This is a genomic window from Curvibacter sp. PAE-UM, assembly GCF_001432305.1.
GTDB lineage: Bacteria > Pseudomonadota > Gammaproteobacteria > Burkholderiales > Burkholderiaceae_C > Hylemonella.
The window spans coordinates 2,252,227-2,355,811 of sequence record NZ_KQ483358.1; the positions used below are offsets into that span (position 1 = coordinate 2,252,227).

Below are 103,585 nucleotides of genomic sequence, written 5' to 3' on the forward strand. Positions count from 1 at the left end.
TTCCGCATCGCCAAAGAAGCGGTGATGAAGGCTGGGCAATATGCCTACCGTGACCGTCGTACCAAGAAGCGTGTGTTCCGTCAGCTGTGGATTGCCCGTATCAACGCGGCAGCCCGTCAGTGCGGCATGACCTACAGCCAGTTCGCCAACGGCCTGAAGAAGGCCCAGATCGAAATCGACCGCAAGGTGCTGGCTGACATCGCTGTGCACGACATGACGGCTTTCGCCGGCATCGTGGAGAAGGTCAAGGCCAAGCTGGCTGCTTGATCTTCACGCCAGGAAGGCGGCTGCAAGGCCGCCTTTCATGCACAAGAAACAAGGGCTGGAGCTTGAACAAAGCTTTGGCCCTTTTTCATTGCGCAGGGCGATCCGGAGAGCGCAGCCCGTGCTGCGCTGCCCCGATCACTTTGTACCCAACGGACAAGAACACATGAACGAGTTGGACGCCATCGTCGCCAGCGCACAGGCAGCATTTGCCCAGGCCGCCACCCCGGCGGATCTTGAGAACGCCAAGGCGCGTTTCCTGGGCAAGACCGGTAGCATCACCGAGCTGATGAAGGGCATGGCCGCCCTCAGCGTGGAAGAGAAGAAAAGCCGCGGCGCCGCCATCAACGTGGCCAAACAGGCTGTGGAGGCCGCGCTCAACGCCCGCCGCCAGGCCCTGGCCGACGCCGAACTGCAGCAGCAATTGCAAGCCGAGGCGCTCGATGTGTCGCTGCCCGGCCGCGCGCGCGGCACCGGCGGCCTGCATCCCGTGAGCCTGACCATGGAGCGACTGGAGGCCATCTTCGGCTCCATGGGCTTCGAAGTGGCCCAGGGCCCCGAGATCGAGGCCGACTGGTTCAACTTCACCGCGCTCAACACGCCCGAAGACCATCCCGCGCGTTCCATGCACGACACCTTCTACGTCGAAGGCGGCAGTGCCAAGGCTCCCAACCTGCTGCGCACGCACACCAGCCCGGTGCAGGTGCGCCACGCGCTGCAGCACGTCAAGCAGCACAAGGCGCTGGTTGAGTCTGGCCGGCCCATGCCCGAGATCCGCGTCATCGCCCCGGGCCGCACCTACCGAGTGGACAGCGACGCCACCCACTCGCCCATGTTCCACCAGTGCGAAGGCCTGTGGATCGGCGAGAACGTCAGCTTCAAGGACCTCAAGTACCTCTTCACCGAGTTCTGCCGCACCTTCTTCGAACGCGACGACCTGGTGCTGCGCTTCCGCCCCAGCTTCTTCCCCTTCACCGAGCCCAGCGCCGAGATCGACATTCAGTTCCAGAGCGGCCCGCTGGCCGGCCGCTGGCTGGAAGTGGCCGGCTCCGGCCAGGTGCACCCGAACGTGGTGCGCAATATGGGTCTGGACCCGGAGAAGCACATCGGCTTCGCCTTCGGCATGGGGCTGGACCGCTTCACCATGCTGCGCTACGGCGTCAACGACCTGCGCCTGTTCTTCGACGGCGACATCCGCTTCCTGAGCCAATTCCGATGATGAGCCACACCCCGGTACCACTTGAAGCGATGGTCGGCCCACCGTTCGCGCTGAGCCTGTCGAAGCGCAGCGCCAACCAAGGCAGGGACTTCGACAAGCTCAGTCCGAACGGACAAGTAGCACGCTAACGAATCACGCTGAGAATCTTCTATGCAATTCCCCGAGTCCTGGCTGCGCGAATTCTGCAACCCGCCGCTCTCCACCCAGCAACTGGCCGACACGCTCACCATGGCCGGCCTGGAGGTGGAAGAACTGCGCCCCGTGGCGCCGCCCTTCACCCAGATCGTTGTCGGTGAAATCAAGGAAGCCGTGCAACACCCCAACGCCGACCGCCTGCGCGTGTGCCAGGTGGACGTGGGGCAGGGTGCTCTGCTGAACATCGTCTGCGGTGCGCCCAACGCGCGTGTGGGCATCAAGGTCCCCTGTGCTCTCGTCGGCGCTGAACTCCCCCCGGGTGAAGACGGCAAACCCTTCCTCATCAAGCTGGGCAAGCTGCGCGGCGTGGAAAGCCAGGGCATGCTGTGCTCGGCCCGCGAACTGAAATTGTCCGAAGACCACGGTGGCCTGCTGGAGCTGGCCGCTGATGCGCCCATCGGCCAGGACATCCGCCAGGTGCTGAACCTGGACGACACGCTGTTCACGCTGAAGCTCACGCCGAACCTCGCGCACTGCCTGTCCGTCTACGGCGTGGCGCGTGAAGTGGCCGCGCTGACCGGCGCGCCGCTGAAGGCCCCAAGCTTCCCGCCCGTGGCCGTGAAGAGCCAGGACAAGCAGCCCGTCAAGATCAGCGCGCCCGACCTGTGCGGCCGTTTCTCCGGCCGCATCGTGCGCAACGTCAACACCAAAGCTGTAACTCCGCAGTGGATGGTGGACCGCCTGGCCCGCTGCGGCCAGCGCAGCGTGACCGCGCTGGTGGACATCTCCAACTACGTGATGTTCGAGTTCGGCCGCCCGAGCCACATCTTCGATCTGGACAAGATCCACGGCACGCTGGACGTGCGCTGGGGCAAGCCGGGTGAACAGCTCAAGCTGCTCAACGGCAACACCGTCACCGTCGATGCCGAAGTGGGCGTGATCGCCGACGACCAGCAGGTCGAGTCCCTGGCCGGCATCATGGGCGGCGACGCCACCGCCGTGTCGGACGACACGAAGCATGTGTACGTCGAAGCCGCCTTCTGGTGGCCGCGCGCCATTGCCGGCCGCTCGCGCCGTTACAACTTCGCCACCGATGCCGGCCACCGCTTCGAGCGTGGTGTCGACCCGCAGCTCACCGTGGAGCACATCGAGCGCATCACCCAGCTCATCGTCGACATCTGCGGCACCCCCGCCACCGCCTGCGGCCCCATCGACGACCAGCAGGTCAAGATGCCCGTGGCCCAGCCCGTCACGCTGCGCGTGGCGCGCGCCGCCAAGATCATTGGCATGCCGCTCACGCAAGCGCAGTGCAGTGATGCGCTCAAGCGCCTGGGTCTGCCGCTCACCGAAGGGCAGGGGACCATCACGGTCACCCCGCCGCTGTACCGCTTCGACCTGCAGATCGAGGAAGACCTCATCGAAGAAGTCGCGCGCCTGGTGGGCTACGACCACCTGCCGCACACCCCGCCGCTGGCGCCCGTGGTGCCCAAGACGCGCCTGGAGTCGCAGCGCAGCGCCTTTGCCGTGCGCCGCCAACTGGCCGCCCTGGGCTACCAGGAAACCATCAACTACAGCTTTGTGGACGAACGCTGGGAGCACGAGCTGGCCGGCAACCCGAACCCCATCAAGCTCATGAACCCCATCGCCAGCCAGATGGGCGTGATGCGCTCCACGCTGCTGGGTTCGCTGCTGCAGGTGCTCAAGTTCAACCTGGACCGCAAGACCGAGCGTGTGCGCGTGTTCGAACTGGGCCGCGTTTTCCTGCGAGATGCTTCCGTGACCGACAGCGACACCAGCGTGGCCGGTTTTGCCCAGCCCATGCGCGTGGCGGGTCTCGCCGTGGGCGGGGTGGACGCCATGCAGTGGGCCACCAAAGACCGCGCCGTCGACTTCTATGACGCCAAGGGCGACGTGGAAGCCCTGCTGGCCCCGCGCAAACCCGCTTTCGAAGCCGCCGAACACCCGGCCATGCACCCCGGCCGCTGCGCCCGTGTGCTGCTGGACGGCAAGGCCATCGGCTACGTGGGCGAACTGCACCCGCGCTGGCGCCAGGGCTACGAGCTGGCCCAGACCCCCGTGATGTTCGAGCTGGAGCTCGACGCCGTGCTGGCGCGCGAGGTGCCGAGCCTGAAGGCCATGAGCAAGTTCCAGGCAGTGGAGCGTGACCTGGCCGTCATCGTGGCCGAGAGCGTGAGCCACGCCGCGCTGATGAGTGCCATAGTGTCTTCACCTACTGCGGGCCTGCTGCGAAATGCGATACTGTTCGACGTCTACCGCGCCAAGCCGGGGGCAGCCTCGGCCGGCCTGGCCGAGGGCGAGAAGAGCCTGGCGGTGCGCCTGACGCTCAACAGCGACGAAGCCACCCTGACCGAAGAACAGATCGAGTCCAGCGTACAAGCCGTGCTGGCCACGCTGCAGAAACAGGTGGGCGCGCGTCTGCGGGCCTGAGCGGGACCAAGCAAGAACAACACGAGACAAGACGGGGCAAGCATGGAAATCACGGTCGAAAGTCTGGAAACCCCCGCGCTGACCAAGGCGCAATTGGCCGAACTGCTGTTTGAGCAGATCGGGCTGAACAAGCGCGAGTCCAAGGACATGATCGACGCCTTCTTCGACCTGATCGCCGACAGCCTGGTTAACGGCAACGACGTCAAGATCTCGGGCTTCGGCAACTTCCAGATCCGCACCAAGGCCCCGCGCCCCGGCCGCAACCCGCGCACCGGCGAGGCCATCCCCATCGAAGCGCGCCGTGTGGTCACCTTCCACGCCAGCCACAAGCTCAAGGAACAGATCCAGGAGCAGGGCAACGGCCAGCCGGCCCGCGCCGCGGCCTGATCTCTCCCGCCGCGCCTGCGCGCGCGGCCCATACCACCCCCGGTTTTTAGCGGTTCGGAACCGCTGCGGTTGCCCTGTTGCAGTGCACAAACCGCAGCTTTCCTGCATCCCGAAACCCCGAAAAGCGCTGTTTTTCGAAAAAACAGCCGCCAGGCTTTGCATCTGTCCACCACTTAGAGTAACCTTGCAGCTTTCTCTCCTATCACATTGATTTCAATGGAGAAAGCGCTCCCACCCATCCCCGCCAAACGCTACTTCACCATCGGTGAGGTCGGCGACCTGTGTGGCGTCAAGCCTCACGTGCTACGGTATTGGGAGCAGGAGTTCACCCAGCTGCGTCCCATGAAGCGCCGCGGCAACCGGCGTTATTACCAGCACCACGAGGTACTGATGATCCGCCGCATCCGTGACCTGCTCTACGACCAGGGTTTCACCATCAGCGGCGCGCGCAACAAGATGCAGGAGCTGCTGCACGCCGAACGCGACAAGAAGCGCGCCGGCGAGGTCATGCTCGACGGCGTGGAAGTGCTGGAGATGAACGAACCGGCCGACCTGGACGACTTCAGCGAAAGCCAGCTGGTGGACGACGACGAACTGCACGCCGACAAGCTGCACCTGGTCAAACGCGAACTCACCGAAATCCGCGATCTGCTCGCAGGCAGCTTCTGAGTCTCAGGAGTGGCCCGTTTCTGCGGGTATAATTCGAAGCTCGATCGGTGTGTGGCGCAGCCTGGTAGCGCACTTGCATGGGGTGCAAGGGGTCGAAGGTTCGAATCCTTTCACACCGACCAATCGATAAATGACAAACGCCGCTAGTGGAAACACTGGCGGCGTTTTTCTTTGGGCTCAGGAGATGTGGCGCCCAAGCCTTGTATGCTTGCCGAGGTAAGCAAGGGAAGGTTGGCAAGTCATTTAATCTCTACGCCAAATGCCAGAACGCAACCAAATTGCCATCCATCGGTGGCACTACGCAGATGACATTGCTCACTTCTTGACCAAGTCAGTCGAGACCATCTTGGGTGAGTTGGCGTCAAACTATCCCTTTGCCATCGAGCCTACACAAAGGCATGCATGGCAGGTGCAGATTCGCCATTTGCAGCAGGAATTAGAGCCTTTCCGGGCGCAAGGAAAAATCTACTTCGAATACGACGTACCGCGGATGGGCAAACGTATTGATGTCCTGCTACTGCTAGAGCAGGTGATCTTTGTGATCGAGTACAAGGTAGGGGAAAAGACTTACCCGGCACACGCAGTAGCGCAAGTCTGGGATTACGCCTTGGACCTAAAGAACTTCCATGAGACAAGTCATCACCTCTCAATCGTCCCTGTATTGATTGCGACGGATGGCGAATCCGTACCGATGGTTCTTGAGGCTGACGTCTTGCGTGACGGCATCTATAAACCGGTGTGCACCAATTCAAGTGGGCTGGGTGTCGTTATTCGCGCCGCTTTGGATTTTTGCGATGGGCCGTCGATAGATCACAAACAATGGGAGTCGGGGCGCTATGCGCCTACGCCGACCATTGTCGAAGCGGCCATGGCTCTGTATGCCGGTCATAACGTCGCAAATATTTCGCGTAGCGATTCCGGAGCGCAAAACCTAAGCAAAACGTCCAAAGCGGTTGAGCGTGTGATTGGTTCGGCTCAGCAAAACAAGAGGAAAGTACTTTGCTTGGTCACGGGAGTGCCTGGTGCTGGCAAGACGCTGGTGGGTCTTAACGTCGCAACCTTGCATACCGATCCGACGAATGAGCTGTATTCGGTGTATCTGTCGGGCAATGGCCCATTGGTAGCCATCTTGCATGAGGCCTTAGCGCGTGATCGTGTCATTCGTGACGGTGAGCAAGGAGTTCGAACTAGCAAAGGTCAAGCTCGCCAAGCCGTTAAAGAATTCATCCAGAACGTTCACCATTTTCGCGATGATTGCCTAAGAGACCGTTCGAGGCCTCCAATTGAGCATGTGGCGATCTTCGACGAAGCCCAAAGAGCCTGGAACTTGGAGCAGACGGCTGCCTTTATGTCGCGCAAGAAAGGAGTCCCGAACTTCAATATGTCGGAGCCTGAGTTTTTGCTTTCCTGTCTAGACCGGCATCCGGACTGGGCAGTGGTGGTCTGTTTGGTCGGCGGCGGTCAAGAAATCAATACAGGTGAAGCTGGGATTGGTGAGTGGGTAGGTGCCATACAAAGATATTTTCCTCATTGGTACATCCATGTGTCACCGCGTCTGCACGATAGCGAATACGGTGCGGGCCAGGTCGTAGAGTCCCTGTCAAATCGTCCTCAAGTGACCTTTGACGATGATCTGCATCTGAACGTTTCTATGCGGTCATTTCGGGCAGAGCATGTATCAGCTTGGGTCAAGGCTGTACTCGACTTGGAGCATGAGGACGCACAACGGGCATGGAGTTCTATACGGGATAAATATCGTATTCGTCTGACACGAGATCTCAGCGTGGCTAAGCGTTGGCTTAAAGAGCACGCTCGTGGTACGGAGCGCTATGGCATGGTCGTTTCGTCGCAAGCCGAACGCCTCAAGCCGCATGCTATTGACGTTCGCTCACCCATGGATCCAGTTCATTGGTTCCTAGATGATCATTCGGATGTGCGCTCGTCTTACTACCTCGAGGATGTGGCCACCGAGTTCCATGTTCAGGGACTGGAGTTGGATTGGGCTTGCGTGGTGTGGGACGGTGATTTCCGTCATAACGAAGGTAGTTGGAAGCACCACTCATTTGTTGGGAGTCGGTGGCAGAACATCCATAAACCGGAACGGCAGATGTATCTGAAGAACGCTTATCGGGTTCTACTGACTCGAGCCAGGCAAGGTATGGTCATCGTGGTTCCGCAAGGAGATCTTGGTGATCCGACTCGTGCACCGGAGTTTTACGACGGGACATTTCAGTACCTTCAGAGCCTCGGGGTACCGGTTATCTGACAGCCAGGTTTTGATGTGGGCTCATGCGAGCGTAAATGCTTGTGCTACAGCCTCTAGCGAGTTCTTCACTCGTTGCACGATGGGGGAGTTGCCGGCGGCGGTGAGAACCAGACCATGTGTAGAGCGCGTCATGCCTACGTACAACAGGCGTACCTCTTCTTCCAACGGTTCGTCCTTCCAAGGCATGCTGTCTAGCCCAGCGATAAACACCAAGGGAAACTCCAGGCCTTTGGCGCTGTGCAACGTGATCAGCTTCACGCTGGGCTTCGACCAGTCAAAACGTGTGGCACCTTGCGTTTGCATGGCTTGTACGGTAATGCCCTTGCGCTGTAACGCCTGGCTGACCCCGTCCATGCGGATGCGGGTACGGAAGAGCACAGCGATGTCGTTGAGTGATTTACCCTCGGCAGCGGCCTTTGTTATGCGCTCGGCGATGAGCTCCGCTTCCTCCGCTGGATTGGCTGCTTCGATCAACACGGGCAGGGGGCCACGGCGTCCGGCGGTAGCTGGGTGCACAGTCTGGACGGCATCTTCTGTTTCCGGACGCTCGGCTACCAAGTTTTCAGCGCACTGCATGGCCAGGGCTAAGACCTCGGCGGTGTTTCGGTAGTTGAGTTTGAGCACGCTGGTGCGGCCTTGGGCCTGGATACCCACGCTCGCAAAGCTGAACTTACGCCGTTGTTTCTGGTAGATCGATTGCGCGTCGTCATAGAGTACGAGTAGCGAGTTGCTGGCAGGGTTGACCATGCGTGCGGCCATTTGCAGCCAGGTCTCGTCAAAGTCGTGGGCTTCGTCGATCAGCAGAGCCAGGTATTGGCCGCCGGGGACCAGGCCGGTTTGGACGGCGCGGTTGACGGTCTGGACCAGGGCTTGCCAGTAAGCATCGCCCTGCAAGTCTCTGGGCACGTCGAGCTGGTAGGCCCGGACCATGTCTAGACACCAGGCGTGGAAGGTACGACAGACAACGAGGTTTTCATCGACACCGCGCTCGCGCAGCAGCGTGGTGATGCGCTGAGCCAGCGTACGGTTGTAGCAAAGCACGAGGATGGGCTGGTCTGGCCGCGCGGCGGCGGCTAGTTGCTGGGCGCGGAAGACCAGGATCATGGTCTTGCCGGAGCCGGCCACGCCGTGGATGACGCGGTGCCCTTCGCCAAGCGTGCGGGCGATCTGCTCTTGTTGCAGGTCCATGACCTGCAGCAGATCAGGCAACTTGGCGCCTTGTGCGCCTTCCTTGCCGTTGAACAACGTACCTTGCTGCACCCGCACCTCGGGGAAGAGGTGCCAGCGCACGCGGTCGCGCTGGGGCAGGGTGAGGGCTTGGGGGGACCAACCAGCGTACATGGTCCAGAGCAGCTCCTCAAACACTTCAGGATCAATGTCTTCGGCCAGATCGTCGCGCAGCAGTGTCTTGGTGTCGGGAAAGACTTCAGCGAAGTCGATGCTCTCCACCTGCTTGCGCCGGATGTTGGAGAGTACACAGCCCCAGCCGTAGGGCACACGTGATTTGCCTCTGAACGGGTCTTGGTCTTGCAGCAGCGCTGGGTCCGTCTCCAGTACTTTGTTGAGCTCCATGGCGTAGCCACGCGCTTGAGACAAGGGGTGAGCCACCGTCTTGGGGCCGTCTTCCAACTGGAGTTCGACACTGTCGCGGTTGAAGCTCAGCAAGGTGCCCCAGGCCCAGTGTTTGACTTCCAGAATGAGCAGGCCGCGGCGCGGGCTGAGGATGACGAAGTCGGGCTGGCGGGCCTTGGGGCCGATGGGAACGTTGTGCCAGACCATATAGTCGTCGGACAGGCAGCGCTTGAGCTGGTGCAGTACCGCGCGCTCGCCGGTATCGCAGCGTCTGTCGATATTGGTGAGGCCTTGCGGAAAAATGGCCATGGTCTTCTGCAATCCCTGTGTGCGGCGCTATGGCCGGTGGGGCTCGGTGCTTGTCAGATCGGCGCCGGCCCGTGTTTGATTCATTCTATCGAGCGATCTAGCCATCTCAGGCTTTACGCCATATCTCGCTGCGGGTAAACCCGAATTCGTCACTGGGTTGACGTTTATCAAATTAGTATGCATACTTACTATTATTGAGTTTGGTGGCTCATGTTGAGCCGGCCGCACTCAAGCCGAACCGTCGGTGCTGTTTTTCAGTCTTTGGAGATAACGATGCAGTTCTACAAAAGTGGCTTCAGGGGTGGCAACCCCGACGTCAAGCAAGCCGCGCCGAACCGGCGCAACCGGGGCATCAACGAGCCGCTGCCGGAAAAGGTGGATGTGCTGATTGCCGGCACCGGCCCGGCGGGTCTGTGCCTGGCGGCGCAGTTGTCGCAGTTCCCGGAGATCGAGACGATGATCGTGGAGCGCATGCCCAGCAACATCATCAAGGGCAAGGCCGACGGCATCAACACGCGCTCCATGGAAATGTTCCAGGCCTTCGGCTTTGCCGACAAGGTCAAGCGCGAAACCTACTGGGTCAACCAGACCAATTTCTGGATGCCGGACCCCAAGAATCCTGCCCACATCAAGCGCGCGGGCCGGGTGCAAGACGTGGCCGACGACAGCTCGGAAATGCCGCACATCCTGATCAACCAGGCGCGGCTGCACGAGCTGTTCCTGGAGGTCATGAAGAATTCCCCGTCGCGCCTGGAGCCCGACTACAGCTGGGAAATCCTGGGCCTGACGGTGGACACCAGCACCGACGATCACCCGGTGACCGTGACCCTGAAAGACGCCAGCGGCCTGAACTGGGGGGGCACCCGCACCGTGCGGGCGAACTACGTGGTGGGTTGCGACGGGGCGCATTCGGCCGTGCGCAAGGCGATCGGCGGTGAACTCAAGGGCGATGCCGCACATCAGGCCTGGGGCGTGATGGACATCCTCGCCAACACCGATTTCCCGGACGTGCGGCAGAAGTGCCTGATCTCTTCCGCCAGTGAAGGCAATTTGCTGATCCTGCCGCGCGAGGGTGGTTATGTGTTCCGCATGTACGTGGAGCTCGACAAGCTCCGGCCCGACGAGAAGGCGGCGCAGCGCAAGCTCACGCAGCACGACATGATTGCCGCGGCGAACCGCATCATCAAGCCTTACACGATCGACGTGAAGGAGGTGGTCTGGTGGTCCATCTACGACATTGGGCACAGCATCACCGACCGGTTCGACGACGTGCCCGCGGGCGTGGACCGCAACCCGCGCGTGTTCACGGCGGGGGGCGCCTGCCCCACTCACAGCCCCAAGGCGGGGCAGGGCATGAATGTCTCGATGCAGGACACCTTCAACCTGGGCTGGAAGCTGGTGCACGTGCTCCAGGGCCGGGCCGATGCCCGCCTGTTGCGCAGCTATTCCAAAGAGCGGCTGACCGAGGCCAAACGCCTGGTGGAGACGGACCACAAATGGGCGCGGGTCATGTCGGCCCCCACCACCCAGGCCGAGCGGGAAGGGATTGAGGAGCCGCGCATCATTCGCCAGTTCAAGGAGAACCTGGAGTTCACGGGCGGCCTGGCCGTCAAGTACGACCCGTCCGCGCTGATCGGCCCGGCAACTTATCAGTCGCTGGCGACCGGCGAGACCATCGGCCGCCGCTTTCACTCCGCGCCCGTGGTGCGGGTGTCGGACGCCAAGCAAATGCAGCTTGGCCATGTGGCCGAGGCCGATGCGCGCTGGCGCATCTACGCCTTTGCCGGCAAGGCCGACGGTACCGATTCGATCTCGGCCATCCACCAGCTCGCGGATTGGCTGGAAACCGACGCGAACTCCCCGGTCGTCAAGCACACACGCAAGGGCGAAGACATCGACGCGGTGATCGACTTCCGCGCGGTGTTCCAGCAAACCTTCGACCAGCTGGCCTACGAGAAGATGCCGTCTCTGCTCAAGCCCAAGACCGGCAAACTGGGCCTGCAAGACCATGAGAAGGTCTTCTGCGTCGACCACAAGGGTGTGGGCGATATTTACGACATGCGCGGCATCAACCGCGACAAAGGCTGCATGGTGGTGGTGCGGCCGGACCAATACGTGGCCCACGTGCTGCCGTTGGACGCGCGCCAGGAGCTGGCGGACTTCTTTGCGGGCATTCTGCTGCCGGCCTGAGGCCCGGCTCCGGTCGCCCTGAGCCTGTCGAAGGGCTCTCCGTTTGGGCGGAGCCCAGCCAAACCCTCTGCAAGTCGTTGATTTGCAGAGGGATTTTAGATTGTTCTCAAACTTGCTTGGCGGCTTTGCTGCGGTTACCGGCCACCACCTCGCGCACGTGCTGCGCCAGGCTGCCGTTCTCTTCCACGACCATGAACTGGGCGAGCAGGGTATTGGCCTGACTTGCCTTGCGCTTGGCGGTGGGGCGTTTGGCGGGGGGCGAACCGGTGGCGTGGGCGGGCATGGTGGCACTCCTGATGGGTGCATTAAGCGCCAATTTGGCTCTTGGCGTTTGAGGTCGCAATTTGCGACCTCAGGTTGCCTCAGTTGAGCCTGGAGGGGTTCACCAACTTGATATCGCAAACTGCGACTTCAAGTTGGGACGGCCGGCCCAGCGGCCCTGAGGGCTGGCAACAACAGCAGGCGCGCGCCAGGGCGGTATGATCCGCCACCCACATTTCTTCTCGTCAGCCCGTAGCTCAGTTGGATAGAGCAACAGCCTTCTAAGCTGTGGGTCGGGGGTTCGATCCCCTCCGGGCTGACCAATCCCAAACGCAGATTTCAGCCGGCAGGCCGCCGCAAGCGCAGGCGGCCGGGCGGCGCTCGTTCAACTGCGTTGCAGCACCAGGCGGGTGGGGGAGACTTGCAGCTTCTCGGCGTCCACCGCGCTGCCCAGTTCCTGCAGGTGGACCTGTAGCAGGCTGCGGTTGATGACGACGTGGCCCACGGTGTAGTCGCGGCCCTGGTAGCTCACGCGCGAGCCGGGGCGGTACAGGGGCAGATGGACGATGACGGGTTCGGCGAGGGCCGGCGTTTCGGCCTCGCCGGCGGGCAGATCCTGCGTGGCGTGCAGGTAGGCGGACTCGTTTTTCACTTGGGGTGGCTCTTACACGGGAAACGGGCGGGCCGCCGTGCAAGTGTCAGGGCGCCACCGCCTCAGGACTTACCAGGAGATACGGGGGAAGCCTGCAAGATACCACAGCACGAAGATCGAGATGAGCACGGGCAGGCCGATGCCGATGAAAGTCAGCAAAGTCAGGAAAAAAGTCCAGAGCTGGGAGAGCCATTCCCTGAAGACTTCCCGTAGGTCGACGTTCCAAAAATGCTCTTGCCGTTTCATGTCTCTGCCGTCGTGTTGTCGTGTGGTGTGTGAAGTAGTTCACACTTTGCGCATACTGGGAACGAATGTACCCCCAATTCCGGCCTTCTGAAAGCGGGAAAAGCGGGCAGATGTAAGGGTATATGTCGGGGGCCGCTGCCGGCGGTTCAGACCAGGTCGACGTCGTGCACCTGGTAGCGGCCGGCCTTGCGGTCGGCAAAGTAGCGCTCCAGCGTTTCCTTGACGGTGCGAAAGGCGATTTCGTCCCAGGGGATCTCGTGCTCGGCGTAGAGCTGGGCTTCCATGGTCTCGGTGCCGGGGGCGAACTGGTCGCTCAGCAGTTTGGCGCGGTAGAACAGGTGCACCTGGCCCACACGCGCCACGCTGATGATGGTGAACAGGCCTTCCATCTCGATCTGGGCGCCGGCTTCTTCGTCGGTTTCACGGGCGGCGCCCTGGGCCGTGCTTTCACCCAGCTCCAGGAAGCCGGCCGGCAGCGTCCACTTGCCCTTGCGCGGCTCGATATTGCGCTTGCACAGCAGCACCTTGTCGCCCCAGTAGGGCACGGTGCCCACCACGTTGAGCGGGTTTTCGTAATGGATGGTGCTGCAGGCGGGGCAGATGGCGCGTTCGCGCGTGTCGCCGTCGTCGGGGAGGCGGTAGACCACGGCCACGCCGCAATTCTTGCAGTGTTTGATGGGGCTGTGCAGCATGAAAGTGAGTGTAGGGGAAACCGACAGTCTGCTGCTCGGGGCAGGGCCCTATCATCCGGCCATCATGGACACCCTGCTGCTCTGGCAAGTGCTGGCCGATGCGGTGCTCACCCTGCATGCCGCGGTGGTAGCTTTCGTGCTGGGCGGGGCGCTGGTGGTTCTGCTGGGCGGGCCGGCGGGCTGGGCCTGGGTGCGGGCGCCGCTGCTGCGCTGGGCGCATCTGGGGGCCATCAGTTTTGTGGTGCTGCAGACCTGGCTGGGTGCCGCTTGCCCGCTGACGGTGCTGGAGATCTGGCTGCGCCGGCAGGCGCGCATTGCGGGTGACTACGAGCGCAGTTTCATCGAGCATTGGGTGCAGCGCCTGTTGTATTACGACGCGCCGCCCTGGGTGTTCGGCCTGGCCTACACCTTGTTCGGCCTGGGGGTGCTGTGGTTGTGGCGGCGCTGGCCGCCGCGGCCCTGGCGCCGGCCGGCCAGGCGCAAGCCTTGATTTAGGTCATTTTGTGGCCTGGGGATGCCCGCCGAACGTCAGTTTGCAGCAAGATCGATACTCATAATTATGAATTCAGTTCCAAGACAGATAAACCGAGGAGAGCCTGGATGAGTCGTTACGCCGAGTTTCACCGCCGTTCCATCACCGACCGTGAGGCCTTCTGGGCCGAACAGGCCCAGCTGATCGACTGGCAGCAGGCCCCGAAGCAGATCTGCGACTACAGCAACCCGCCCTTTGCGCGCTGGTACGTGGGCGGCACCACCAACCTGTGCCACAACGCGGTGGACCGGCACCTGAAAGACCGCGCCGACCAGGCCGCGCTGATCTACGTCAGCACCGAGACCGACGAGGAAAAGACTTACAGCTTCCGCGAACTGCACGCCGAGGTGCAGCGCATGGCGGCCAGCCTGCTTGAGCTGGGCGTCAGATCAGGCGACCGCGTGCTGATCTACATGCCCATGATCGCCGAGGCGGCCTTTGCCATGCTGGCCTGCGCGCGCATCGGCGCCATCCACTCGGTGGTGTTCGGCGGTTTTGCCTCGGGCTCGCTGGCCTCGCGCATCGAGGACGCCGAACCCAAGGTGGTGGTCAGTGCCGACGCGGGCTCGCGCGGCGGCAAGGTGGTGGCCTACAAGCCGCTGCTGGACGAGGCCATCCGCCTGTCCAAACACAAACCCGCTGCCGCGCTGCTGGTGGACCGCGGGCTGTCGCCCATGGACCTGACGGCCGGGCGCGACCATCTGTGGGGCCCGCTGCGTGAAAAACACCTGAACACCCCCGTGCCTTGCGAATGGGTGGACGCCACCCACATCAGCTACACGCTTTACACCAGCGGCACCACCGGCAAGCCCAAGGGCGTGCAGCGTGATACGGGCGGTTATGCCGTGGCGCTGGCGGCGAGCATGAAGTACATCTTCGAAGGCAAGCCGGGCGAGACCTATTTCTCCACCAGCGACATCGGCTGGGTGGTGGGGCACAGCTACATCGTCTACGGCCCGCTGATCGCCGGCATGGCGACCATCATGTACGAGGGCCTGCCCATCCGGCCGGACGCCGGCATCTGGTGGCAGCTGGTGGAAAAGTACAAGGTCTCGCGCATGTTCTCGGCGCCCACGGCGGTGCGCGTGCTCAAGAAGCAGGACCCGGCCTTCCTCAAGAAATACGACCTCTCCAGCCTCAAGGCGCTGTACCTGGCCGGCGAGCCGCTGGACGAGCCCACGGCGCAGTGGATCAGCCAGGGCCTGGGCGTGCCCATCATCGACAACTACTGGCAGACCGAGACCGGCTGGCCCATCCTGACGATTGCCAACGGCGTGGAGAAGGCGCCCAGCAAGTTCGGCAGCCCGGGCGTGCCCATGTACGGCTACGACGTCAAGCTGATCAGCGAGAGCACGGGCGAGGAACTCACGGGGCCCGACCAGAAGGGCGTGGTGGCCATCGAGGGCCCGCTGCCGCCGGGTTGCATGCAGACCGTATGGCGCGACGACGCGCGTTTCGTCAACACCTACTGGAAGAGCATTCCGGGCAAGCTGGTCTACAGCACCTTTGACTGGGGCATCCGCGACAAGGACGGTTATTTCTTCATCCTGGGCCGCACCGACGACGTGATCAACGTGGCCGGCCACCGCCTGGGCACACGCGAGATCGAGGAATGCATCTCCGGCCATCCCAACGTGGCCGAGGTGGCCGTGGTGGGCGTGGCCGACCAGCTCAAGGGCCAGGTGGCCATGGCCTTTGCCGTGGCCAAGGACGCCAGCGGGCTGACCAGCGACGCGGCACGCCTGAAGCTGGAGGGCGAGGTGATGAAGCTGGTGGACAGCCAGCTGGGCGCGGTGGCGCGGCCTTCGCGCGTGTTCTTCGTCAACCTGCTGCCCAAGACGCGCAGCGGCAAGCTGCTGCGCCGCGCGCTGCAGGCCGTGGCCGAGGGCCGCGACCCGGGCGACCTGACCACCATGGACGATCCGGCGGCCCTGCAGCAGGTGCGCGAGCTCGTGGGTGCCGCGGCCAAACCATAAGAATCAGCACCTGAATTCATAAGCGGCTTTGTGCCGCCGGGCATTCGGTGGCACAATCGCCCCTGTACTAAGGCTCCTTCCTGCCACAGTCGCATCCGCCAACCGGTCCAGCCGTGCCGCGGAAGGTTTTTCCAACCAGTCAAAGTTTCCCTCAGGGAAACGGAGGTCAGCGCAATATGAGCGAATCCCATCAGGGTTCCAAGGCCGCGTCGTCTGTGTACCAGACGTACAGCGACAACACCTATCTGTTCGGGGGCAATGCTCCGTACGTTGAAGAGATGTACGAGAACTACCTCGCCAACCCCGGCAGCGTTCCCGACAACTGGCGCGATTACTTCGACGCCCTGCAGCACGTGCCCGCTGTCGATGGCACGAACGCCAAGGACATTCCCCACCTGCCGGTCATCAACGCTTTTGCCGAGCGTGCCAAGCAGGGCGTGACCCAGGTGGTGATGGCCACCGGCGCCGACTCCGAGATGGGCCGCAAGCGCGTGGCCACCCAGCAGTTGATTGCCGCCTACCGCAACGTGGGCCAGCGCTGGGCCGATCTGGACCCGCTCAAGCGCACCGAGCGCCCCTCGATCCCCGAGCTGGAGCCTTCCTTCTACGGCTTCAGCGACGCCGACCAGGAAACGGTGTTCAACATCAGCAACACCTTCTTCGGCAAGGACAGCATGTCCCTGCGCGAGCTGCTCAACGCCCTGCGCGAGACCTACTGCGGCACCCTGGGCGCCGAGTTCATGCACACCACCGACCAGGCGCAGAAGCGCTGGTGGCAGCAGAAGCTGGAGAGCATCCGCAGCAAGCCCAACTACGGCGCTGAAAAGAAAAAGCAGATCCTGGACCGCCTGACCGCGGCCGAGGGCCTGGAGCGTTTCCTGCACACCAAATACGTCGGCCAGAAGCGCTTCTCGCTCGAAGGCGGCGAGAGTTTCATTGCCGCCATGGACGAGCTGATCCAGCTCGCCGGCGCCAAGGGCGTGCAGGAGATCGTGATCGGCATGGCCCACCGCGGCCGCCTGAACGTGCTGGTGAACTCCATGGGCAAGATGCCGGCGGACCTGTTCGCCGAGTTCGACCACACCGCGCCGGAAGACCTGCCGGCCGGTGACGTGAAATACCACCAGGGCTTCAGCTCCGACGTCACCACACCTGGCGGCCCGGTGCACCTGACCCTGGCGTTCAATCCTTCGCACCTGGAGATCGTGAACCCGGTGGTCGAGGGCTCGGTGCGCGCGCGCATGGACCGCCGCGGCGACCCCAAGGGCAGCCAGGTGCTGCCGGTGCTGGTGCACGGTGACGCCGCCTTCGGCGGGCAAGGCGTGAACCAGGAAACCCTGGCGCTGGCCCAGACCCGTGGTTATTCCACGGGCGGCACGGTGCACATCATCATCAACAACCAGATCGGTTTCACCACCTCCGACCCGCGCGACATGCGCTCCACCGTGTACTGCACCGACATCGTCAAGATGGTCGAGGCGCCGGTGCTGCACGTCAACGGCGACGACCCCGAGGCCGTGGTGCTGGCCACGCAACTGGCGCTGGAGTTCCGCATGGAGTTCCGCCAGGACGTGGTGGTGGACATCACCTGCTTCCGCAAGCTGGGCCACAACGAGCAGGACACGCCCAGCCTGACCCAGCCGCTGATGTACAAGAAGATCGCAGCCCACCCCGGCACGCGCAAGCTCTACGGTGACAAGCTGGCCACCCAGGGTGTGTTGCCGGCTGCCGGCCCGGACGAGATGGTCAAGGCCTACCGCGCCGCCATGGACGCCGGCCGTCACACGGTGGACCCGGTGCTGACCAATTTCAAGAGCAAGTTCGCGGTGGACTGGTCGCCCTACCTGAGCAAGAAGTGGACGGACGCCGCCGAGACGGCCATTCCGCTGACCGAGTGGAAGCGCCTGGCCGAGAAGATCACCACCATTCCCGCGAGTGTCACGCCGCACCAGTTGGTGAAGAAGGTCTACGACGACCGCGCCGCCATGGGCCGCGGCGAGATTCCGGTGGACTGGGGCATGGGGGAGCACATGGCTTTCGCCTCGCTGGTGGCCAGCGGCTACCCGGTGCGCCTGTCGGGCGAGGACTGCGGCCGCGGTACCTTCACCCACCGTCACTCGGTCATTCACGACCAGAACCGCGAGAAGTGGGACGTGGGCACCTATGTGCCGCTGGAGAACGTGAGCGAGGGCCAGGCGCCCTTCGTCGTGATCGACTCCATCCTCTCTGAAGAGGCGGTGCTGGGCTTCGAGTACGGCTACGCCTCCAACGACCCCAACACCCTGGTGGTCTGGGAAGCCCAGTTCGGCGACTTCGCCAACGGCGCCCAGGTGGTGATCGACCAGTTCATCGCATCCGGTGAAGTGAAGTGGGGCCGTGTCAACGGCATCACGCTGATGCTGCCGCACGGCTACGAAGGCCAGGGCCCCGAGCACAGCTCGGCCCGCCTGGAGCGTTTCATGCAGCTGGCGGCCGACACCAACATGCAGATCGTGCAGCCGACCACGGCCAGCCAGATCTTCCACGTGCTGCGCCGCCAGATGATCCGCAACCTGCGCAAGCCGCTGATCATCATGACGCCCAAGTCCCTGCTGCGTAACAAGGACGCGACTTCGCCGCTGTCCGAGTTCACCAAGGGCGGTTTCCAGACCATCATTCCCGAGCAGAAGGCCATCAAGGACGAGAAGAACGTCAAGCGCGTGATCGCCTGTTCCGGCAAGGTCTATTACGACCTGGTCAAGAAGCGCGAGGAGAAGGGCCTGGACGACGTGGCCATCCTGCGCGTCGAGCAGCTCTATCCCTTCCCGCACAAGGTCTTCGCTGCCGAGCTCAAGAAGTACCCGAACGCCACCGACATCGTGTGGTGCCAGGACGAGCCGCAGAACCAGGGCGCCTGGTTCTTCGTGCAGCACTACATCCACGAGAACATGCTCGAAGGCCAGAAGCTGGGTTATGCCGGCCGCGCGGCCTCGGCCTCGCCGGCGGTGGGTTATGCCCACCTGCACCAGGAGCAGCAGAAGGCGCTGGTGGAAGCGGCCTTTGCCAAGCTCAAGGGCTTCGTGCTGACCAAGTAAAGGTTTGAATCACATGTTCTCTTGCGGGCGGGTTTCAGAAATCTGCCGCGCAACATCAAGAAAAAACGGAAAGAATTAAATGGCTATCGTAGAAGTCAAGGTCCCGCAGCTGTCCGAATCGGTGGCAGAAGCCACCATGCTGCAATGGAAGAAAAAGGCCGGTGAGGCTGTCGCTGCCGACGAGATCCTGATCGACATCGAGACCGACAAGGTCGTGCTGGAAGTGCCGGCCCCGGCCGCCGGTGTGCTGGCCGAACTGCTGGTGGCTGACGGCGGCACCGTGGTGGCCGGCCAGGTCATCGCCCGCATCGACACCGAAGGCAAGGCCGGTGCTGCAGCTGCCGCTGCGCCCGCCGCTGCTGCGGCCGCAGCGCCTGCCGTGGCCACTGCCACGGTCTCCGCCTCCAAGGCCGGCGTGGCCATGCCCGCTGCCGCCAAGCTGATGGCCGACAACGCACTTGCCGCCGGCTCCGTGCCCGGCACGGGCAAGGACGGCCGTGTGACCAAGGGTGACGTGCTGGCCGCCGTGGCCGGCGGCGGCGCCAAGCCCGCCGCCATTTCCACCGGTGCCCCGACCTCGGTCCTGCCGCAGGTGGCGGCCCCCCGTCCGCAGAACCTGGGCGAGCGCCCCGAGCAGCGCGTGCCCATGACGCGCCTGCGCGCCCGTGTGGCCGAGCGCCTGCTGCAGTCGCAGTCCACCAATGCCATCCTGACCACCTTCAACGAGGTCAACATGGCCCCGGTGATGGAGATGCGCAAGCGTTTCCAGGAGAAGTTCGAGAAGGAACACGGCGTCAAGATCGGCTTCATGTCCTTCTTCGTGAAGGCTGCCGTGCACGCCCTGAAGAAGTACCCGGTGCTCAACGCCTCGGTGGACGGCAACGACATCGTCTACCACGGTTACTTCGACATCGGCATCGCGGTGGGTTCGCCGCGCGGCCTGGTGGTGCCCATCCTGCGCAACGCCGACCAGATGAGCTTTGCCGACATCGAGAAGAAGATTGCCGAGTACGGTGCCAAGGCGCGCGACGGCAAGCTGGGCATCGAAGAGATGACCGGCGGTACCTTCTCCATCTCCAACGGCGGTGTGTTCGGCTCCATGCTGTCCACCCCCATCATCAACCCGCCGCAGTCGGCCATCCTGGGCGTGCACGCCACCAAGGACCGCGCGGTGGTGGAGAACGGGCAGATCGTGATCCGCCCGATCAACTACCTGGCCATGAGCTACGACCACCGCATCATCGACGGCCGCGAAGCCGTGCTGGGCCTGGTCGCGATGAAAGAGGCGCTGGAAGATCCCGCTCGCCTGCTGTTCGACATCTAAAAGCTACTGCGCGACCTCATGGCGGCGTTGCGGGTCCCGTTCGAGCAATCCTCACGTACCTTGAAGTACGTTCCGGTTGCTCGCCACCCGCGCCTTGCCCTGAGGCCGCTCGCTACGCTTTGAACAACCGATTGGAATACCTATGAGCAAACAATTCGACGTGGTCGTCATCGGTGGCGGCCCCGGCGGCTACATTGGCGCCATCCGCGCTGCCCAGCTGGGCATGAACGTGGCCTGCATCGACGAGTGGAAGAACGAGAAGGGCGGCCCGGCCCCGGGCGGCACCTGCACCAACGTGGGCTGCATCCCGTCCAAGGCGCTGCTGCAGTCGTCCGAGCATTTCGAGCACGCCAACAAGCACTTTGCCGACCATGGCATCACGGCCAGCGACGTCAAGATGGACGTGGCCAAGATGCTGGGCCGCAAGGACACCGTGGTCAAGCAGAACAACGACGGCATCCTCTACCTGTTCAAGAAGAACAAGGTGGCCTTTTTCCACGGCCGCGGCTCCTTCGTGAAAGCGGTGGACGGCGGCTACGAGATCAAGGTGGCGGGTGCGGCCGAAGAGACCCTGGTGGCCAAGCAGGTCATCGTGGCCACGGGCTCCAACGCCCGCGCGCTGCCGGGCACGCCGTTTGACGAGGTCAACGTCCTGTCCAACGACGGTGCGCTGCGCATCGGCGCGGTCCCGAAGAAGCTGGGCCTGATCGGCTCGGGGGTGATCGGCCTGGAGATGGGCTCGGTCTGGCGCCGCCTGGGCGCCGAGGTGACGGTGCTGGAAGCCCTGCCCACCTTCCTGGGTGCGGTGGATGAGCAGATCGCCAAGGAAGCCAAGAAGGCTTTCGACAAGCAAGGGCTCAAGATCGAGCTGGGCGTGAAGGTCGGCGAGATCAAGAACGGCAAGAAGGGCGTGAGCGTGGCCTGGACCAACGCCAAGGGCGAGGCCCAGACGCTGGACGTGGACAAGCTGATCGTCTCCATCGGCCGTGTGCCCAACACCATCGGCCTGAATGCCGAGGCTGTCGGGCTCAAGCTCGACGAGCGTGGTGCCATCGTGGTCGACGACCACTGCAAGACCAATCTGCCCGGCGTGTGGGCCGTGGGCGACGTGGTGCGTGGCCCCATGCTGGCGCACAAGGCGGAGGAAGAGGGCGTGGCCGTGGCCGAGCGTATCGCTGGCCAGCATGGGCACGTGAACTTCAACACCATCCCCTGGGTCATCTACACCAGCCCGGAAATCGCCTGGGTCGGCCGCACCGAGCAGCAGCTCAAGGCCGATGGTGTGGCCTACAAGGCCGGCACCTTCCCCTTCCTGGCCAACGGCCGCGCACGCGCGCTGGGAGACACGACCGGCATGGTGAAGTTCCTGGCCGACGCCAAGACCGACGAGATCCTGGGGGTGCACATCGTGGGCCCCATGGCCAGCGAGCTGATCTCCGAGGCCGTGGTGGCCATGGAGTTCAAGGCCAGCGCCGAGGACATCGCGCGCATCTGCCACGCGCACCCGAGCCTGAGCGAGGCGACCAAGGAAGCCGCGCTGGCCGTGGACAAGCGCACGCTGAACTTCTGAAGCACGCGGGTACCACGGCTTGTCATCGGTACGCGCGGCTTACGAAGCGGAACTGAAAACGCGGGGTTACGCCAGTGACCCCGCGCAGTTGCGCGCCGTCGAGGCGCTGGAGCACTGCGCCACCGAGTGGGCCGAGTACAAGGTCAGGCGCTCCAACGCGATCAAGAAGCTGCTCAACCATCCGGACATCCCCAAGGGGGTGTACCTGTACGGCGGGGTGGGGCGGGGCAAGAGCTTTCTGATGGACTGCTTCTTCAACGCCGTGCCGTTGGTGCGCAAGACGCGCCTGCACTTCCACGAGTTCATGCGCGAGGTGCACCGCGAACTGGCCGATCTGCAGGGCACGGTCAACCCGCTGGACGCGCTGGCCGAACGCATGGCCGACAAGTACAAGCTGATCTGCTTCGACGAGTTCCACGTGGCGGACATCACCGACGCCATGATCCTGCACCGCCTGCTGGCGGCCTTGTCCAGGAACGGCGTGGGCCTGGTGGCGACCTCCAATTTCAAGCCCGACGACCTGTATCCCAACGGCTTGCACCGCGATCGCATCCTGCCGGCCATCGCCTTGCTGAACCAGACGATGGAGCTGGTCAATGTCGACAACGGCACGGACTACCGCCGCCGCACCATGGAACAGGTGCAGCTCTACCACACGCCGCTGGGCCCGGAGGCCGACGCGGCCATGTCGCAGGCCTTCGACCGCCTGGCCGAGGCGCACGACGAAGACCCGGTGCTGCACATCGAGGCGCGCCAGATCCATGCCCGGCGCAAGGCCGGTGGTGTGGTCTGGTTCGACTTCAGGATCCTCTGTGGCGGTCCGCGCTCGCAGAACGACTATCTGGAAATCGCCACCCAGTTCCACACCGTTTTCCTGAGCGACGTGCCGCACATGCCGGTGCGCATGGCCTCCGAGGCACGGCGTTTCACCTGGCTGGTGGACGTGCTGTACGACCGCCGTGTCAAGCTCATCCTGTCGGCCGCCGTGCCGCCGGAGCAGCTCTACACCGAGGGGCCCCTGGTGCACGAATTTCCGCGTACAGTGTCACGACTCAATGAAATGCAGTCACGCGAGTTCCTCGAGTCGGAACGTCGTGTGGTCGACACCCGCCTGACATGAAACGTTTTCTGATCCTGCTGGCCGGCCTGGGCACCCTGGTGCTGGCCGCAGCGCAGCAGTCGGCCTCCTACGACCCGCAGGCCGCGGAGCGCGAGCGCGTCCGCATCGAGGCCGAACGCCGCCAGGCGCTGGAGCGTTATGGCCAGGAAGAGGCCGACTGTTACCAGCGCTTTGCCGTGAACGACTGCCTGAGCGAGATGCGCAAGCGCCGCCGTGTCGCGCTGGAAGAGTTGCGCCGCCAGGAAATCATCCTCAGCGACGAACGCCGTGCCGCGCTCGCCGCCGAAAAGATCCGCCGCACCGACGCGCAGGCCGCCGAGCGCGCCAGCGCGCTGGCTCAGGAGCAGCGCGAAGCGGCGCAGAAGGCAGACCAGGAGCGTCAGCAGCGTGCACGCCAGAGACAGGCGACGCAGACCGCGCCAGGGCCCGCTGTGGCCGCCTCGGCGCCGGCCCGGCCGGCCTCGGCGGCCGCCAGCGCCGCCGCCGCCGAAGCGGCCCAGCGCGCTGCATTGCAGCGGGCCTACGAGGAACGGCAGCGGCAGGCCGAGGAGCGCCGCAAGGAGCGCGAGCGAGCCCAGTCCGGGAAGGTGCCGGGCACCAGCCGGCCGTTGCCGGTGCCGCCCTGAGAGACCGTGAACAGGCCCTAAGGCTCAGCGTCGGTCGTTCAGTGGTTCGAGCTTGACGATCACCAGCGACAGGTTGTCGCCGCCGCCGCTGGCGCGTGTGCGGGCCTTCTCGATCAGGAACTCGGAGGCTTCGCGCGCCGAGAGGCTGGAGAGCACCGAGCCCAGTTCGTCGTTGTTGAAGTAGTGCCAGACGCCATCACTGCAGGCCATGAGCGTGTCGCCTGGACGCAGTTGCGGGATGAAGTGGGTCTCCTGGGGCGGGTCGCTCTCGGTGCCCAGGCAGCCCATCAGGATGTTGGACTGCGGGTGCACGGCAGCTTCCTCTTCGGTCAGCTCCCCGCGGTTGACCAGGGACTGCACATAGGAGTGGTCCAGCGTGCGGCGCACCATCTGGTTGGCGTGGAAGTGATAGATGCGCGAGTCGCCGGCATGGATCCAGTGGCAGTCCCCGCCCGGATTGATCAGGAAGGCGGCCAGGGTGCTGTGCGGTTCCTGCTCAGCGGAGATGGCGGTCAGCTTGATGACGATGTGCGCTTCCTGCACCATCTGGGACAGCATGGCGGAAGCGTCGTCGGTCTCGGGGGCGTAGCGCTCGAAGAGCTGCTGGGCGGTGAGCATGACCTGGTCGGAGGCCTTGCGCCCGCCGCTGCGCCCGCCCATGCCATCAGCCACCACAGCCAGCATGCAGCCGATGTGGCGCGGGTGGGTGAATACCGCCACCTGGTCCTGCTGGTATTCGCGATCGCCCTTGTGGATGCCGGTCGCTGCGGTGAGTCGGTAGCCTTTGCTCATGTTTTGTATCCGCTGTGTCCCCTGGATCCGGCCCGTGAAGGCTGGATGAAAGTCGTATTATCAAAGCATAAGCCATGGACGGGTAGACAAGTATTCCCGATTTGGCGGTTTTCCTACCGGGCCTGATTTTTGGATTCCAACCTGCATTCGCCGCAGCGCCGCCTGATCGAGCTGCGCATGGAGCACGCCGACCTCGACGCACTGATCGACCGCACGAGCCACGAAGTCGTGCTCGACGAGCTGATGATGCGCCGGCTGAAGAAGCGCCGGCTGGTCCTGCGCGACGAGATCGCCCGCCTCGAACACGAACTCACGCCCGATGAACCTGCATGATGCCGTGCGCGCGGCCTTTGCGCCCGAGGGCGTGCTGGCGCGCACCGTGGACGAATTCCACCCCCGCAGCGGGCAGACCGACATGGCGCTGGCCGTGGCCGAGGCCATCGAGCAGCGCAGCGTGCTGGTGGCCGAGGCCGGCACCGGCGTGGGCAAGACCTACGCCTACCTGGTGCCGGCCCTGCTCAGCGGCGAGCGCGTGCTGCTCTCCACCGCCACCAAGACCCTGCAGGACCAGCTTTACGGCCGCGACCTGCCGCGCCTGATCGAGGCGCTGGGCCTGCCGCTGCGCGCGGCCCTGCTCAAGGGGCGCGCGAGTTACCTCTGCCTGCACCGCATGGAACTGGCCCGGCAGGAGGGCGCGATGGCCGCGCCGCAGGCCGCTTTTGCCCTGGCCCGCGTGGAACGCTGGGCCCAGCAGACCCGCAGCGGCGACCTGTCCGAACTGCCGGGGCTGGACGAACGCTCACCGGTGATACCTCTGGTCACATCCACCCGCGACAACTGCCTGGGCAGCAACTGCCCGCGCTACCGCGAGTGCCACGTGAACCTGGCGCGGCGCGAGGCGCTGGCGGCCGACGTGGTGGTCATCAACCACCACCTCTTTTTCGCCGACCTGGCGGTGCGCGAATCGGGCATGGCCGAGCTGCTGCCCAGCGTGAGCACGGTGATCTTCGACGAGGCACACACGCTCAACGAGACGGGCGTGCAGTTCCTGGGCCGCCAGCTGTCGACTGCGCAGGTGCTGGACTTCTGCCGCGACCTGCTGGCCTGCGGGCTGCAGCAGGCGCGCGGCCTGGCCGACTGGCAGCAGCTGACCGCCGATGTGGAGCGCGCCGCGCGCGACCTGCGCCTGTGTGCCGGGCGGGCGCCGGCCGGCGGCAGTCGCCACGCCTGGGACGGCGCCGCACCCGAACACATTGCCGCCGACAGCTGGGTGCTGGCCCTGGGCGCGCTGCAGCGCGCCTGCGGAGAGGCGCGTGCCGCGCTGGAGCACATGGACGAGCTGGGGCCGGACTTTGCGCGCCTGGCCGAGCGTGCCCGCGCCCTGGCGGCGCTGGCGGATTTCTTCCTGGCCGAACGCGCGCCCGAGGCGGTGCGCTGGCTGGAGGTGTCGCAACAGCTGCGCCTGGTGGAGTCGCCGCTGGACATTGCCGATGCGGTGCAGACGCGTCTGCTGGCGCCGCGCGAGGGCGAGGTCTCCTCACGCAGCTGGATCTTCACCTCGGCCACGCTGGGCGACGATGAGCGCCTGAGCTGGTTCACCGAACCCTGCGGCCTGGGCGATGCGCGCGTGCTGCGCGTGGACAGCCCCTTCGACTACGCGCGCCAGGCCGCCGTCTACGTGCCGCGCCAGCTGTCCAAACCGAACGATCCACGGCACAGCGATGAGGTGGCGGCCCTGGTGGCGCGCCTGGCCCCGGTGCTGGGCGGGCGCACCCTGGTGCTGACGACGACCTTGCGCGCGCTGCGCAGCATCAGCGCCGGCCTGCCGCAGCTGCTGCCGCCGGACTGCGGGCTACAGGTGCTGAGCCAGGGGCAATTGCCCAAGCGCGAGCTGCTCGACCGTTTCCGAGAGGGCGTGTTGCCCGGCCAGCCCGGTTGCGTGCTGGTGGCGTCGGCCTCCTTCTGGGAGGGGGTGGACATCCCGGGCGAGGCGCTGCAGCTGGTGGTGATCGACAAGCTGCCTTTTCCGCCGCCGGGGGACCCGCTGGTACAGGCTCGCAGCCGCCGGCTTGAAGCGGCCGGGCGCAGCCCTTTCAACGACTACCACGTGCCCGAGGCGGCGGTGGCGCTCAAGCAGGGGGCGGGGCGGCTGATCCGGCGGGTTTCGGATCAGGGGGTGCTGGTGATCTGCGATACGCGCCTGGCCAGCATGGGCTACGGCCGCCGCCTGCTGGCCGCCTTGCCGCCGATGCGGCGCCTGGCCAATGAGGCCGAGCTCGATCAGCGCTTGCTGGATCTCACCACAGCTTCCACCACGGACCCTGTCTGACCGTGGTGGTGGGGGCTTCGCCGCCGCTGCCCCCGATGTAGCGGCTTTGCGGGTAGTTGGTTTGCAGCACACGGCGCGCGTCGTCGCGCAGTTGGGGCAGCTGCAGGGCGTCGTAGGACTGCACCAGGATGTGGAGGGCTTCTTCCAGCGCCGGCGCATCGCGGTAGTCGGCGATGGCCTGCTGGGCGCGGTTGATGGCTGCCAAATAGGCGCCGCGGCTGAAGTAATAACGTGCCACGTGCACTTCGTACTTGGCCAGCGAGTTGACGATGTGGGTCATGCGCGCGCGCGCATCGGGCGCGTAGCGCGAGTCGGGGAAACGCGTGACCAGTTCCTTGAAGGAGGCGAAGGACTCCTTGGCGGCCTGCTGGTCGCGCTCGGCCAGGTCCTGGCGCGTCAGCGAGGAGAACAGGCCCAGGTTCTCGTTGAAGTTGACCACACCCTTGAAGTAGAGCGCGTAGTCCAGGGCCGGGCTGGCCGGGTGCAGGCGAATGAAGCGGTCCAGCGTGGCGATGGCCTGGGCCGGCTCCTCGTTCTTGTAGTGGGCGTGGGCCTTTTCAAGCTGGGCCTGCTGCGCCAGCGGCGTGCCGGCGGCGCGGCCTTCGAGTTTTTCGAACAGTCCGATGGCCTTGGTGTACTGCAGGTTGTAGACCTCCTCGCGCGCTTCCGCGAGGATTTCTTCCGGTGTCATCTTGGCGGTCAGATCGACCGGTTTGGTGGAGCAGCCGGCCAGCAGCGCCGCGGCGGCCAGGAGCAGGGCGGAGACGACCGATAATTTGGCGCTGGGCATCAGAGGCTTACTCGTTGAAACATCAAGAACCAATTATATCGACCGACCCCGTCAGCGAGGACTTTGACGAGGCGGCCGAAGGGGCTTCCGAGGTCGAGCTGCGGCCCTGGACCATCGGGGTGGACCAGCACGGCCTGCGGCTGGACCGCGCCCTGAGCGCGCTGGTACCCGAGTTCTCGCGCAGCTACCTGCAGCAGCTGATCGAGGCGGGCGCCGTGACCCAGGGCGAGCTGACCCTGCGCAAGCCGGCGCACAAGGTGCGGGCCGGCGAGCAGGGTTCGATCGAATTGCGCCCCACGCCGCAGAGCCAGGCTTTCCTGCCCGAGGCCATGGCGCTGGACATCGTGCACGAGGACGAGCACCTGCTGGTGCTCAACAAACCCGCTGGCCTGGTGGTGCACCCGGCGCCGGGCAACTGGCGCGGCACCCTGCTCAACGGCCTGCTGGCGCACGACGCCAAGGCGGCGCAGCTGCCGCGTGCCGGCATCGTGCACCGCCTGGACAAGGACACCAGCGGCCTGATGGTGGTGGCGCGCACGCGCACCACCATGGATGCGCTGGTCAAGCTGATCGCAGCGCGCGAGGTCAGCCGCCAGTACCTGGCGCTGGCGCAGCAGCCCTGGAGCGGCCCGGTGCGGCGCGAGGTGGAGGCCGCCATCGGGCGCGACCCGCGCAACCGCCTGCGCATGGCCGTGGTGGACCTGTTGCGCCAGCCGGGCAAACCCGCGAAAACGACCTTCGAGCTGCTGTACAACGCCGCCCAGGGCTGCTGGCTGCGCTGCACCCTGCACACCGGGCGCACGCACCAGATCCGTGTGCATGCGGCTTCCATCGGTCATCCGCTGCTGGCCGACACCCTCTACGGCGGCGCGCCGGCCGCCGGCATGTCGCGCCAGGCCCTGCACGCCTGGCGCCTGGCCTTCACCCATCCCGTGAGCGGGCGCGAGCTGGTCTTCAAGGCCGCCCTGCCGCAGGACATGCGCGAGGCACTGGCCGACTGGGGTGTGGGCTACAATGCCCAGCAGGACGTTCTGTGAAGAACGTGCCCCGGCCCCGTGCGACATTCGGGTGCCCCTGGTCCGGGATCGTGATGATCCGCAGGCCGACTCTCCTACCGACCCCTCTCATCCTGCGTTGTGAAGACGCATAGCCCGGATTCGAAGAGACATGAATACGACGGAAGCCAAGCGTGTACTGGAAACAGCGCTGATCTGCGCCCAACAGCCGATGCAGGTGCGCGACATGCGCGTGCTGTTCGACGACAGCCTGGGCGTGGACACCCTCAAGCAACTGCTGGAAGAACTGCAGCTGGAATGGACCGGGCGCGGCGTCGAGCTGGTCTGTGTGGCCAGCGGCTGGCGCTTCCAGAGCCGCCCCGAGATGCGTGAGTACCTCGACCGCCTGCACCCCGAGAAACCGCCGCGTTATTCGCGTGCCACGCTGGAGACCCTGGCCATCATCGCCTACCGCCAGCCGGTCACGCGCGGCGACATGGAAGACATCCGCGGCGTCACCATCAGCTCGCTGATCATCAAGCAGCTCGAGGACCGCGGCTGGATCGAGGTCATCGGCCATCGCGAAGCGCCGGGCCGCCCGGGGCTGTACGCCACCACCAAACATTTTCTCGATGACCTGGGCCTGGCCTCGCTCGACCAGCTGCCCCTGATGGACAACCCGGCCCAGCCCTCGGGCCTGCTGGAAGTGCTGAACGAACTGCCTGCGCCCGCTGACGGCGACACGCACGAACTGCCGCTGGCCGAGCCCGCCGCCGATACCGGCAGCGACGAACCTTTTGCCTTGACCGGAAATCAGCCATGACCGAACAGACGCCTGGCGTGACGCCGCCCGAGCCCGACAGCGACACGCACGCTCCTGCACCGGTCCAGCCGACCGGGACGGTCGAACCCGGTGAGGAAACCGCCCCTGCGGTTACCGAGGCTGAAGACCGGGCCACCAGGCCGGCGCCAGCGCGCAAGTCGCCCCCCACGCCGCCCGTCGTCGATGCGGGCCAGCGTTTCGCTGCCGTGATTTCCGGTGAGTTCGATGCCGACGAGGAGGCGCCCGAGGTCGAAGTGTCGACCAAGCGCGTGCTGGCCCCGCAAGCCGAGACACCCAAGCTGCACAAGGTGCTGGCCCAGGCCGGCATGGGTTCGCGCCTGGAGATGGAGCAGCTCATCATGGAAGGGCGCATCTCGGTCAACAACGAGCCGGCCCACATCGGCCAGCGCATCCAGTTCGGCGACCAGATCAAGGTCAACGGCAAGCCCATCCGGGTGCGCATCGATCCGCCGCCGCCGCGTGTCATCGCTTATCACAAGCCGGTCGGCGAAGTCGTCACGCACGACGATCCGCAGAACCGTCCCACCGTGTTTCGCAAGCTGCCCAAGCTGCACCAGGGCAAGTGGCAGTCGGTCGGCCGCCTGGACCTGAACACCGAAGGGCTGCTGCTGTTCACCAGCTCCGGTGACCTGGCCAACAACCTCATGCACCCGCGTTTCGGCCTGGAGCGCGAGTACGCGGTGCGCGTGCTGGGTGCCCTGAGCAAGGAAGAGAAGCAGCGGCTGCTGGACGGTGTGCAGCTGGACGATGGCACGGCCCATTTCGGCACGATCGAAGAGGGCGGTGGCGAGGGCTCCAACTGCTGGTACCGCGTCACGATTTCCGAGGGGCGCAACCGCGAGGTGCGCCGCATGCTGGAGGCGGTGGGTCATGCCGTCAGCCGCCTGATCCGTATCCGCTACGGCGCCATGGTGCTGCCGCGCGGCTTGAAGCGTGGCGCCTGGATGGAATTGGACGAAGCCGACATCCGTGGCCTGATGCGCGCGGCCGAGCGTCGCCCGGGCGGCGGTGCCGAAGGCGCCACGGGCGAGGGCGGCGAACGTCCCCCAGCCCAGGGCAAACCCGGCGGCGGGCGCAACCGGCGGCGTGGCGGCGGTGCGCAAGGGCCGGGACCGCGTGGCTCCGGCGGCCCCATGGGTGACAAGTCTGGCGGCCCGCGCAAGGGCGGTGGCGGTCAGGGCCAGCAGCAGGGGCGAAACAAGGACCGCAATCCGCGCCAGGGCGGCGGCGGGGATGGCCAGCCCGACCCGATGAAAACCTCCTTCGGCTACATCGGTGCCGACAGCTTCACGCGCCAGCGCCAGGAGCCGCGTCGAGGCGGCGGTGGGGGTGGCAATGGCGGCGGTGGTGGCAACGGCGGGGCGCGCCGCGGTGGTCGCGGGGGCGGACGCTGAAAGCGTCCGGCCGGGGCGGATCGCCCCGGCACCCTAAGTGTCACTGACACCGGTTAAAATACAGGGCTTTGCCCATGGTGGGGCAGAAACCCATTTCATAAACAGACTCAGGAACTCACATGGCTATCCAGCGCACCTTCTCCATCATCAAGCCCGACGCCGTTGCCAAGAACGTCATCGGCCAGATCTACGCCCGCTTCGAAGGCGCCGGCCTGAAGGTCATCGCCGCCCGCATGGCCCACCTGTCGCGTGCTGACGCCGAGGCTTTCTACGCCGTGCACAAGGCCCGCCCCTTCTTCAAGGACCTGGTCGACTTCATGATCTCCGGCCCGGTGATGCTCCAGGTGCTCGAAGGCGAGAACGCCATCCAGAAGAACCGTGACCTGATGGGCGCCACCGATCCCAAGAAGGCCGACAAGGGCACCATCCGCGCCGACTTCGCCGACAGCATCGACGCCAACGCCGTGCACGGCTCCGACGCCCCCGAAACTGCCGCCGTGGAGATCGCCTTCTTCTTCGCCGGCATGAACATCCACAGCCGCTGAAAGGCGGATGTAACGATGCAATGACGGCCAACCTGCTCGACTTCGACCTCGACGGTTTGGCCGCCTTTTGCGAGCGGCTGGGTGAAAAGCGCTTTCGCGCCACCCAGCTGTTCCGCTGGATCCACCAGAAAGGTGCTTCCAGCTTTGACCAGATGAGCGATCTGGCCAAGTCCCTGCGCGAGAAGCTCGCCACCACGGCGCGCATCCAGGGCCTGGAAGTCATCTCCCAGCAGATCTCCGCCGACGGCACCATCAAGTGGCTGTTCGATGTCGGTGACGGCAATGCCGTCGAATCCGTATTCATTCCCGAGGACGACCGTGGCACGCTGTGCGTCTCCTCGCAGGCCGGTTGCGCCGTGGGCTGCCGTTTCTGCTCCACCGGCCACCAGGGTTTCAGCCGCAACCTGAGCACCGGCGAGATCGTCGCCCAGCTCTGGTTTGCCGAGTTTTTCCTGCGCCAGCACCTCAAGCGCTCCGACCGTGTCATCACCAATGTGGTGATGATGGGCATGGGCGAGCCGCTGCAGAACTACAACGAACTGATCCCGGCGCTGCGTGTGATGCTGGACGACCACGGCTACGGCCTGTCGCGCCGCCGCCTGACGGTTTCCACCTCGGGCGTGGTGCCCATGATGGATCGCCTGGCCCAGGACTGCCCGGTGGCGCTGGCCGTCTCGCTGCACGCGCCCAACGACGAATTGCGCGACAACCTGGTGCCGCTGAACCGCAAGTACCCCATCGCCGAGCTGATGGACGCCTGCAACCGCTACCTGGCGCATGCGCCGCGCGACTTCATCACCTTCGAGTACTGCATGCTCGATGGCGTGAACGACCTGCCCGAGCATGCCCGCCAGCTGGTCGAGCTGGTGCGCCGGCACGCCACTGGCGGGGGCTGGGGCAAGTTCAACCTGATCCCCTTCAATCCCTTCCCGGCTTCGGGTCTGAAACGCTCACCTAACGAGCGCGTGCAGGCCTTCGCCAAAATCCTGTTGGATGCTGGTATCGTCACGACTGTGCGCAAGACGCGCGGTGACGATATCGACGCCGCCTGCGGCCAGCTGGCCGGCGATGTCAAGGATCGCACCGGGGTGGAGGAGCGCATGGCGCGCCAGCGCAAGCTGCTGCAACCCATGCAGACCCTGCAGAGTCAATCCAAGGAGGTTTGAGGCATGAATGTGACTGATGTGATGCGCGACCATGGCCATGGCCGTCGGTGGTTGCTGGCCGCCTGTCTGGCGCTGGTGGCCCTGACGGGGCTGTCCGGCTGTGCCAGCGGCGCTCCCGGCAGCGGCGAGGACATCGTCACCGATTCCGACGAACCGGCGATCCGCAAACGCGCCCGTACCCGCCTGCAACTGGCCAGCGGCTACTTCGAGCAGGGCCAGACCACCGTGGCGCTCGACGAGGTCAAGCAGGCCCTCACCATCGACCCCGACTTTCCGGATGCCTACAACCTGCGCGGCCTGATCTACCTGCGCCTCAACGACATGCGAATGGCCGAAGAGAGCTTCCGCCGCGCCCTGGCCATCAGCCCGAACAGCGCCGACGTGCTGCACAACTACGGCTGGATGCTGTGCCAGCAGGGCAAATACACCGAGTCCGTGCAGGCCTTCACCCAGGCCCTGGCCAACCCCACCTACGGGGGCCGCGCCAAGACCTGGCTGGCCAAGGGGGTGTGCCAGATCAAGGCGGGTCGGCCGCTCGATGCCGAGCAGAGCCTGGTCAAGTCCTACGAGCTCGACGCCGGCAATCCGGTGACCGGCTACAACCTGGCCACGGTGCTTTACCAGCGCGGTGACGCTGCGCGCGCGCAGTTCTACATCCGGCGCATCAACAACAGCGAACTGGCCAATGCCGAGACGCTCTGGCTAGGCATCAAGGTCGAGCAGCGCATGGGCAACCGTGTGGCGCGCGACCAGCTGGTGACCCAGCTGCGCAGCCGTTATCCGAGATCGCGTGAACTGGGTTCTTTTGAGCGGGGAGCATTCAATGAGTGATGAGGTCGTCGGCAGCAGCGCGCCGGTAGCAGACACGCCGGCGGTCGAGCCGGTCGCAGCGGTACCACAGGCCACGGCCGGCCAACTGCTGCGCCAGGCGCGCGAGGCCGCGGGCATTGACCTGTCGCCTCTGGCGATGGCGCTGAAAGTGTCGGTCAAGAAACTGGAGGCACTGGAGGCCGATCGCCTCGACCTCTTGCCCGATGCGGTGTTCGTGCGGGCTCTGGCATCCAGTGTGTGCCGCGCGCTCAAGATCGACGCGGCCCCCGTGCTGGCTCAATTGCCGCAATCCAAGGTGCCCCGCCTGGACTACGACGAGCCTGGCCTGAACACGCCTTTCCACACGCCGGGGGATGTGGCCAAGACGCCCTTCCTCGACCGCCTCTCGCGTCCCATGGTGCTGGCCGCGTTGGCCGTGCTGCTGGGCGCCCTGGTCCTGATCTTCTTCCCGTCGACCGAGCAGCGTGCCGAGATTGGTGCCATCGTGACCCGTGCCCCTGGGCCGGCAAGCGAGCAAGCGGAGCCGGCACCTGAGCCCGTGGCTGCTGCTGCGCCAGCTCAGGCCCCGGCCCCGGCCCCGGCCCCGGCCAGAGCGGTGGTGCCGGTGCGTGAGGTCAGCCCGGCTCCGGTGGCCCCGCCTGCCGTGCCGCCGGTCAAGGCGACCAAAGTCGCCGAGGCTGCCGCCCCCGCGGCACGCGCCGAGACGCCGGTGCTGGCCCCCGCGCCGGTCGCCGCCGTCACGCCGGAGCTGAGCGCCGTGCGCAAGAAGCTGGCGAGTTCCGGTGTCGTGATCTTCAAGACCAGCGGCCCCTCCTGGATCGAGGTGACCGACGGCAAGGGCGCCATCCAGCTCAGCCGCCTGGTGGAGCCGGGCGAGCCGGTCGGTGCCTCCGGCCCGCTGCCGCTGAACGTGACCATCGGCCGCGCCGACGTCACCGAGGTGCAGGTGCGTGGCAAGCCTTTTCCGCTCGCTGACGTCACCCGCGGTGGTGTGGCCCGATTCGAGGTGAAGTAGTGCAGAACGTGGGCCCGATCGATCAGGCCGCGCCGCGCGCGCGGCGTTCGCGCCAGGCCCGGGTGGCCTGGGGCGACAACGTCGTCACCGTGGGCGGCGACGCGCCGGTGCGTGTGCAGTCCATGACCAACACCGACACGGTGGATGTCATCGGCACCGCCATCCAGGTCAAGGAACTGGCCCAGGCCGGCTCCGAGCTGGTGCGCATCACGGTCAACACGCCCGAGGCCGCGCAGGCCGTGCCGCACATCCGCGAGCAGCTCGACCGCATGGGCATCGCCGTGCCGCTGATTGGCGATTTCCATTACAACGGCCACACCCTGCTGAGCCAGTACCCGGCCTGTGCCGAGACCCTGTCCAAGTACCGCATCAACCCCGGCAACGTGGGCAAGGGCGACAAACGCGACCGCCAGTTCGGCCAGATGATCGAGGCTGCGCTCAAGTGGAACAAACCCGTGCGCATCGGCGTGAACTGGGGCAGCCTGGACCAGGAGTTGCTGGCCGGACTGATGGACGAGAACAGCCGCCGCGCCCAACCCTGGGACGCCAAGGCCGTGATGTACGAGGCGCTGATCACCTCGGCCATCGACTCTGCGCGTTTTGCCCAGGAGCTGGGCATGCCGGCCGAGCAGATCCTGCTCTCCTGCAAGGTCAGCGGCGTGCAAGACCTGATTTCCGTCTACCGTGAGCTGGCCAAACGCTGCGACTACCCGCTGCACCTGGGCCTGACCGAGGCCGGCATGGGCACCAAGGGCACGGTGGCCTCGGCCACCGCCCTGTCCATCCTGCTGCAGGAGGGCATAGGCGACACCATCCGTGTGTCGCTCACCCCGCAGCCGGGTGAATCGCGCACGCAGGAGGTGGTGATCGCCTCCGAGATCCTGCAGGCCCTGGGCCTGCGCATCTTCGTGCCCAGTGTCACGGCCTGCCCGGGTTGCGGGCGCACCACCAGCACCACCTTCCAGGAACTGGCCAAGCAGATCGACGACTTCCTGCGTTTGCAGATGCCGGTGTGGCGCAAGCAGTACCCGGGCGTGGAAGCGCTCAAGGTGGCCGTCATGGGCTGCATCGTCAATGGGCCGGGCGAGAGCAAACATGCCGACATCGGCATCAGCCTGCCGGGCACGGGCGAGGCGCCGGCAGCGCCGGTGTTCATCGACGGCGAGAAGCGCCTGACCTTGCGCGGCGAGGGCATTGCCCAGGAATTCCAGAAGATCGTCGAAACCTATATCGAGAACCGTTTCGGCGCGCATCAGAAGACCGTCGCCGAGACGGTCTGAACCACACGAAGAGTAAAGAGAACATGGCATCCAAGCCAGAGAAACTGCTTGCCGTCAAAGGCATGAACGACATCCTGCCGCCGGACTCGGCGCGCTGGGAGTGGTTCGAGGAACAGGTGCGTGCGCTGATGGCGCGTTTTGCCTACCGCAACATCCGCACGCCCATCGTCGAGCCCACGCCCCTGTTCGTGCGCGGCCTGGGCGAGGTGACCGACATCGTCGAGAAGGAGATGTACTCCTTCGAAGACCGCTTGAACGGCGAGCAGCTCACGCTGCGCCCCGAGTGCACGGCCGGCGTGGTGCGTGCCGTGGTGGAGCACAACATGCTCTACGAAGGCGGCAAGCGCCTGTACTACATGGGCCCCATGTTCCGGCACGAGCGCCCGCAACGCGGCCGTTACCGCCAGTTCCACCAGATCGGGGCCGAGGCCCTGGGTTTTGCCGGTGCAGAGGTGGACGCCGAGATGATCCTGCTGGCCGACGCGCTGTGGAAGGTGCTGGGCCTGAATGATGTGCGGCTGGAACTCAACAGCCTGGGCCAGCCCGAGGAGCGCAAGCTGCACCGCGCGGCGCTGATCAGCTATTTCGAACAGCACGCCGAGCAGCTCGACGAAGACGCCAAGCGCCGCCTGCACAGCAACCCGCTGCGCATCCTGGACACCAAGAACCCGGCCATGCAGGCCCTGGTGGAGGCCGCGCCCAAACTGATCGACTTCCTGGGCGAAGCCTCGCTGGCCCACTTCAACCAGGTGCGTGCCATCCTGGACGCCAGCGGCGTGGCCTACAGCATCAACCCGCGCCTGGTGCGCGGCATGGACTACTACAACCTCACGGTCTTCGAGTTCATCACCACGCGCCTGGGCTCGCAGGGCACCATCTGCGGTGGCGGCCGTTACGACTACCTCATCGAGCAGATCGGCGGTAAGCCGGCACCGGCCGTGGGCTGGGCCCTGGGTGTGGAGCGGGTGCTGGAACTGCTGAAAGAGCAGGGCGCCGACCATCCCCAGCCCGTGCCCGACGCCTACGCCATCATTCCGGATGCTGCTGCTTTGCCGCAGGCCATGCCCGTGCTGCAGACGGTGCGCGCCGCCGGACTGAGCGTGTTGATGCACGCCGGTACGGGCGAGGGCATGGGCAGCATGAAATCGCAGTTCAAGAAGGCGGACGCCAGCGGCGCGTCTTATGCGCTGATCTTCGGCGCCGATGAACTGGCCCGTGGCGAAGTCACCGTCAAGGCGCTGCGCGACGGCGCCGGCGCACAGACCTGCCATCCCCTGGCGCAGGCGGCCGAATGGGCCCCCCGCCTACAATCCCGCACTTGATCTCCGCACCTGATCTGAAGAATCCTCATGGCACACCTCGACCTCGAAGAACAAGAGCAGCTTGACCAGCTCAAGCAATTCTGGAAACAGTACGGCGGCCTCATCAGCTGGGCGCTGATCGTGCTGCTGGGTATCTACGCCGGCTGGAACGGCTGGCAGTACTGGCAGCGCAAGCAGGCAGTGCAGGCCACGGCCCTCTACGAAGAGGTCGAGCGCATTGCCGCCAGTGGCGATGGCGCGCGCCTGGACCGCGCCCTGGGCGACATGAAGGACAAGTTCGCCGGCACCGCACAAGCACAACAGGCGGGCCTGCTGACTGCGGCTGTGCATGCCTCGGCCGGCCGCAACGACGCGGCCCGCGCGGCCCTGTCATGGGTGGCCGAGCAATCGGGCGACGAAGGCTACAAGGCCGTGGCGCGCCTGCGCCTGGCCGGCCTGCTGCTCGATGCCAAGTCCTACGACGAGGCGCTCAAGCAACTGGCAGACAGCTTCCCGGCCGGTTTCGCGGCCCTGGCGGCCGATCGCCGCGGCGACGTCTACCTGGCCCAGGGCAAGAAGGCCGAGGCGGCTGCCGAATACCAGAAGGCCTGGGCAGGCCTGGAGCCCGGCAGCAGCTACCGCAATGTGGTCGACGTCAAACTGGCTTCCCTGGGGCTGGCGCCCGCAGCGACGGCCGGGGAGAAGAAGTGATCCTGTCCCACCCGGTCCTGTCGCGTGCCTGGCGTGGAGCAGGGGCCTTGGCCCTGAGCACCTTGCTGCTGGGCTGTTCCAGCGCACCCAGCCGTCCCGAGCCGGCCCCGCTGCAACCGGATCCCAAGCTGCTGGGCATGCGCCAGGCTTGGGGCATCGATATCGGCCGGGTCGATTTTCCGCTGGTGCTTCAGGTGGCCGGCAACACGGTGGGCGTGGCGTCCAGCGAAGGCCAGGTCAGCCTGCTCGATACGCGTACGGGTGAGCCAGTGTGGCGCGCCGAGGTGGGCGTGCCGCTGAACGCCGGTGTCGGACACGACGGCCGCATGGCGGCGGTGGTGACGACGGAAAACGAACTGGTGGCACTGCAGGAAGGGCGTGAACTCTGGCGCCAGCGCCTGAACGCGCCGTCCTATACCGCGCCGTTGGTGGCGGGGGGGCGGGTCTTCGTGCTGGGTGCGGACCGCAGCGTTTCCGCCTACGACGGCCAGAGCGGCCGGCGCCTGTGGAACCAGTCGCGCAGCGGCGAAGCCCTGGTGCTGCGCCAGCCCGGCGTGCTGATCCCCGTGGGCGACACCCTGGTGGCGGGCCTGTCGGGCCGCCTGGCGGGACTGAACCCCCTCAATGGCAGCGCGCGCTGGGAAGTGCCCATTGCGACCCCGCGCGGTACCAATGACGTGGAGCGCCTGGTCGACCTGGTGGCCGGCGTGGCACGCCAGGACGCCGTGGTCTGCACGCGGGCCTTCCAGGCCGCGCTGGGCTGTGTCGACGCGGCGCGTGGTGCGCTGGTGTGGAGCAAGCCGGCGGTCGGCGCTTCCGGTCTGAGTGGCGATACGACCCTGTTGTTGGGCGTGGAGTCCGACGGCACCGTGATCGCCTGGCGGCGCGCCGACGGCGAGCGTGCCTGGAGCACGAGCCAGCTGCGTTTTCGCAAGCTGAGCTCCCCCTTGCTGCTGGGGCCGGCCCTGGTGGTCGGCGACGACGCCGGCCGCCTGCATTTCCTGTCGCGCACCGATGGTGCGCTACAGACCCGCATCGAGACCGATGGCACGCCCATCACCGTCACGCCGGTGCTCGCGGGCAGCACCGTGGTGGTGGTCACGCGCGACGGCCGCGTCCTGGGCCTGCGCCCTGAATAATCAAGAAAGTCCGACATGAAACCCGTCCTGGCCCTGGTGGGCCGCCCCAATGTCGGCAAATCCACGCTGTTCAACCGGCTGACCAAAACGCGCGACGCCATCGTGGCCGACTTCGCCGGCCTCACGCGTGACCGCCACTACGGCAACGGCAAGCAGGGCAAACACGAGTACATCGTCATCGACACCGGAGGCTTCGAGCCCACGGCCGAGGACGGTATCTACAAGGAGATGGCCAAGCAGACGCGCCAGGCCGTGGCCGAGGCCGACGTGGTCATCTTCGTGGTCGATGCGCGCGGCGGCCTGTCGGCGCAGGACCACGACATTGCCAACTACCTGCGCCGCCTGGGCAAACCCTGCGTGCTGGTGGCCAACAAGGCCGAGGGCATGACCGATGGCACCCGGCTGGCCGAGTTCTACGAACTGGGCCTGGGCGAGGTGTACCCGGTGTCGGCCGCGCACGGGCAGGGCATACGCTCGCTGGTCGAGCTGGCGCTGGCGCCGCTGAACCTGCCGGACGAGGACGAAGCCGAAGAGGAGCAGGTGCCCGGCCTCATCAAGCTGGCCGTGGCCGGCCGACCCAACGTCGGCAAGTCCACCCTGATCAACACCTGGCTGGGTGAGGAGCGCCTGGTGGCCTTCGACCTGCCGGGCACCACGCGTGATGCCATCAGCGTGCCCTTCGAGCGCAATGGCCAGAAGTTCGAGCTGATCGACACGGCCGGCCTGCGCCGCAAGGGCAAGGTCTTCGAGGCGATCGAGAAGTTCTCGGTGGTCAAGACCCTGCAGGCCATCGAGTCGGCCAACGTCGTGCTGCTGCTGCTCGACGCCACCCAGGGCGTGACCGACCAGGACGCGCACATCGCCGGCTACATCCTGGAGAGCGGCCGCGCCGTGGTGCTGGCTGTCAACAAGTGGGACGCGGTGGACGACTACCAGCGCCAGACCCTGCAGCGTTCCATCGAGACACGCCTGGCCTTCCTGAAGTTCGCCAACATGCACTTCATCTCGGCCAAGAAGCGCCAGGGCCTGGGTCCGCTGTGGACCTCCATCGTCCAGGCCTACAAGGCGGCCGGCTGCAAGATGTCGACGCCGGTGCTCACGCGATTGCTGCTGCAGGCCGTGCAATTCCAGAGCCCCCAGCGTGCCGGCATGTTCCGCCCCAAGATGCGTTATGCGCACCAGGGCGGCATGAACCCGCCGGTGATCGTGATCCACGGCAACTCGCTCGAGCACGTGCCTGATTCCTACAAGCGTTTCCTCGAAGGCTGGTTCCGCAAGGAGTTCGACCTGGTGGGCACGCCCATGCGCATCGAGATGAAAACCTCGACCAATCCCTATGCCGACAAGGAAGAGCGCTAGGCCCCGGCCTGGCCCCGAGTCCGGACTCTTTACTGGGGATTAGCTCCGCTTGTCAAGCGAACGCCAGCCTGCTGTGGTATGGTGACGACTTCCTTACTACTCTTGAACACGGAGAATATCGTGAGCAATAACAAAGGTCAGCTCCTGCAAGACCCCTTCCTCAACGCCCTGCGCCGCGAGCACGTGCCGGTCTCCATCTACCTGGTCAACGGCATCAAGCTGCAAGGCCAGATCGAATCCTTCGACCAGTACGTAGTCCTGTTGCGCAATACCGTGACCCAAATGGTCTACAAGCACGCCATCTCCACCATCGTCCCCGGCCGCGCGGTGAATTTCGCGACTGGCGCCGAAGGCGAAGCCCCCAGCGCACCCTGAGGTATCGGGGGCCGGCCGCGCAGGCCGCAGGCCTGTGACTTCCATATCGTTCTCTTTCCGGCAGCCTCCTCCTTGACCGTCTTGTCAGATCAGCACCCCGCATCGACCATCCTGGTCGGGGTGGACTTCGGTCTGCCGCATTTCGACGGCGAACTCGAGGAGCTCGGCCTGCTGGCCGAGACCGCCGGACTGCACCCGGTCGGCCGTATCACCTGCAAGCGCAAGGCGCCCGACGCGGCGCTGTTTGTGGGCAGCGGCAAGGCCGAGGAGATCAAGCTGCTGGCCCAGCAGCTGGGCGCCAGCGAAATCCTCTTTGACCAGAGCCTGAGCCCGGCCCAGCAACGCAACCTGGAGCGCACGCTGGAGTTGCCGGTCAACGACCGCACTCTGCTGATCCTGGAAATCTTCGCCCAGCGCGCGCGCAGCCACGAGGGCAAGTTGCAGGTCGAGCTGGCCCGCCTGCAGTATCTGAGCACCCGTCTGGTGCGACGCTGGTCCCACCTGGAACGCCAGACCGGCGGCGCCGGTGTGCGCGGCGGCCCGGGCGAGAAGCAGATCGAGCTGGACCGCCGCATGATTGCCGAGTCCATCAAGCGCACCAAGGAGCGCCTGCACAAGGTCAAGCGCCAGCGCCAGACCCAGCGCCGCCAGCGCGAGCGTCGCGACGCCTACAACATCTCCCTGGTCGGCTACACCAATGCCGGCAAGTCCACCCTGTTCAACAGCTTGGTCAAGGCGCGCGCCTATGCGGCCGACCAGCTGTTTGCCACCCTGGACACCACCACGCGCCAGCTCTACCTGGGCGAGGCCGGGCGCTCGGTTTCCCTGTCGGACACCGTGGGTTTCATCCGCGATTTGCCGCACGGCCTGATCGACGCCTTCCAGGCCACCCTGCAGGAGGCGGTGGACGCCGACCTGCTGCTGCACGTGGTCGATGCCGCCAACCCGAATTTCCCCGAGCAGATCGCCGAGGTGCAGCGTGTGCTGGCCGAGATCGGCGCCGAGCACATCCCGCAGGTGCTGGTCTTCAACAAGCTCGACGCCCTGGGGCCGGAGCGCCGCCCGGAACGGGTGCAGGACAGCTACGAACTCGATGGCCAGGCCGTCCCGCGCATCTTCGTCAGTGCCCGTGACGGGGAGGGCCTGCCCGCGCTGCGCCAACTGTTGGCCCAGCGCGTCATCGCCAGCACCACCGTGGCCCCGGAAGAGGCCGAAATCGAGGCCGATTTCCCGGACAATCACGCAAGCCCATTCTGATTGGGCACAATGCGTGGGTTCGAGGCGCTGAGCCGAGATTACAGAGAGAAGCCAAGAATGAAACTTCATGCACCAGCCTTCCGCTGGGCCGCTTTATGGCCCGGCCGCCTGCGCGGCATGTTCAACCTGAACGACCCGCGCTGGGGTCGAGGTGAGGACAAGCCCTCCGAGGCCAAGCCCGAACCGGGCCGCCCCGAATCCGATGTGCCGCCGCCCCAGGGCAACGGCCGCGGGGCGCGCCCCGGCAACACCCAGGGCCCGCCCGATCTGGACGAACTCTGGCGCGATTTCAACCGCAAGCTCTCCGGCCTGTTCGGCGGCGGGCGCGGTGGCCAGGGGGGCAACGGCGGCACGCCGCCCGACATGAAGGGTGCACGCTTCGGCATCGGCCTGATCCTGGCCATCGTGGCCCTGATCTGGCTGGGCACGGGCTTTTTCATCGTGCAGGAAGGCCAGCAGGCTGTCATCACCCAGTTCGGCAAGTACAAGACCACTGTGGGGGCTGGTTTCAACTGGCGCTTGCCTTATCCGATCCAGCGCCATGAGCTGATTTTCGTGACGCAGATCCGCTCGGTCGATGTCGGCCGCGACGTGGTCATCAAGGCCACCGGCCTGCGCGAGTCGGCCATGCTGACCGCGGACGAGAACATCGTCGAGATCAAGTTCGCCGTGCAGTACCGCCTGAACGACGCTCGCGCCTACCTGTTCGAGAGTCGCGACCCGGCCAGCGCCGTGGTGCAGGCCGCAGAAACCGCGGTGCGCGACGTGGTGGGCAAGATGAAGATGGACTCGGCCCTGTCCGAGGAGCGCGACCAGATCGCCCCGCGTGTGCGCAAGCTCATGCAGGACATCCTGGACCGCTACAAGGTCGGCATCGAGGTGGTGGGCATCAACCTGCAGCAGGGCGGTGTGCGTCCGCCCGAGCAGGTGCAGGCCGCCTTCGACGACGTGCTCAAGGCCGGCCAGGAGCGCGAGCGCCTGAAGAACGAAGCCCAGGCCTATGCCAACGACGTGGTGCCGCGCGCCATCGGTACCGCTTCGCGCCTGAAGGAAGAGGCCGAGGGCTACAAGTCGCGCATCGTGGCCCAGGCCCAGGGTGACGGGCAGCGCTTCCGCTCGGTGCTGGCCGAATACCAGAAGGCGCCACAGGTCACGCGTGACCGGCTCTACCTGGAGTCCATGCAGCAGATCTATGGCAACGTGACCAAGGTGCTGGTGGATTCGAAGCAGGGCTCCAACCTGCTCTACCTGCCGCTGGACAAGATCATGCAGCTCGGTGGTGAGGGCGGCACCGCGCCCCTGATGCAGGGTGCCGTGCCCGGGGCCGCACCGGTGCAGCCCCTGCCGTCTTCCGCCGCTGCCGATGTACGCTCGCGTGAGAACCTGCGTTCGCGCGAACGCGAAACCCGATAAGGAAGCCAACATGAACCGTATCGGATTCATCCTTTCCTCGCTGCTGGTGCTGCTGGCACTGGCGAGCTCCATGCTGTTCGTGGTCGACCAGCGCCAGTTCGGCGTGGTCTACGCCCTCGGCCAGATCAAGGAAGTCATCACCGAGCCCGGCCTCAACGTCAAGCTGCCGCCGCCGTTCCAGAACGTGACCTACATCGACAAGCGCCTGCTCACGCTGGACAGCCCCGACAACGAGCCCATGCTGACGGCCGAGAAGCAGCGCGTGGTGATCGACTGGTACGTGCGCTGGCGCATCAGCGACCCCACCGAGTACATCCGTAACGTGGGCCTGAACGAGGCCGCCGGTACCAGCCAGCTCAACCGCGTGGTGCGCAACGCCTTCCAGGAAGAGATCAACAAGCGCACCGTCAAGGAGCTGCTCTCGATCAAGCGCGAGGCCCTGATGTCCGACGTCAAGGACGAGGTGCTCAAGGCCGTGCGCGGCGACAAGCCCTGGGGCATCGATGTGGTGGACGTGCGCATCACGCGCGTGGACTATGTGGAGTCCATCACCGAGTCGGTCTACGGCCGCATGAAAGCCGAACGCCAGCGCGTGGCCAACGAACTGCGCTCCACCGGCGCCGCCGAGGGCGAGAAGATCCGCGCCGACGCCGACCGCCAGCGCGAGGTGACGGTGGCCAACGCCTACCGTGACGCGCAGAAGGTCAAGGGCCAGGGCGATGCCGAGGCCGCGCGCATCTACGCCGAGGCCTTCGGCCGTGACCCGTCCTTCGCCCAGTTCTACCGCAGCCTGGAGGCCTACAAGGCCAGCTTTGCCAGCAAGAATGACGTGATGGTGCTCGACCCCAGCAGTTCGGAGTTCTTCAAGGTGTTCCGCGGCCAGGGCGCAGCGCCCAAGAAATAAAGCGTGAGCAGTGATGCCTTCTGGCTGGCCATGGCCCTCGTTCTGGTGATCGAGGGCCTTTTTCCCTTCATCTCGCCGGTGGGCTGGCGCCGCATGTTTGCCCAGATCCTTGGCTTAAGCGACGGCCAGATCCGCTTCTTCGGCCTGTGCAGCATCCTGGCCGGCCTGGCAGGGCTCTGGTGGCTCTTGCCCTGAATTTCGGTCTGGGGCGCTGCCGGAGCGCCGGTCCAACCCGGTAAAATCACGTTTTTAACAGCTCCCCCTTTCCCATGTCCGCCTGGCTCCTGCCGGATCACATTGCCGATGTCCTGCCTTCCGAGGCCCGCCACATCGAGGAACTGCGCCGCGACCTGCTCGACATGGCGCGTTGTTATGGCTATGAGCTGGTCATGCCGCCGCTGCTCGAGCATCTCGCCTCGCTGCTGACCGGCACCGGCCAGGCGCTCAACCTGCAGACCTTCAAGCTGGTCGACCAGCTCTCGGGCCGCTCCATGGGCCTGCGCGCCGACACCACCCCCCAGGTGGCCCGCATCGACGCACATCTGCTGAACCGCCGCGGTGTGGCCCGCCTGTGCTACTGCGGCCCGGTGGTGCACACGCGCCCGGCCAGCCCGCACGCCACGCGCGAACCGCTGCAGTTTGGTGCCGAGATCTACGGCCATGCCGGCCCCGAGGCTGACCTGGAGGCCTTGCAACTCGCGCTGGACTGCCTCAAGGCGGCCCGTCTCCCGGGCTACACCGTGGACCTGGCTGACGTGCGCATCGTCAGCGCCCTGCTAGAAGGTGTGCCAGCCGATGCCGAGACCCTGACCGCGATCCACGCGGCCCTGGCGGCCAAGGATGTGTCGGCGCTGACCCAACTCACCGGCGCCTTCCCGGCCGCTTCCCGCCAGGGCCTGCTGGCCCTGCCGCGCCTCTACGGCGATGCGAGCGTGCTGGATGAGGCCCGCAAGGTCCTGCCGGCCCTGCCCGCGATACACCAGGCGCTGGACGGCCTGAAATGGCTGGCCGGCCAGCTGGAGGGCACCACCCTGGGCTTCGACCTGGCCGATCTGCGCGGTTATGCCTATTACAGCGGCATGCGCTTCGCCGTGTATGCCGAAGGGGTGAGCGACGCGCTGCTGCGTGGCGGCCGTTACGACGAGGTGGGGGCCGTGTTCGGGCGCAAGCGTCCGGCCGTGGGCTTCAGCCTGGACCTCAAGACCCTGGTGGGTGCCGTGCCGGCGCGTGCGCTGCGTGCGGCCATCCGTGCACCCTGGAGCGAGTCGGCCTCGCTGCGCGCGGCCATCGCGCGCCTGCGCCAGGAGGGCGAAACCGTGGTCTGCGTGCTGCCCGGGCACGAGAGCGAGATCGACGAATTCCATTGCGACCGCGAGCTGACCGATGTGGCAGGTCGCTGGGTCGTCAGCGCCATCTGAGCGCTTTTCTTCCATTCAAGCGCTTCTTCGAGTACATCTGAAATGAATACAACCAAAGGTCGTAACGTCGTCGTCGTGGGCACCCAGTGGGGTGACGAGGGCAAGGGCAAGCTGGTCGACTGGCTCACCGAGTTCTCCCAGGGCGTGGTGCGTTTCCAGGGCGGCCACAATGCGGGCCACACGCTGGTCATCAACGGCGTCAAGACCGCACTGCACCTCATCCCCAGCGGCATCATGCGCCCGGGCGTCAAGTGCTACATCGGCAACGGCGTGGTGCTGTCGGCGGCCAAGCTGTTCGAGGAGATCGAAGGCCTGGAGAAAGCCGGTGTCGAGGTGCGTTCGCGCCTGCGCATCAGCGAGGCCTGCCCGCTGATCCTGCCTTTCCACGTGGCGCTGGACGTGGCACGTGAAGCTGCGCGCGAGCAGGGCGGTTCCGAGAAGATCGGCACCACCGGCCGCGGCATCGGCCCGGCCTACGAAGACAAGATCGCCCGCCGCGCCCTGCGCGTGCAGGACCTCAAGTACCCCGAGCGTTTCGCCGCCAAGCTGCGCGAGCTGCTGGCCCTGCACAACCATGTGCTGGGCACTTTCCTGGGCTCGAAGAAGTTCACTTTCGGTGATGCGCTCAAGCCTTACATGAAGGACGGCGAGGTCCAGTTCGAGCCGGTCTATGCCGAAGCCATGCGCCACGCCGAGCAGCTCTTGCCCATGATGGCCGACGTCTCGCGCGAGCTCAACGATGCCAACCGCAACGGTGCCAACCTGCTGTTCGAAGGCGCGCAGGGCACCCTGCTCGACGTGGACCACGGCACCTACCCCTATGTCACCTCCAGCAACTGCGTGGCGGGCAATGCCGCCGCCGGTTCCGGGGTCGGCCCGGGTTTGCTGCACTACATCCTGGGCATCACCAAGGCCTATTGCACCCGCGTGGGCGGCGGCCCCTTCCCGACCGAGCTGGACTGGGAAACCCCCGGCACCCCCGGTTACCACATGAGCACCGTGGGCGCCGAGAAGGGCGTGACCACCGGCCGCTCGCGCCGCTGCGGCTGGTTCGACGCCGCGCTGCTCAAGCGTTCGGCCCAGGTCAACGGCCTGTCCGGACTGGCCCTGACCAAACTCGACGTGCTCGACGGTCTCAAGGAATTGCAGCTGTGCACGGGCTACGAGCTCGATGGCGAGACCATCGACATCCTGCCCATGGGTGCCGAGGAGATCGCGCGCTGCAAGCCCATCTACGAGACCCTGCCCGGCTGGACCGAGAGCACTGTGGGTGTCACGAAATACGACAAGCTGCCGATCAACGCGCGCCTGTACCTGCAGCGCATCGAGCAGGTCACCGGCGTGCCGATCCACATCATCTCGACCAGCCCGGACCGTGACCACACGATCATGATGCGCCACCCCTACGTCGCCTGAAAACTTGTGAATAAATCTACTGCGCAACCCGATCGCGGCGTTGGGCGGTGCTCGCCATCCTCACGTACAGGAAGTACGTTCCGGTGGCTGCGCTCCGTCCGCCTTGCGCTCGGGCCGCTCGCTACGATTTCTTCACAAGTTTCGCGTACCTGATAAACCAAGAGGAACAGCACGATGTTGACCGAAGACGGCAAGCACCTGTACGTGAGCTACGGCGAGTACCACAACCTGGTCGAGAAGCTGGCCATCAAGATCCACCAGTCGGGCTGGGAGTTCGACACCATCCTGTGCCTGGCCCGCGGCGGCATGCGCCCCGGCGACATCCTCTCGCGCATCTTCGAGAAGCCCCTGGCCATCATGTCCACCAGCTCCTACCGGGCCAACGCCGGTACCGAGCAGGGCCATCTGGACATTGCCAAGTACATCACCACGCCCCAGGGCGAGATCGCGGGTCGTGTGTTGCTGGTGGATGATCTGGCCGATTCCGGCCACACCCTGCAGGCCGTGGTGAACATGCTGCGTGAAAACTATCCGCCCATCACCGATCTGCGCACGGCCGTGATCTGGACCAAGGGCGTGTCGAGCTTCCAGCCTGATTACTCGGTGGATTACCTGCCCACCAATCCCTGGATCCACCAGCCCTTCGAGGTCTACGACCGCATGCACATTGCCGATGTGCTGGCCAAGTGGAAGGTGTGAACTAGGCTCACCCCCAGGCTACGCGCACTTCGTGTCGCTACGCCACCCCCCTTGCCGGGGGCGCACCCAGCGGCCCGGCCAAGCCGGTTCCGCGGGTGCCCGCGAATAAGTCCTCTCGGTCCTGCATCGCGCTATGCTCTGCTGACCATGAGCGACAAACGCACCAGCCTGATCCACCATCCCTACACGCCCCCCGAGGGCTTCGCCGCGCCGCAGCCCGGGGTGTACAAGGCTTCCACCGTCTTCTTTCCCAATGTGGCGGCCATGCGCAGCCGCGAGTGGAAGGACAAGACCGGCTACACCTACGGCCTGCACGGCACACCCACCAGCTATGTGCTGGAAGAGCGCCTGGCCACGCTGGAAGGCGGTGCGCAGTGCCTGCTGGTGCCCAGCGGCCTGGCGGCCATCGCCACCGTGGCCCTGTCGCTGCTCAAGAGTGGCGACGAAGTGCTGATCCCCGACAACGCCTACGGGCCCAACAAGGCCCTGGCCCAGGGTGAGCTCAAGAACTGGGGCATCACGCACCAGCATTACGACCCGCTGGATCCGCAGGAGCTGGCGCGGCGTATCAGCCCGAAGACCAAGCTGGTCTGGCTGGAGGCGGCCGGTTCGGTCACGCTGGAGTTTCCTGACCTGCGCGAGCAAGTGCGTGTCTGCCGCCAGGCCGGCGTGCTCAGCGCACTGGACAACACCTGGGGCGCCGGCCTGGCCTTCAACGCTTTCGACCTGGCGCATGAGGGAGCAGGGGGGCAGGGTGTGGACATCTCGATCCATGCGCTCACCAAATACCCCAGCGGTGGCGGCGACGTGCTGATGGGCTCCATCGTCACACGCGACCCCCAGCTGCACATCCGCCTCAAGCTCACCCACATGCGCCTGGGCCTGGGCGTGGGCATGAACGACGTCGAGGCGGTGCTGCGCGCGCTGCCCAGCATGGCGCTGCGCTACCGCGAGCACGACCGCACGGCGCGCGTGCTGGCACGCTGGTGCCAGGCCCGGCCCGAGTTCGCCCAGGTCTTGCACCCGGCGCTGCCGGGCTCCCCCGGCCACGCGCACTGGCAGGCGCTGTGCGGGGCAGAGGAGGGCAAGGCTGCTGGCCTGTTCAGCGTGATCTTCCACGAGCGCTACAGCGCCGCCCAGGTCGACGCCTTCTGCGACGCCCTGCGCCTGTTCAAGCTGGGCTACAGCTGGGGCGGGCCCATCAGCCTGGTCGTGCCTTATGAGCTGGCCGGCATGCGCCAGGGCTGGCCGGCGCACCTGGCGCGCGGCACGCTGGTGCGTTTCTCCACCGGCCTGGAGGCGGTCGAGGACCTGCAGGCCGATCTGCAGCAGGCCTTGGCGGCGCTGGGCTGATACCCCTCATGGCATTGGTGTTTTCCTGACTAGGCAGTCGCCGGGCGGCTCGCTAGTCTTGTTCTCCATGAGCGAGAACAGCCAAGAAGCCGACCACAGCCTGCCCGTCAACCCCGCGCCTTACGTGCCGCCGCCCCCGGTGGGGCCCCGGCGCGAGATCGTGCCCCTGGGTTTTGGCGATCCGTTCCGCTGGCTGGTGCGTGGTTGGCACGACGTGACGGCCGAGATGGGCATCGCGTTGTTCTACGGCATGTGCTTCTGGGCCATGGCGCTGACGCTGGGCGCGGTGTTCCGCTACAAGCCCGAGTACGCCATGTCCATCGTCTCGGGTTGTCTGCTGGTCGGCCCTTTCCTGGCCCTGGGCCTGTACGAGGTGAGCCGCCGGCGCGAACAGGGCCTCACGCCCGACCTGGGCGCCTCGCTCACCTGCTGGGACCAGCGCATCGGCAGCATGGGCATGCTGGTGCTGGTGCTGGTCGTGCTGGAGCTGCTCTGGGGTCGGGCCTCGCTGGTGGTGTTCGCAGTGTTCTTCAACACCGGCATGCCGTCCACGGCTGGCGTGCTGCAGGCCATCTTCAACCCCGAGAACTGGGAGTTCGTGGCGGTCTACCTGGTGGTGGGCGGTGTTTTTGCCGGCCTGGTCTTCGCTACCTCGGTCGTCTCCATCCCCATGATCCTGGACCGCGACACCGACGCCATCTCCGCCTCGCTCACCAGCCTGCAGGTCTTTTTCACCCACCTGCCGGTGCTGCTGCTGTGGGGCGCGCTGATCACCGCGCTGGTCGCCGTCGCCCTGATTCCCTGGGGCCTGGGCCTGCTGCTGATCGGCCCCTGGCTGGGGCATGCGACCTGGCATGCCTACCGCGGCTCGGTGCGCTGGATTGATTGAGTCGTTAATATGAAGGCATGCCCGCCGCCTTCCTCGAATGCCACCACCTCGTCAAACGCTACGGCGAGGCCACGGTCGTCAATGACCTGAGTTTTGCCATCCGCCCCGGCGAGTGCCTGGGCGTGATCGGCCCCAACGGCGCCGGCAAGACCACCACCCTGCGCATGTGCCTGGGCCTGAGCACGCCCGACAGCGGCCAGGTCGAGGCCTTCGGCCTGCGCATGCCGGCCGACGCACACGCCATCAAGGCCCAGCTGGGCGTGGTGACCCAGTTCGACTCGCTCGACCCCGATTTCACCTGCGCCGAGAACCTGATGGTCTTCGGCCGTTACTTCGGCATGAAGACCGCAGACATCCGTGCCCGCATTCCCGGCCTGCTGGAGTTCGCCGCGCTCTCGCACAAGGCCGACGCCAAGCCCGGCCAGCTCTCGGGGGGCATGCGCCGCCGGCTCAGCCTGGCGCGCGCCCTGGTCAACGACCCGCGCCTGCTGCTGCTGGACGAACCCACCACCGGCCTGGACCCGCAGGCGCGTCACCTGATGTGGGAGCGGCTGCAGCAGCTCATGCAGCAGGGCAAGTCCATCCTGCTGACCACCCACTTCATGGACGAGGCCGAGCGCCTGTGCGATCGCCTGCTGGTCATCGACCACGGCCGCAAGATTGCCGAGGGCACGCCGCGTGATCTCATCGCCCAGCACCTGGAGCCCGACGTGGTCGAGGTCTATGGGGGCGACACCGCCGCGCTGAGCAGCGGCGCGCTGCGGGCCATGGCCAGCCGGGTCGAGGTCAGTGGTGAAACGGTCTTTTTCTACACGCAGGACGCCGCGCCCCTGATGCAGGCGCTGGCGCACGACCACAGCGTGCGCAGCCTGCACCGCCCCGCCAACCTGGAAGATCTCTTCCTGAAAATGACCGGCCGCCAGATCCGGGAGGAGGGGTGATGAACAACATGATGAGGTGGTGGCCCGTTTTCCTGCGCAACCTGCTGGTCTGGCGCAAGCTGGCCATTCCCAGCCTGGTGGGCAATATCGCCGAGCCGCTGATGTGGCTGGTGGCCTTCGGTTACGGCCTGGGGGCGCTGGTGGGCAGCGTGCCGCTCGATGGGAACCAGGTGCCCTACATCCTCTTCCTGGCCAGCGGCTCGATCTGCATGAGCGCCATGAACGCGGCCACCTTCGAGGCCCTGTACTCGGCCTTCTCGCGCATGCACGTGCAAAAGACCTGGGACAGCATCATGAATGCGCCCGTGGCCCTGCGCGACGTGCTGCTGGCCGAGATGCTGTGGGCCGCCTTCAAGTCCTCCTTCACCGTCACCGCCATCCTGGGCGTGATGGTGGCGCTGGACATCAGCCGCAGCCCCATGCTGCTGCTGGCCTGGCCCATCCTGTTGCTGGCCGGCATCACCTTCAGCTGCCTGGCCCTGATCTTCAACGCCCTGGCCAAGGGTTACGACTTCTTCACCTACTACTTCACGCTGTTTCTCACGCCCATGATGTTCCTCAGCGGCGTGTTCTTCCCGCGCGACAACCTGCCGGTGGTGCTGCAGCATGTCTCGGCCTGGCTGCCGCTGACGCAGGCGGTGGAACTGGTGCGTCCGCTCTTCATGGGCCGCTGGCCCGCTGATGCGCTGCTGCACCTGGGCGTGCTGGCGCTTTATGCGCTGGTGGCCTGGTCCATCGCCCTGGCGCTCACGAAACGCCGTTTCCGCGGCTAGACCGGGATCACCCATGGCCTGGATCATCACCAAATACCTGCTGACGGCCGCGCTGGTGGTGCTGGTCTCGGAGCTGGCCAAGCGCAGCGACCGCCTGGGCGGCCTGCTGGCGGCCCTGCCGCTGGTGACCGTGCTCACCCTGATCTGGCTTTACGTGGAAAAGCAGCCGCCGGACAAGATCGCCAACCACGCCTGGTACACCTTCTGGTACGTGCTGCCCACGCTGCCCATGTTCCTGGCCTTTCCGCTGCTGTTGCCGCGCCTGGGTTTCTGGCCCAGCCTGCTGGCCTGCGCCCTCATCACCGTGGCCTGTTTCGGCCTGCTGGCCTTGCTCTTGCGCCACTTCGGCATTGAGTTGCTCTAGGGCCTGTTCCCACTAATTTCTCAATTGCGAACGTGGTTAAAACCGCGCCAATCTAGGCGCGCGACGACGCCCAGGCTAATCGCCTGGGCTAGGAGTGCAACAACGAGTGGCGCGGTTTTAACCACGTTCCCTCCGGGTTGCGGCCAAAAAAGCCATGCGGGGTGTTGCGCGGACTGGCCGGGGGGTGACCCCGGCGGCGTCCACGCGCCTACCGCATGGCTTTTTTGATCCACAACGCATTTTGAGAAATTAGTGGGAACAGGCCCTAGCCTCCCGCGCCCGGTGATGAATAATTTCCACAGGGCGTGGAACAAAACGCCCTGAACTGCTAGAGTGGCCTTCATTCACCGAACGCAGAAAGCACACCTTGGTAACACCCAATTACGGATACGAAAAACGCCAGAAAGAGCTGGCCAAGAAGCGCAAGAAGGAAGACAAGCTCAAGGAAAAAGCCCAGCGCAAGCTCGGCGGTCCGGTGGGCGAAGAGGGCGCGCCTGAAGAGGGTGGCGACACACCAGAAGCCGACGCCTCTGCAACCGGGGACACCCCCCAGCCATGAAGTGGCTGTCGGTCATGGCAGGGCTGCTGGTCCTGCTTTGCGGCTGTGCGGCCCCGGACAAGTCATCTGTCGCCGGGCAGCCCAGTGAGACGGTGGCGAGCACCACGGCGGACGTGACCGGCAAGGTGGGCAGCATGGCCAAAGACTCCGGCTCCAGCCTGGTGCAGAAAGCCAGCCAGCCGCTGAACGACCTCAACCTGCTGGAGAACCGCATTCCCGCCGTGCTGACGGCCGCCGCGCAAAAGGGCCCTTATGCCGCGCCTGCCGATGCCTCCTGTGCGGCCTTGCGGACCGAGCTGGATGAACTGGACGCCGCCCTGGGGCCCGACATCGATGCCCCCGCGGTTCCCGGGAGCGATCCGAGCCTGGTGGTGAAGGCGGTGGGTTATGTGGGCCAGAAGGCCGTGGACTCGGTGTCGACCACGGTGAACACGGTGGTCGATGGCGTGCTGCCCTTGCGCAGCTGGGTGCGCAAGCTCAGCGGGGCCGAACGTTATTCCGACGAGGTGGCGGCCGCGGTTTCTGCCGGCCGGATCCGGCGGCCCTTCCTCAAGGGCTGGGCCCGGGGCGCTGCTTGTGCGTCACCGTCTGTCCAGAGCGTCGGGAAAACGACGCCCTGAATCCGTGACGGCTGCCTGAGCCGCTCGCCGAGTCTCAGGCCCCGTCGGCGACCAGTTCCTGCGCCAGCGCCTGCATGGCCGCCACCGAGCGGTCCTTGGGCTGGATGTCCTGCGCGCTGCCGAACTGCTTGAAGTTGCGCGCCATGGACTGCCGGTAGACCGGGTCGTAGTGCGTGAGCAGCAGGTCGCGCACCACCTCTTCGATGTGGCCGCTGCGCACCGCCTGCTTCCAGCCGTCCACCACCTGCTTGCCCTTGAGTTCGGTCAGCGCGTCCAGGCGCTCGCAGAAGGCCTCGCCGTCCTGGACGAAGAAGTCGTAGTCCTCCAGCAGCAGGGCCACGCGTTCCTCGTCGGGCAGCAGCAGGTTCAGGCAGGGGCCGGCGCGCATGGCCTCGATCAGCGCGGCCGGCACGGCCACGTTGCCCACCTTTTTGCTTTCGCTCTCCACGTAGACGGGGCGCTTGGGGTCGAAGCGGCGCAGCGCGTCCCAGATGCGGGTGTCGAATTCCTTTTGTGTGGGCTGGGCCACGCCGGGTATGGCACCCAGCACCGAACTGCGGTGGTTGGCCAGCGCCTCCAGGTCCAGCACCTGGGCGCCGGCGGCCTGCAGGGCCTGCAGCAGCCGCGTCTTGCCCGAGCCCGTGGTGCCGCAGACCACGCGCCAGTCGAACATGGGGGCCAGGCGCGGGATGTCCAGCAGCAGGGCTGCGCGGAAAGCCTTGTAACCACCTTCGATGATGGTCACACGAAAACCGATCTCGCTGAGGATCAGGCTCAGCGAGCCGCTGCGCTTACCGCCGCGCCAGCAATAGGTGAGCGGTTTCCAGTCCTTGGGTTTGTCGATCACTTCTCGTTCGATGTGCGCCGCGATATTGCGCGCGGCCAGGGCCCCTCCGCGTTTCTTGGCTTCGAAGGCATTGACCTGCTTGTAGAGCGTGCCGATGTCGTGGCGCTGCTGGTTGTCCAGCGTGGGCCAGTTCACGGCACCGGGCAGGTGGTCTTCGGCGTATTCGTTTTCGCTGCGCGCGTCGATGACGGTGTCGAAGGTGTCGAGCTGGCGCAGGGCGTCTTCGGCGCTGATCGTGAACAAGGGCATCAGAGAATCTTTTTCAACTCAGGCCAGACGTTGTCCAGCATCAGGGGCTGGGCTTCGCTGGTGGGGTGGATGCGGTCGCTCTGGAACAGGCGCTGGGCGTCGGGGATGTCGGCCACGCCTTTGAGGAAAAAGGGCAGCAGGGCCACCTTTTCGCTGCGCGCTACCTGCTGGAAGAGCCCGGCAAAACGGCGCCCGTAGTCGGCGCCGTAATTGGGCGGCATCTGCATGCCCAGCAGCAGCACGCGGGCGCCGGCTTTTTTCGACTGCTGGGTCATCCATTCGAGGTTGGCGCGCGTGGCGTCCAGCGCCAAGCCGCGCAGCGCGTCGTTGCCGCCGAGTTCGATGATCACGTGCGTGGGCTGGTGCTGGGCCAGCAGGGCGGCCAGGCGCGAACGCCCGCCGAAGGTGGTTTCGCCGCTGATGCTGGCGTTGACCACGCGCACCGCCTGCTTCTCCGCGGCCAGGCGCTGCTCCAGCAGGGCTACCCAGCCGCTGCCGCGTGGCAGGCCGTATTCGGCACTCAGCGAATCCCCGAGCACCAGTACCGTGCGGGGTGTGGCCGCCTGGGATAACCCCAGGAAACCGCCCAGCAGGGCGAGCGCGATACAGTAGCGACGCAAGAAAGAAAACTTCATGTCCGAACCCATCATTTCCGTGGAACACGTGCTCAAGTCGGTCACCGACTCAACCGGCACGCTCGATATTTTGCGCGATATCCATTTCAGCGTCCCGCCGCGCCAGACCCTGGCCATCGTCGGCGCCTCGGGTTCGGGCAAGAGCACGCTGCTGTCCATCATGGCTGGGCTGGACACACCCTCAAGCGGCACCGTGCGCCTGGACGGGCAGGACATGTTCGCCCTGAACGAAGACGAGCGTGCCGCGCTGCGCGCGCAGAAGCTGGGTTTTGTGTTCCAGAGCTTCCAGCTGCTGGGCCACCTGACCGCGCTGGAAAACGTGATGCTCCCGCTGGAACTGGCCGGCCGCAAGGACGCCCGCAAGGCCGCCACCGAGATGCTGGATCGCGTGGGGCTGGGCCAGCGCCTGGGCCACTACCCCAAGGTTTTGAGCGGCGGCGAGCAGCAGCGCGTGGCTCTTGCGCGGGCCTTTGTCGTGCAGCCCGCCGTGCTGCTGGCGGATGAACCTACCGGTAGCCTGGATTACGCGACGGGGGAGACCGTGATGGAACTGATGTTTGCGCTGAACCGCGAGCAGGGCACGACCCTGGTGCTGGTGACGCATGACACGGGGATTGCGCAGCGATGTGAGCGACGGATCACGATTGAGGCGGGGAAGGCGAGTGGGTGACGTTGGCCGGTATGCCTGATCAAGAGAGGCCTGGTTGCCTGGTTTTTATGCTTTAGGCGGCAGCCCCAGTGGGGTGATTGAGACAGAGCGGGGATCTTAATATCCGTCTTATGCGTTCATAACTCTAGATGGAGCGGTTGCGATGACCGAACAACAAGTTCAATGGGCTGAGTGGGCGCAGATCACCAGTGTTCCGTTGCGCCAGGAAAACGAGGTTGGTGAAGTCATCGCCGCCGCCAGCGGCTGTCTCATCCAGTACAGGAACCGTCGTTTTTTGTTGACGGCCGCTCATGCCGTGCCTGGGGCACACTGGGCAATCTTGCTTGGATTCAATGCTGCGGCTAACCTCTTCGAGGTATACAGACTGCGTGGGTTTAACGCAGTAGCGGTAACAAAGCGACAGTGGGTTGAATTACGAGATATAGATTTTTGTTTTGAAGAGGTAGGACCTGATGTCGATCCTGTTTTTGAGCACAGGACTCCCATGGGAGTGTTCTCAGAAAAACGTCTACGGCATGTGTTTACGACCGATTTGACGACGTCACCACGCGCTGGACAGATGTATGCTTTCTCCGGGGAGATTAAGGCCGAACGCCATGGGCCGGATTGGGTTTCAACGTCTGTGACATATCCGGGGTTGCGTTATACGAACTCCAATGGCGAGTTCCATACCTTCCAGATTCCCGTGCCACATCCTGGCCACGAATCGTTCAAAGGGTGCAGCGGTGCACCAATCGTCGGTGAAGACCGGGATGCTGTTGCCCTTGTGCTCACAGGCGATGAGAAAGAAAACACTATCACGGGCATCTCGCTGTCTTTTGTGAAGCCCACACTTGACCTGTACTGCGCTTCGGTCCCGTCTCCATACCCTGCTAGTTAACTTTTCCGAGTGTGTGTTTGGTACCTCTCTCGTTGTAGGTACGCGACCCGATATCAAAAGCACCAAATGAAAATTCAAAGCACCCCGTTCCGTCTGACGGGGTAGGGGTCGGGGGAGCAAGTGGAGAGACGCTCTTCGGCGGCGAGTAGGAGCAGGGATAATCCCCCCATGTCCTCCCCCAAAGTCCTGTTCGGCTTCCACGCCGTGGGCGTGCGCCTGAAGACGGCGCCGCAATCCATCATCGAGATCTATTTCGAGCCGACCCGGCGCGACGCGCGCATGCGCCAGTTCCTGGAAAAGGCCAAGGAAGCCAATGTGCGCCTGATCGAGGCCGACGGCCTGCGCCTGGCCAAGCTGGCGGGCAGCCATGGCCACCAGGGTGTGGCTGCGCGGGTGGAGCCCCTGGCCCAGATCAATTCCCTGGACGACCTGCTGGACGCGCTGACCGAGCCGCCCCTGCTGCTGGTGCTCGACGGCGTGACCGACCCGCACAATCTGGGCGCCTGCCTGCGCGTGGCCGACGGGGCCGGGGCGCATGCGGTGATCGCGCCCAAGGACCATGCGGTGGGCGTCAACGCCACCGTGGCCAAGGTGGCCAGCGGCGCGGCCGAGACCGTGCCCTATTTCATGGTGACCAACCTGGCGCGCACCCTGGGCGAGCTGAAGGAACGCAATATCTGGTGCATCGGCACCAGCGACGATGCGCCCAAGACCATCTACCAGGTGGACCTCAAGGGCCCCACGGCCCTGGTGCTGGGTGCCGAAGGCGAGGGCATGCGGCAACTGACGCGCAAGACCTGCGACGAACTGGTGGGCATACCGATGAAGGGCGCGGTGGAAAGCCTGAACGTCTCGGTGGCCAGCGGGGTGTGCCTGTACGAAGCCTTGCGGCAACGCGGCTGATCGCCTACGCACTCACCAAACAAAACGGCCCTCTGAGGGCCGTTGTTGTTGATGGGGGCCGGTTCAGGCCGTGACGTCGAGGACCGTGCCGCTGAGCTGGCTCAGGGTGTTGATGCGTTTGCGTGTGCCGCCGTTGTTGTTGTCACTGCGCGGGGGCTGGTTTTCCAGGCCGCGCACCTTGTCGTCGGCGCTGGCCGATTCCTGGCGCGCCACGGCCGCCTGCTGCTCCAGCTGGCTCACCCGGTTGGCGGCCTGCGCGGCCTCGCGCCGGGCCATCTGCAGCTGGGCCTGGTACTGGCTCAGCTGGGCCCGCGCACCGGGCGTGCTGCCGTTGATGGACTGCATGGCCATGACCACGATGGTCTCCTCAGGCCTTTTCGTTGACGAGGCGGCCGGTGGTCTGGCCCTGGGTGTTGACCACGGGCGCCTTGGGTTTGTTGCTATCTTCCTGGCGCTGGGCGCGTTGCTGGATCTGCTCCTGCTCGGCACGGTATTCCGCGGCGCGGTTGCGCTCCGGGGCACGCGGCTTGGGCGGGGCGGAAACGCTGCTGGTGGAGGAGGTGACTTCGGCCATGGGGAACTCCGGGGGAACAAGTGCCTAAATCTTAGTCACATGCCGGCCCCTGTCAACCGCCTTCCGCCCGGCGGTCCTGTCATGGGCACATGGCATGATGGCCGCGACCTGATCACTGTCTTTGCCCCGCCATGCCCCAGGAAAAAACCGACCGCCGCCAGCTCTTGCGCCTGGCGGCCGCCACCGCCAGCACGCTCTGGCTGCCGCGCAGCGCCTGGAGCCTGGCCCGTCTGCAGCAGGACCCGTTTGCCCTGGGCGTGGCCAGTGGTGCGCCGACGTCTGACGGCGTGGTGCTGTGGACGCGCCTGCACTTCGACCTGCCGCAACGCGCCGAGTTCACGCTGCGCTGGGAAGTGGCGCACGACGAGGGGTTCACGCGCATCGCGCGCAGCGGCCAGGTGCAGGCTGTGCCGGCGCTGGGCCATGCCGTGCACGCCGAGGTGGCGGGCCTGGAGCCCGACCGCTGGTATTTCTACCGTTTCATGCTGGGCGATGCTGTCAGCCCGGTGGGGCGCACGCGCACCTTTCCGCGGCCGGACGCCTCGCCTGCGCGCCTGCGCCTGGGTTATGCCTCCTGCCAGCGCTGGGAGCACGGTTATTACGCGGCCTGGCGCCATATGCGCGCCGAGCAGCTGGACGCGGTGATGTTCCTGGGCGACTACATCTACGAATACCCGGGGGCCCAGCAGGCGGTGCGCGCCGTGACGGGCGGCTGGGTGCGCACGCTGGACGAGTACCGCGCCCGTTATGCCCTGCACCGCAGCGACGCCGACCTGCAGGCCATGCACGCGGCCTGCCCCTGGCTGCCGACCTGGGACGACCACGAGGTGCAGAACGACTACGCGGCCCTGCACGAGGGCACGGGCACGCCGCTGCTGGGCACGGTGGACGACTTCGCCGCGCGCCGCGCGGCTGCCTACCAGGCCTGGTACGAGCACATGCCGGTGCGCGCCTCTATGCTGACGCAGGGGCTCGCCGGCCTGGCACGCGGCGCCGAGACGCGCATCTACCAGCAAGTGCCTTTCGGGCGCCTGGCCTCGTTGCACCTGCTCGACGGCCGCCAGTACCGCGACCGCCAGCCCTGCCTGAAAGATGGCCAGCCCGGCGGCCGCCTGGTGGACCCGGCCAAATGCCAGGGGTGGGCCGATCCGCAGCGCAGCTATCTGGGCGCCGCGCAGGAGCAGTGGCTGGACGGCGCGCTGGCCAGGTCCGCCGGCCGCTGGAACGTGATCGGGCAGCAGACCCTGTTCGGCCCGCGCGATGCTTTGCCCGGCCCGGGCCAGCGCCTGTGGAACGACGGCTGGGACGGTTACGCCGGCAACCGCAGGCGTGTGACCGATGCACTGCAGCGTCACGCCGTGAGCAACCCGGTGCTGTTGGGCGGCGACGTGCACGAGAACTGGGTGGGCCACGTCAAGGCCGATTACGCCGACACCAGCAGCCCGACGGTGGGCGTGGAGTTCTGCGGCACCAGCATTTCGTCGCGCGCCAGTGCCAGCGCGGTGGAGAAGACACCCGAGCGCCTGGCCGAGAACCCGCATTTCGTGTTCGGCGACGCGCAGTACCGCGGCTACGGCGTGGCCGAGTTCACGCCCGGGCGCCTCACGACCACGCTGCGCGCGGTGCAGGACGCCACCAGGGCCGACTCGGACGCCTTCACGCTGGCCCGTTTCGAGGTGGTTGCCGGCCGGCCCCGCATCGAGCGGCAATAATCGCGCGGTCCGGGCCCTTGGCGCCCGGCTGCTTGCTACTCCAGAGTTGTTGATGAAGAAATATCTGTTCCTGCTGCTGGCCCTGTGGGCCACCACCCTGGTCCGGGCGCAGGAAGCGCCCCCGCCCGTTCCCGCCACTCCTGCTGTCGATGCCGCACCGGTGGCCCCGCAAGAGGTGGTGCCCGTCCAGAACTCGGTCGTCGCGCCGGTGGTCGTGCCCGACGCGGCGCCAACGGCGGCTGCCGAGGCCGGGCCGCGCGTGGCTCCGGTTGTTGCACCGGTGCTGGTGCCGGCGGTGGCGGCCCCCGTGCCGCTGGCGCCGCCCGAGCCACTGGTGGCGAACGGCCGGTGGGACGGTGACTTCAATGCGGGTTTCTCGCTGTCGGCGGGCAACACCGACAGCCAGAGCTTCAACCTGGGGCTCGACACCAGCTACCAGCGGCCGGACGACAAGCTCTCGCTGTCGGCCCAGTACCTGGAAAGCCGCACGCGCAGCGTGAGCAATGGCGTGGTGACGACCGGCCTCTCGGCCCTGCAGTGGCGCCTGGGCGGCCGTTACGACCGCGACATCACGCCGCGGGAGTTCGGTTTCGTGGGGATGGAGTTCAGCCATGACCGCATCCGGCAGCTGGACCTGCGCACCGTGCTCAGCAGCGGCCTGGGCCATCACCTGGTCAAGGCCCGCGACGACCAGTGGGACGTCTACGGCGGTCTGACCTATCGCGAGGATCTGTACGGTGGCAGCGGCGTGCTGATCAACGATGTGCTGCAGACCCGCATGGAGACGACCGAAATCCTGCTGGGCCAGGAATCGAGCCACCAGCTGGGGGGCACCGCGGCGCGTTTCAGGCAGAAGTTCGTGCTCTACCCGAGCCTGTTCACCGACAAGGGCACACGCGCCACGCTGGACGCCGGCCTGTCGCTCGACATCCACAAGAGCCTGAGCCTGAGCGTGAAGCTGCAGGGGCGCTACGACAGCCTGGCCCAGGCGCCGGCCGAGAAGTACGACCTGCTGTTCATCACCGGCCTGAGCGTGAAGTTTGGCAGTTAGTTTTCAGAAATTTTGCGCGAGCCACAAGCGCAGGCGCATGCCGACGCTGGTGGTGTAACCCACCGCCGCGTGGCGGATGTTGCCCTGGGGGTCGAGCACGATGAAGGCCGGCACGGCCTGCAGGCCGTAGCGTGCCGACAGGCTGCCGTCGGCATCGACGGCGGTCAGCCAGGGCAGCTGGCGCTGCGCCAGCACGCGGGCCACCTGCGCGGCCTCGCCCGAGCGCATGGCGATGGTGAGCACGGGCCAGTCCTGCTGCAGGCTGGTGATGCTGCTTTCTTCCATGCGGCAGATCGGGCACCACTCGGCCCAGACGTGCAGGGCCACGGCGCGGCCGGGGTAGCGGGCCCGCCATTGTTCCAGCGTGATCTGCGTGCCGGCCGGCGCACCGGCCAGAGGGGCGCTGAAGGCCGGCGCCGGCCCGGTGGGGACGTGGCGGGCCTGCCAGGCGCTGACGCCCACCACGACGGCCACGATGACCAGCAACGAGACGGCATGCGAGCGCCAGTCCCTGAGCCAGTTCCAGAACCAGGTCTTGAGGCCGGCCCCCAGGCGTTGCCAGACCGTCGTCACGTCAGGACTTCCAGCAGACGGTCCAGCCCGCCGCTGTTGATGGCCACCATGGCCTGCTCACGCACTTTGGGTTTGGCGTGGTAGGCCACGGACAGGCCGGCCTCGCCCATCATGGGCAGGTCGTTGGCGCCGTCGCCCATGGCGATGGCCTGCTGCGTGGTTATGCCCAGTTGCGCGCAGGTCTGCTGCAGCATGCGGCGTTTTTCCGCGCCGTCGCAGATGTCGCCCCAGGGCTGGTCGACCAGGCGGCCGGTGAGCACGCCGTCCACGATCTCCAGCACGTTGGAGCGGGTGTAGTCGATGTCCAGCAACTGCTGCACATGGTCGGCAAAAAAGGTGAAACCACCGCTGACCAGCAGTACCTTCAAACCCGCGCGCTTGCAGGCGGAGATCAGTTCGGCCGCGCCCGGGTTCAAGCGCAGGCGTTCGCGCTTGACGGCCTCCAGGTCGGCCGTGGTCACGCCCTTGAGCAGGGCCACGCGGCGGCGCAGGCTGTCCTTGAAGTCGGTGATCTCGCCGCGCATGGCGGCTTCGGTGATGGCGGCCACCTCGGCCTTGCGGCCCACGGCGTCGGCGATCTCGTCCACGCACTCGATGTTGATCAGCGTGGAGTCCATGTCGAAGGCGATCAGCTTGAAGTCGCGCAGGCGCAGCGGCGGGGTGAAACCTTGCAGCACGAGGCCGGGGGCGTGTTCGGTAGAGGGAGCAGTCATGGGTCGGTTCAGGATTTCAGGTAAAGCGTGTCGGACCAGGTCGCCAGCCACTGCGGGCGGTAGGCGACAAAAATAGCGGCCATCATGCCGGTGACAAAGGCGTCGCCCCAGGCCATGAGCCAGAGGGCCACCCAGGCCAGTTCGTCACCGATATTGGGCAGGCTGTGGCCGGCGGCCTGGGCCAGCAGGCTGGCGGCGAAGAGGCACAAGACGGTGCCGAAGAAACCGCGGCCCAGCACGTAGACAAAAGGGTGGTGCGGCACAAAACGGCGCAGCAGGCCGCCCAGGCCCAGCGCCAGCGTGGCCGGCACCAGCCCTTGCCACAGCAGCAGGGCCAGGGCCTGCTCGCCCGTGGCCGGGGTGATGAGCCAGGTGATGGCGCCCACCCCGGTGAGCACGGGGACCGCGAGCGGCCAGCCCAGGCTCAGCGTGACCAGGCAGGCGCCCGACCACTGCAGCTGCAGCGGCATGGCGTGCCAGAAGGGCAGGGCCCAGAGCAGCGGCAGCAGGGCCAGGGTGGCCAGCAGCGGCGTCTGCAGGCCGTTGCGGGCCAGCAGGCGCCAGGGCCGCAGCCACAGGGCCGGCAAGAGGATGAGCAGCGCGAGCAGGGGTTCGAGCAGCGTGGCCATGTTCGTGCCTCAGGCCGCGGCGTCTGCCGTGCGCGGGGTGCCGAGCGCGCGCAGCACGTCGCGCACCAGATGGGCGCGGGCCTTGGGGTCGGGCAGCTCGCGCTCGATGCGCAGCTTCTCGTTGCCGGCCAGCTTGATGTGGCGGTTCTTCTGCACCAGCTCGATCACCTTGGCCGGGTCCACCGGCGCGTCCTTGCGGAAGGTGATGTTGATCAGGTGCGGCGCCGCGTCCACCTTGACCACGCCATAGGGCTGGCTGATGACACGCAGGCGGTGCACGTCGATCAGCGTTTGCGCCTGGGGCGGCAGCTTGCCGAAGCGGTCGACGATCTCTTCCATGAGCGCGTCGATCTGCTCGGTCTTTTTTGCGGTGGCAAGTTTCTTGTAGAAGGACAGGCGCATGTGCACGTCACCGCAGTAGTCGTCAGGCAGCAGGGCGGGGGCGTGCAGGTTGATGTCGGTGGTGACGCTCATGGGCGAGAGCAGGTCCGGCTCCTTGCCTTCGCGCAGGCAGCGCACGGCCTCGCTGAGCATCTCGTTGTAGAGCTGGAAACCCACCTCCAGCATATTGCCGCTCTGGTTTTCACCGAGCACCTCGCCGGCGCCGCGGATTTCCAGGTCGTGCATGGCCAGGTAGAAGCCCGAGCCCAGCTCTTCCATGGCCTGGATGGCGTCCAGCCGTTGCGAAGCCTGCTTGGTCAGGCTTTCCTTGTCCGGCACCATGAGGTAGGCATAGGCCTGGTGGTGGCTGCGGCCGACCCGGCCGCGCAGCTGGTGCAGCTGGGCCAGGCCGAACTTGTCGGCCCGGCTGATCACGATGGTGTTGGCCGAGGGCACGTCGATGCCGGTCTCGATGATGGTGGAACACAGCAGCAGGTTGGTGCGCTGGGCCACGAAGTCGCGCATCACGGCTTCGAGCTGGCGCTCGGGCATCTGGCCGTGGGCCACATCGATGCGGGCCTCGGGCAGCAGCAGCTCCAGGCTGGCACGGCGGTTCTCGATGGTCTCGACCTCGTTGTGCAGGAAGTAGACCTGGCCGCCGCGTTTCAATTCACGTAGCACGGCTTCGCGGATCACGCCCTTGTCCTCGTTGCGCACAAAGGTCTTGATGGCCAGGCGGCGTTGCGGCGCGGTGGCGATCACGCTCAGATCACGCAGGCCTTCGAGCGCCATGCCCAGGGTGCGCGGGATGGGTGTGGCGGTGAGTGTCAGCACGTCGACCTCGGCGCGCAGGGCCTTGACGGCTTCCTTGTGGCGCACGCCGAAACGGTGTTCCTCGTCGATGATGAGCAGGCCCAGGTTCTTGAACTTGGTGTCCTGGCTCAGCAGCTTGTGCGTGCCGACCACGATGTCCACGCTGCCGTCGGCAATGCCCTTGAGCGCGGCCGTGATCTCCTTGCCGGAGCGGAAGCGGCTCATCTCGGCGATCTTCACCGGCCATTTGGAGAAACGGTCCACCAGGGTCTGGTAGTGCTGCTCGGCCAGCAGGGTGGTGGGCGCGAGGAAGGCCACCTGGCGGCCACCGGTGACGGCGACAAAGGCCGCGCGCAGGGCGACCTCGGTCTTGCCGAAACCCACGTCGCCGCAGACCAGGCGGTCCATGGGGCGCGGGCTCACCATGTCCTGCACCACGGCGTGGATGGCGGCGCGCTGGTCGGCGGTTTCCTCGAAGCCGAAGTCGTTGGCGAACTGCTCGTAGTCGCGCGGCGAGAAGCGGAAGGCATGGCCTTCACGCGCGGCGCGGCGGGCGTAGATGTTGAGCAACTCGGCGGCGGCATCACGGATCTGCTGGGCGGCGCGGCGCTTGGCCTTGTCCCACTGGCCCGAGCCCAGGCGGTGCAGAGGCGCTTCGTCCGCACTCACGCCGGTGTAGCGGCTGATGAGCTGCAGCTGGCTGACCGGTACGTAGAGCACGGCGTTGTCGGCGTATTCGAGGTGCAGGAACTCCTGCATCTCGGGTGTGCCGTCGTCCTGCAGCTGGCCGCTCACGCTCATGTTCACCAGGCCGCGGTAACGGCCGATGCCGTGGCTGGCATGCACCACGGGGTCGCCGACCTTGAGTTCGGACAGGTCCTTGATCAGCGACTCGACGTCGCTGACCTGTTCCTGTTTCTTGCGCCGGCGTGTGCTGGGACCGGCGGCAAAGAGCTCGGTCTCGGTGACGAAGTCCAGGCCCTCTTCGGTCCAGGCAAACCCCACGTTGAGCGCGGCGGTGGCGATGCCCAGCTTTTCGTCGCTGGCCTGGAACTCTTCCAGCGAGTCGAAGGCCGGCGGGATGACGCTGCTGGCACGCAGGAAATCGAGCAGGCTTTCGCGCCGGCCATCGCTTTCGGCCAGCAGCAGCACACGGTGCTGGGTGTTGCGGACGTGGTCTTTCAGTTTGGCCAGCGGGTCTTCGGCGCCGCGCACCACGGTGAGTTCGGGCAGGGGATCGAATTCGGCCACGCCCTCGGAATTGCCGGGGCGTATGGCCAGCTGCGCGTGGCCGTTGGCCAGGCCGAAGAACTGCTCGATGCCCAGGAAGAGCGACTCGGGTGGCAGCGGCGGCCGATCGGGTTCGCCCTGGGCCAGGCGATAGCGTTCTTTCGTGTCCTGCCAGAAGCGCTGCAGTGCGGGCTCCAGCTCGCCGTGCAGCACCACGGTGGCGGCCTGGTCGGTGCCGGCGCCGAGGTAGTCGAACACGGTGGCGGTTTCTTCAAAGAACAGGGGCAGGTAGTACTCGATGCCGGCGGTGGCCACGCCGTTGCCGATGTCCTTGTAGATGCGGCTCTTGGTCGGGTCGCCTTCAAGCAACTCACGCCAGCGGCGGCGGAACAGCGCGCGCGAATCGTCGTCCATGGGGAATTCGCGCCCGGGCAGCAGGCGCACCTCGGGCACGGGGTAGAGGCTGCGCTGGCTGTCGGGGTCGAAGGTGCGGATGGAGTCGACCTCGTTGTCGAACAGGTCCACGCGGAAGGGCACTTGCGAGCCCATGGGGAAGAGGTCGATCAGGCCGCCGCGCACCGCGTACTCGCCCGGGCTCACGACCTGGGTCACGTGGTTGTAGCCGGCCAGGGTGAGCTGGCTGCGGAACTGGGCCTCGTCCAGTTTCTGGTTGGCCTTGAAGGAGAAGGTGTGCGCGGCCAGGAAACCCGGTGGCGCCAGGCGGTACAGCGCCGTGGTGGCCGGGATCAGCACGATGTCGGTCGTGTCCTCGGGCGAGCCTTTGCCGTGGTTGTACAGGCGCCAGAGCGTGGCCAGGCGTTCGCTGATCAGGTCCTGGTGCGGCGAGAAGGTGTCGTAGGGCAGGGTTTCCCAGTCGGGAAACATGGCGCAGCGCAGCTCCGGCTTGAAGAAGGCGATCTCATCGATCAGGCGCTGGGCGTCGGTGGCATCGGCGCAGACGATGGCCAGCAGCCGGCCGGCGGCCTGCTCGCGCTCGGCCAGGCGGGCCAGCAGCAAGGCGTCGGACGAGCCCGTGGGGCGGGGCAGGGTGTAGCGCTTGCCGGCTTGGAGTTTGGGGAGATCCATGAATCAGGTATGCAAAACACAAAAACCCCCCGCGCGGATGGCGGGGGGTGTGCAGCCCTCATTCTAGTGGAGCAGGCCCTAGAATGACGGCTCCCCCATGAGCGCCCATCCCCATCCTTCGACCGCCCGTTACTGGGCCCTGATCCCCTGCGCCGGCAGCGGTTCACGCGCCGGCGGTGCCGGCCCCAAGCAGTACCAGCCCGTGGCGGGCCAGCCCATGGTGCGGCATACCCTGGCGGCCTTTGCCGCTGTATCGCAACTGCAGCGCACCCTGGTGGTGGTGGCCCCGGGCGACCGTTTTCTCGAACCCGTGACCACGGCCAGTTATGCCCTGGCCGATTGCGGTGGCGCGACGCGCGCTGCCACGGTGACGAACGGCCTGGCCGTGCTGCGCAGCCTGGGGGCCGGCGAGCAGGACTGGGTGCTGGTGCACGACGCCGCGCGCTGCCTGGTGACGCCGCAGCAGATCGGCCAGCTGATCGAGGCTTGCGCGCAGGACGAGGTGGGCGGCCTGCTGGCGCTGAAACTGCCCGACACGCTCAAGCAGGAACAGGACGGCCGGGTCAGCGCCACGCTGGCGCGCAGCGACAAGTGGCTGGCGCAGACGCCGCAGATGTTCCGCCTGGGGCTGTTGCAGCGTGCCCTGGCGCAGGCCGGCGTGGAGGTGACCGACGAGTCCTCGGCCATCGAGGCGCTGGGCCTGGCGCCGCGTCTGGTGAGCGGCAGCGCCCAGAATTTCAAGGTGACCTACCCCGAGGACTTTGCGCTGGCCGAGGCCGTGCTGCGGGCCCGGGCGGACGCCACAAGGACAATGCCATGAGCACTCTTTTTTCCATGCGGGTCGGTGAGGGCTGGGACGTGCATGCCCTGGTCGAGGGGCGCAAGCTCATCCTGGGCGGCGTCGAGATTCCCTACGAGAAAGGCCTGCTGGGCCATTCGGATGCCGATGCGCTGCTGCACGCCATCACCGATGCGCTGCTGGGTGCGGCCGGCCTGGGTGATATCGGCCGCCATTTCCCCGACACCGATGCGCGCTTCAAGGGCGCCGATTCATCGGTGCTGCTGGCCGAGGCGGCGGCGCGCGTGCGCGCCCAGGGCTGGCAGATCGGTAACGTGGACAGCACCATCGTGGCCCAGGCGCCCAAGATGGCGCCGCACATCTCGGCCATGCGCGAACGCATCGCGGCCGTGCTGGGCCTGGCGGCCGATCAGGTCAACGTCAAGGCCAAGACGGCCGAAAAGATGGGGCCCGTGGGCGAGGGGCTGAGCATCGAGGCCAGGGCCATCGTGCTGCTGGCGCGCTAAAAACTTGTGAATAAATCTACTGCGCAACCCGATCGCCGCGTTGGGCGGTGCTCGCCATCCTCACGTACCTGAAGTACGTTCCGGTGGCTGCGCTCCGTCCGCCTTGCGCTAGGGCCGCTCGCTACGATTTCTTCACAAGTTTTGGGGCTCAGGCGTGAGCCTGCTTGAGCTGGATGCGGATGGTGAAGCCGCCGGTGCTGCTGTTGCCCAGGCCGAACTTGCCACCCATGCGGCGCACCGTCTTGTCCACGATGGACAGGCCCAGGCCGGCCCCGGTGGCGGCGGTGCGGGCCTCGTCGCCGCGGTAGAAGGGCTTGGTCAGGTTGGGCAGGTGCTCGGGCGCCACGCCGGGGCCGTGGTCGCGCACGCGGATCTGTACCCACTGGTCGCGCGCGCGGGTGGTGATGTCCACGGTGGTGATGCCGGTCTCCGCATGCTTGCCGTAACGGCGTGAGTTTTCCACCAGGTTGGAGATGACCCGGCCGAGTTCCACGGCGTCGGCCAGTACCGAGACGTTGTCCTGCAGGTCCAGGTTGAACAACATGTCGGGACGGTCCTTGAAGGCGAACAGGCTGGCGCGGATGACCTCGTTGATGTTGACCGGTGACAGGCGCACGTGGTCGGGGCGCGCGTAGTCGAGGAATTTGTCGATGATGGCGTCGAGCTGTTCCAGGTCGGCCACCATGTGCGCCTGGGCGTCGGGGTCGGCCACGCTCATCTCGGTTTCCAGGCGCAGGCGCGACAAGGGGGTACGCAGGTCGTGCGAGATGCCCGCCAGCATGACGGCGCGGTCCTGCTCGATCTTGGCCAGGCGCTGGGCCATGCGGTTGAAGCCGATGTTGACCTGGCGGATTTCGGTGGTTGGTACCCGCTCGTTGAGCCGGCTGGCGGCGAAGTCGCCTTCGCGGATGCGGCTGGCGGCAAAGGACAATTGCTTGAGCGGGCGGTTGATCAGGCGCGCGATGATGGCCGCGCCGGCCAGCGAGAGCAGGGCGCCGGTGCTCAGCCAGATCAGCCACGTCTTGCTGGCGGTCTGGTTGAAACGCGAGCGGTCGGTCTGCAGCCAGTAATTGTCGCGGTCGATCACGAAGCCGACCCACAGCCCCGGTTTGCCGTTGACGCTGTTGGCCACCACGGTGCCCGGGCCCAGGCGGGCCGTCAGTTCCTGGTTGATGCGCCGGTTCACGCTGTCGGTGTCGAAGGGCTCGTAGCGGTCGCGTGGCTCGCGCGGCAGCACGCGCACGCCTTCCTTCTCGGTCATGGTCTTGATCAGCGAGACACGCATGATGGCGTCGGAGTGGATCAGCGCCGCGCGGCTGAGGTTGACCAGGGAGGCGATCTGCTGCGCGGTCTGGATGGCGCGCGGTTCGAACTCCAGTGCGCGCAGGGTCTGCAGCCAGGCCAGGATGCTGCCGAACAGCAGCAGGGCCAGCAGGAAGAAGGTGCGCCAGAACAGGCTCAGGCCGGTCTGGTCGCGCACTTCGCCTTCGAGTTCGGCCGGGGTGGTTTCCTGCGGATTGCTGCCGCCGTGCTGTTCCTCGGTCAGCCGTGAGTGCCAGCGCGACGGATCCAGCAGGGAGGAGCGCAGCGGGGCGGGAGAACGATGGCTGCGAAAGATCAACCTGCACCGTCCGGTACGAAGACATAACCCACGCCCCAGACGGTCTGGATGTAGCGCGGCACGGCCGGGTCGACCTCGATGAGCTTGCGCAGGCGCGAGACCTGCACGTCCAGGCTGCGGTCGAAGGGCTCGAACTCGCGCCCGCGGGCCTGCTGGGCCAGTTTTTCGCGCGACATGGGCTGGCGCGGATGCCGTACCAGGGCCTTGAGCATCGCGAACTCGCCCGTGGTCAGGGGCAGCTCCTCGCCCTCCTTGCGCAGGGTGCGCGCGCCCATGTCGAAGGTATAGGGGCCGAAGCTCACCACTTCCTGGTCGCTCGAAGGCGCGCCGGGCGCCTCCAGTGCCGGGCGCCGCCGCAGCACGGCGTTGATGCGCGCGAGCAGCTCACGCGGGTTGAAGGGCTTGCCCAGGTAGTCGTCGGCGCCGACCTCCAGGCCGACGATGCGGTCCACGTCCTCGACCTTGGCGGTCAGCATGATGATGGGGGTCTTGTCGTTGGCCGCGCGCAGGCGGCGGCAGATGGACAGGCCGTCCTCGCCGGGCATCATGAGGTCGAGCACGATCAGGTCTACCGTCTCGCGCAGCAGGATGCGAGTGAGGGACTTGCCGTCTTCGGCCTGGAAGACTTCGAAACCCTCCTGCGTCAGGTAGCGGCGCAGCAGATCGCGGATGCGCGCGTCATCATCGACCACCAGGATCTTGTCGGTACGGCTTGAAATGGACGTCATGTTCTATGCTCGGCCTTGGACGGTGTGCAAGCTGCGGATTCTGCCGGTCACAACCGGCCCTCAGCCTCCAGGAGGCCTGACTTTGACATACTGTTACAAATCTCGGCCCAATGCGCAAGTACGTCCTCGCAAGAATGCCGGGTAGCCCCAGGAGTCCTGTTCCATGAAATCCCTTTTCCCTTCCGCCCCCGTTCTGCTGCTGGCCGCCGGCCTGTGGGCCGCGCCTGTGGCCCAAGCCCAGCTGGGGCCGATGCCGCGTGATGTCGTTCAGTTCACGGCCACGGCCACGCTGGAGGCGCGCCAGGACCAGCTCAGCGTGACGCTGCGCGCCACGCGCGAGGGCAGCGACCCGGCGGTGGTGCAGCAACAGCTCAAGGCCGTGCTGGACGCGGCCCTGGCCGAGGCGCGCCCCGCCGCCCAGCCCGGGGCCCTGGAGGTGCGCAGCGGCAATTTCAGCCTCTTCCCGCGCAGCAACCGCGACGGGCGCATCAGCACCTGGCAGGGCACGGCCGAGCTGGTGCTGTCCGGCAGCGATCTGGAGCGCATTGCGGCCCTGGCCGGTCGCGTCCAGGGCATGGCGGTGACGCAGACGGTCTTCGGCCTGAGTCGCGAGCAGCGCGAGCGCCTGGAGCAGCAGGCCCAGGCCCAGGCCATCGAGCGTTTCCGCGCCCGGGCCACGGACATCGCGCGGGGCTTCGGTTTCAGCGGCTACAGCCTGCGCGAGATCAACATCAACAGCCAGGAGCAGGGCGCGCAGATCCGCCCGCGCTTCATGGCCATGGAGGCGAAGAGCAGCATGTCCTCCGACGCGCCACTGCCGGTCGAGGCCGGCCAGGCCCAGGTGCAGGTCACCGTCAGCGGTTCGGTGCAACTCAAATAAAAACAAGCCCGGGTAAGTCCCGGGCTTGCGCGGCTCCAGAGCCGACCTACACTGCTTGGAACAGCCATGTTGCCCCTGCCCACCTTTCAGAACCCCCGGCGTCCCGCTGCGGCCTTGCCTGAACCCAAGGTGGGCGACAGCATCGGGCGTTTCAAGCTGCAGCGCCTGATCGGCCAGGGTGGGCAAGCCACGGTCTGGCTGGCTTTTGATCCGCGCCTGGAGCGAGAGGTGGCCATCAAGCTGCTGCGCCCCGAGCAGGGCGCCGATGCGGCGCTGGTGGCCCAGTGGCTGCAGGAAGCCCGCAGTGTGAGCCGCCTGACGCACCCCAACATCATCCCGGTCTTCGAGGCCGATGTGGAGGACCAGCAGCCCTACCTGGTCTTCGAGTACGTGCCTGGCCAGACCCTGGCCGCGATCCTGCACCAGCGCGGTGCGCTGCCACCGGGCGAGGCGGCGGGCCTGATGGTCGACGTGCTGGAAGCGCTGGCCGCTGCGCATGCCGCCGGCATCGTGCATCGCGATCTCAAGCCTTCCAACGTGCTGGTCGACCACAGTGGCCGCGCGCGCGTCATGGATTTCGGCATCGCCGTGCGTGTCCAGGAGAGCGAGGCACAGCCCGTGCCGGCCAAGGCCGCGCAGGCGACCGGTGGTACGCCGGGGTATATGTCGCCGGAGGCTGCCACGGGAGCGCCGCCGACGCCGGCCATGGACATCTTTTCCGCCGCTGTCGTGCTGACGGAGATGCTCAGTGGCCAGCGCCTGATCGACGAGCGCGATCCCTGGCGCGCCATGCAGCGTGTGGCGCTGGAGGATCTGCGGCTGCCGCCGGAGCTGGGCGGCGAGGCCGATGACGCGCTGCGCACCATCCTGCTGCGCGGCCTGGCGCGCGACCCGCGCCAGCGTCATCCCTCAGCCCAGGTGTTTCGCGACGAGTTGAAGAAATGGCTGCGACCGGTGACCACGCCGCTGAGCGATGCCGACGAAAAAGGCAGCAGCGGCACCGTCGAGTTCCTGCTGCGGCGCATGCGCCACAAAAGCGATTTCCCGGCCATGTCGGGCTCCATCGTGCGCATCCAGAGCATCTCCAGTTCGGACCGCGAGAGCGTCGCCACCCTGACCAACGAGATCCTCAAGGATGTGGCGCTGACCAACAAGCTGCTGCGCGTGGTCAACACCCCGCAGTACGCGCGTGGGGGCACCATCAGCACCGTGTCGCGCGCGGTCACGCTGGTGGGCTTCAACGGCATCCGCAACATGGCGCTGAGCCTGGTGCTGCTCGAGCACATGCAGGACAAGGCACACGCCAACCTGCTCAAGGAAGAGTTCCTGCGCTCGCTGATGGCCGGTGCGATTGCCATCGAACTCAGCCCGGTGCGCAGCGAGGGCGAGGAGGCCTTCCTGGGTGCCATGTTCCAGAACCTGGGGCGCCTGCTGACGGAATACTATTTCCCGGAAGAAGCGCGTGCCGTGCGCGCCCTGACCGGTGGCAAGGAGCCCGTGTCCGAGGACAGCGCCACGATCACCGTGCTGGGCATCAGCTACGAGCAACTGGGCGTGGGCATCAGCAAGGCCTGGCATCTGCCAGACACCATCCAGCACTGCATCCGCAAGCCGACCGGCCCGGCGCCGGCCACGCCGCCCAAGGAACTCGCCGACCGGCTGCGCTGGATCGCCCTGGCCTCCAACGAGATGGCCGATGTCCTGTTGCACAGCGAACCGAAGTCTGCCCAGGTCAAGCTGGCGCAGGTGGGGCAGCGCTATGCGCGTTGTATCGGGATCGACGCCAAGGGCGTCGACACCGCGACCCAGCGTGCGCGCGAAAAGCTGGCCGAGCTGGCGCGCGCCATGGAGTTCAAGGTGGCACCCGATTCGCCAGCCGCCCGCCTGCTGCAGTCCGTTCCCACGGGAGGGGCGACCCCGCTGACCGTGACCCTGCACGACCCGATTGGGGCTGACGCTTTTCACGACTCGGTGGCGTCCTTCGAATTGCATGCCACCCAGCCCGTGACGCCCGAGCAGATCGCGGCATTGGCGCTGGAGTCGCAGCGCGTGGCCGAAATGCTGGCGGCCGGCATCCAGGACATCACCAACGCCATGGTCGAGGACTTCAAGCTCAGCGACATCCTGCGCATGATCCTGGAGACCATGTTCCGGGCCATGGGCTTTCGCCAGATCGTGTTCTGCATGCGCGATGCCAAGCAGGATGCACTGACCGGCCGCTTCGGCCTGGGCCCGGGCGTGGAGCAGATCGTCAAGTCCTTCCATATTCCGCTGCACCCGCAGAAGAGTGACCTGTTTTCCGCGGTCTGCAGCAAGGGCGTCGACACCATGATCAGCGATGCCGGCGCCACGCGCGTGGCTGAGCGGCTGCCGGACTGGTACCGCACAGCGGTCCATGCGTCGTCTTTCCTGCTTTTGCCGCTGATGCTCAAAGGCGCGCCCTTCGGCCTGATCTATGCCGACAAGGGACAGCAGGGAGAGTTGCAGCTGGGGGAGAAGGAGCTGGCGCTGTTGCGGACCTTGCGCAATCAGGCGGTGATGGCGTTTCGGCAGTCGTCCTGAGCTTCTGTTGGCCTATGCTCTGGCGGGCGTGGCATTACCGGGTCTCGCTCCGGCTGCGGGTTTGGTGTCGGGTGATGCGCCCGACAGCGCACTTACTTTCTTTGCTTCGCCAAAGAAAGTAAGCAAAGAAAGGCGAGCCGGATTCGTCGACCCTGCGCTGCGCTACGGGCACGCTGCGTTGCTCGGGACCGGCGGGAAGCGCAGAAACTCGGCTAGCGCCTCAAACATCTGCGCTTCTTGATCCGCCGCTCCCTGCGCTACTCGCCTCCTCATGACGGCGGAAGGAACCGGGTACGAATACCAAAACAACAAGGACGCGCCATGGTGCGTCCTTGTGGGGTCCGGCTGTTGGTTCCCTGGCTGTTCGGCCCCCTATGCCGTGTGGCAGGGCTGAGCAGCGCAGCAGCGGGCGGATCAGGGCGGGCGTTGTCTGAGCGCAGCGAGTTTAGCCCGACCCCGCCCGGTGCGAGCAGCGCAAGGTACCCCGCAGGGGCCCTGACTTCGGCTCGCCTTCTCTTTGCTTACTTTCTCTTGGCGAAGCAAGAGAAAGTGAGTCGCCCGCCGGGGCGAGACCCGGCTCGCCACGACAGAAGAAACCTAGCAAGAAGGCAAGAAGCGCATCACTGCGCCACCCAACCCCCATCCATATTCCAAGCCACCCCCCGCACATTGTTGCCAGCAGCTGAGCAGAAGAACACGGCGAGTTCGCCCAGTTCGTCCGGGGTGGTGAACTGCATGGACGGTTCCTTCTCGCCCAGCAGCAGCTTCTTGGCTTCCTCGTTGGAGATTTTCAGCGCGGCGGCCTTGGCGTCCACCTGCTTCTGCACCAGCGGGGTAAGCACCCAGCCCGGGCAGATGGCGTTGCAGGTCACGCCCGTGCTGGCGTTCTCCAGTGCAGTGACCTTGGTCAGACCCACGATGCCGTGCTTGGCCGCCACGTAGGCCGACTTCTCGGCCGAGGCCACCAGGCCGTGCACCGAAGCCACGTTGATGATGCGACCCCAGTTGGCCGCGCGCATGGCGGGCAGGGCCAGGCGCGTGGCGTGAAAGGCGCTGGTCAGGTTGATGGCGATGATCGCGTCCCAGCGCTCGGTGGGGAAGTCCTCGATGCGCGCCACGTGCTGGATGCCGGCGTTGTTGACCAGGATGTCGACGCGGCCGAACTGGGCTGCGGCGTGTTTCATCATGTCCTCGATCTCGGCCGGTTTGCTCATGTCGGCACCGTGGTAGGCCACCTTGACACCCAGCGCAGCGATCTCGGCCTTCGGGCCTTCGACGTCGCCGAAGCCGTTGAGCACGATGTTGGCGCCCTGGCGGGCCAGGGCCTTGGCGATCCCCAGGCCGATGCCGCTGGTGGAGCCGGTGACGAGGGCTGTTTTTCCTTTGAGCATGCTGATGTCTCCTATAAAGACTGTACGTTTGAATTAGGATGATGCCAAGTGCACCCGATGATCTGATTTCACCATGTCCGAGCCTACGCTGAACTACGTAACCTGTCCCGACGCCGCTGGCGGCCACCGCATGGCCTGGTGGCAATGGGGCAACCCGACAGCGAGCCATGTGGTGATGTGCGTGCACGGCCTGTCGCGACAGGGGCGCGACTTCGACGTGCTGGCCCAGGCCCTGTGCGATCGCGCCGGCGGTCAGCTGCGCGTGGTCTGCCCGGACGTGGCGGGCCGTGGCCAGAGCGACTGGCTCAAGGACCCCATGGGCTACCAGATCCCCGCCTATGCGGCCGACATGCTGGTGCTGCTGGGCGAATTGAAGCCCGTCACGCTGGACTGGGTCGGCACCAGCATGGGCGGCCTGATCGGCCTGGTGCTCGCCGGCCAGCCGCAGTTGCCGTACAAGATCCGCAAGCTCGTACTCAATGACGTGGGCCCGGCCATTTCCTGGCAGGCCATCCAGCGCATCGGCGAGTACCTGGGCGCACCGGTTCGTTTCAGTTCCGTCGAGCAGGCGGCCGAGGCGCTGCGCCTGATTTCCGTGGGTTTCGGCCCGCACACACGCGAGCAGTGGCTGGCGCTGACGCGGCCCATGCTCAAGCCGGCCAGCGATGGCAGCGGTCTCATGCTGCACTACGACCCGGCCATTGCCGTGCCCTATGGCAGGCTGACGCAGGAAAATTCGGCGCAAGGCGAAAAGACACTCTGGCAGCTTTACGACGCCATCACGGCCCGCACGCTGCTGCTGCGCGGCGCCAACTCCGACCTGCTGTCGCCCGAGACGGCCCTGGCCATGACCCAACGCGGCCCGCGCGCGCAGCTCGTCGAATTCCCCGGCGTCGGCCACGCACCCACCCTGGTCGCGGCCGACCAGGTTCAGTCGGTCTGCGATTTCCTGCTCGGCTCGGGCGCGTGAGCCACCCATGAAAAGCCACGCGTCCGAATCGCCCGGCGGCGAACCGCGCTCGCCGCTGATCGCCGCCACTGCCCACAGCCTGCCCGAACAGGCGCATGCCCTGGTCCGCGCACGCGCCTTTGCCGAACCCCTGCTGGCCAACGAAGCGCTGGACACCGGTGAAAACACCCTGGTCCATGCCGATGCGGTGGCCGCCATCCTCCAGTCCATCGGTGGTTCCGAGGCCATGCAGGCGGCCTGCTACCTGGTCTACACCAGCAATCACCTGAACAAGCCGCAGGAGACCATCAGCAAGGCCTTCGGCGAGAGTTATGCCGAGCTGGCCGTGGAGACCACCAAGCTGGTGCAGGTGCAGCGCCAGGCCAGTGCGGCCCAGCAGGCCGCATTGCGTGCCGGCACGCCGGTGCCCATGGCCCAGACCACGGCAGCGCAGACCGAGAACGTGCGCAAGATGCTGCTGGCCTTCTCGCGCGACCTGCGCGTGGTGCTGCTGCGCCTGGCCTCGCGGTTGCAGACGCTGCGCTATTTCGCGGCCACCAAACAACCGGTGCCCGCCGGCCTGGCGGCCGAGTCGCTCAACGTGTTCGCACCACTGGCCAACCGCCTGGGCATCTGGGAGATCAAGTGGGAGATGGAGGACCTGTCCTTCCGCTTCCTGGAACCCGACACCTACAAGCAGATTGCGCGCCTGCTGGATGAGAAACGCATCGAGCGAGAAGACTACGTGCTGCACCTGCGCGAACGGCTGGAGACCGAACTGCGCACGCAGGGCATCCCCGCCCAGGTGCAGGGCCGGCCCAAGCACATCTACAGCATCGTCAAGAAGATGCGCGGCAAGTCGCTGGACTTCGACCACGTCTACGACGTGCGTGCGCTGCGCATCGTAGTGCAGAGCGTGCCCGACTGCTACGCGGCGCTGAGCTGGGTGCACAGCCAGTTCACGCCCGTGACCGAAGAGTTCGACGACTACATCGCCAGACCGAAGGCCAACGGCTACCAGTCGCTGCACACCATCGTGCGCGATGCCGAGGGCCGCCCGATCGAGATCCAGATCCGCACCCAGGCCATGCACGAACACGCCGAGCACGGCGTGGCCGCGCATTGGGCCTACAAGGAGGCCGGCGCCAAGGGTTACTCGGGCGTGACGGCCGACAGCGCCTACGACGCCAAGATCGCCGTGCTGCGACAGCTGCTGGCCTGGGAGCGCGACCTGTCGGGTCCGCAGCAGGCACAGGGCGTGTTCGAGGACCGCATCTACGTGCTCACGCCCGACGCCGCCATCGTCGAGTTGCCACAAGGCGCCACGCCGGTGGACTTCGCCTACAGCGTGCACACCACCCTGGGCCACCGCTGCCGCGGTGCCCGTATCGATGGCGCCATGGTGCCGCTGAACACGCCACTGAAAAACGGCCAGACCGTGGAGGTCGTCACCGCCAAGGAAGGCGGCCCCTCACGCGACTGGCTCAACACCGAACTCGGCTTCATGGTCAGCCCGCGTGCGCGCAGCAAGGTGCGCGCCTGGTTCAACGCCCAGGCCACGCACGAGACCATCGCGCGCGGCCGCGAGGCGGTGGAAAAGCTGCTGCAGCGCGAAGGCCGCACCGCCATCAAACTGGACGACCTGGCCTCGCAACTGGGTTTCGCCTCGGCCGAGGCCCTGTTCGAGGTCGTCGGCAAGGACGAGTTCTCGCTGCGCAGCATCGAGACCGTGCTGCGCCCGGCCGAACCGCCAGCGCCGGCCGACGAGCAGGCCCTGCTCAAGAAATTCAAGGGCGGCAGCAGCTCACGTGGCGGCGTGCTGGTGGTGGGCGTCGATTCCCTGCTCACGCAACTGGCCAAATGCTGCAAACCCGCGCCACCGGACGAGATCCGCGGCTTCGTCACGCGTGGCAAGGGCGTCAGCGTGCACCGCGCCGACTGCAGCAACCTGCACCAGCTGGTGGCAAAACACGGCGAGCGCGTGATCGAGGTCGAATGGGGCGTGCCCAAGGGCGGCGAGGTGCCGCTCTACCCGGTGGACGTGTCCATCGAGGCAGCCGACCGCCAGGGCCTGCTGCGCGACATCCTGGAAGTCTTCTCCAAGGAAAAGTTCAACGTCGTGGGTGCGCAGACGCAGACGGTCAAGGGCGTGGCGTGGATGACGCTGACGGTGGAAATTTCGGATTCGGGGCGGCTGGGGAAGGTGCTGGCGACGGTGGCCGGGTTGTCGGGGGTGAGGACGGCGCGGCGGCGCTGACTCCTTTTTAGGTTGTCTTCTTTGCTTGCGTGGCAGGCCGGGACTCGCCCCGGCGGGCGAGGTACTTTTCTTTGCTTCGCCAAAGCAAAGTACCCAAAAGAAAGGCGAGCCGAAGTCAGGGCCCCTGCGGGGTACCTTGCGCTGCTCGCAGCGGGCGGGGTCGGGCTAAACTCGCTGCGCTCAAACAACGCCCGCCCTGATCCGCCCGCTGCTGCGCTGCTCAGCCCTGCCACACGGCATGGGGAGCCAAACAGCCGGGAACCAACAACCGAACCCCACAAGGACGCGCCATGGCGCGTCCTTGTTGTTTTGGGTATTTGGTATCCGGTTCCCCACCGCCGTGTGCGGAGGCGAGTAGCGCAGGCAGCGGCGGAAAAAGAAGCGCAGATGTTTGAGGCGCTAGCCGAGTTTCTGCGCTTCCCGCCGATCCCGAGCAACGCAGCGTGCCCGTAGCGCAGCGGAGGGACGACGCACCCGGCTCGCCTTCTCTTTGCTTACTTTCTCTTGGCGAAGCAAGAGAAAGTGAGTGCGCTGCCGGGCGCATATCCCGGCAATACAGCGAACGCATGGAAATCAGAGGGCGCGGTTCAAGTCCACGTCCAGTCCGGCCTGTTTCATGGCACGGGCCAGCAGCAGGCGCCACAGGCCTGCGTCATCCATGGAAACGCTCGCGACCCCGTCCCAGGGCAAGGGCTTGGCCGCAGGGCCTGGCACCAGGAAAAAGACCCGATCCTTGCCCACGGTGCCCAACAGGAAGCCGAGCTCCATCAACAGCCCGGGTGACAGGGCCTTGAGTCCGCCGGCAGCCGCGTCCAGGGCGTTGGCCGGCAGGAGGACGATGGCGTATTGCAGATCGGCCAGATGCTCCAGTCGATTGAAGAAGGCCCCGCCGCTCGGGTTCGAGAGCTCTGGCAGGAAGGAGGGCTGCAACCCCAGTTGCCTGACGAGGCTCAGCGTGGCGTCGCGGACCTGCGCATCGTGGCTGACGACCGTGACACGGATGTTCACAGGGGATGCTGAGACGGCGGGGCTGGATTCAACTGCCGGTTGTGGCGCCGGTGCCTTGATGGGCACGGGGGTTGGCGCGGGAGCGGGTGTAGGCATGGTCACAGGTTCCGGTGCAGGTGCAGGCTTGGGCGCAGGCGGCACGGGAGCCGGAGCCGGAGCCGGAGCCGGAGTCGGAGTCGGAGTCGGAGTCGGAGTCGGAGTCGGAGTCGGAGTCGGAGTCGGAGTCGGAGTCGGAGTCGGAGTCGGAGTCGGAGCAGGAGCAGGAGCAGGAGCAGGAGCAGGAGCAGGAGCAGGAGCAGGAGCAGGAGCAGGAGCAGCCGGCTGTTGCCGGGCGCGCTCCGCCAGCAGGACTTTCACGCGTTTCAAGCTCAGGATGGCCTGCTCCACGCCTTCCTTGACCGCCTGCTGCAATTCTTCGGTGGAATAGCGGCCGCTGAAGTCCGAGGGCAGCGTCGCATCGAATGCTGCCAACTCGAATTTCTTGTAGTCCGCTGAGTTGTTGCCAAAAACCTCGGCCAAGGCGTCATTGACGCCTTTTTTCAGGCTTTCAAGACTCGGGTCCCAGCGGTCCCCGATGCGGGATACGTCGAACGCGCGCAACTCCTTGATGCGCCAGTCGATCGTGTCCTGGGCGCTGGTCACGCCGGCCTTTTTGGCAGAGCTGGATGTTCGCGGGTTGGGGGCAGAGGTGGCCACGCTGGGAACTCCTTCAGGACGGCAGGCGACGGTGGGTCGCTTGCTCGCTGTAGCTTGGGGGGAAATCTATCACTTGCGACGAGCCTGCGTGTGCGGGTGTCAACGCCGTTTGCTCCCGCCCAGGATGCTGCCCAGCACCCCGCGGATGATCTGCCGCCCGACCTCGCGGCCGATGGAACTGGCCGCGCTCTTGATCAGCTGCTCGCCGGCGCTGGCGCGCGTGCGGCCGGCCCCGCCACCCAGGATGCCGCCCAGGCTGTCGAGCAGGCCACCACCGCCGGCTTTCTGGGCCGCGGCGGCCTCGCCCGCTGCTTTTTCCTGGGCCTGCTTCTGCTGCGTTCGGCTGGCCAGATGCTCGAAGGCCGATTCGCGGTCCAGCGTCTTCTCATAGACGCCGGCCACCACCGAGTTGGCCAGCAGGGCCTGGCGCTGCTCGGGGCTGACCGGGCCGATCTGGCTGCCCGGAGGCAGCACGTAGACACGCTCGGTCAGGCTGGGCCGGCCTTTTTCGTCGAGCAGGCTGACCAGGGCCTCGCCCACACCGAGTTCGGTGATGGCCGCGGCGATGTCCAGGCCCGGCTTGGGGCGCATGGTCTCGGCTGCGGATTTGACGGCTTTCTGGTCGCGCGGTGTGAAGGCGCGCAGCGCATGCTGCACGCGGTTGCCCAGCTGGCCCAGCACGGTGTCGGGGATGTCCAGCGGGTTCTGGGTGACGAAATACACGCCCACGCCCTTGCTGCGCACCAGGCGCACCACCAGTTCGATGCGCTCCAGCAGGGCCTTGGGCGAGTCGTTGAAGAGCAGGTGGGCTTCGTCGAAGAAGAAGACCAGCTTGGGCTTGTCCAGGTCGCCGACCTCGGGCAGTTGTTCGAAGAGCTCGGAGAGCAGCCACAGCAGGAAGGTGGCGTACAGGCGCGGCGAGTTCATCAGCTTGTCGGCCGCCAGCACATTGACCACGCCGTGGCCCTTGCCGTCGGTCTGCATGAAGTCGGCGATGTTGAGCATGGGCTCGCCGAAGAACTTGTCGCCGCCCTGGCTTTCGATCTGCAGCAGGCCGCGCTGGATGGCGCCGATGCTGGCCGCGCTGATGTTGCCGTACTCGGTGGTGAACTGCGAGGCGTTGTCGCCCACATGCTGGCACATGGCGCGCAGGTCTTTCAGGTCCAGCAGCAGCAGGCCCTGGTCGTCGGCGATCTTGAAGACCAGCTGCAGCACGCCTTCCTGGGTTTCGTTCAGGTTGAGCATGCGGCCCAGCAGCAGGGGGCCCAGGTCGCTGACGGTGGCGCGTACCGGGTGGCCCTGGGTGCCGAACACGTCCCACAAGGTGGTGGGGCAGGCCTGGGAGGAGGGCGTGGGCAGGCCGCGCTCGGCGATCACCTTGGCCAGCTTGTCACTGATCTTGCCGGCCTGCGAGATGCCGGTCAGGTCGCCCTTGATGTCGGCCAGGAAGACCGGCACGCCGATGCGCGAGAAGCCTTCGGCCAGGGTTTGCAGGGTGATGGTCTTGCCGGTGCCGGTGGCGCCGGTGATCAGGCCGTGGCGGTTGGCCTTGTCGGGGCGCAGGAAACAATGCACGTCGCCGTGCTGCGCAATCAGGATGGGTTCAGCCATGGAAGTCCCTAAAAGTACAATTACAGGGATGGTATTCAAAACTCGCGTCGCGTGCGGCGCGAGTTTGCGGGATGAGCGGCTAGGCGCAAAACCCAAGGCAAGCCTGGACGACTTGCCTGGTTTTGCAACAACGCTGATCGCCCGCAAAGTCGCGCCCCGAAGGGTTCGGCCAAAAACGGGCCCTTTGCCCACCAAACCGCTTGCGTGTGCCTCAGCACACGATGCGCGGTGTTGGCGGTCAAATCATCCCGTTTTTGACTCGAACGCACATGACGGGAGTTTTGAACACCATCCCTTATAGGTTAACGAAATTTGAAGGGCACCCCGTGGCTGGACACAGTAAATGGGCCAATATCCAACACCGCAAGGGGCGGCAGGACGAAAAGCGCGGCAAGATCTGGACCCGCATCGTCCGTGAAATCACCGTGGCGGCCCGCGCCGGCGGTGGTGACCCGTCGGCCAACCCGCGCCTGCGCCTGGCTATCGACAAGGCCAGGGCGGCCAATATGCCGGCTGACCGCGTCAAGTACAACATCGACAAGGCCACGGGCAACCAGGAAGGCGTGACCTACGAGGAAATCCGCTACGAGGGTTACGGCATCGCCGGCGCGGCCATCATCGTCGACACGATGACCGACAACCGCGTGCGCACCGTGGCCGAGGTGCGCCACGCCTTCAGCAAGCAGGGCGGCAATATGGGCACGGAAGGTTCGGTGGCTTTCCAGTTCAGGCACTGCGGCCAGCTGATCTTCGCCCCGGGCACCTCCGAGGACAAGGTCATGGAAGTGGCGCTGGAGGCTGGCGCCGAGGATGTGGTGAGTGATGACGACGGCGCCATCGAGGTGCTGACCACGCCCCACGATTTCGAGGCCGTGAAGAACGCGCTGGAAGCCGCCGGCCTCAAGGCCGAGGTGGCCGGTGTGACCATGCGCCCCGAGAACACCATTGAACTCAGCGGCGATGACGCTGCGAAGATGCAGAAGCTGCTGGATGTGCTGGAAGACCTGGACGACGTCCAGGAGGTCTACCACAACGCTGCACTTTAAGACGTACCCTCGCGCGTAGCGGGGCAGTTCGCCGGCGTAGACGTGGCAAGCAAGGATTTGGATTGATATGAAAGTCTTAGTGATAGGTGGCGGCGGCCGGGAACACGCGTTGGCCTGGAAACTGGCCCAGTCTCCCAAGGTGCAGATGATTTATGTCGCGCCTGGCAACGGCGGTACCGCGCGCGACAAGCGCTTGGTCAATGTGCCCATCAGCGACGTGCAGGAACTGCGCGCCTGGGCCCTGGCCGAGAAGATCGGCCTGACCGTGGTCGGCCCCGAGGCCCCGCTGGCCGCTGGCGTGGTGGACGAGTTCCGCGCGCACGGCCTGCGTGTCTTTGGCCCCACCAAAGCGGCGGCCCAGCTGGAGAGCTCAAAGGCTTTCTCCAAGGCCTTCATGAAGCGCCACGGCATTCCTACGGCCGAATACGACACTTTCTCCGACCCGGTGGCCGCCCATGCCTACGTCGAGAAGATGGGCGCGCCCATCGTGGTCAAGGCCGACGGCCTGGCCGCAGGCAAGGGTGTGGTGGTGGCCATGACGGCGGCCGAGGCGCATGAGGCCATCGACTTCATGCTGCTGGACAACAAACTGGGCGTGAGCCACAACGAGGGCGGGGCACGTGTGGTCATCGAGGAGTTCCTGCAGGGTGAGGAAGCCAGCTTCATCGTGCTGTGCGACGGCAAGAACGTGGTGGCGCTGGCCACCAGCCAGGACCACAAGCGCCTGCTGGACGCCGACCAGGGCCCCAACACCGGCGGCATGGGCGCCTATTCGCCCGCGCCCGTGGTGACGCCGGCCGTGCACGCCCGCGCCATGCGCGAGATCATCCTGCCCACCATCAAGGGCATGGAGAAGGACGGCATTCCCTACACCGGCTTCCTCTACGCCGGCCTGATGATCGATGGCAGTGGCGCCCCCAAGACGCTGGAGTTCAACTGCCGCATGGGCGACCCCGAGACCCAGCCCATCATGATGCGCCTCAAGACCGACCTGGTGGACGTCATGCTGGCGGCCACCGACGGCAAGCTCGACCAGGTCGAGCTCGACTGGGACCGCCGCATCGCGCTGGGCGTGGTGATGGCCGCGCACGGCTACCCCATGAACCCTCGCAAGGGCGACGTCATCACCGGCCTGCCGGCCGATACCGACGAGGGCGTGGTCTTCCACGCCGGTACCACCTTGAAGGACGGCCAGGTGCAGGTGACCGGCGGCCGCGTGCTGTGCGTGACCGCGCTGGGCGACACGACCAGGCAGGCGCAGCAGCGCGCCTACGAGCTGGCCCAGGGCATACGCTTCGACGGCATGCAATATCGCCGTGACATCGGTTACCGCGCCATCAAGAGTTGATGTCCAGCAGCGACTATTCCCGGCCCTATCCGGTGCAGTTCCGCGGCAGCGCCTTGGCGCGCTGGCTGCTGCGCCACATGGGCTGGCGCGTCCATTTCGAGGGCCTGCCGGTCATGCAGGGCGTGCTGGCGGTCTACCCGCACACCAGCAACTGGGATTTCGTGAACCTGCTGCTCGTCAAATGGGCCATCGGCATTCCGGTGCGTTTCTGGGGCAAGGACAGCCTGTTTCGTTTTCCCCTGTTCGGTCGCTGGATGCGCAGCCTGGGCGGAGTGCCGGTGGAGCGCACCTCCGCCCACGGCGTCGTCGCCGATACCGTGGCACAGCTGGAGCAGGCCAGGGCCCGGGGCGAGTATTTCTGGCTGGCCGTGGCGCCCGAGGGCACGCGCAAATACATTCCTGGCTGGCGCAGCGGTTTTTACCGCGTGGCCGTGCAGGCCGGTGTACCGCTGGGCCTGGTGCGCGTGGACTACCGCCTGCGTGAGGTGAAGGTGACCGACTTCATCCGCCTCAGCGGGGACGAAACCGCCGATTTCCAGCGCATCGCGGCCGTATTCGATGGTGTGACGGGTTGCCGACCTGGCCATGCCGCCCCCATCCGCCTGCTCGACAGCAACGTGCCGCGCGCCGAAACCATCGTGAAATGAAGCCATGACGACCGCCCACTCCAACGTCCACACCGTGCGCGACTACCTGCAGGGCCTGCAGCAGCGCATCACCGAGGCCATTGCCGGCATCGACGGCAGCAGCTTCCTGGCCGATGCCTGGCAGAAGGAGCCGGGTGAACCCTTGCAGGGCCAGGGCCTCACCAAGATCCTGGAAAACGGCCCGGTGTTCGAGCGTGCCGGCTGCGGTTTTTCGCACGTCCAGGGCCCACGGCTGCCGCCTTCGGCCACCCAGCACCGGCCCGAACTGGCTGGTGCGCCTTTCGAGGCCATGGGCGTCTCGCTGGTCTTCCATCCGCGTAACCCCTATGTGCCCACGGTGCACATGAACGTGCGCATGCTGGCGGCCAAGGGCAAGGACGGGCAGGAGGTCTGCTGGTTTGGCGGCGGCATGGACCTGACACCCTATTACGGCTTCGAGGAAGACGCGGTGCATTTCCATACCGTCTGCCGCGATGCGCTCAAGCCCTTCGGCGAGGACAAGTACCCGCGTTTCAAGACCTGGTGCGATGAATACTTCTTCCTCAAGCATCGCAACGAGCAGCGCGGCGTCGGCGGTGTGTTCTTCGATGATTTCTCGGAGCTGGGCTTCGAGGGAAGTTTCGCCATGCTGCGTGCCGTGGGGGACGCCTTCCTGCCGGCTTACCTGCCCATCGTCGAGCGCCGCCAGCATCTTGACCACGGCGAGCGCGAGCGTGCCTTCCAGCTCTACCGCCGGGGCCGTTACGTCGAATTCAACCTGGTCTGGGACCGTGGCACGCATTTCGGCTTGCAGTCCGGTGGCCGTACCGAGTCCATCCTGCTGTCCATGCCGCCGCTGGTGAGCTGGTCCTACCAGCAGCAGCCTGCGCCTGGTACCCCCGAGGCTGAGCTCTACACCCGCTTCCTTCCCCGGCGCGACTGGATCACCATTTGAGCCTCCACAAAATCGGCATGTTCGGCGGCGCCTTCGACCCGCCGCATCTGGCGCACCGCGCCCTGGCCCAGGCCGCCATCGAACAGCTCCAGCTCGATGCGCTGTGCGTGTTGCCCACGGGCCAGGCCTGGCACAAGAGCCGGCCGCTCACCGCCGCCGCGCACCGGCTGGCCATGAGCCAGCTGGCGTTTGAGGGGCTGCCCCAGGTGCAACTGGACGACCGGGAAATCCGCCGTGCCGGCCCGTCCTACACCCTGGACACCCTGCGTGAACTGCACGCCGAAAACCCGCGGGCCGAACTCTATCTGGTCATGGGCAAGGACCAGGCCGATGTGCTGCCGACCTGGCGCCATTGGGAGGAGATTGTCCATCTTGCTATAATTTGTGTAGCTGACCGGGATCTTTTGACCGGCCAGGAAACCCGTTTTGTCCCCCCGCCCGAGATGGCGGGCCGTTTCTGCAAGCTGCAGATGCCGGCCATGGACATCAGCGCCACCGGCATCCGCGCCCGCGTCGCCAGCCAGCAGGGCATTGCCCCACTGGTCAGCCCCGCCGTTGCGCGCTATATTGAACAACATAATCTCTATCAAAGCACCTGATGACCACCGAAACCGCCGCCAAAAAAGACATCCAGAAACTCCAGCGCGCCATCATCGATGGCCTGGAGGACGTGAAGGCCCAGGACATCCAGGTGTTCAATACCGAGAAGCTCTCGGCGCTGTTCGAGCGGGTGATGGTGGCCTCGGGCACCTCCAACCGCCAGACCAAGGCGCTGGCGGCCAGCGTGCGCGACGCGGTGCGCGATGCCGGTTTTGCCAAGCCGCGCATGGAAGGTGAGGAGAACGGTGAATGGATCATCGTCGACTGCGGCGCTGCCGTGGTGCACATCATGCAGCCGGCCATCCGCCAGTACTACCACCTGGAAGACCTGTGGGGCGAGACGCCCATCCGCCTGAAGTTCGGTGCCGACAAGCCGGCGGCCAAGGTGGCCGAAAAGGCGCCGGCCAAGGCGGTCGCCCCTGCCAAGACCGGCAGCCTGCGCCGCGCCAGCGCGGCCAAGCAGGGTGTGGCTGAGGCCTATCCTTCGCGCGCCCAGCTGAAGAAGGCCGAGGAGAAGAAGGCGGCCGACCGCAAGAAGGCCGCGGGCAAGCCGGTAGCCAGGAAGACGGCTGCCGCCAAGGCACCGGCCCGCAAGGCCCCGGCCAAGACCCCGATCAAGACCGTCAAGGTGAATGCCACCAAGGCGCCGGCGAAAAAGGCAGCCGCCAAGACCGCCGCCAAACCGGCCAGCAGGACGACCAAGGCCCCGGCGAAGAAGACGGCGACCCGCAAGGCCCGGTGAAGCTGCTGATCGTCGCGGTCGGCCAGCGCGTGCCCGACTGGGCGCAGACGGCCTGGGACGACTACGCCAAGCGTTTCCCCCCGGAGTTGCGGGTGGAGCTCAAGGCCGTCAAGACCGAACCGCGCGGCTCCAGGACCGTGGAGCAACTGATGGCGGCCGAGCGCAAGCGCATCGAGGAAGCGATTCCCAAAGGCACCCGCATTGTCGCGCTGGACGAGCGCGGCACCACGCTGAGCACCATGGCCCTGGCGGCCAAGCTCAAGGACTGGCAGCTGGACGGTGACGACGTGGCCCTGGTCATCGGCGGCCCCGACGGGCTGGAGCCGGCGTTTCGCCAGGGCGCGCACGAACGCATCCGCCTCTCGGATCTGACCCTGCCGCACGCCATGGTGCGTGTGCTGCTGGTCGAGCAGCTCTACCGCGCCTGGTCCATCAACGCCAACCATCCCTACCACCGTGAGTGACTTTATCCACCTGGCGTCCCAGAGCCCGCGCCGCCGCCAGCTGCTCGAGCAACTTGGTGTGCGCCATGAACTTCTGCTGCCCGACGCGGACGAGGACGCCGAGGGCATCGAAGCGGTGCTGCCGGGCGAAGCCCCGGCCACCTATGTGCAGCGCGTGACCCAGCTCAAGCTGGATGCTGCCCTGGAGCGCCTCAAACGCCGTGGCCTGCCCGCAGCCCCCGTGCTGTGTTCTGACACGACCGTGGCCCTGGGGCGCGCCATCTACGGCAAGCCAGCGGATGCGGCGGATGCCCGGCGCATGCTGGGCGAGCTGGCCGGGCGCAGCCACCGTGTGCTGACCGCGGTGGCCATCGGCACGCCACGCCGGCGCGTGCAGGCCCTGAGCACCTCGCGCGTGACCTTCGCTCCCATGAGTCGCCAGCAGATCGCCGCCTATGTGACCAGCGGCGAGCCCATGGGCAAGGCTGGGGCCTATGCGGTGCAGGGCAGGGCGGCGGCTTTCATCTCGCATATCTCGGGCAGCTACTCTGGCATCATGGGACTGCCCATGCACGAGACGGCACAATTGCTGCAGGCGTTCGGCTTCAAGATATAAGACAACAAGCTGCCCATGCAAGAAGACATCCTGATCAACTGGTCGCCGCAAGAAACCCGTGTGGCCGTGGTGGAAAACGCCGCCGTGCAGGAGTTGCATGTGGAACGCGCCAGCGAGCGCGGCCTGGTGGGCAATATCTATCTGGGCAAGGTCTCGCGCGTGTTGCCCGGCATGCAGTCGGCCTTCATCGACATCGGCCTGGACAAGGCAGCCTTTCTGCATGTGGCGGACGTCTGGCATCCGCCGGCCGAAGGGGAGTCACTGAGTGCCTCGCGCGCGTCGCAGCCCCAGGTACCGATCGAAAAGCAGGTGTTTGAAGGCCAGGCACTGATGGTGCAGGTCATCAAGGACCCCATCGGCACCAAGGGCGCGCGCCTGTCCACCCAGGTCAGCATCGCCGGGCGCCTGCTGGTCTTCCTGCCGCAGGACGACCATATCGGCGTGTCGCAGAAGATCCCGCTGGCGCAGCGCGACGAGTTGCGTCAGCGTCTGCAGGCGCTGGTGGGAGAGCAGGGCGGCGGTTTCATCCTGCGCACCAATGGCGAGGATTCCAGCGACGCCGAGCTGGGCGAGGACATCGCCTACCTGCGCAAGACCTGGGCCCGCATCAAGGATGCCTCCACCCGACTACCACCCAAGTCCCTGTTGCACCTGGACCTGAACCTGCTGCAGCGCGTGCTGCGCGACCTGGTCAGCGAGCACACGGTGACCATCAAGGTCGATTCGCGCGAGCAGTACGAGGCCTTACACGCCTTTGGCATGGAGTTCATGCCGGCGGCGGTGGGCAAGCTGCAGCACTACAAGGGCGAACGCCCGATCTTCGACCTGTTCGGCATCGACGAGGAGATCGCCAAGGCCCTGGGCCGGCGCGTCGAGCTCAAGTCCGGTGGTTACCTGATCGTCGACCAGACCGAGGCGTTGACAACGGTCGACGTCAACACCGGCGGTTTTGTCGGTGCCCGCAATTTCGACGACACCATCTTCAAGACCAACCTGGAGGCCGCGCAGGCCATTGCGCGCCAGCTGCGCCTGCGCAACCTGGGCGGCATCATCATCGCCGACTTCATCGACATGACACGCGAGGACCACCGCGAGGCGGTGCTGGCCGAGTTCCGCAAGCAACTGGCGCGCGACCGCGTGAAGACGATGTTGGGCGGCTTTTCCCAGCTGGGCCTGCTGGAGATGACGCGCAAGCGCACACGCGAATCGCTGGCGCACATGCTGTGCGAACCCTGCCCGAGTTGCGAGGGCAAGGGCATCGTCAAGACGGCACGCAGCGTGGCTTACGACATCCTGCGCGAGATCCTGCGCGAGGCGCGCCAGTTCAATCCGCGCGAATTCCGGGTGGTGGCTGCGCCGCAGGTGATCGAGCTGCTGCTGGACGAGGAAAGCCAGCACATGGCGGGCCTGAGCGACTTCATCGGCAAGCCGATCTCCCTGCAGAGCGAAGCGGCCATGGGGCAGGAACAGTACGACATCGTCCTGCTCTGAACCGGGGTCTTCGAAACATGCGCATTGCCGTCATCAACCGCGTATTTTCCCGATCTGCCGGCGGTGCCGAGAGCTATTCGGTGGCCATCACGCAGCAGCTGGCAGCGCGGCACGAGATCCATGTCTTTGCGCAGGAGACGAACCAGCCGGTGCCCGGCGTCACCTACCACCGTGTGTTCTGCCTGGGCCAGAAGCCGCGCTGGGTCAACCAGCTGCTGTTTGCCATCGCCACCTGGTGGCGCACCCGCAAGGGTTTTGATGTGGTGCACTCGCATGAGAACACCTGGCACGGCCAGGTGCAGACCGTGCACGTGCGGCCGCTGCGCCACAACCTGCTGCACGGCCGCCGTGGCCTGAGCCGCGTGCTGCGCTGGCTCAAGGTGGCGATCAGCCCGCGCCTGCTTACCTACGTCTGGCTGGAGGCCGCAAGGTTCAAGCGCAGGCCCGGCCGGGCCATCGTGGCCACCTCCAAGGCGCTCATGCTCGAATGCGAACAGGCCTACCCGGCCAGTCGCAAGCGGCTGTCGGTGATCACGCCCGGCACCTATCTGCGGCAGGACACCATCACGCGGACCATGGCGCGCCGGCAGCTCGATCTGCCGTCCGAGGTGCCCTTGCTGCTGTTCGTGGCCAACGACTACAAGCGCAAGGGGCTCGATGCGCTGCTGCAGGCACTCGCCAAGCTGCCCGCCGAGGTGCACCTGGCCGTGGCCGGGAATCCGGCACCCATTGCACACTACCGGCAGCAGGCGGAAAAGCTGGGCGTGGCGACCCGGGTGCATTTCCTCGGATCGCTGGATGATCTCGTCCCGGCCTATCGGGCCGCCGACTGCCTCGCCCATCCGACGCTGGAAGACAGCTTTGCCATGGTGGTGCTCGAAGCCATGGCGCACGGCCTGCCTGTGGTGGTGAGCGGCCCGGTGCATTGCGGCATCTCGCGCGAGCTGCAGGACGGTCACGAGGCTCTGCTGCTGCACGACCCTCGCGATGCCCAGGCCCTGGCGCGCCTGCTGCGCTCCGTGCTCGACCAGCCGGCGTTGGCCGACCAGCTGCGCCAGCATGGCCTGGCATTTGCGCAGGCGCATACCTGGGAAAGCGCCACCCTACAATACGAAGCGCTCTACCAGCAAGCCGCTGCCCTATCCTGATGACAGAACCGACCCGGCAACGCTGGCTCATCCTGGCCCATGCCTTCAATATGGACGGCCGGGCCGCCAGCCAGACCATCACCGACAAGCTTCCGCATCTGCGCCGCGCCGGCATCGAGGTGGTGGTGCTCAGTGGCGTGTCGGGCACCCGGGACAGGGTGGTCGAACACCATCAGCTCTGGCCCGCGGGCCCGGCCGGCTTGCGCTTCGAATTGCGCCATGTGTTGCGCCGGCGCTTTGAAAATCGCGTCGTCTACCGCATCCTGATGACCCTGGCCTCGCTCGTGCTGCTGCCCGGCCTCATCCTCGAAAAGCTGCTGCGCCCGGTGGAAAGCTCCTGGTCCTGGTGGCTCAGTGCCTATGTGAAGGGCAGGGCGCTGGCCCGCCAGCAGCCTTTCGACCTGATCTATTCCACCGGTGGCGCCTTTGCGGCGCACCTGGCCGGCCGCGCCCTGAAAAAGGCGACGGGCACACCGTGGCTGGCCGAGGTGCACGACCCTTTGATCACACCAGGCAACACGCCGCACACGGCCCAGCAGAAGATGCAGGCACGCGTGGAAGGGCTGATCTGCCGGGAGGCCGATGTGGCCATCTGGTTCACCGAGCAGGCTCTGGCCAGCGCGCGGGCCCGCCACCCCGGGCTTGGTGAGCGCGGCAAGATGCTGTTGCCGGGCATCGACCCGCCGTTCGAAACCTTGCCGCCCTACCAGCCGGGCTCGAAATTCATCGTCGGTCATTTCGGTTCGCTGTCGGCGACACGGAACCTCGTGCCCTTCATCGAGGCGCTGGAGGCTTTGCAGCTACGTCGTCCGGACCTGGTGGCCGCCACCGAATTGCACGTCACGGGCGGCCCGCTGGATGCCGTCTCGGCGGCGAAGATCGAGCAGTCGCCGGTGCGCACCTGTGTCCGCCATCTGGGACGCATCGAAGCCGATCCCGCCACGGGCCAAAGCGGCCGCGAGCAGATCCTGCAACGCATGCGCGGCGTGGACGTGCTGCTGCTGCTGCACGGCGAAGAGCCGATCTGCGAGGAGTACATCCCCTCCAAGCTCTACGAATACCTGTGGATGCAGCGCCCCATCCTGGCCACGGTGCATCGCAATCCGCAGATGGCGGCCATGCTCCGCGGGGAAGGCCATGTGGCCGTGCAGACGGGCGGTTCTGGACAGGATGCGGGGACCGCCAGCCGTGAGCTCGCACTGGCGCTGGAACAGATGTACGAGCGCTGGCGTAGCCCCGGGCTGCCCGACAGCGGACACAGCAGCCCCTATACCACCCAGGCCGCCGTGGGCTGCTTGCTGGACTGGGCTACGCCACTTGTGAGGAGGCCTGCTTGAGTTCACCCCTGCTTTCCCTGGTGGTCCTGGGTTTTCGCAACTTCGATGTGACCACGCGTGCCTGCCTGGACTCTCTGGTCCCCTGGCTGGACGATCCCGAGATCGAAGTCCTGGTCGTCGACAACGGTTCGCCCGACGATTCGGCGCAGAAGACCGCCGCCTGGTGTGCGGCCCATCCGCAGGTCACCTGTCTGCTGAGCGAGAGCAACCGCGGTTTTGCCGGGGGCATGAACTGGGGCGCAGGGCAGGCGCGCGGCCGCTGGCTGCTGCTGGTCAACAATGACACGATCTTTCCAGCGCGCACGCTCGACGCCCTGAAGTCGGTGGTACGTGAAGCGCCTGCCGATGTGGCCATGCTCGGGCCGGTGACGAATGCTGCTGGCAACGGGCAACGCCTGTGGAAACCCGGTGCCACGCACGAGGACTGGCTGCAGGTCGGCCAGTGGCTGAACGAGAACCCGACGCACCAGCTCATGCCGGCCTACCGTTGCGATTTCTTCTGCATTGCCATCCGGCGCGATGCCTGGGACCGCCTCGGTGGCCTCGACCTCGATTTCGGCCTGGGCTATTACGAGGATTTCGATTTCAGCCTGCGCCTGTCCCAGGCCGGCTACCGCCAGATGATCACCGAGGATGTGTTCATCCTGCATGTGGGCAGTGCCACGTTCAAAGCCAGCCCCGCGGCGCGCGCCCTGATCAAACGCAACAAGTTGCTGCTGAAATCCAAGCATCCGGACGCGTGCTTCGAACACACACGCCTGGGCAATCTGGCGATTCTGCAGGCTTACCAGCGTCTGCGTGCAGAAGGTCGATGGACCCCCGGGCTACAGGCCCGGTGGCAGTTGCGTCATGGTGCACTGGTCGGTGATGCACCGCGCAGCTTGATCAAGAGATGGTTATGGAAACGCAGAATCAAGAACGTTCTCTGAGGGCGTCGGGGGTGGCCCCGGCTGCCTGGACCGGCCTGTTCGTTGCCATTTATCTGGCCGTGTTGCCGATGGCGGACACCATTGCCCTGCGCAACCTTGCGCTGGCATGCCTGCTCGTCTGCCTGGCTTGGCAATTCCGCTCCATTCGTGGCGAACTCAGGTTTGGCTGGCCCATCCTGCTGTGGGCCGCCTATCTGCTGCTCTTTCCGCTCATGGCCGATGATCACCAGACGGCCTGGAAAAGCCTGGGGGGACAGTGGGGCAGGGGATTGCTGGCCATGGTAGCCGGCGGTGGAGCCGCCGTGATCCTGAGCAGGAGACTCCCGGTTGGCAACATGCTTCTCGTATTGGGGGCGATCAGTGCCGCGCCGAACCTGGTGCATCTGGTCATGTTTGCCTGGAAGGCCGTCGAAGGCGGCAGCCTGCCCTGGGGGTATTGGGGGCGTGAAACGCATCATGCAGACCTGGGATACGCAGCGGGCCACGCGACGATCTTACTCATGGCGGCCTTCATGACCGGGGAGAAAAGGATTCGGTGGCTGGCGGTACTGCTCACGCTGGCAGCCGTAGCGAGCACCCTGGCGGCCCAATCCAGGGCGGGGGTCGCGTTTGCGGTGTTCGGCGCGATGCTGATCCTCGTGCCTTCGGTGCTTTTTCGGCCATTGCGGGATAACCGGCTGGTGTGGAGAACGTTCGGGCTTGGAGCCATGGGGGTGGTCGCCCTGTTTGTCTTTGCCTTTAACGTTGATCCAAGATGGCATAACCTGACCAGCGAGTTGCAGCCGGGCTTCCTGGGCCAGCCGGTTCAGATCGAGTGCGAGGGTGAGCCGGCCATTTCAGGCGCGGTATTGAACAAGTACGGTTCGCTGGATCGCGCGCCGTGGGCTGTCGAGGGGATCGTTCGCGGGGATGGCTCCAGGGTTGTGCTGCTGCGAGCCGGCATCGAACTGGCTGCCAGCCACCCTTGGGGCAGCGATGGCTCGCGTCAGGCGTTTCAGAAATTGCTGCAGCAGGTGTGCCCGGAGCCGGCGATCAGGATGGCGCATACCCATAACGGCTGGATCGATACGATGCTGGCCATCGGCTGGTTGGGAGCTGCACTCTATCTGGGAGTCTTGCTGGCCTATCTTCGGCAGGGATGGACCGGCTTGCGCAGCGATGGCCCGGTGAGGTCTTGGGGGCTGGTGCTCGTGGCACTGTCGGTATTCTGGATCGTTCGGGGGGGTACCGACTCGGTGTTCCGTGACCACATGCTCGAGATGCAGGGCTTCATGCTGGCCTTTGCGGCGAGTGCCATGCGCCTGTGCGGGCGGAGCAAGGCCTAGCGGTCAGATCCGCCCCAGGCGGCGGCGCAAGCGCCGGCCGATGCGAGAGGCCAGGTTGCCGCCTTCGCTGGGCCAGTCCATCTCTCGCTCCCACGCTGACTGGTAAATGACGCCGCTGTAGAGCTGGGACAGCTGCTCATCGCTGATGCCGGCACGCAGGTCGCGATCGAGCTGCCAAGCATAGTGATAGACCTTAAACAGGGGCTGGCAGGGCATGAGCTGAATGGCCCTGTATCTGAGCAGCGCTTCACCATACCAGTGTGATTCCACGGGAATGCGGACAATCGCCTCCTGGAAATTCAAGCCATTCGGGCGCAGATATTCTTCGGCCAGGCTTTCCCACACGGCACGATGCCAGAGGAGGGGGAAAGGGCCGAAGCTATAAGTACGCCCTTGGCGTCCGAACTGGGCTTGTACTTTTCCGGCGTCATGCAGGAAAGCCTGCACGACATGCGGCTTCCCTTCGGAGAGCGCCGAGGCGAGAAACTCATGTCCTTCATCGATGACCGTGTAAGGCGTGCCATCTCCCAGGAGGTAGTCGCTCTGCTGGAACGGGCGGATGAAAAAGGCATCCGAGTCCAGGCACATGTAGGCATCTGCCAGATCCAGCCGCCAGAACTCGGATTTGATGATCTGCTGTGATATGTGGCCAGGCAAGGCACGCACAGCCGCTGGATCCATCTGACGGTTCCGGGCGATGATCGATTCATCATCGAGGACCTCGACCTTCAGTCCTGCCAGTTCCCGGCGGAAGAGTTGAGTGTCTTTCGCAGGCACGGAGACATAGCAGGGGATGCTGTCCGCGTTGAAGCGTTCAATCGACTGGACGAGTCGCTGAACTCGCCTCAGGTCGGTCCGGTAACTTTTGCAATAGAGCGCCAGTGGAGCGGTCATATGGACGGCCTTGAGCCCGGACTAAAAGCCCAGAATGAAGCCGGCCAGCGCCGCCGTACCAGCCTTGTTTTGCCGGTCGATGGCCTCCTCGTATGCCTTGAGTTGCACCGGGTCGAAAACGGACAGGTCATGCGTCACGACGTAAGATTTTTCGTCCAGCAGCGGGATGCCGGCCTTGTGCTGTTCGCTTGCCAGGAAATCGTCGATGGTTCCCTCGAAGTGCACGCGCCGGACGGTCAGGCCGCATTTCTGTGCGAACAGCTTCATGGACTTGACGCTGAAGATGTAGATGTGGCGTGGTGCATCCAGCGACCACCAGTACTTGCCGTACTGTTCCGAGATTTCAGAACCGGAGACGGGCAGGCGCACGAGAATTTCCCCGCCGGGTTTCAGAAACTTGGAAGCCCCGATCAGGTCGTCCGCCGGTGTGGGGGAATGCTCCAGCGCGTGGTTGAACATGATGAGGTCGAAGGTCTCGCCGGCAAAGCGCTGCCCCAGTTCAGCGATGGACGCCTTGAAGACCCGGGCGCCATTGCGATAGGCGATGTCCTGGGGGACAAAGGGGTCGATGCCGACCACCTTGTGGATACCCATGTCGGCCAGCTCATGCAGCAGCTCGCCGGTTCCGCTGCCGATCTCGAGGATGGACATGTCCCGGCGTAGCTGGGTGTGGCGCGACAGGTGATTGACCGGACAAGGCCTGGCCCGTGCCAGCCAACGGCCCACCACACCCGTTCCGAAGTAGTAGTACTCGTTGCGCAGGCGGCGCTTGAGCTGGCGCAGGCGTGCCGAGATGTTCTCCGGCTCCTTGTACTGGAAGGAGTAATAGGACTTCGGGTAGTACTTGCCGTAGTCGTCCAGCTTCTCCGGCTGATAGGTCGAACCGCAGTCCTCGCAGTGCACGTAGCGGAAAGGGCCATCGCGGCCATGCATCATTTCCATGGGATGCAGCTCGGAGAGCCGGCTGGAGCCGCAAATCTCGCAGGATGTCCCCGTCGGGGTGAGCGATGGATGGTTGGGGGTGCTCATGGGTGTGATGATGTCGCGGGGTCAGCCGCGCCGGTCTTCGTAGGTCGTGCCGATTTTCAGGGCGAAGTGCAGCAGATGCGTCGCCTGTGCCACCAGCACCCGGCGCAGGGTCATTGGGTCGTCGCCCGCATGCATGCGGCCGCGTCGTGTCGTGGTGGCCGTGACGTAGCCGGCTTCCCGGGCCATCTGGCTATGCTCGGCACCGAAGCGGCCATAGGGATAGCAGAAGTGCCGCACTTCGCAACCCAGGGTGTTTTCCAGTTCGCGCCTGGAGCCGGCGATCTCCTCGCGTGCCTGGTCGGCGCTGGCCTGGTTCAGGTCGGCATGCGTGCGGGTGTGGGAGCCTATGTCCATGCCGCCGGCCAGCCAGGCCCGCCAGTCGGCCTCGGTCATCAGTGGCTTTTCGGCCACCAGGCCGTGGTCCCAGCTGTTGGTGCCGCCGATCATGCTGCTCACGGCATAGCAGGTGGCCGTGAAGCCATGCTTGCGCAGGACGGGCAGAGCGTGATGCAGATTGTTCTGGTAGCCATCGTCGAAGGTGATGCCCACGACCCGGCCCTGTTTTTCACCCTTGAGGTAGGGCTCCAGATCGCGCATGGACAGGCCACGGTATCCCAGCAGTCGAAGCAGCCACATTTGCCGGTTGAAAGAGCCTGGCGAGACCACCAGCCCGCGCAGCGGCGTGCCGCTGGGTGGCGGCACGTCGATCTGGTGGTACATGAGGATGGGGATGTTCATGTCTGTACGCGGATCAGGTTGGCGTAATAGCCGCTGGCGGCCTGCAGCTCGGCGTGGGTGCCGCTTTCGACGATGCGGCCCTGGTCCAGCACGAGGATGCGATCGGCGTGCTCGATGGTGCTCAGGCGGTGGGCGATGACCAGTGTCGTGCGGTCTTTCATCAATACCGCCAGCGCGGCCTGGACCTGTCGTTCGCTCTCGGTGTCCAGGGCCGATGTGGCTTCGTCCAGGATCAGGATGGGTGCATTCTTCAGCAGGGCGCGTGCAATGGCGATGCGCTGGCGCTGTCCGCCTGACAGGCGGGCGCCGTTCTCGCCGATCATGGTGTCCAGCCCGTCGGGCAGTTGTTCGATGAACTCCCAGGCGTGGGCGGCGCGTGCGGCCCGGATCACGTCGTCCCGGCTGTGGGTGCCCAGCGTGCCGTAGGCGATATTGGCTTCCACAGAGTCGTTGAACAGGACCACGTCCTGGCTGACGAGGGCGATGTTCTGGCGCAGGCTCAGCAAGGTGAGGTCCTGGATGTCGATCCCGTCCACCAGTATCCTGCCGCTGCTGACATGGTAGAAGCGGGGAATCAACGCGCTGATGGTGGTCTTGCCACCCCCCGAAGCGCCGACCAGGGCGACGGTCTGGCCGGCAGCAACGGTGAAGCTGATGTCGTTCAGGGCCAGACGTTCGGCGCCCGGATAGCTGAAGCGCACGCCTTCAAAGGTGATGTCTCCACGGGCATGCCCCAGCGGTCGATGGCCACCATCCGATTCTTCCGGCATGTCGAGCAGGTCGAAGACGCTTTCGGCGGCCGCCAATCCCTTTTGCAGCGTGGTGCTGATGGTCGTCAGCTGCTTGAGAGGGGAGATCAGCAGCAGCATCGCCGTGATGAAGGACACAAAACCGCCGGCAGAGGCGCCGGCCTTGCCGGTGGTCTGGCTCAAGGCAAGGTAGGTGATGACAGCCACGGCGATGGCGGCCGCGATATGGGTGATGGGGGTGGTGGCCGAGGCGGGAATGGCTTCGCGCATCTGGGCGCGACGGAACTGCTCGGTGGCATCCTCGAATCGCCGCGCCTGATGGATCTGTCCGCCGAAGATCTTCACGACCTTGTGCGCTTTGGCTGACTCCTCGATGGTGTGCGAGATGAGCCGCATCGATTGCAGGCTTTTCTGGCTGGCCGCGCGCATGCGCTTGCCGAAGGACTTCACCGTCAAGGCGATGACGGGTCCGATCGTCAGCGTGACCAGCGTCAGTTTCCAGTCCAGGTAGAGCAGGTAACCCAGCAGGGCCAGGGCCGTGAGCGATTCCCGCACCATGGTGACCAGGGCGCTGGTGGCCGCTTCCGATACGTGGCTCACGTCGTACACCAGGCGCGAGATCAGCTGGCCCGCCGAGTGCTGGTCGAAATGCTGCGTGGGCAGGGTGATCAGCTTGGCAAACATGGCGCGCCGCAGGTCGGTGACCACCCGGCTCGAAATCCACATCATCAGGTAACCGGTGAAGTAGACAAAGAGGCTGCGCACCAGAAAGAGCAGGACGATGCCCGTCGGGATGAGCCAGACCATGCGCGCATCATCCGTCTGGAATCCCCGGTCGAGCAGGTATTTCATGATGGCCGGGAAGACCGGCTCGGTGGCCGCCGTGGCGACCATGCCGACCACCGCCAGTGCGAAGGCTTTCCAGTACGGCCGCACATAACTCAGCAGCCGAAGGTACAGGGCGCGGTTGGTCGGGGGCATCAGGTTTTGCCTGCCGAGGACTTGGGCGCCTTCCAGGCCTCGCCCTTCTGCATCTCCAACGCTTTCACGTAGCGGTAGAAGGTGCCCTCGAAGTTGCCCAGCGCGATCATGAAGCCGGCCCAGCCATCCAGGAAGCCGAGCTTGAAGATGTAGTGCTTCACGAAAGACCAGATGCCGTGGGCCAGCGCCGATCCCATGGAGATCTTCTTGTGCACGACCTTCTCGGCGCCCAGGCTGGAGTAGCGGTTGGCCTTGTGCATGACCTCGGCCATGTTCTTGAAGGGAAACTGCCAGATGGCGTTCTTCAACGTGCCGAGAGGCTTGTCGCTGTGCAGCACATAGCCTTCGTGCACGGGCTTGAGGTCGTAGCTCATCGTGCCCTTGCGGAACAGCTGCGGCTGGCGGAAGTTGGGGTACCAGCCTGAGTGCCTGATCCAGCGGCCCATGAAGTAGTTGCGGCGCGGCACGCGCCAGACGTCCAGCGAGTTCGGGTCGTCGGCAATCGCCCGCACTTCGGCCGCCGCCTCGGGCGTGCAGCGTTCGTCGGCATCAACGCTGAAGATCCAGTCATGCGTGCAGGCCGCGATGGCCTGGTTGCGCAGGTCGCCGAAGCCCTTGAACACCACCTGCACGACCCGCGCGCCCATGCGGGTGGCAATGTCCTGCGTGCCGTCCGTGCTGTTGGAGTCGACCACGATGATCTCGTCCGCCCATTGCACGCTCTCGATCGTGGCCGCGACCTTTTCGGCCTCGTTATAGGCAATGATGTAGACGGAAATTTGGCTCATCGGGGGTGGTAGTATTCGGCGGCCCGCCAGCTTGGCGCGGACCTGTATCAGCCGTGTAGTCTAGTTCAAAATGAACCCCTCCGAGTCCGTTTCTGTGGTCGTCACCACCTACAACCGCAGCGATGCGTTGCTGGCGGTGCTGGCCGGGCTGGTTAGGCAGACCGACCGGAATTTCGAGGTGGTCGTGGCCGACGACGGTTCGCGTGAGGAGCACCGCCGGGCCATCCTTGATTCAGCCGTGGCGCGTGAACTGCGCCTGACGCACGTCTGGCATCCCGACGTCGGCTTCACCGCCTCGAAGGTACGCAACCGCGGTGTGGCGGCGGCAAAAGGGCCGTACCTCATCTTCATGGACGGCGACTGTGTGCCCGAGGTGGATTTCATCGCGCGTCACAAGCAGCTGGCTGCTCCCGGTCATTTCGTCAACGGCAGCCGTGTGCTGCTGTCGCCCGAACTCACACAGGCTGTGGTGAGCGGTGCAGAGCAGATCTGCGGCCGCGGTCGCCTGTACTGGCTGGGCCAGCGCCTGCGTGGCCATGCCAGCAAGCTCACCCACTTGTTGCGCCTGCCCGACTGGCGCGGTCGCGTCCACCCCGAGTTCTACTGGAAAGGCATCCGCAGCTGCAATATGGGCGTCTGGCGCAGCGACTACGAGCGCATCGACGGCTTCGACGAGTCTTTTGTAGGGTGGGGCCACGAGGATGCCGACTTCGTGCTGCGCCTGCACCATGCCGGCGTGGCACGCAAGAACGGCTTCTGCGCCACCGAGGTTTTCCACCTCTGGCACAAGGAAGCGGCTCGCGCGCAGGAGTCGCAGAACGCCCGCACGGTGCGCGAGCGGGCGCAGTCGGACATCGTGCGTGCGGCCTCGGGTTATGCTCAGGCCCGTCCAGATGACGATGTCGTCATGACGAGGCTGGGATAATGCAGAAAATGATGAGACGATACCTGCTGACTTTGATGATGCTGCTGGCCGCCTGGCCGGCCTATGCCCAGTTCCGGGTCGAAGTGTCCGGCGTAGGCCTGACGCAGTTGCCGATTGCCTTCGCCCCCTTCCGCGGCGAGGACGCGGCGCCGCAGAAGATCAGCGCCATCGTGCAGGCCGACCTGGAGCGTAGCGGCCAGTTCCGCAGCGTGCCGGCCCGCTCGGGCGCGCTGGACGAAAACGCCAAGCCCGATCTGGTGCCATGGCGCCAGAGCGGCGCCGATTCCCTGGTCGCAGGCAGCATCTCGCGCCTGGCCGACGGCCGTTATGACGTGCGCTTCCGCCTCTGGGACGTGGTGGCCGGGCGTGACTTGGGGGGGCAGAGTTACGCCATCAGCCAGGCCGATCTGCGTCTGGCCGCGCACCGCATCGCCGACTTCGTCTATGAGAAGCTGACCGGCGACAAGGGCATCTTTTCCACCCGCATCGCTTACGTCACCAAGGCCGACCAGCGCTACAACCTGTGGGTGGCCGATGCGGACGGCGAGGGCGCGCAGCCGGCGCTGACCAGCCCCGAACCCATCATTTCCCCGAGCTGGTCACCCGAGGGACGGCAGTTGGCCTACGTGTCCTTCGAGTCGCGCAAACCGGTGGTCTACGTCCACGACGTGGCCAGCGGCAAGCGTCGCCTGGTGGCCAACTTCCGCGGCTCCAACAGCGCCCCGGCCTGGTCGCCCGACGGGCGCAGCCTGGCCGTTACGCTGAGCCGCGACGGCGGTTCGCAGCTCTATACGCTGGACGTCACCACCGCGGGGAGCGAGCCGCGTCGCCTGACCCAATCGTCCAGCATCGACACCGAACCCACCTATTCGCACGATGGCAAGTTCATCTATTTCGTCAGCGACCGGGGGGGCAGCCCGCAGATCTATCGCATGCCGGCCGCGGGCGGCAACCCTGAGCGCGTGACGTTTACCGGCACTTACAACATTTCCCCCTCCCTGAGCGCCGACGGCCGCTGGCTGGCTTATATTTCCCGGGTGAGTGGCGCCTTCAAGCTCCATGTGATGGAGCTGTCCACCAGCAATGTCACGGCCCTGACCGAAACCAGTGCAGACGAGAACCCGAGTTTTGCCCCCAATGGCCGCCTGCTCCTCTACGCCACCAAGCAGCAGGAACGCGAGGCCCTGATGACCACCACGCTGGATGGGAAAATCAAGGCACGTCTGGCCGGGCAGGGCGGAGACATCCGCGAGCCCGACTGGGGCCCCTTCCAGAAAACACCCAACTGATTCCCTATCGATACCACAGGAGTAAAAAACATGTCGATGAAAAAACTCGCCCTGATCGGCGCCGTGACCTTGCTGATGGCAGGCTGCTCTTCCGTCAACCTGGACAATCCGCCGATCGATGACCGCTCCAGCGGTGCCGGGACCGGTTCCAGCAGCACGACGGTGGCGCAGACCTCGGTCACGCCGGTCGATGACGGCAAGTCCGCCCAGGCTGCGATCGCCAACGTCTCGCGCCTGGTCTACTTCGACTACGACAGCTATGTCATCAAGCCCGAGTTCCAGGCGTTGATCGACACCCATGCCCGCCATATCAAGGCCGACAAGAGCCGCAAGGTCGTGATCGAAGGCCACACCGACGAGCGCGGCGGTCGCGAGTACAACCTGGCCCTGGGCCAGCGCCGTGCCGAGGCCGTACGCCGCTCGCTGGGCCTGCTGGGCGTGGCCGACAGCCAGGTCGAAGCCGTGAGCTTCGGCAAGGAAAAGCCGGCCATGCAGGGCACGGGCGAGGCAGCCTGGTCCAAGAACCGTCGTGCCGAGATCAGCTACCGCTGATCGGGCGCCGGAGTCGCAGCGATGAACACGCGCACCCGCCTTGCAGCCCTGCTGCTGTGTGTCTGTGGCGTCACCGTGGCGCAGGCCGGTCTCTTCGACGACGAGGAGGCCCGCCGCGCCATCCTGGATCTGCGCCAGCGCGTGGACAGCGTGCGGCAGGATTCCGAAACGCGTTCAGCCGAGCAGGCCAGCCGCAGCACTGAAGAAAATGCCCTGCTGCGCCGCAGCCTGCTGGAGTTGCAGACCCAGATCGAGACCTTGCGCGCAGAGATGGCACGCCTGGTCGGGCAGAACGAACAGCTTGCGCGCGACGTCTCCGAACTGCAGCGCCAGCAGAAGGATCTGCTGGGCGGCTTCGACGAGCGCCTGCGCAAGTTCGAGCCCGCCAAGGTCACGGTAGATGGTCGTGAGTTCCTGGCCGAGCAAGCCGAGAAGCGCGACTACGATGCCGCGCTCGGGGTGTTTCGCAAGGGCGACTTTGCCGGTGCGCAGAACGCCTTCGTCGATCTGCTCAAGCGCTATCCGACCAGCGGTTACGCCCCCTCGTCCTTCTTCTGGCTGGGCAATGCCCAATACGCCACGCGCGACTACAAGGAAGCCATCCAGAACTTCCGCAACCTGCTGACCCAGGCGCCGGATCATCTGCGGGCGCCCGAAGCCGTGCTGTCCATCGCCAACTGCCAAGTCGAGCTCAAGGACGTCAAGGCCGCGCGCAAGACCCTGGAAGACCTGATCAAGGCTTACCCCCAGTCCGAGGCCGCCGCCGCGGCCAAGCAGCGCCTGCCGCGTCTCAAGTAGGGTTGCGCGTCCTGGCTTTAGAATCCGGGACATGCAATCCGCCGACATCTCGGCGCTCAACACCCTGGTGTTGAGCGCTTCTTTTCTTCTTTCCCTGCTTTTCGGCGCACTCGTTCAGCGCACCCATTTCTGCACCATGGGCGCCGTCAGCGACGTGGTCAATATGGGCGACTGGACGCGCATGCGCCAGTGGATCCTGGCCATCGGCGTGGCCATGGCCGGCTTTGCGCTGCTGGCCTATGCGGGCCTGATCGATCCGGCCAAGACCCTGCACGGGGGCAAACGCTGGCTCTGGCTGTCGGCGATCATCGGCGGCCTGCTCTTCGGCTTCGGCATGGTGCTGTCTTCGGGCTGCGGCAGCAAGACCCTGGTGCGTGTCGGCTCCGGCAACCTCAAATCCCTGGTGGTCCTGCTGGTCATGGGCCTGGCGGGCTTCGCCACCATGAAGGGCATCACCGCTGTGTGGCGCGTGGCCACCGTCGACCAGGTGGGTGTGGACTTTGCCGTCACGGCCAATCTGCCGCATCTGGCCGCCACGGCCCTGGGCCTCACGCCTACCCTGGCCACCTTGCTGCTGGGCCTGGGCCTGGGCGCGGCGCTGATCGTCTGGGCCCTGCTCGGCAAGGAGTTCCTGCGCGCGGACAACCTGCTGGCCGGCCTGGGTGTCGGGGGCATCATCGTCGCCATGTGGTGGGTCAGCGGCTCCCTGGGTCATGTGGCCGAGCATCCGCAAACCCTGGACGAGGTCTATCTGGCCACCAACTCGGGCCGCGCCGAAGCCATGAGCTTCGTAGCCCCCGTTTCCTATGCGCTGGATTGGCTGCTGTTCTACAGCGATACGAGCAAGGTGCTCACGCTGGGCATCGTCTCGGTCTTCGGCGTCATGGCCGGCTCCGCCCTCATGGCCCTGTGGACCCGCAGCTTCCGCTGGGAGGGCTTCGGCAGCACCGAGGACGTGGCCAACCATCTGGTGGGCGCCGTGCTCATGGGCGTGGGCGGGGTGACCGCCATGGGCTGCACCATCGGCCAGGGCCTGACGGGCCTGTCCACCCTGGGCCTCAACAGTCTGGTGGCTTTTGTGGCCATCGTGGCCGGCTCGGTCGCTGGCTTCAAGTACCAGATGTGGCGCCTGGAGCGCATGGCCTGACGTGACATCTGCTGTCATGGATGCTGAACGCCGCTTTGGCGGTCTGACCCGCCTCTATGGCGTGGCCGGCGCCCAGCGTATCCGTGCGGCCCACGTGGCCGTGGTGGGTGTCGGCGGGGGCGGCTCCCGGG

Annotated in this window: 96 protein-coding genes, 2 tRNA genes and 1 pseudogene; 74 read left to right on the plus strand and 25 right to left on the minus strand. The window is 65.8% G+C overall.

The window, feature by feature from the left end; all coding sequences use genetic code 11:
- The 7 genes and pseudogenes from rplT to AO057_RS17525 form a co-directional block, all read left to right on the plus strand.
- Window positions 1-267, plus strand: a 267-nt coding sequence (gene rplT, locus AO057_RS10930; RefSeq protein ID WP_057677260.1) for a 50S ribosomal protein L20, incomplete at its 5' end; no start/stop codon positions are given.
- A gap of 163 nt (window positions 268-430) precedes the next feature.
- Complete coding sequence (pheS, locus tag AO057_RS10935) at window positions 431-1,483, plus strand: phenylalanine--tRNA ligase subunit alpha (protein ID WP_057675811.1); 1,053 nt, start codon at window positions 431-433, stop codon at window positions 1,481-1,483.
- A gap of 150 nt (window positions 1,484-1,633) precedes the next feature.
- Window positions 1,634-4,066, plus strand: coding sequence for a phenylalanine--tRNA ligase subunit beta (pheT, locus tag AO057_RS10940; protein ID WP_057675813.1), 2,433 nt, complete (start codon window positions 1,634-1,636; stop codon window positions 4,064-4,066).
- A gap of 27 nt (window positions 4,067-4,093) precedes the next feature.
- Window positions 4,094-4,453 (plus strand): annotated as a pseudogene (locus tag AO057_RS10945) (integration host factor subunit alpha); the annotation flags it as partial.
- A gap of 216 nt (window positions 4,454-4,669) precedes the next feature.
- A complete protein-coding gene (locus tag AO057_RS10950) occupies window positions 4,670-5,122 on the plus strand; it encodes a MerR family transcriptional regulator (protein WP_057675817.1) in 453 nt (150 codons plus the stop codon).
- A 45-nt stretch (window positions 5,123-5,167) separates the two neighbouring features.
- Window positions 5,168-5,244 (plus strand) — tRNA-Pro (locus AO057_RS10955).
- Between the two features lie 200 nt (window positions 5,245-5,444).
- Entirely contained in the window at window positions 5,445-7,388 is a 1,944-nt protein-coding gene (locus AO057_RS17525; RefSeq protein WP_240480770.1) for a DUF2075 domain-containing protein, read from the plus strand.
- 21 nt (window positions 7,389-7,409) lie between these two features.
- Here AO057_RS17525 and AO057_RS10965 read toward each other — a convergent pair whose 3' ends face one another.
- Window positions 7,410-9,269: a 3'-5' exonuclease gene (locus AO057_RS10965; RefSeq protein WP_057675821.1), complete on the minus strand. Its 1,860-nt coding sequence runs from the start codon at window positions 9,267-9,269 to the stop codon at window positions 7,410-7,412.
- Window positions 9,270-9,542: 273 nt separating this feature from the next.
- On the opposite strand from AO057_RS10965, the gene AO057_RS10970 reads away from it, so the two are divergent.
- Window positions 9,543-11,459, plus strand: a complete 1,917-nt coding sequence (locus AO057_RS10970; RefSeq protein WP_057675822.1) for an FAD-dependent monooxygenase — start codon at window positions 9,543-9,545, stop codon at window positions 11,457-11,459.
- 106 nt (window positions 11,460-11,565) lie between these two features.
- On the opposite strand, the gene AO057_RS17815 is transcribed toward AO057_RS10970, so the two are convergent.
- Window positions 11,566-11,742 carry a hypothetical protein gene (locus AO057_RS17815; protein WP_156404539.1) on the minus strand — a complete coding sequence of 59 codons (177 nt, stop codon included), beginning with the start codon at window positions 11,740-11,742 and terminating at the stop codon, window positions 11,566-11,568.
- Between the two features lie 224 nt (window positions 11,743-11,966).
- Between AO057_RS17815 and AO057_RS10975 the strand changes: the two genes are divergently transcribed.
- Window positions 11,967-12,043 (plus strand) — tRNA-Arg (locus AO057_RS10975).
- 62 nt (window positions 12,044-12,105) lie between these two features.
- Here AO057_RS10975 and AO057_RS10980 read toward each other — a convergent pair.
- The 3 genes from AO057_RS10980 to AO057_RS10985 all read right to left on the minus strand — a co-directional run bounded on the left by AO057_RS10980 (window position 12,106) and on the right by AO057_RS10985 (window position 13,310).
- Window positions 12,106-12,372: a hypothetical protein gene (locus AO057_RS10980; RefSeq protein ID WP_057675824.1), complete on the minus strand. Its 267-nt coding sequence runs from the start codon at window positions 12,370-12,372 to the stop codon at window positions 12,106-12,108.
- Between the two features lie 69 nt (window positions 12,373-12,441).
- Entirely contained in the window at window positions 12,442-12,618 is a 177-nt protein-coding gene (locus tag AO057_RS17820; protein ID WP_156404540.1) for a hypothetical protein, read from the minus strand.
- Window positions 12,619-12,764: 146 nt separating this feature from the next.
- Window positions 12,765-13,310 (minus strand): NUDIX hydrolase, encoded by a 546-nt coding sequence (locus AO057_RS10985; protein WP_057675826.1) that lies wholly within the window; start codon window positions 13,308-13,310, stop codon window positions 12,765-12,767.
- A 64-nt stretch (window positions 13,311-13,374) separates the two neighbouring features.
- On the opposite strand from AO057_RS10985, the gene AO057_RS10990 reads away from it, so the two are divergent.
- The 7 genes from AO057_RS10990 (at window position 13,375) to AO057_RS11020 (ending at window position 23,532) form a co-directional block, all read left to right on the plus strand.
- Window positions 13,375-13,800: a DUF2784 domain-containing protein gene (locus tag AO057_RS10990; RefSeq protein ID WP_057677261.1), complete on the plus strand. Its 426-nt coding sequence runs from the start codon at window positions 13,375-13,377 to the stop codon at window positions 13,798-13,800.
- Window positions 13,801-13,853: 53 nt separating this feature from the next.
- On the plus strand, window positions 13,854-15,818 hold the full coding sequence (locus tag AO057_RS10995; RefSeq protein ID WP_082605644.1) for a propionate--CoA ligase: 1,965 nt from the start codon (window positions 13,854-13,856) through the stop codon (window positions 15,816-15,818).
- A 176-nt stretch (window positions 15,819-15,994) separates the two neighbouring features.
- The gene (locus AO057_RS11000) at window positions 15,995-18,892 is read left to right on the plus strand and encodes a 2-oxoglutarate dehydrogenase E1 component (protein ID WP_057675830.1); all 2,898 of its coding nucleotides are present in this window, start codon (window positions 15,995-15,997) and stop codon (window positions 18,890-18,892) included.
- Window positions 18,893-18,971: 79 nt separating this feature from the next.
- Window positions 18,972-20,216 carry a 2-oxoglutarate dehydrogenase complex dihydrolipoyllysine-residue succinyltransferase gene (gene odhB / locus AO057_RS11005; protein WP_057675832.1) on the plus strand — a complete coding sequence of 415 codons (1,245 nt, stop codon included), beginning with the start codon at window positions 18,972-18,974 and terminating at the stop codon, window positions 20,214-20,216.
- A 142-nt stretch (window positions 20,217-20,358) separates the two neighbouring features.
- Window positions 20,359-21,786, plus strand: coding sequence for a dihydrolipoyl dehydrogenase (gene lpdA, locus AO057_RS11010; RefSeq protein ID WP_057675835.1), 1,428 nt, complete (start codon window positions 20,359-20,361; stop codon window positions 21,784-21,786).
- Between the two features lie 19 nt (window positions 21,787-21,805).
- Window positions 21,806-22,906, plus strand: coding sequence for a cell division protein ZapE (gene zapE / locus AO057_RS11015; protein ID WP_057675837.1), 1,101 nt, complete (start codon window positions 21,806-21,808; stop codon window positions 22,904-22,906).
- On the plus strand, window positions 22,903-23,532 hold the full coding sequence (locus AO057_RS11020) for a hypothetical protein (protein WP_057675839.1): 630 nt from the start codon (window positions 22,903-22,905) through the stop codon (window positions 23,530-23,532). Before zapE ends, AO057_RS11020 begins: the two co-directional genes overlap by 4 nt.
- 24 nt (window positions 23,533-23,556) lie before the next feature.
- Here the strand turns inward: AO057_RS11020 and AO057_RS11025 are convergent, their stop codons facing one another.
- Window positions 23,557-24,324 (minus strand): PP2C family protein-serine/threonine phosphatase, encoded by a 768-nt coding sequence (locus AO057_RS11025; protein WP_057675841.1) that lies wholly within the window; start codon window positions 24,322-24,324, stop codon window positions 23,557-23,559.
- Window positions 24,325-24,453: 129 nt separating this feature from the next.
- Here AO057_RS11025 and AO057_RS11030 point away from each other — a divergent pair, with 129 nt between their 5' ends.
- Both AO057_RS11030 and AO057_RS11035 read left to right on the plus strand, forming a co-directional pair.
- Entirely contained in the window at window positions 24,454-24,657 is a 204-nt protein-coding gene (locus AO057_RS11030) for a YdcH family protein (protein ID WP_057675843.1), read from the plus strand.
- Window positions 24,644-26,653 carry an ATP-dependent DNA helicase gene (locus tag AO057_RS11035; RefSeq protein WP_057675845.1) on the plus strand — a complete coding sequence of 670 codons (2,010 nt, stop codon included), beginning with the start codon at window positions 24,644-24,646 and terminating at the stop codon, window positions 26,651-26,653. Before AO057_RS11030 ends, AO057_RS11035 begins: the two co-directional genes overlap by 14 nt.
- Here AO057_RS11035 and AO057_RS11040 read toward each other — a convergent pair.
- Window positions 26,622-27,443: an outer membrane protein assembly factor BamD gene (locus AO057_RS11040; protein ID WP_057675847.1), complete on the minus strand. Its 822-nt coding sequence runs from the start codon at window positions 27,441-27,443 to the stop codon at window positions 26,622-26,624. The two genes, AO057_RS11035 and AO057_RS11040, sit on opposite strands and share 32 nt — an antisense overlap.
- Before the next feature lie 14 nt (window positions 27,444-27,457).
- Here AO057_RS11040 and AO057_RS11045 point away from each other — a divergent pair, with 14 nt between their 5' ends.
- From AO057_RS11045 to AO057_RS11175, 27 genes are all read left to right on the plus strand, one after another.
- Window positions 27,458-28,480, plus strand: coding sequence for an RluA family pseudouridine synthase (locus AO057_RS11045; protein ID WP_082605519.1), 1,023 nt, complete (start codon window positions 27,458-27,460; stop codon window positions 28,478-28,480).
- A gap of 130 nt (window positions 28,481-28,610) precedes the next feature.
- Window positions 28,611-29,261: an SMC-Scp complex subunit ScpB gene (gene scpB, locus AO057_RS11050; protein ID WP_057675850.1), complete on the plus strand. Its 651-nt coding sequence runs from the start codon at window positions 28,611-28,613 to the stop codon at window positions 29,259-29,261.
- On the plus strand, window positions 29,258-30,676 hold the full coding sequence (locus tag AO057_RS11055; protein WP_082605520.1) for a pseudouridine synthase: 1,419 nt from the start codon (window positions 29,258-29,260) through the stop codon (window positions 30,674-30,676). The genes scpB and AO057_RS11055 overlap by 4 nt, the downstream gene beginning before the upstream one ends.
- 119 nt (window positions 30,677-30,795) lie before the next feature.
- The gene (gene ndk, locus AO057_RS11060) at window positions 30,796-31,221 is read left to right on the plus strand and encodes a nucleoside-diphosphate kinase (protein ID WP_057675852.1); all 426 of its coding nucleotides are present in this window, start codon (window positions 30,796-30,798) and stop codon (window positions 31,219-31,221) included.
- 20 nt (window positions 31,222-31,241) lie between these two features.
- Window positions 31,242-32,387: a dual-specificity RNA methyltransferase RlmN gene (rlmN, locus tag AO057_RS11065; protein WP_057675854.1), complete on the plus strand. Its 1,146-nt coding sequence runs from the start codon at window positions 31,242-31,244 to the stop codon at window positions 32,385-32,387.
- 3 nt (window positions 32,388-32,390) lie between these two features.
- Window positions 32,391-33,218, plus strand: coding sequence for a type IV pilus biogenesis/stability protein PilW (gene pilW, locus AO057_RS11070; RefSeq protein ID WP_240480771.1), 828 nt, complete (start codon window positions 32,391-32,393; stop codon window positions 33,216-33,218).
- The gene (locus tag AO057_RS11075) at window positions 33,211-34,233 is read left to right on the plus strand and encodes a helix-turn-helix domain-containing protein (RefSeq protein ID WP_057675856.1); all 1,023 of its coding nucleotides are present in this window, start codon (window positions 33,211-33,213) and stop codon (window positions 34,231-34,233) included. Before pilW ends, AO057_RS11075 begins: the two co-directional genes overlap by 8 nt.
- A gap of 8 nt (window positions 34,234-34,241) precedes the next feature.
- A complete protein-coding gene (ispG, locus tag AO057_RS11080; protein WP_371258274.1) occupies window positions 34,242-35,513 on the plus strand; it encodes a flavodoxin-dependent (E)-4-hydroxy-3-methylbut-2-enyl-diphosphate synthase in 1,272 nt (423 codons plus the stop codon).
- Between the two features lie 23 nt (window positions 35,514-35,536).
- On the plus strand, window positions 35,537-36,835 hold the full coding sequence (hisS, locus tag AO057_RS11085) for a histidine--tRNA ligase (RefSeq protein ID WP_057675860.1): 1,299 nt from the start codon (window positions 35,537-35,539) through the stop codon (window positions 36,833-36,835).
- A 27-nt stretch (window positions 36,836-36,862) separates the two neighbouring features.
- Window positions 36,863-37,525, plus strand: coding sequence for a YfgM family protein (locus AO057_RS17825; protein ID WP_057675862.1), 663 nt, complete (start codon window positions 36,863-36,865; stop codon window positions 37,523-37,525).
- Between the two features lie 47 nt (window positions 37,526-37,572).
- Complete coding sequence (gene bamB / locus AO057_RS11095; protein WP_240480772.1) at window positions 37,573-38,664, plus strand: outer membrane protein assembly factor BamB; 1,092 nt, start codon at window positions 37,573-37,575, stop codon at window positions 38,662-38,664.
- 15 nt (window positions 38,665-38,679) lie between these two features.
- Window positions 38,680-40,023 carry a ribosome biogenesis GTPase Der gene (der, locus tag AO057_RS11100; protein ID WP_057675867.1) on the plus strand — a complete coding sequence of 448 codons (1,344 nt, stop codon included), beginning with the start codon at window positions 38,680-38,682 and terminating at the stop codon, window positions 40,021-40,023.
- Between the two features lie 78 nt (window positions 40,024-40,101).
- Entirely contained in the window at window positions 40,102-40,398 is a 297-nt protein-coding gene (hfq, locus tag AO057_RS11105; protein WP_057675870.1) for an RNA chaperone Hfq, read from the plus strand.
- An 81-nt stretch (window positions 40,399-40,479) separates the two neighbouring features.
- Window positions 40,480-41,655: a GTPase HflX gene (hflX, locus tag AO057_RS11110; RefSeq protein WP_240480773.1), complete on the plus strand. Its 1,176-nt coding sequence runs from the start codon at window positions 40,480-40,482 to the stop codon at window positions 41,653-41,655.
- A 57-nt stretch (window positions 41,656-41,712) separates the two neighbouring features.
- Window positions 41,713-43,068, plus strand: a complete 1,356-nt coding sequence (hflK, locus tag AO057_RS11115; protein ID WP_057675874.1) for an FtsH protease activity modulator HflK — start codon at window positions 41,713-41,715, stop codon at window positions 43,066-43,068.
- A gap of 10 nt (window positions 43,069-43,078) precedes the next feature.
- Window positions 43,079-43,972 (plus strand): protease modulator HflC, encoded by an 894-nt coding sequence (gene hflC, locus AO057_RS11120; protein WP_057675876.1) that lies wholly within the window; start codon window positions 43,079-43,081, stop codon window positions 43,970-43,972.
- Between the two features lie 3 nt (window positions 43,973-43,975).
- Window positions 43,976-44,167 carry a DUF2065 domain-containing protein gene (locus AO057_RS11125; protein ID WP_057675878.1) on the plus strand — a complete coding sequence of 64 codons (192 nt, stop codon included), beginning with the start codon at window positions 43,976-43,978 and terminating at the stop codon, window positions 44,165-44,167.
- Window positions 44,168-44,241: 74 nt separating this feature from the next.
- Window positions 44,242-45,390: an ATP phosphoribosyltransferase regulatory subunit gene (locus AO057_RS11130; protein WP_057675880.1), complete on the plus strand. Its 1,149-nt coding sequence runs from the start codon at window positions 44,242-44,244 to the stop codon at window positions 45,388-45,390.
- A 42-nt stretch (window positions 45,391-45,432) separates the two neighbouring features.
- Entirely contained in the window at window positions 45,433-46,806 is a 1,374-nt protein-coding gene (locus AO057_RS11135; RefSeq protein ID WP_057675882.1) for an adenylosuccinate synthase, read from the plus strand.
- Window positions 46,807-46,980: 174 nt separating this feature from the next.
- The gene (locus tag AO057_RS11140) at window positions 46,981-47,505 is read left to right on the plus strand and encodes a phosphoribosyltransferase (RefSeq protein WP_057675884.1); all 525 of its coding nucleotides are present in this window, start codon (window positions 46,981-46,983) and stop codon (window positions 47,503-47,505) included.
- Window positions 47,506-47,652: 147 nt separating this feature from the next.
- Entirely contained in the window at window positions 47,653-48,858 is a 1,206-nt protein-coding gene (locus AO057_RS11145; RefSeq protein WP_057675886.1) for a PLP-dependent transferase, read from the plus strand.
- Between the two features lie 67 nt (window positions 48,859-48,925).
- Complete coding sequence (locus AO057_RS11150; RefSeq protein WP_082605522.1) at window positions 48,926-49,747, plus strand: DUF2189 domain-containing protein; 822 nt, start codon at window positions 48,926-48,928, stop codon at window positions 49,745-49,747.
- Window positions 49,748-49,764: 17 nt separating this feature from the next.
- Window positions 49,765-50,688, plus strand: a complete 924-nt coding sequence (locus AO057_RS11155; RefSeq protein ID WP_057675888.1) for an ATP-binding cassette domain-containing protein — start codon at window positions 49,765-49,767, stop codon at window positions 50,686-50,688.
- The gene (locus tag AO057_RS11160) at window positions 50,688-51,461 is read left to right on the plus strand and encodes an ABC transporter permease (RefSeq protein WP_057675891.1); all 774 of its coding nucleotides are present in this window, start codon (window positions 50,688-50,690) and stop codon (window positions 51,459-51,461) included. Before AO057_RS11155 ends, AO057_RS11160 begins: the two co-directional genes overlap by 1 nt.
- Window positions 51,462-51,474: 13 nt before the next feature.
- Window positions 51,475-51,825 carry a DUF3147 family protein gene (locus AO057_RS11165; protein ID WP_057675893.1) on the plus strand — a complete coding sequence of 117 codons (351 nt, stop codon included), beginning with the start codon at window positions 51,475-51,477 and terminating at the stop codon, window positions 51,823-51,825.
- Between the two features lie 367 nt (window positions 51,826-52,192).
- Window positions 52,193-52,384, plus strand: a complete 192-nt coding sequence (locus tag AO057_RS11170; protein ID WP_057675894.1) for a hypothetical protein — start codon at window positions 52,193-52,195, stop codon at window positions 52,382-52,384.
- Complete coding sequence (locus AO057_RS11175; RefSeq protein ID WP_057675896.1) at window positions 52,381-53,004, plus strand: hypothetical protein; 624 nt, start codon at window positions 52,381-52,383, stop codon at window positions 53,002-53,004. Before AO057_RS11170 ends, AO057_RS11175 begins: the two co-directional genes overlap by 4 nt.
- 34 nt (window positions 53,005-53,038) lie before the next feature.
- Here AO057_RS11175 and mnmH read toward each other — a convergent pair whose 3' ends face one another.
- Both mnmH and AO057_RS11185 read right to left on the minus strand, forming a co-directional pair.
- Complete coding sequence (mnmH, locus tag AO057_RS11180) at window positions 53,039-54,100, minus strand: tRNA 2-selenouridine(34) synthase MnmH (protein ID WP_057675899.1); 1,062 nt, start codon at window positions 54,098-54,100, stop codon at window positions 53,039-53,041.
- Window positions 54,100-54,735, minus strand: a complete 636-nt coding sequence (locus AO057_RS11185; protein ID WP_057675901.1) for an arylesterase — start codon at window positions 54,733-54,735, stop codon at window positions 54,100-54,102. The genes mnmH and AO057_RS11185 overlap by 1 nt, the downstream gene beginning before the upstream one ends.
- Here AO057_RS11185 and AO057_RS11190 point away from each other — a divergent pair.
- The 3 genes from AO057_RS11190 (at window position 54,734) to rlmB (ending at window position 57,188) form a co-directional block, all read left to right on the plus strand.
- Window positions 54,734-55,405, plus strand: a complete 672-nt coding sequence (locus AO057_RS11190; RefSeq protein WP_057675902.1) for an ABC transporter ATP-binding protein — start codon at window positions 54,734-54,736, stop codon at window positions 55,403-55,405. The genes AO057_RS11185 and AO057_RS11190 overlap by 2 nt on opposite strands.
- Before the next feature lie 142 nt (window positions 55,406-55,547).
- A complete protein-coding gene (locus AO057_RS17830; RefSeq protein WP_156404541.1) occupies window positions 55,548-56,285 on the plus strand; it encodes a hypothetical protein in 738 nt (245 codons plus the stop codon).
- Between the two features lie 168 nt (window positions 56,286-56,453).
- Window positions 56,454-57,188, plus strand: a complete 735-nt coding sequence (rlmB, locus tag AO057_RS11195) for a 23S rRNA (guanosine(2251)-2'-O)-methyltransferase RlmB (protein WP_057675905.1) — start codon at window positions 56,454-56,456, stop codon at window positions 57,186-57,188.
- Window positions 57,189-57,251: 63 nt separating this feature from the next.
- Here the strand turns inward: rlmB and AO057_RS11200 are convergent, their stop codons facing one another.
- Complete coding sequence (locus AO057_RS11200; protein WP_156404542.1) at window positions 57,252-57,539, minus strand: hypothetical protein; 288 nt, start codon at window positions 57,537-57,539, stop codon at window positions 57,252-57,254.
- 16 nt (window positions 57,540-57,555) lie between these two features.
- Window positions 57,556-57,762: a hypothetical protein gene (locus AO057_RS11205; protein WP_057675910.1), complete on the minus strand. Its 207-nt coding sequence runs from the start codon at window positions 57,760-57,762 to the stop codon at window positions 57,556-57,558.
- 131 nt (window positions 57,763-57,893) lie between these two features.
- Between AO057_RS11205 and AO057_RS11210 the strand changes: the two genes are divergently transcribed.
- Entirely contained in the window at window positions 57,894-59,474 is a 1,581-nt protein-coding gene (locus AO057_RS11210) for an alkaline phosphatase D family protein (protein ID WP_057675912.1), read from the plus strand.
- Between the two features lie 52 nt (window positions 59,475-59,526).
- Window positions 59,527-60,525, plus strand: coding sequence for a DUF481 domain-containing protein (locus AO057_RS11215; protein ID WP_057675914.1), 999 nt, complete (start codon window positions 59,527-59,529; stop codon window positions 60,523-60,525).
- A 3-nt stretch (window positions 60,526-60,528) separates the two neighbouring features.
- Here the strand turns inward: AO057_RS11215 and AO057_RS11220 are convergent, their stop codons facing one another.
- From AO057_RS11220 to mfd, 4 genes are read right to left on the minus strand one after another with little or no spacing between them, the layout of a single operon-like run.
- Window positions 60,529-61,098 (minus strand): redoxin family protein, encoded by a 570-nt coding sequence (locus AO057_RS11220; RefSeq protein ID WP_240480774.1) that lies wholly within the window; start codon window positions 61,096-61,098, stop codon window positions 60,529-60,531.
- Window positions 61,095-61,811, minus strand: coding sequence for a phosphoserine phosphatase SerB (gene serB / locus AO057_RS11225; RefSeq protein ID WP_057675917.1), 717 nt, complete (start codon window positions 61,809-61,811; stop codon window positions 61,095-61,097). The genes AO057_RS11220 and serB overlap by 4 nt, the downstream gene beginning before the upstream one ends.
- A gap of 8 nt (window positions 61,812-61,819) precedes the next feature.
- Window positions 61,820-62,440 (minus strand): hypothetical protein, encoded by a 621-nt coding sequence (locus AO057_RS11230; RefSeq protein ID WP_057675920.1) that lies wholly within the window; start codon window positions 62,438-62,440, stop codon window positions 61,820-61,822.
- 9 nt (window positions 62,441-62,449) lie between these two features.
- Window positions 62,450-65,950 (minus strand): transcription-repair coupling factor, encoded by a 3,501-nt coding sequence (mfd, locus tag AO057_RS11235; protein WP_057675921.1) that lies wholly within the window; start codon window positions 65,948-65,950, stop codon window positions 62,450-62,452.
- A 97-nt stretch (window positions 65,951-66,047) separates the two neighbouring features.
- Between mfd and ispD the strand changes: the two genes are divergently transcribed.
- Window positions 66,048-66,770 carry a 2-C-methyl-D-erythritol 4-phosphate cytidylyltransferase gene (ispD, locus tag AO057_RS11240; RefSeq protein WP_057675923.1) on the plus strand — a complete coding sequence of 241 codons (723 nt, stop codon included), beginning with the start codon at window positions 66,048-66,050 and terminating at the stop codon, window positions 66,768-66,770.
- Window positions 66,767-67,255 (plus strand): 2-C-methyl-D-erythritol 2,4-cyclodiphosphate synthase, encoded by a 489-nt coding sequence (ispF, locus tag AO057_RS11245; RefSeq protein WP_057675925.1) that lies wholly within the window; start codon window positions 66,767-66,769, stop codon window positions 67,253-67,255. The genes ispD and ispF overlap by 4 nt, the downstream gene beginning before the upstream one ends.
- A gap of 148 nt (window positions 67,256-67,403) precedes the next feature.
- On the opposite strand, the gene AO057_RS11250 is transcribed toward ispF, so the two are convergent.
- Complete coding sequence (locus AO057_RS11250) at window positions 67,404-68,801, minus strand: sensor histidine kinase (protein ID WP_082605647.1); 1,398 nt, start codon at window positions 68,799-68,801, stop codon at window positions 67,404-67,406.
- A gap of 71 nt (window positions 68,802-68,872) precedes the next feature.
- Window positions 68,873-69,604 (minus strand): osmolarity response regulator transcription factor OmpR, encoded by a 732-nt coding sequence (ompR, locus tag AO057_RS11255; protein WP_057675927.1) that lies wholly within the window; start codon window positions 69,602-69,604, stop codon window positions 68,873-68,875.
- Window positions 69,605-69,767: 163 nt separating this feature from the next.
- Here ompR and AO057_RS11260 point away from each other — a divergent pair, with 163 nt between their 5' ends.
- Window positions 69,768-70,484, plus strand: a complete 717-nt coding sequence (locus AO057_RS11260; protein WP_057675929.1) for an SIMPL domain-containing protein — start codon at window positions 69,768-69,770, stop codon at window positions 70,482-70,484.
- A 66-nt stretch (window positions 70,485-70,550) separates the two neighbouring features.
- Window positions 70,551-73,046, plus strand: a complete 2,496-nt coding sequence (locus tag AO057_RS11265; protein WP_082605525.1) for a serine/threonine protein kinase — start codon at window positions 70,551-70,553, stop codon at window positions 73,044-73,046.
- 620 nt (window positions 73,047-73,666) lie between these two features.
- Here the strand turns inward: AO057_RS11265 and AO057_RS11270 are convergent.
- Window positions 73,667-74,437: a 3-hydroxybutyrate dehydrogenase gene (locus tag AO057_RS11270; protein ID WP_057675931.1), complete on the minus strand. Its 771-nt coding sequence runs from the start codon at window positions 74,435-74,437 to the stop codon at window positions 73,667-73,669.
- A gap of 73 nt (window positions 74,438-74,510) precedes the next feature.
- Between AO057_RS11270 and AO057_RS11275 the strand changes: the two genes are divergently transcribed.
- Entirely contained in the window at window positions 74,511-75,407 is an 897-nt protein-coding gene (locus tag AO057_RS11275; protein ID WP_057675933.1) for an alpha/beta fold hydrolase, read from the plus strand.
- A gap of 7 nt (window positions 75,408-75,414) precedes the next feature.
- Window positions 75,415-77,643 carry a RelA/SpoT family protein gene (locus AO057_RS11280; protein ID WP_057675935.1) on the plus strand — a complete coding sequence of 743 codons (2,229 nt, stop codon included), beginning with the start codon at window positions 75,415-75,417 and terminating at the stop codon, window positions 77,641-77,643.
- A gap of 573 nt (window positions 77,644-78,216) precedes the next feature.
- Here AO057_RS11280 and AO057_RS11285 read toward each other — a convergent pair.
- Together AO057_RS11285 and AO057_RS11295 are read right to left on the minus strand one after the other, a co-directional pair.
- Window positions 78,217-78,651, minus strand: coding sequence for a TIR domain-containing protein (locus tag AO057_RS11285; RefSeq protein WP_057675936.1), 435 nt, complete (start codon window positions 78,649-78,651; stop codon window positions 78,217-78,219).
- A 795-nt stretch (window positions 78,652-79,446) separates the two neighbouring features.
- The gene (locus AO057_RS11295) at window positions 79,447-80,958 is read right to left on the minus strand and encodes a helicase HerA-like domain-containing protein (RefSeq protein ID WP_057675940.1); all 1,512 of its coding nucleotides are present in this window, start codon (window positions 80,956-80,958) and stop codon (window positions 79,447-79,449) included.
- Between the two features lie 326 nt (window positions 80,959-81,284).
- On the opposite strand from AO057_RS11295, the gene AO057_RS11300 reads away from it, so the two are divergent.
- From AO057_RS11300 to AO057_RS11360, 13 genes are all read left to right on the plus strand, one after another.
- Window positions 81,285-82,004 (plus strand): YebC/PmpR family DNA-binding transcriptional regulator, encoded by a 720-nt coding sequence (locus AO057_RS11300; protein ID WP_057675942.1) that lies wholly within the window; start codon window positions 81,285-81,287, stop codon window positions 82,002-82,004.
- A gap of 67 nt (window positions 82,005-82,071) precedes the next feature.
- Complete coding sequence (gene purD / locus AO057_RS11305) at window positions 82,072-83,352, plus strand: phosphoribosylamine--glycine ligase (RefSeq protein ID WP_057675943.1); 1,281 nt, start codon at window positions 82,072-82,074, stop codon at window positions 83,350-83,352.
- Entirely contained in the window at window positions 83,352-83,999 is a 648-nt protein-coding gene (locus AO057_RS11310; RefSeq protein ID WP_057675945.1) for a 1-acyl-sn-glycerol-3-phosphate acyltransferase, read from the plus strand. The genes purD and AO057_RS11310 overlap by 1 nt, the downstream gene beginning before the upstream one ends.
- Window positions 84,000-84,003: 4 nt before the next feature.
- Window positions 84,004-84,933 carry an oxygen-dependent coproporphyrinogen oxidase gene (gene hemF / locus AO057_RS11315; RefSeq protein WP_057675947.1) on the plus strand — a complete coding sequence of 310 codons (930 nt, stop codon included), beginning with the start codon at window positions 84,004-84,006 and terminating at the stop codon, window positions 84,931-84,933.
- A 17-nt stretch (window positions 84,934-84,950) separates the two neighbouring features.
- Complete coding sequence (gene nadD / locus AO057_RS11320; RefSeq protein WP_057677267.1) at window positions 84,951-85,532, plus strand: nicotinate (nicotinamide) nucleotide adenylyltransferase; 582 nt, start codon at window positions 84,951-84,953, stop codon at window positions 85,530-85,532.
- Window positions 85,532-86,275 carry a ribosome silencing factor gene (gene rsfS / locus AO057_RS11325; RefSeq protein WP_057675949.1) on the plus strand — a complete coding sequence of 248 codons (744 nt, stop codon included), beginning with the start codon at window positions 85,532-85,534 and terminating at the stop codon, window positions 86,273-86,275. The genes nadD and rsfS overlap by 1 nt, the downstream gene beginning before the upstream one ends.
- A complete protein-coding gene (gene rlmH, locus AO057_RS11330; RefSeq protein WP_057675951.1) occupies window positions 86,272-86,739 on the plus strand; it encodes a 23S rRNA (pseudouridine(1915)-N(3))-methyltransferase RlmH in 468 nt (155 codons plus the stop codon). Before rsfS ends, rlmH begins: the two co-directional genes overlap by 4 nt.
- Window positions 86,732-87,334 (plus strand): Maf family protein, encoded by a 603-nt coding sequence (locus AO057_RS11335; protein ID WP_057675954.1) that lies wholly within the window; start codon window positions 86,732-86,734, stop codon window positions 87,332-87,334. The genes rlmH and AO057_RS11335 overlap by 8 nt, the downstream gene beginning before the upstream one ends.
- A 15-nt stretch (window positions 87,335-87,349) precedes the next feature.
- Window positions 87,350-88,825: a ribonuclease G gene (gene rng / locus AO057_RS11340; protein WP_057675956.1), complete on the plus strand. Its 1,476-nt coding sequence runs from the start codon at window positions 87,350-87,352 to the stop codon at window positions 88,823-88,825.
- 17 nt (window positions 88,826-88,842) lie between these two features.
- Window positions 88,843-89,973 (plus strand): glycosyltransferase family 4 protein, encoded by a 1,131-nt coding sequence (locus AO057_RS11345; protein ID WP_057675958.1) that lies wholly within the window; start codon window positions 88,843-88,845, stop codon window positions 89,971-89,973.
- A complete protein-coding gene (locus AO057_RS11350) occupies window positions 89,973-91,310 on the plus strand; it encodes a glycosyltransferase (protein WP_057675960.1) in 1,338 nt (445 codons plus the stop codon). The genes AO057_RS11345 and AO057_RS11350 overlap by 1 nt, the downstream gene beginning before the upstream one ends.
- Window positions 91,307-92,239 (plus strand): glycosyltransferase family 2 protein, encoded by a 933-nt coding sequence (locus tag AO057_RS11355; RefSeq protein WP_057675962.1) that lies wholly within the window; start codon window positions 91,307-91,309, stop codon window positions 92,237-92,239. Before AO057_RS11350 ends, AO057_RS11355 begins: the two co-directional genes overlap by 4 nt.
- Window positions 92,209-93,564 (plus strand): O-antigen ligase family protein, encoded by a 1,356-nt coding sequence (locus AO057_RS11360; protein WP_168163367.1) that lies wholly within the window; start codon window positions 92,209-92,211, stop codon window positions 93,562-93,564. The genes AO057_RS11355 and AO057_RS11360 overlap by 31 nt, the downstream gene beginning before the upstream one ends.
- A gap of 3 nt (window positions 93,565-93,567) precedes the next feature.
- Here AO057_RS11360 and AO057_RS11365 read toward each other — a convergent pair whose 3' ends face one another.
- The 5 genes from AO057_RS11365 to AO057_RS11385 are packed head-to-tail and all read right to left on the minus strand — an operon-like array spanning window position 93,568 to window position 98,743.
- Window positions 93,568-94,458 (minus strand): DUF6492 family protein, encoded by an 891-nt coding sequence (locus tag AO057_RS11365; RefSeq protein WP_057675966.1) that lies wholly within the window; start codon window positions 94,456-94,458, stop codon window positions 93,568-93,570.
- Between the two features lie 21 nt (window positions 94,459-94,479).
- Complete coding sequence (locus AO057_RS11370; protein WP_082605528.1) at window positions 94,480-95,487, minus strand: class I SAM-dependent methyltransferase; 1,008 nt, start codon at window positions 95,485-95,487, stop codon at window positions 94,480-94,482.
- 21 nt (window positions 95,488-95,508) lie between these two features.
- A complete protein-coding gene (locus AO057_RS11375) occupies window positions 95,509-96,225 on the minus strand; it encodes a polysaccharide deacetylase family protein (RefSeq protein ID WP_205630019.1) in 717 nt (238 codons plus the stop codon).
- Complete coding sequence (gene msbA, locus AO057_RS11380) at window positions 96,222-97,955, minus strand: lipid A export permease/ATP-binding protein MsbA (RefSeq protein WP_057675970.1); 1,734 nt, start codon at window positions 97,953-97,955, stop codon at window positions 96,222-96,224. The genes AO057_RS11375 and msbA overlap by 4 nt, the downstream gene beginning before the upstream one ends.
- Entirely contained in the window at window positions 97,955-98,743 is a 789-nt protein-coding gene (locus tag AO057_RS11385; RefSeq protein ID WP_057675972.1) for a glycosyltransferase family 2 protein, read from the minus strand. The genes msbA and AO057_RS11385 overlap by 1 nt, the downstream gene beginning before the upstream one ends.
- A 70-nt stretch (window positions 98,744-98,813) precedes the next feature.
- On the opposite strand from AO057_RS11385, the gene AO057_RS11390 reads away from it, so the two are divergent.
- From AO057_RS11390 to AO057_RS11410, 5 genes are read left to right on the plus strand one after another with little or no spacing between them, the layout of a single operon-like run.
- A complete protein-coding gene (locus AO057_RS11390; protein WP_057675974.1) occupies window positions 98,814-99,668 on the plus strand; it encodes a glycosyltransferase family 2 protein in 855 nt (284 codons plus the stop codon).
- Complete coding sequence (gene tolB, locus AO057_RS11395; RefSeq protein WP_057675975.1) at window positions 99,668-100,957, plus strand: Tol-Pal system beta propeller repeat protein TolB; 1,290 nt, start codon at window positions 99,668-99,670, stop codon at window positions 100,955-100,957. Before AO057_RS11390 ends, tolB begins: the two co-directional genes overlap by 1 nt.
- A gap of 30 nt (window positions 100,958-100,987) precedes the next feature.
- The gene (gene pal, locus AO057_RS11400) at window positions 100,988-101,509 is read left to right on the plus strand and encodes a peptidoglycan-associated lipoprotein Pal (RefSeq protein ID WP_057675977.1); all 522 of its coding nucleotides are present in this window, start codon (window positions 100,988-100,990) and stop codon (window positions 101,507-101,509) included.
- A gap of 21 nt (window positions 101,510-101,530) precedes the next feature.
- The gene (gene ybgF, locus AO057_RS11405) at window positions 101,531-102,307 is read left to right on the plus strand and encodes a tol-pal system protein YbgF (RefSeq protein WP_057675979.1); all 777 of its coding nucleotides are present in this window, start codon (window positions 101,531-101,533) and stop codon (window positions 102,305-102,307) included.
- Window positions 102,308-102,338: 31 nt separating this feature from the next.
- A complete protein-coding gene (locus tag AO057_RS11410; RefSeq protein WP_057675981.1) occupies window positions 102,339-103,454 on the plus strand; it encodes a YeeE/YedE family protein in 1,116 nt (371 codons plus the stop codon).
- Window positions 103,455-103,585: the final 131 nt, after the last annotated feature.

Excerpts from the sequence above, each read along its gene's own strand:
- ispD (WP_057675923.1), top strand. The coding sequence starts at position 66,048 with ATGAGCGCCCATCCCCATCCTTCGACCGCCCGTTACTGGGCCCTGATC.
- AO057_RS11365 (WP_057675966.1), bottom strand. The coding sequence starts at position 94,458 with ATGACCGCTCCACTGGCGCTCTATTGCAAAAGTTACCGGACCGACCTG.
- hemF (WP_057675947.1), top strand. The coding sequence starts at position 84,004 with ATGACGACCGCCCACTCCAACGTCCACACCGTGCGCGACTACCTGCAG.
- AO057_RS11360 (WP_168163367.1), top strand. The coding sequence starts at position 92,209 with ATGGAAACGCAGAATCAAGAACGTTCTCTGAGGGCGTCGGGGGTGGCC.
- ndk (WP_057675852.1), top strand. The coding sequence starts at position 30,796 with ATGGCTATCCAGCGCACCTTCTCCATCATCAAGCCCGACGCCGTTGCC.
- AO057_RS11215 (WP_057675914.1), top strand. The coding sequence starts at position 59,527 with ATGAAGAAATATCTGTTCCTGCTGCTGGCCCTGTGGGCCACCACCCTG.
- AO057_RS11200 (WP_156404542.1), bottom strand. The coding sequence starts at position 57,539 with ATGGCCATGCAGTCCATCAACGGCAGCACGCCCGGTGCGCGGGCCCAG.
- AO057_RS11280 (WP_057675935.1), top strand. The coding sequence starts at position 75,415 with ATGAAAAGCCACGCGTCCGAATCGCCCGGCGGCGAACCGCGCTCGCCG.
- AO057_RS11175 (WP_057675896.1), top strand. The coding sequence starts at position 52,381 with ATGAAGTGGCTGTCGGTCATGGCAGGGCTGCTGGTCCTGCTTTGCGGC.
- scpB (WP_057675850.1), top strand. The coding sequence starts at position 28,611 with ATGAATACGACGGAAGCCAAGCGTGTACTGGAAACAGCGCTGATCTGC.
- purD (WP_057675943.1), top strand. The coding sequence starts at position 82,072 with ATGAAAGTCTTAGTGATAGGTGGCGGCGGCCGGGAACACGCGTTGGCC.
- lpdA (WP_057675835.1), top strand. The coding sequence starts at position 20,359 with ATGAGCAAACAATTCGACGTGGTCGTCATCGGTGGCGGCCCCGGCGGC.
- AO057_RS11265 (WP_082605525.1), top strand. The coding sequence starts at position 70,551 with ATGTTGCCCCTGCCCACCTTTCAGAACCCCCGGCGTCCCGCTGCGGCC.
- AO057_RS17825 (WP_057675862.1), top strand. The coding sequence starts at position 36,863 with ATGGCACACCTCGACCTCGAAGAACAAGAGCAGCTTGACCAGCTCAAG.
- AO057_RS11385 (WP_057675972.1), bottom strand. The coding sequence starts at position 98,743 with ATGAGCCAAATTTCCGTCTACATCATTGCCTATAACGAGGCCGAAAAG.
- AO057_RS11190 (WP_057675902.1), top strand. The coding sequence starts at position 54,734 with ATGTCCGAACCCATCATTTCCGTGGAACACGTGCTCAAGTCGGTCACC.
- AO057_RS11035 (WP_057675845.1), top strand. The coding sequence starts at position 24,644 with ATGAACCTGCATGATGCCGTGCGCGCGGCCTTTGCGCCCGAGGGCGTG.
- AO057_RS11025 (WP_057675841.1), bottom strand. The coding sequence starts at position 24,324 with ATGAGCAAAGGCTACCGACTCACCGCAGCGACCGGCATCCACAAGGGC.
- odhB (WP_057675832.1), top strand. The coding sequence starts at position 18,972 with ATGGCTATCGTAGAAGTCAAGGTCCCGCAGCTGTCCGAATCGGTGGCA.
- hfq (WP_057675870.1), top strand. The coding sequence starts at position 40,102 with ATGGTGACGACTTCCTTACTACTCTTGAACACGGAGAATATCGTGAGC.
- AO057_RS11165 (WP_057675893.1), top strand. The coding sequence starts at position 51,475 with ATGGCCTGGATCATCACCAAATACCTGCTGACGGCCGCGCTGGTGGTG.
- pheT (WP_057675813.1), top strand. The coding sequence starts at position 1,634 with ATGCAATTCCCCGAGTCCTGGCTGCGCGAATTCTGCAACCCGCCGCTC.
- AO057_RS11075 (WP_057675856.1), top strand. The coding sequence starts at position 33,211 with ATGAGTGATGAGGTCGTCGGCAGCAGCGCGCCGGTAGCAGACACGCCG.
- der (WP_057675867.1), top strand. The coding sequence starts at position 38,680 with ATGAAACCCGTCCTGGCCCTGGTGGGCCGCCCCAATGTCGGCAAATCC.
- AO057_RS11055 (WP_082605520.1), top strand. The coding sequence starts at position 29,258 with ATGACCGAACAGACGCCTGGCGTGACGCCGCCCGAGCCCGACAGCGAC.
- AO057_RS11310 (WP_057675945.1), top strand. The coding sequence starts at position 83,352 with ATGTCCAGCAGCGACTATTCCCGGCCCTATCCGGTGCAGTTCCGCGGC.
- AO057_RS11410 (WP_057675981.1), top strand. The coding sequence starts at position 102,339 with ATGCAATCCGCCGACATCTCGGCGCTCAACACCCTGGTGTTGAGCGCT.
- hflK (WP_057675874.1), top strand. The coding sequence starts at position 41,713 with ATGAAACTTCATGCACCAGCCTTCCGCTGGGCCGCTTTATGGCCCGGC.
- AO057_RS17830 (WP_156404541.1), top strand. The coding sequence starts at position 55,548 with ATGACCGAACAACAAGTTCAATGGGCTGAGTGGGCGCAGATCACCAGT.
- AO057_RS11210 (WP_057675912.1), top strand. The coding sequence starts at position 57,894 with ATGCCCCAGGAAAAAACCGACCGCCGCCAGCTCTTGCGCCTGGCGGCC.
- AO057_RS11150 (WP_082605522.1), top strand. The coding sequence starts at position 48,926 with ATGAGCGAGAACAGCCAAGAAGCCGACCACAGCCTGCCCGTCAACCCC.
- ybgF (WP_057675979.1), top strand. The coding sequence starts at position 101,531 with ATGAACACGCGCACCCGCCTTGCAGCCCTGCTGCTGTGTGTCTGTGGC.
- rlmB (WP_057675905.1), top strand. The coding sequence starts at position 56,454 with ATGTCCTCCCCCAAAGTCCTGTTCGGCTTCCACGCCGTGGGCGTGCGC.
- hflC (WP_057675876.1), top strand. The coding sequence starts at position 43,079 with ATGAACCGTATCGGATTCATCCTTTCCTCGCTGCTGGTGCTGCTGGCA.
- pal (WP_057675977.1), top strand. The coding sequence starts at position 100,988 with ATGTCGATGAAAAAACTCGCCCTGATCGGCGCCGTGACCTTGCTGATG.
- ispF (WP_057675925.1), top strand. The coding sequence starts at position 66,767 with ATGAGCACTCTTTTTTCCATGCGGGTCGGTGAGGGCTGGGACGTGCAT.
- AO057_RS11160 (WP_057675891.1), top strand. The coding sequence starts at position 50,688 with ATGAACAACATGATGAGGTGGTGGCCCGTTTTCCTGCGCAACCTGCTG.
- serB (WP_057675917.1), bottom strand. The coding sequence starts at position 61,811 with ATGACTGCTCCCTCTACCGAACACGCCCCCGGCCTCGTGCTGCAAGGT.
- AO057_RS11350 (WP_057675960.1), top strand. The coding sequence starts at position 89,973 with ATGACAGAACCGACCCGGCAACGCTGGCTCATCCTGGCCCATGCCTTC.
- AO057_RS11260 (WP_057675929.1), top strand. The coding sequence starts at position 69,768 with ATGAAATCCCTTTTCCCTTCCGCCCCCGTTCTGCTGCTGGCCGCCGGC.
- AO057_RS11155 (WP_057675888.1), top strand. The coding sequence starts at position 49,765 with ATGCCCGCCGCCTTCCTCGAATGCCACCACCTCGTCAAACGCTACGGC.
- AO057_RS11000 (WP_057675830.1), top strand. The coding sequence starts at position 15,995 with ATGAGCGAATCCCATCAGGGTTCCAAGGCCGCGTCGTCTGTGTACCAG.
- AO057_RS11370 (WP_082605528.1), bottom strand. The coding sequence starts at position 95,487 with ATGAGCACCCCCAACCATCCATCGCTCACCCCGACGGGGACATCCTGC.
- AO057_RS11130 (WP_057675880.1), top strand. The coding sequence starts at position 44,242 with ATGTCCGCCTGGCTCCTGCCGGATCACATTGCCGATGTCCTGCCTTCC.
- AO057_RS10950 (WP_057675817.1), top strand. The coding sequence starts at position 4,670 with ATGGAGAAAGCGCTCCCACCCATCCCCGCCAAACGCTACTTCACCATC.
- msbA (WP_057675970.1), bottom strand. The coding sequence starts at position 97,955 with ATGCCCCCGACCAACCGCGCCCTGTACCTTCGGCTGCTGAGTTATGTG.
- AO057_RS11135 (WP_057675882.1), top strand. The coding sequence starts at position 45,433 with ATGAATACAACCAAAGGTCGTAACGTCGTCGTCGTGGGCACCCAGTGG.
- AO057_RS11185 (WP_057675901.1), bottom strand. The coding sequence starts at position 54,735 with ATGAAGTTTTCTTTCTTGCGTCGCTACTGTATCGCGCTCGCCCTGCTG.
- AO057_RS17815 (WP_156404539.1), bottom strand. The coding sequence starts at position 11,742 with ATGCCCGCCCACGCCACCGGTTCGCCCCCCGCCAAACGCCCCACCGCC.
- AO057_RS11295 (WP_057675940.1), bottom strand. The coding sequence starts at position 80,958 with ATGGCTGAACCCATCCTGATTGCGCAGCACGGCGACGTGCATTGTTTC.
- AO057_RS11390 (WP_057675974.1), top strand. The coding sequence starts at position 98,814 with ATGAACCCCTCCGAGTCCGTTTCTGTGGTCGTCACCACCTACAACCGC.
- AO057_RS11140 (WP_057675884.1), top strand. The coding sequence starts at position 46,981 with ATGTTGACCGAAGACGGCAAGCACCTGTACGTGAGCTACGGCGAGTAC.
- rsfS (WP_057675949.1), top strand. The coding sequence starts at position 85,532 with ATGACCACCGAAACCGCCGCCAAAAAAGACATCCAGAAACTCCAGCGC.
- AO057_RS11040 (WP_057675847.1), bottom strand. The coding sequence starts at position 27,443 with ATGCCCAGCGCCAAATTATCGGTCGTCTCCGCCCTGCTCCTGGCCGCC.
- ompR (WP_057675927.1), bottom strand. The coding sequence starts at position 69,604 with ATGACGTCCATTTCAAGCCGTACCGACAAGATCCTGGTGGTCGATGAT.
- AO057_RS10985 (WP_057675826.1), bottom strand. The coding sequence starts at position 13,310 with ATGCTGCACAGCCCCATCAAACACTGCAAGAATTGCGGCGTGGCCGTG.
- AO057_RS11375 (WP_205630019.1), bottom strand. The coding sequence starts at position 96,225 with ATGAACATCCCCATCCTCATGTACCACCAGATCGACGTGCCGCCACCC.
- AO057_RS11345 (WP_057675958.1), top strand. The coding sequence starts at position 88,843 with ATGCGCATTGCCGTCATCAACCGCGTATTTTCCCGATCTGCCGGCGGT.
- AO057_RS11145 (WP_057675886.1), top strand. The coding sequence starts at position 47,653 with ATGAGCGACAAACGCACCAGCCTGATCCACCATCCCTACACGCCCCCC.
- AO057_RS10990 (WP_057677261.1), top strand. The coding sequence starts at position 13,375 with ATGGACACCCTGCTGCTCTGGCAAGTGCTGGCCGATGCGGTGCTCACC.
- AO057_RS17820 (WP_156404540.1), bottom strand. The coding sequence starts at position 12,618 with ATGAAACGGCAAGAGCATTTTTGGAACGTCGACCTACGGGAAGTCTTC.
- pilW (WP_240480771.1), top strand. The coding sequence starts at position 32,391 with ATGAATGTGACTGATGTGATGCGCGACCATGGCCATGGCCGTCGGTGG.
- rng (WP_057675956.1), top strand. The coding sequence starts at position 87,350 with ATGCAAGAAGACATCCTGATCAACTGGTCGCCGCAAGAAACCCGTGTG.
- AO057_RS11205 (WP_057675910.1), bottom strand. The coding sequence starts at position 57,762 with ATGGCCGAAGTCACCTCCTCCACCAGCAGCGTTTCCGCCCCGCCCAAG.
- nadD (WP_057677267.1), top strand. The coding sequence starts at position 84,951 with ATGTTCGGCGGCGCCTTCGACCCGCCGCATCTGGCGCACCGCGCCCTG.
- tolB (WP_057675975.1), top strand. The coding sequence starts at position 99,668 with ATGCAGAAAATGATGAGACGATACCTGCTGACTTTGATGATGCTGCTG.
- AO057_RS10965 (WP_057675821.1), bottom strand. The coding sequence starts at position 9,269 with ATGGCCATTTTTCCGCAAGGCCTCACCAATATCGACAGACGCTGCGAT.
- pheS (WP_057675811.1), top strand. The coding sequence starts at position 431 with ATGAACGAGTTGGACGCCATCGTCGCCAGCGCACAGGCAGCATTTGCC.
- AO057_RS11270 (WP_057675931.1), bottom strand. The coding sequence starts at position 74,437 with ATGCTCAAAGGAAAAACAGCCCTCGTCACCGGCTCCACCAGCGGCATC.
- AO057_RS11275 (WP_057675933.1), top strand. The coding sequence starts at position 74,511 with ATGTCCGAGCCTACGCTGAACTACGTAACCTGTCCCGACGCCGCTGGC.
- hisS (WP_057675860.1), top strand. The coding sequence starts at position 35,537 with ATGGCATCCAAGCCAGAGAAACTGCTTGCCGTCAAAGGCATGAACGAC.
- mnmH (WP_057675899.1), bottom strand. The coding sequence starts at position 54,100 with ATGCCCTTGTTCACGATCAGCGCCGAAGACGCCCTGCGCCAGCTCGAC.
- mfd (WP_057675921.1), bottom strand. The coding sequence starts at position 65,950 with ATGGATCTCCCCAAACTCCAAGCCGGCAAGCGCTACACCCTGCCCCGC.
- AO057_RS11020 (WP_057675839.1), top strand. The coding sequence starts at position 22,903 with ATGAAACGTTTTCTGATCCTGCTGGCCGGCCTGGGCACCCTGGTGCTG.
- AO057_RS11230 (WP_057675920.1), bottom strand. The coding sequence starts at position 62,440 with ATGGCCACGCTGCTCGAACCCCTGCTCGCGCTGCTCATCCTCTTGCCG.
- rlmN (WP_057675854.1), top strand. The coding sequence starts at position 31,242 with ATGACGGCCAACCTGCTCGACTTCGACCTCGACGGTTTGGCCGCCTTT.
- AO057_RS10970 (WP_057675822.1), top strand. The coding sequence starts at position 9,543 with ATGCAGTTCTACAAAAGTGGCTTCAGGGGTGGCAACCCCGACGTCAAG.